At 69.6% G+C, this 114,071-nt stretch carries 99 protein-coding genes and 3 pseudogenes (2 of these 102 cut by a window edge); 54 read left to right on the top strand and 48 right to left on the bottom strand.

Features of this window, described 5'->3' with window-relative positions:
• From gsiB to WT16_RS28540, 4 genes are all read right to left on the bottom strand, one after another.
• Positions 1–936 carry the 5' portion of a glutathione ABC transporter substrate-binding protein GsiB gene (gene gsiB / locus WT16_RS28555; protein WP_063534767.1) on the bottom strand. Its footprint begins 627 nt before the window's first position, so 936 of the gene's 1,563 nt are visible here — the first part of the coding sequence; it begins with the start codon at positions 934–936; the stop codon falls past the left edge of the window.
• 159 nt (positions 937–1,095) lie between these two features.
• On the bottom strand, positions 1,096–3,009 hold the full coding sequence (locus WT16_RS28550) for a dipeptide ABC transporter ATP-binding protein (RefSeq protein WP_063534766.1): 1,914 nt from the start codon (positions 3,007–3,009) through the stop codon (positions 1,096–1,098).
• A 40-nt stretch (positions 3,010–3,049) separates the two neighbouring features.
• Positions 3,050–4,087 carry an isoaspartyl peptidase/L-asparaginase gene (locus tag WT16_RS28545; protein ID WP_063534996.1) on the bottom strand — a complete coding sequence of 346 codons (1,038 nt, stop codon included), beginning with the start codon at positions 4,085–4,087 and terminating at the stop codon, positions 3,050–3,052.
• Positions 4,084–5,028: a MurR/RpiR family transcriptional regulator gene (locus tag WT16_RS28540; protein WP_063534765.1), complete on the bottom strand. Its 945-nt coding sequence runs from the start codon at positions 5,026–5,028 to the stop codon at positions 4,084–4,086. Before WT16_RS28540 ends, WT16_RS28545 begins: the two co-directional genes overlap by 4 nt.
• A gap of 340 nt (positions 5,029–5,368) precedes the next feature.
• Here WT16_RS28540 and WT16_RS28535 point away from each other — a divergent pair, with 340 nt between their 5' ends.
• Positions 5,369–7,399: a BCCT family transporter gene (locus WT16_RS28535; protein WP_015603253.1), complete on the top strand. Its 2,031-nt coding sequence runs from the start codon at positions 5,369–5,371 to the stop codon at positions 7,397–7,399.
• A 45-nt stretch (positions 7,400–7,444) separates the two neighbouring features.
• Here WT16_RS28535 and WT16_RS28530 read toward each other — a convergent pair whose 3' ends face one another.
• Positions 7,445–8,635, bottom strand: coding sequence for a serine hydrolase domain-containing protein (locus WT16_RS28530; RefSeq protein WP_043282723.1), 1,191 nt, complete (start codon positions 8,633–8,635; stop codon positions 7,445–7,447).
• Between the two features lie 164 nt (positions 8,636–8,799).
• Between WT16_RS28530 and WT16_RS28525 the strand changes: the two genes are divergently transcribed.
• The gene (locus WT16_RS28525) at positions 8,800–9,135 is read left to right on the top strand and encodes a hypothetical protein (protein ID WP_015602595.1); all 336 of its coding nucleotides are present in this window, start codon (positions 8,800–8,802) and stop codon (positions 9,133–9,135) included.
• A 58-nt stretch (positions 9,136–9,193) separates the two neighbouring features.
• Here the strand turns inward: WT16_RS28525 and WT16_RS35315 are convergent.
• Positions 9,194–9,562: pseudogene (locus WT16_RS35315) on the bottom strand (beta-eliminating lyase-related protein); the annotation flags it as partial.
• A gap of 268 nt (positions 9,563–9,830) precedes the next feature.
• On the opposite strand from WT16_RS35315, the gene WT16_RS28510 reads away from it, so the two are divergent.
• Both WT16_RS28510 and WT16_RS28505 read left to right on the top strand, forming a co-directional pair.
• Entirely contained in the window at positions 9,831–11,222 is a 1,392-nt protein-coding gene (locus WT16_RS28510; protein ID WP_063534995.1) for an alkaline phosphatase family protein, read from the top strand.
• A gap of 201 nt (positions 11,223–11,423) precedes the next feature.
• On the top strand, positions 11,424–12,065 hold the full coding sequence (locus tag WT16_RS28505; protein ID WP_006027039.1) for a VC0807 family protein: 642 nt from the start codon (positions 11,424–11,426) through the stop codon (positions 12,063–12,065).
• A gap of 38 nt (positions 12,066–12,103) precedes the next feature.
• Here the strand turns inward: WT16_RS28505 and WT16_RS28500 are convergent, their stop codons facing one another.
• Both WT16_RS28500 and WT16_RS28495 read right to left on the bottom strand, forming a co-directional pair.
• Entirely contained in the window at positions 12,104–12,454 is a 351-nt protein-coding gene (locus WT16_RS28500) for a hypothetical protein (RefSeq protein ID WP_015602806.1), read from the bottom strand.
• Positions 12,455–12,631: 177 nt separating this feature from the next.
• Complete coding sequence (locus WT16_RS28495) at positions 12,632–13,603, bottom strand: LysR family transcriptional regulator (protein WP_063534763.1); 972 nt, start codon at positions 13,601–13,603, stop codon at positions 12,632–12,634.
• A gap of 146 nt (positions 13,604–13,749) precedes the next feature.
• On the opposite strand from WT16_RS28495, the gene WT16_RS28490 reads away from it, so the two are divergent.
• The 6 genes from WT16_RS28490 to WT16_RS28465 all read left to right on the top strand — a co-directional run bounded on the left by WT16_RS28490 (position 13,750) and on the right by WT16_RS28465 (position 20,654).
• Positions 13,750–15,294, top strand: a complete 1,545-nt coding sequence (locus WT16_RS28490) for an ABC transporter substrate-binding protein (RefSeq protein WP_156521522.1) — start codon at positions 13,750–13,752, stop codon at positions 15,292–15,294.
• Positions 15,295–15,391: 97 nt separating this feature from the next.
• Positions 15,392–16,309 (top strand): ABC transporter permease, encoded by a 918-nt coding sequence (locus tag WT16_RS28485; protein ID WP_006027035.1) that lies wholly within the window; start codon positions 15,392–15,394, stop codon positions 16,307–16,309.
• A gap of 24 nt (positions 16,310–16,333) precedes the next feature.
• On the top strand, positions 16,334–17,242 hold the full coding sequence (locus tag WT16_RS28480; RefSeq protein WP_063534762.1) for an ABC transporter permease: 909 nt from the start codon (positions 16,334–16,336) through the stop codon (positions 17,240–17,242).
• A 24-nt stretch (positions 17,243–17,266) separates the two neighbouring features.
• Positions 17,267–18,256, top strand: coding sequence for an ABC transporter ATP-binding protein (locus WT16_RS28475; RefSeq protein ID WP_006027033.1), 990 nt, complete (start codon positions 17,267–17,269; stop codon positions 18,254–18,256).
• Entirely contained in the window at positions 18,253–19,212 is a 960-nt protein-coding gene (locus WT16_RS28470; protein WP_082875039.1) for an ATP-binding cassette domain-containing protein, read from the top strand. Before WT16_RS28475 ends, WT16_RS28470 begins: the two co-directional genes overlap by 4 nt.
• Before the next feature lie 23 nt (positions 19,213–19,235).
• Positions 19,236–20,654 carry a M20 family metallopeptidase gene (locus WT16_RS28465; protein WP_063534760.1) on the top strand — a complete coding sequence of 473 codons (1,419 nt, stop codon included), beginning with the start codon at positions 19,236–19,238 and terminating at the stop codon, positions 20,652–20,654.
• A 117-nt stretch (positions 20,655–20,771) separates the two neighbouring features.
• On the opposite strand, the gene ileS is transcribed toward WT16_RS28465, so the two are convergent.
• The 7 genes from ileS to WT16_RS28430 form a co-directional block, all read right to left on the bottom strand.
• Positions 20,772–23,591 carry an isoleucine--tRNA ligase gene (gene ileS, locus WT16_RS28460; protein ID WP_063534759.1) on the bottom strand — a complete coding sequence of 940 codons (2,820 nt, stop codon included), beginning with the start codon at positions 23,589–23,591 and terminating at the stop codon, positions 20,772–20,774.
• A gap of 82 nt (positions 23,592–23,673) precedes the next feature.
• A complete protein-coding gene (locus tag WT16_RS28455) occupies positions 23,674–24,612 on the bottom strand; it encodes a DMT family transporter (protein ID WP_006027029.1) in 939 nt (312 codons plus the stop codon).
• Positions 24,609–25,328, bottom strand: coding sequence for an alanyl-tRNA editing protein (locus WT16_RS28450; RefSeq protein WP_015603364.1), 720 nt, complete (start codon positions 25,326–25,328; stop codon positions 24,609–24,611). The genes WT16_RS28455 and WT16_RS28450 overlap by 4 nt, the downstream gene beginning before the upstream one ends.
• A 328-nt stretch (positions 25,329–25,656) precedes the next feature.
• Positions 25,657–27,150 (bottom strand): FAD-linked oxidase C-terminal domain-containing protein, encoded by a 1,494-nt coding sequence (locus WT16_RS28445; RefSeq protein WP_015602484.1) that lies wholly within the window; start codon positions 27,148–27,150, stop codon positions 25,657–25,659.
• A 63-nt stretch (positions 27,151–27,213) separates the two neighbouring features.
• The gene (locus WT16_RS28440) at positions 27,214–27,510 is read right to left on the bottom strand and encodes a DUF1330 domain-containing protein (protein WP_006027026.1); all 297 of its coding nucleotides are present in this window, start codon (positions 27,508–27,510) and stop codon (positions 27,214–27,216) included.
• Positions 27,511–27,570: 60 nt separating this feature from the next.
• Positions 27,571–28,374, bottom strand: a complete 804-nt coding sequence (locus tag WT16_RS28435; protein ID WP_009915228.1) for a hypothetical protein — start codon at positions 28,372–28,374, stop codon at positions 27,571–27,573.
• Between the two features lie 55 nt (positions 28,375–28,429).
• Complete coding sequence (locus WT16_RS28430; protein WP_006027024.1) at positions 28,430–29,419, bottom strand: methyltransferase domain-containing protein; 990 nt, start codon at positions 29,417–29,419, stop codon at positions 28,430–28,432.
• A 318-nt stretch (positions 29,420–29,737) separates the two neighbouring features.
• Between WT16_RS28430 and WT16_RS34635 the strand changes: the two genes are divergently transcribed.
• Both WT16_RS34635 and WT16_RS28425 read left to right on the top strand, forming a co-directional pair.
• Positions 29,738–30,244 carry a hypothetical protein gene (locus WT16_RS34635; protein ID WP_197486521.1) on the top strand — a complete coding sequence of 169 codons (507 nt, stop codon included), beginning with the start codon at positions 29,738–29,740 and terminating at the stop codon, positions 30,242–30,244.
• Entirely contained in the window at positions 30,232–31,092 is an 861-nt protein-coding gene (locus WT16_RS28425; RefSeq protein ID WP_015603742.1) for an AraC family transcriptional regulator, read from the top strand. The genes WT16_RS34635 and WT16_RS28425 overlap by 13 nt, the downstream gene beginning before the upstream one ends.
• Positions 31,093–31,241: 149 nt before the next feature.
• Here WT16_RS28425 and WT16_RS28420 read toward each other — a convergent pair whose 3' ends face one another.
• The gene (locus WT16_RS28420; RefSeq protein WP_063534758.1) at positions 31,242–31,715 is read right to left on the bottom strand and encodes a hypothetical protein; all 474 of its coding nucleotides are present in this window, start codon (positions 31,713–31,715) and stop codon (positions 31,242–31,244) included.
• A 32-nt stretch (positions 31,716–31,747) separates the two neighbouring features.
• Entirely contained in the window at positions 31,748–32,764 is a 1,017-nt protein-coding gene (locus WT16_RS28415) for a 1-aminocyclopropane-1-carboxylate deaminase (RefSeq protein WP_015603150.1), read from the bottom strand.
• A gap of 194 nt (positions 32,765–32,958) precedes the next feature.
• Between WT16_RS28415 and WT16_RS28410 the strand changes: the two genes are divergently transcribed.
• Positions 32,959–33,468, top strand: a complete 510-nt coding sequence (locus WT16_RS28410) for an Lrp/AsnC ligand binding domain-containing protein (protein ID WP_006027020.1) — start codon at positions 32,959–32,961, stop codon at positions 33,466–33,468.
• A gap of 150 nt (positions 33,469–33,618) precedes the next feature.
• Positions 33,619–34,956 carry an NYN domain-containing protein gene (locus WT16_RS28405; RefSeq protein WP_063534757.1) on the top strand — a complete coding sequence of 446 codons (1,338 nt, stop codon included), beginning with the start codon at positions 33,619–33,621 and terminating at the stop codon, positions 34,954–34,956.
• Positions 34,957–35,154: 198 nt separating this feature from the next.
• Here the strand turns inward: WT16_RS28405 and WT16_RS28400 are convergent, their stop codons facing one another.
• Positions 35,155–36,417: an MFS transporter gene (locus WT16_RS28400; RefSeq protein ID WP_061083823.1), complete on the bottom strand. Its 1,263-nt coding sequence runs from the start codon at positions 36,415–36,417 to the stop codon at positions 35,155–35,157.
• Positions 36,418–36,617: 200 nt separating this feature from the next.
• Between WT16_RS28400 and WT16_RS28395 the strand changes: the two genes are divergently transcribed.
• The 10 genes from WT16_RS28395 (at position 36,618) to WT16_RS28350 (ending at position 48,136) form a co-directional block, all read left to right on the top strand.
• Positions 36,618–37,343 (top strand): GntR family transcriptional regulator, encoded by a 726-nt coding sequence (locus WT16_RS28395; RefSeq protein ID WP_015603895.1) that lies wholly within the window; start codon positions 36,618–36,620, stop codon positions 37,341–37,343.
• A 95-nt stretch (positions 37,344–37,438) separates the two neighbouring features.
• Complete coding sequence (locus tag WT16_RS28390) at positions 37,439–38,770, top strand: MFS transporter (protein WP_063534756.1); 1,332 nt, start codon at positions 37,439–37,441, stop codon at positions 38,768–38,770.
• Between the two features lie 49 nt (positions 38,771–38,819).
• Positions 38,820–39,728 (top strand): amidohydrolase family protein, encoded by a 909-nt coding sequence (locus WT16_RS28385; RefSeq protein WP_063534755.1) that lies wholly within the window; start codon positions 38,820–38,822, stop codon positions 39,726–39,728.
• Between the two features lie 194 nt (positions 39,729–39,922).
• A complete protein-coding gene (locus tag WT16_RS28380) occupies positions 39,923–41,398 on the top strand; it encodes a metallophosphoesterase (RefSeq protein ID WP_063534993.1) in 1,476 nt (491 codons plus the stop codon).
• Entirely contained in the window at positions 41,395–42,951 is a 1,557-nt protein-coding gene (locus WT16_RS28375) for a cytochrome c peroxidase (RefSeq protein WP_063534754.1), read from the top strand. Before WT16_RS28380 ends, WT16_RS28375 begins: the two co-directional genes overlap by 4 nt.
• A 170-nt stretch (positions 42,952–43,121) precedes the next feature.
• Complete coding sequence (locus tag WT16_RS28370; RefSeq protein WP_063534753.1) at positions 43,122–43,982, top strand: class I SAM-dependent methyltransferase; 861 nt, start codon at positions 43,122–43,124, stop codon at positions 43,980–43,982.
• A gap of 589 nt (positions 43,983–44,571) precedes the next feature.
• The gene (locus WT16_RS28365) at positions 44,572–46,140 is read left to right on the top strand and encodes a tyrosinase family protein (RefSeq protein WP_006027011.1); all 1,569 of its coding nucleotides are present in this window, start codon (positions 44,572–44,574) and stop codon (positions 46,138–46,140) included.
• 13 nt (positions 46,141–46,153) lie between these two features.
• Entirely contained in the window at positions 46,154–46,927 is a 774-nt protein-coding gene (locus tag WT16_RS28360) for a DUF2182 domain-containing protein (protein WP_006027010.1), read from the top strand.
• A gap of 414 nt (positions 46,928–47,341) precedes the next feature.
• Positions 47,342–47,614 carry a hypothetical protein gene (locus WT16_RS28355; protein ID WP_015604122.1) on the top strand — a complete coding sequence of 91 codons (273 nt, stop codon included), beginning with the start codon at positions 47,342–47,344 and terminating at the stop codon, positions 47,612–47,614.
• Positions 47,615–47,923: 309 nt separating this feature from the next.
• Positions 47,924–48,136 (top strand): DUF3079 domain-containing protein, encoded by a 213-nt coding sequence (locus WT16_RS28350; RefSeq protein WP_015604037.1) that lies wholly within the window; start codon positions 47,924–47,926, stop codon positions 48,134–48,136.
• Positions 48,137–48,381: 245 nt separating this feature from the next.
• On the opposite strand, the gene WT16_RS28345 is transcribed toward WT16_RS28350, so the two are convergent.
• The 4 genes from WT16_RS28345 to WT16_RS28330 all read right to left on the bottom strand — a co-directional run bounded on the left by WT16_RS28345 (position 48,382) and on the right by WT16_RS28330 (position 50,189).
• Positions 48,382–48,891, bottom strand: coding sequence for a GNAT family protein (locus tag WT16_RS28345; RefSeq protein ID WP_063534752.1), 510 nt, complete (start codon positions 48,889–48,891; stop codon positions 48,382–48,384).
• Between the two features lie 102 nt (positions 48,892–48,993).
• On the bottom strand, positions 48,994–49,416 hold the full coding sequence (locus tag WT16_RS28340) for a DUF6691 family protein (RefSeq protein WP_006027008.1): 423 nt from the start codon (positions 49,414–49,416) through the stop codon (positions 48,994–48,996).
• Position 49,417: 1 nt separating this feature from the next.
• On the bottom strand, positions 49,418–49,852 hold the full coding sequence (locus WT16_RS28335) for a YeeE/YedE family protein (protein WP_015602556.1): 435 nt from the start codon (positions 49,850–49,852) through the stop codon (positions 49,418–49,420).
• Positions 49,842–50,189, bottom strand: a complete 348-nt coding sequence (locus WT16_RS28330) for a metalloregulator ArsR/SmtB family transcription factor (protein WP_063534751.1) — start codon at positions 50,187–50,189, stop codon at positions 49,842–49,844. Before WT16_RS28330 ends, WT16_RS28335 begins: the two co-directional genes overlap by 11 nt.
• Positions 50,190–50,364: 175 nt before the next feature.
• On the opposite strand from WT16_RS28330, the gene WT16_RS34630 reads away from it, so the two are divergent.
• Positions 50,365–50,502, top strand: a complete 138-nt coding sequence (locus tag WT16_RS34630; RefSeq protein WP_015603451.1) for a hypothetical protein — start codon at positions 50,365–50,367, stop codon at positions 50,500–50,502.
• Between the two features lie 192 nt (positions 50,503–50,694).
• A complete protein-coding gene (locus WT16_RS28325; protein ID WP_009915240.1) occupies positions 50,695–51,228 on the top strand; it encodes a cytochrome b in 534 nt (177 codons plus the stop codon).
• Between the two features lie 290 nt (positions 51,229–51,518).
• Here WT16_RS28325 and WT16_RS28320 read toward each other — a convergent pair whose 3' ends face one another.
• From WT16_RS28320 to WT16_RS28300, 5 genes are all read right to left on the bottom strand, one after another.
• Entirely contained in the window at positions 51,519–53,492 is a 1,974-nt protein-coding gene (locus tag WT16_RS28320; RefSeq protein ID WP_063534750.1) for a family 2A encapsulin nanocompartment cargo protein cysteine desulfurase, read from the bottom strand.
• Positions 53,493–53,499: 7 nt separating this feature from the next.
• Entirely contained in the window at positions 53,500–54,432 is a 933-nt protein-coding gene (locus WT16_RS28315) for a family 2A encapsulin nanocompartment shell protein (protein ID WP_059932872.1), read from the bottom strand.
• Between the two features lie 120 nt (positions 54,433–54,552).
• Positions 54,553–54,840: a helix-turn-helix transcriptional regulator gene (locus tag WT16_RS28310; RefSeq protein ID WP_063534749.1), complete on the bottom strand. Its 288-nt coding sequence runs from the start codon at positions 54,838–54,840 to the stop codon at positions 54,553–54,555.
• Positions 54,837–55,853: a serine O-acetyltransferase EpsC gene (gene epsC / locus WT16_RS28305; protein WP_063534748.1), complete on the bottom strand. Its 1,017-nt coding sequence runs from the start codon at positions 55,851–55,853 to the stop codon at positions 54,837–54,839. The genes WT16_RS28310 and epsC overlap by 4 nt, the downstream gene beginning before the upstream one ends.
• Before the next feature lie 73 nt (positions 55,854–55,926).
• The gene (locus WT16_RS28300) at positions 55,927–56,394 is read right to left on the bottom strand and encodes a rhodanese-like domain-containing protein (RefSeq protein WP_015602766.1); all 468 of its coding nucleotides are present in this window, start codon (positions 56,392–56,394) and stop codon (positions 55,927–55,929) included.
• 308 nt (positions 56,395–56,702) lie between these two features.
• On the opposite strand from WT16_RS28300, the gene WT16_RS28295 reads away from it, so the two are divergent.
• The gene (locus WT16_RS28295) at positions 56,703–58,796 is read left to right on the top strand and encodes a prolyl oligopeptidase family serine peptidase (RefSeq protein ID WP_063534747.1); all 2,094 of its coding nucleotides are present in this window, start codon (positions 56,703–56,705) and stop codon (positions 58,794–58,796) included.
• Between the two features lie 29 nt (positions 58,797–58,825).
• Here the strand turns inward: WT16_RS28295 and WT16_RS28290 are convergent.
• The 6 genes and pseudogenes from WT16_RS28290 to WT16_RS28265 all read right to left on the bottom strand — a co-directional run bounded on the left by WT16_RS28290 (position 58,826) and on the right by WT16_RS28265 (position 67,044).
• Positions 58,826–60,087, bottom strand: a pseudogene (locus WT16_RS28290) (HlyD family efflux transporter periplasmic adaptor subunit).
• Between the two features lie 240 nt (positions 60,088–60,327).
• Positions 60,328–61,927, bottom strand: a pseudogene (locus WT16_RS28285) (efflux transporter outer membrane subunit).
• Positions 61,928–61,977: 50 nt separating this feature from the next.
• Positions 61,978–62,937, bottom strand: a complete 960-nt coding sequence (locus WT16_RS28280; protein WP_015603761.1) for a glycosyltransferase family 2 protein — start codon at positions 62,935–62,937, stop codon at positions 61,978–61,980.
• A gap of 107 nt (positions 62,938–63,044) precedes the next feature.
• A complete protein-coding gene (locus tag WT16_RS28275) occupies positions 63,045–64,622 on the bottom strand; it encodes a DHA2 family efflux MFS transporter permease subunit (protein ID WP_063534746.1) in 1,578 nt (525 codons plus the stop codon).
• Positions 64,619–65,920, bottom strand: coding sequence for a nucleotide disphospho-sugar-binding domain-containing protein (locus WT16_RS28270; protein ID WP_063534920.1), 1,302 nt, complete (start codon positions 65,918–65,920; stop codon positions 64,619–64,621). Before WT16_RS28270 ends, WT16_RS28275 begins: the two co-directional genes overlap by 4 nt.
• 212 nt (positions 65,921–66,132) lie before the next feature.
• Positions 66,133–67,044 (bottom strand): alpha/beta hydrolase, encoded by a 912-nt coding sequence (locus tag WT16_RS28265; protein WP_006029873.1) that lies wholly within the window; start codon positions 67,042–67,044, stop codon positions 66,133–66,135.
• Positions 67,045–68,036: 992 nt separating this feature from the next.
• Here WT16_RS28265 and betI point away from each other — a divergent pair.
• From betI to WT16_RS28240, 5 genes are all read left to right on the top strand, one after another.
• A complete protein-coding gene (gene betI, locus WT16_RS28260; protein WP_063534745.1) occupies positions 68,037–68,624 on the top strand; it encodes a transcriptional regulator BetI in 588 nt (195 codons plus the stop codon).
• A 45-nt stretch (positions 68,625–68,669) separates the two neighbouring features.
• Positions 68,670–70,139 (top strand): betaine-aldehyde dehydrogenase, encoded by a 1,470-nt coding sequence (gene betB, locus WT16_RS28255; protein ID WP_015603819.1) that lies wholly within the window; start codon positions 68,670–68,672, stop codon positions 70,137–70,139.
• 19 nt (positions 70,140–70,158) lie between these two features.
• On the top strand, positions 70,159–71,856 hold the full coding sequence (gene betA / locus WT16_RS28250; protein WP_006028749.1) for a choline dehydrogenase: 1,698 nt from the start codon (positions 70,159–70,161) through the stop codon (positions 71,854–71,856).
• 973 nt (positions 71,857–72,829) lie between these two features.
• Positions 72,830–76,201 carry a 3-keto-5-aminohexanoate cleavage protein gene (locus tag WT16_RS28245; protein ID WP_063534744.1) on the top strand — a complete coding sequence of 1,124 codons (3,372 nt, stop codon included), beginning with the start codon at positions 72,830–72,832 and terminating at the stop codon, positions 76,199–76,201.
• 185 nt (positions 76,202–76,386) lie between these two features.
• Positions 76,387–77,814 carry an MFS transporter gene (locus WT16_RS28240; RefSeq protein WP_063534743.1) on the top strand — a complete coding sequence of 476 codons (1,428 nt, stop codon included), beginning with the start codon at positions 76,387–76,389 and terminating at the stop codon, positions 77,812–77,814.
• Between the two features lie 63 nt (positions 77,815–77,877).
• Here WT16_RS28240 and WT16_RS28235 read toward each other — a convergent pair whose 3' ends face one another.
• The 6 genes from WT16_RS28235 to WT16_RS28205 form a co-directional block, all read right to left on the bottom strand.
• A complete protein-coding gene (locus tag WT16_RS28235; protein ID WP_015603436.1) occupies positions 77,878–79,356 on the bottom strand; it encodes a PAS domain-containing protein in 1,479 nt (492 codons plus the stop codon).
• Complete coding sequence (locus WT16_RS28230) at positions 79,353–79,805, bottom strand: response regulator (RefSeq protein ID WP_063534742.1); 453 nt, start codon at positions 79,803–79,805, stop codon at positions 79,353–79,355. Before WT16_RS28230 ends, WT16_RS28235 begins: the two co-directional genes overlap by 4 nt.
• A 25-nt stretch (positions 79,806–79,830) precedes the next feature.
• Positions 79,831–81,981, bottom strand: a complete 2,151-nt coding sequence (locus WT16_RS28225) for a CHASE3 domain-containing protein (RefSeq protein WP_063534741.1) — start codon at positions 81,979–81,981, stop codon at positions 79,831–79,833.
• A gap of 474 nt (positions 81,982–82,455) precedes the next feature.
• Positions 82,456–82,941, bottom strand: coding sequence for an OsmC family protein (locus tag WT16_RS28215; protein WP_006028755.1), 486 nt, complete (start codon positions 82,939–82,941; stop codon positions 82,456–82,458).
• Between the two features lie 39 nt (positions 82,942–82,980).
• On the bottom strand, positions 82,981–83,913 hold the full coding sequence (locus WT16_RS28210; protein ID WP_006028756.1) for a 2-hydroxyacid dehydrogenase: 933 nt from the start codon (positions 83,911–83,913) through the stop codon (positions 82,981–82,983).
• A 184-nt stretch (positions 83,914–84,097) separates the two neighbouring features.
• A complete protein-coding gene (locus tag WT16_RS28205; protein WP_006028757.1) occupies positions 84,098–84,358 on the bottom strand; it encodes a hypothetical protein in 261 nt (86 codons plus the stop codon).
• Positions 84,359–84,618: 260 nt separating this feature from the next.
• Here WT16_RS28205 and WT16_RS28200 point away from each other — a divergent pair, with 260 nt between their 5' ends.
• Positions 84,619–84,864 (top strand): hypothetical protein, encoded by a 246-nt coding sequence (locus tag WT16_RS28200; RefSeq protein ID WP_059931852.1) that lies wholly within the window; start codon positions 84,619–84,621, stop codon positions 84,862–84,864.
• A gap of 52 nt (positions 84,865–84,916) precedes the next feature.
• Here the strand turns inward: WT16_RS28200 and WT16_RS28195 are convergent, their stop codons facing one another.
• The 6 genes from WT16_RS28195 to WT16_RS28170 all read right to left on the bottom strand — a co-directional run bounded on the left by WT16_RS28195 (position 84,917) and on the right by WT16_RS28170 (position 92,067).
• Complete coding sequence (locus tag WT16_RS28195) at positions 84,917–85,369, bottom strand: dihydroneopterin aldolase (protein ID WP_006028758.1); 453 nt, start codon at positions 85,367–85,369, stop codon at positions 84,917–84,919.
• A complete protein-coding gene (locus WT16_RS28190) occupies positions 85,369–86,004 on the bottom strand; it encodes a sarcosine oxidase subunit gamma (protein ID WP_059931850.1) in 636 nt (211 codons plus the stop codon). Before WT16_RS28190 ends, WT16_RS28195 begins: the two co-directional genes overlap by 1 nt.
• Positions 85,994–89,002 (bottom strand): sarcosine oxidase subunit alpha family protein, encoded by a 3,009-nt coding sequence (locus WT16_RS28185; protein WP_063534739.1) that lies wholly within the window; start codon positions 89,000–89,002, stop codon positions 85,994–85,996. Before WT16_RS28185 ends, WT16_RS28190 begins: the two co-directional genes overlap by 11 nt.
• A complete protein-coding gene (locus tag WT16_RS28180) occupies positions 88,999–89,289 on the bottom strand; it encodes a sarcosine oxidase subunit delta (RefSeq protein ID WP_015604087.1) in 291 nt (96 codons plus the stop codon). The genes WT16_RS28185 and WT16_RS28180 overlap by 4 nt, the downstream gene beginning before the upstream one ends.
• A 131-nt stretch (positions 89,290–89,420) precedes the next feature.
• Positions 89,421–90,665, bottom strand: a complete 1,245-nt coding sequence (locus tag WT16_RS28175) for a sarcosine oxidase subunit beta family protein (protein ID WP_009915279.1) — start codon at positions 90,663–90,665, stop codon at positions 89,421–89,423.
• Between the two features lie 16 nt (positions 90,666–90,681).
• Entirely contained in the window at positions 90,682–92,067 is a 1,386-nt protein-coding gene (locus WT16_RS28170; RefSeq protein ID WP_063534738.1) for an L-serine ammonia-lyase, read from the bottom strand.
• 289 nt (positions 92,068–92,356) lie between these two features.
• Between WT16_RS28170 and WT16_RS28165 the strand changes: the two genes are divergently transcribed.
• On the top strand, positions 92,357–93,502 hold the full coding sequence (locus tag WT16_RS28165) for a GlxA family transcriptional regulator (RefSeq protein WP_063534737.1): 1,146 nt from the start codon (positions 92,357–92,359) through the stop codon (positions 93,500–93,502).
• A gap of 11 nt (positions 93,503–93,513) precedes the next feature.
• On the opposite strand, the gene WT16_RS28160 is transcribed toward WT16_RS28165, so the two are convergent.
• From WT16_RS28160 to WT16_RS28150, 3 genes are all read right to left on the bottom strand, one after another.
• Positions 93,514–93,699: a hypothetical protein gene (locus WT16_RS28160; RefSeq protein WP_006028765.1), complete on the bottom strand. Its 186-nt coding sequence runs from the start codon at positions 93,697–93,699 to the stop codon at positions 93,514–93,516.
• A 78-nt stretch (positions 93,700–93,777) separates the two neighbouring features.
• Positions 93,778–94,479 carry a YceH family protein gene (locus tag WT16_RS28155; protein ID WP_009915280.1) on the bottom strand — a complete coding sequence of 234 codons (702 nt, stop codon included), beginning with the start codon at positions 94,477–94,479 and terminating at the stop codon, positions 93,778–93,780.
• Between the two features lie 232 nt (positions 94,480–94,711).
• Positions 94,712–95,458 (bottom strand): glutathione S-transferase, encoded by a 747-nt coding sequence (locus WT16_RS28150; RefSeq protein WP_063534992.1) that lies wholly within the window; start codon positions 95,456–95,458, stop codon positions 94,712–94,714.
• Between the two features lie 701 nt (positions 95,459–96,159).
• Here WT16_RS28150 and WT16_RS28145 point away from each other — a divergent pair.
• The 20 genes from WT16_RS28145 to WT16_RS28050 all read left to right on the top strand — a co-directional run.
• Entirely contained in the window at positions 96,160–97,167 is a 1,008-nt protein-coding gene (locus tag WT16_RS28145; protein WP_006028768.1) for a sigma-54 dependent transcriptional regulator, read from the top strand.
• Between the two features lie 340 nt (positions 97,168–97,507).
• Entirely contained in the window at positions 97,508–97,777 is a 270-nt protein-coding gene (locus tag WT16_RS28135; RefSeq protein WP_015603497.1) for a hypothetical protein, read from the top strand.
• Positions 97,778–97,991: 214 nt separating this feature from the next.
• Positions 97,992–98,381: a hypothetical protein gene (locus tag WT16_RS28130; protein ID WP_006028770.1), complete on the top strand. Its 390-nt coding sequence runs from the start codon at positions 97,992–97,994 to the stop codon at positions 98,379–98,381.
• Positions 98,382–98,403: 22 nt separating this feature from the next.
• A complete protein-coding gene (locus tag WT16_RS28125; RefSeq protein ID WP_009915283.1) occupies positions 98,404–99,885 on the top strand; it encodes a phage tail sheath C-terminal domain-containing protein in 1,482 nt (493 codons plus the stop codon).
• A 33-nt stretch (positions 99,886–99,918) separates the two neighbouring features.
• Entirely contained in the window at positions 99,919–100,443 is a 525-nt protein-coding gene (locus tag WT16_RS28120) for a phage tail protein (protein WP_006028772.1), read from the top strand.
• Positions 100,444–100,486: 43 nt separating this feature from the next.
• On the top strand, positions 100,487–101,224 hold the full coding sequence (locus tag WT16_RS28115) for a hypothetical protein (RefSeq protein WP_063534735.1): 738 nt from the start codon (positions 100,487–100,489) through the stop codon (positions 101,222–101,224).
• Positions 101,224–102,066: a hypothetical protein gene (locus tag WT16_RS28110; RefSeq protein WP_231892123.1), complete on the top strand. Its 843-nt coding sequence runs from the start codon at positions 101,224–101,226 to the stop codon at positions 102,064–102,066. The genes WT16_RS28115 and WT16_RS28110 overlap by 1 nt, the downstream gene beginning before the upstream one ends.
• Complete coding sequence (locus WT16_RS28105) at positions 102,063–103,412, top strand: DUF4255 domain-containing protein (RefSeq protein ID WP_063534733.1); 1,350 nt, start codon at positions 102,063–102,065, stop codon at positions 103,410–103,412. The genes WT16_RS28110 and WT16_RS28105 overlap by 4 nt, the downstream gene beginning before the upstream one ends.
• Positions 103,409–105,337 (top strand): ATP-binding protein, encoded by a 1,929-nt coding sequence (locus tag WT16_RS28100; protein WP_063534732.1) that lies wholly within the window; start codon positions 103,409–103,411, stop codon positions 105,335–105,337. Before WT16_RS28105 ends, WT16_RS28100 begins: the two co-directional genes overlap by 4 nt.
• On the top strand, positions 105,334–105,780 hold the full coding sequence (locus WT16_RS28095) for a hypothetical protein (protein ID WP_063534731.1): 447 nt from the start codon (positions 105,334–105,336) through the stop codon (positions 105,778–105,780). The genes WT16_RS28100 and WT16_RS28095 overlap by 4 nt, the downstream gene beginning before the upstream one ends.
• The gene (locus WT16_RS34625; RefSeq protein ID WP_063534730.1) at positions 105,777–107,042 is read left to right on the top strand and encodes a DUF4157 domain-containing protein; all 1,266 of its coding nucleotides are present in this window, start codon (positions 105,777–105,779) and stop codon (positions 107,040–107,042) included. The genes WT16_RS28095 and WT16_RS34625 overlap by 4 nt, the downstream gene beginning before the upstream one ends.
• Positions 107,039–107,212, top strand: coding sequence for a hypothetical protein (locus tag WT16_RS34160; RefSeq protein ID WP_156436738.1), 174 nt, complete (start codon positions 107,039–107,041; stop codon positions 107,210–107,212). The genes WT16_RS34625 and WT16_RS34160 overlap by 4 nt, the downstream gene beginning before the upstream one ends.
• Positions 107,209–110,004 (top strand): DUF4157 domain-containing protein, encoded by a 2,796-nt coding sequence (locus WT16_RS28085; protein WP_063534729.1) that lies wholly within the window; start codon positions 107,209–107,211, stop codon positions 110,002–110,004. The genes WT16_RS34160 and WT16_RS28085 overlap by 4 nt, the downstream gene beginning before the upstream one ends.
• Positions 110,001–110,660, top strand: coding sequence for a hypothetical protein (locus WT16_RS28080; protein ID WP_063534728.1), 660 nt, complete (start codon positions 110,001–110,003; stop codon positions 110,658–110,660). Before WT16_RS28085 ends, WT16_RS28080 begins: the two co-directional genes overlap by 4 nt.
• 145 nt (positions 110,661–110,805) lie before the next feature.
• The gene (locus tag WT16_RS28075; protein ID WP_063534727.1) at positions 110,806–111,156 is read left to right on the top strand and encodes a baseplate wedge protein 53; all 351 of its coding nucleotides are present in this window, start codon (positions 110,806–110,808) and stop codon (positions 111,154–111,156) included.
• Between the two features lie 669 nt (positions 111,157–111,825).
• Positions 111,826–112,296 (top strand): hypothetical protein, encoded by a 471-nt coding sequence (locus WT16_RS35310; protein WP_231892122.1) that lies wholly within the window; start codon positions 111,826–111,828, stop codon positions 112,294–112,296.
• Complete coding sequence (locus tag WT16_RS28065) at positions 112,293–112,805, top strand: phage baseplate assembly protein V (protein WP_006028785.1); 513 nt, start codon at positions 112,293–112,295, stop codon at positions 112,803–112,805. The genes WT16_RS35310 and WT16_RS28065 overlap by 4 nt, the downstream gene beginning before the upstream one ends.
• Positions 112,806–112,807: 2 nt before the next feature.
• Positions 112,808–113,125, top strand: coding sequence for a hypothetical protein (locus WT16_RS28060; protein ID WP_015602894.1), 318 nt, complete (start codon positions 112,808–112,810; stop codon positions 113,123–113,125).
• Positions 113,126–113,135: 10 nt separating this feature from the next.
• The gene (locus WT16_RS28055) at positions 113,136–113,504 is read left to right on the top strand and encodes a GPW/gp25 family protein (RefSeq protein WP_006028787.1); all 369 of its coding nucleotides are present in this window, start codon (positions 113,136–113,138) and stop codon (positions 113,502–113,504) included.
• Positions 113,501–114,071, top strand: the beginning of a protein-coding gene (locus WT16_RS28050) for a putative baseplate assembly protein (protein ID WP_015603224.1). 1,964 nt of this gene lie beyond the right edge of the window; only the first 571 of its 2,535 coding nucleotides appear in the window; the start codon lies at positions 113,501–113,503; its stop codon lies off the right edge, out of view. The genes WT16_RS28055 and WT16_RS28050 overlap by 4 nt, the downstream gene beginning before the upstream one ends.

Raw genomic sequence — 114,071 nt, 5'->3', positions numbered from 1 at the left:
GCCGGCGAACGCGACCTTCGCGAGCGCGTCCTTGTTGACCGCGTAGTTGAGCGCCTGGCGCACCTTCGGGTTGTCGAACGGCTTTTGCGTCACGTTCAGGCTCACGTAGCGCTGGATGATCGACGAACGCTCGATCACGTCGACCTTCGGGCTCGCCTTCAGATCGGCCGTCTGCTCGAACGGGATGCGGAACGCGAAATCGGCCTCGCCCGTCTTCATCAGCGCGGCGCGCGTGTTGTTGTCGACGACGGGCTTCCAGTCGATCGCGTCGATCTTCGGATAGCCGGCCTTCCAGTAGCCGGCGAACTTCTTCACCTTCAGATCGTCGGTCTGCTTCCACTCGACCAGCTCGAACGGGCCGGTGCCGACCGGATGCAGCCCGATCTCGCGCCCGTACTTCTTCAGCGCGGCGGGCGAGATCATCACGGCCGACGGATGCGCGAGCACGTTGACGAACGCCGAGAACGGCTCGGCGAGCGTGATCCTCACCGTGTACGGATCGACGGCTTCCGTCTTCGCGATCCGGCGGAACAGGTTGTAGCGCTTCAGCTTGTTCGCCGGGTCGGTCACGCGGTCGAAGTTCGCCTTCACCGCGGCCGCGTTGAAATCGGTGCCGTCCTGGAACTTCACGCCCTGGCGCAGCCTGATCGTGTAGACCTTCGCGTCGGCGCTCGCGTCGTAGCCGGTCGCGAGCACGTTGACCAGCCTCATGTCCTTGTCGAAGCCGAACAGGCCCTGATAGAACGACTTCGACACCGCCTGCGACAGCGTGTCGTTCGAATCGTACGGGTCGAGCGTCGTGAACGTCGAATCGACGGCCATCACCGCGGTCTGCTCGGCGAGCGCGAGCGGCGCGGACGACATCGCGATCACGCCCGCGCAGGCGGCGAGAAGCGCGCGCGGCGAGAACGGCGGGAACGAATGCGGCTGGGTCATGTGTGGGCTCCTTTGCGATGCTTCGCGAGTGCGTGTGACGGGGGTCGTGTGGTCCTGCGGTCCTGCTGTCGAGCGGTTCTGCTGTCGTCTCGTCCGGCGCGGCCGGCGTCCCGCGCCGTCCGCGTGCTGCGGCCCGCCGCGCCGATGCCGCGCGCCCTCTCAATACGCGCCGCCCACCCGATGCTCGGCGACGAAGTGATCGGGCCCGACCGCGACGAGCGGCGCGACGACAGGCTCGTCGCCGACCGCGCGGATCGGGCTCGGCAACTCGTCGGCGGGCAGCGTGCGCGGCGCGTGACGGCGCGCGGGATCGGCGATCGGCACCGCGCTCATCAGCTTCCTCGTGTACGGATGGCGCGGCGTCTCGAACACCGCGCGGCGCGGGCCGATCTCGACGATCTGCCCGAGATACATCACCGCGACGCGATGGCTAATCCGCTCGACGACCGCCATGTCGTGCGAGATGAACAGATACGCGACGCCGAGCTCGCGCTGCAAATCGAGCATCAGGTTGACGATCTGCGCCTGCACCGACACGTCGAGCGCCGACACCGACTCGTCGGCGATCACGACCTTCGGGTTCAGCGCGAGCGCGCGCGCGATCGCGATCCGCTGCCGCTGGCCGCCGGAGAATTCGTGCGGATAGCGGCGCGCGGCGTCGGCGGGCAGGCCAACGCGCTCGAGCAGCCAGTCGACGCGCGCCTGCGCCTGCCTGCCGCTCGCGACGCCGTGCACGAGGAGCGGCTCCATGATCGAGAAGCCGACCGTCAGGCGCGGATTCAGCGACGCGAACGGGTCCTGGAAAATGAACTGGATGTTCCGGCGCAGCGCCTGCAGCTCGCGCCCTTTCAGCGCGCCGATCTCGCGGCCCTCGAATTCGATCGAGCCGCTCATGCGCTCGACGAGGCGCAGCAGCGAGCGGCCCGTCGTCGATTTGCCGCAGCCCGATTCGCCGACGAGCGCGAGCGTCTCGCCCGCGCGCAGCTCGAAGCTCACGCGCTCGACCGCGTGCACGTATTGCGACACGCGGCCGAACGCGCCGCGCTCGACCGGAAAGCGCGTGACGAGATCGCGCACGCGCAACAGCGGCGGCGAGCCCGCGTCGATCGCGGGTTGAGCGCAAGCGGCGGCGGGCGCGGCCCCGGCATCGCCGCCCGCGACGACGAGCGCATCGCCCGCGGCCGGATCGAAGCGCAGCAGCGGAAACTTCGCGGGCGCATCGGTGCCCCGCATCGAGCCGAGCCGCGGCACCGCCGCGAGCAGCGCCTTCGTGTACGGATGCGACGGCGCGGCGAAGATCGCGTCGCACGCGCCCTCCTCGACCTTCTCGCCGCGATACATGACGAGCACGCGATCGGCGACTTCCGCGACGACGCCCATGTCGTGCGTGATGAAGATCACGCCCATGTCCATCTCGTCCTGCAGCCCGCGGATCAACTGGAGGATCTGCGCCTGGATCGTCACGTCGAGCGCGGTGGTCGGCTCGTCGGCGATCAGGAGCGCCGGCCGGCACGACAGCGCCATCGCGATCATCACGCGCTGACGCATCCCGCCGGAAAGCTGATGCGGATGGCGCGCGAACACGCGGCGCGCCTCGGGAATGCGCACGAGATCGAGCAGGCGCAGCGCCTCCGCGCGCGCCTCGCCCGCGCTCTTGTTCTGATGCAGCGCGATCGCCTCGCCGATCTGGTCGCCGACCGTGAAGACCGGATTGAGCGACGTCATCGGCTCCTGGAAGATCATCGCGACGTCCGCGCCGCGCACCGTGCGCAATACCGGCGGCGACGCGCGCACGAGATCGAGAACCGCGCCGCCGCGCCGGCGCAGCGCGATCTCGCCGCCCGCGATCGCGCCGCCGCCGTGCTCGACGAGGCGCATCAGCGCGAGCGACGTCACCGATTTGCCGGAGCCCGATTCGCCGACGATCGCGAGCGTCTCGCCGCGGTCGACGTGGAACGACAGCCCGCGCACCGCTTCGAACACCGTGTCTTCGCGGCGGAACGTGACGGACAGCCCGTCGACCGCGAGCACGCGCGCATCGGGCAGGCTCGGGGCGGATCGGCTCGCGCTCATCGGTTTCTCCTGTCGGTCCTGTCTGCGCTCGTTCGCGGCGTCACGCCGCGTCCTCGCGATAGATCGCGGTCACGGGCGCCTCGCCGACGCGCGCGTAGCCGCGATACATCCCTTCGGTGTTGAACGGCATCGCGAGATTGCCGCGCGAATCGATCGCGATGATCCCGCCGCGGCCCGCGATTTTCGGCAGCTTGTTCATCACGACGTCATACGCGGCGGACGCGAGCGACGCGCCGCGATATTCGATCTGCGCGGACACGTCGTATGCGGTCGCCAGGCGGATGAACATCTCGCCCGTGCCCGTCGACGACACCGCGCACGTCGCGTCGTTCGCATAGCAGCCCGCGCCGATGATCGGCGTGTCGCCGACGCGCCCCGGCTGCTTGTTCGTGATCCCGCCCGTCGACGTCGCCGCCGCGAGATGGCCGCGCAGATCGCGCGCGACCGCGCCGACCGTGCCGTGCTTGCGGTCCGGATCGAGCGGCTCGGGCGGCTCGGGCGGAAATGCGGCGCGCTCGCCGCCGCCGTTTCCGTTTCCATCGCCCTCGCCCTGGCCGAACGCGAACGCCGCCGCGTCGTGATCGAGCATCGTGCCCGACGCGCGCCGCGCCCTCAGCCATTGCGCGCGGCGGAACTCGGTGTCGAAGTAGCCCGGCTGCGCAAGCTCGAGCCCCTGCGCGGCCGCGAACGCGTCAGCGCCCGCGCCCGCGAGCATCACATGCTCGCTCGCTTCGAGCACGCGGCGCGCGGCGAGCACCGGGTTGCGCACGCGCGTCGCGCAGCAGATCGCGCCCGCCGCGAGCGTCGCGCCGTCCATGATCGCGGCGTCGAGCTCGTGCGTGCCGTCGGCCGTATAGACGGCGCCGCGCCCCGCGTTGAAGAGCGGGCAATCCTCGAGCATCCGCACGGCGACGCTGACCGCGTCGAGCGCGCTGCCGCCGTCGGCGAGCACTTTCTGCGCGGCGGCGAGGATCGCGGCAAGCTCGGCGCGGTACCGCGCTTCGGCGTCGGCTGCCATCGCGTCGCGCAGGATCGTGCCTGCGCCGCCGTGAATCGCAACGATTGCGGGTGAAGTCATCGGTCGGTTTTCCTGGAACGGCGCGGCGCACGCGGCGGCGCGGCGCACGCGCCCCGCGCCTCGAGCCACGGCAGCATGAATTCGGTCACTTCGGCGGCGGCGCGCGCCGAGCGCTGCGAGCGATGCGCGAGCGCGTCGATCAGCGCCTCGACGAGCGCGAGCACCGCGGCCTCGGACGTCGCCGCGAGCCGGCGCTCCGCGTGCACGAAGAGCGCGCGCGCGGCGAACGGCGCGATCGGCGAATCGGGCCCGTCGGTGATCGCGAGCACGGGCGCGCCGCGCTCGGCGGCGCGCCGCGTGAGCTCGATCGTGTCGTACACGTAGCGCGGAAACGCGATCGCGACGACGAGGTCGTCGCCGCGCGCGCTGAACAGGCGCCGCGCGGCGTCGGTCGGGCCGCCGGGCAGCGCGAGCGACTGCACGTTGTCGCGATACACGGACAGCCCGTGCTCCATCAGTCCGGCGAGAAACGCGCTCGCGCCCATCCCGACGATGAAGATCCGGCGCGCGGCGAGCAGCGAATCGACGGCCGCCTCGACGTTCGCGCGATCGAGCCGGGCGCGCGTGCGCTCGAGGTTCGCGAGCGCCTGCTCGAAGCTCGCGTCGATCAGCTCGCCGCCGCGCGCGCCCGCTTCGCGCTCCTGCGCGCAACGCAGCCGCTCGACGGGTGCGAGCGTCGCCTCGAAGCCGCGCACGAGCGCCGCGCGCAGCGCCGGGTAGCCGTCGAAGCCGAGCGCGCGCGCGAAGCGGTTCGCGGTCGCGATCGACGCGTCCACCGCGTTCGCGAGCTCGTCGATGCGCATCGTCGCCGCGCGGAACGGATTCGCGAGCACGTACTCGCCCATGCGCCGATGGATCGGCGTGAGCGACGGCAGCGCGGCGGCGATGCGCGCGGCGATCGGCGGATCGGCGGCAAGCGGCGTGACGGGCGAACTGGGCATGCGGCGGCGGCGTTGAATCGAATGACGATGAAAGTAAATTTACACAATCGGCAAAATAGAAAAAATAAATTTTCATCGGGGTTTGCACTGCCCCCGACGATCGCCGCAAACCCGCGCCGCACGGGGCGCACGGCGGCGCGCGCGGCGCGATCCGGGCCGCTTTTTCCAGCATCGTCGGCGAATAGCTTACAATCTGTCAGTTTCCGTCTGCATCCTCGCTGTTGCAGCGCCTCCATCCGCGCCACGCGCGCGCCGCCGCATCCGCGCCGTCCGCACCGTTGTTCGCGCCCGCGTCGGCTGCGGCGCTCGCCGCAGCGCCCCTTTTTCCGGAGACCCGCCTATGCCCCCATCCCGCTCCATGCCGCGCACGACGCTCAAGCCGCAAGTCGCCGTGCCGTCGCTCGCCGTGATCGGCGCGCTCCTCGCCTTCTGCGCGCTTCGGCCGAACGAAGCGGGCGCACTATTCGGCGCCGGCCAGCAATGGATCGTCGAGCGTTTCGACTGGTTCTACGTGCTCGCGATCACGACCTTCCTGATCTTCCTCGTGCTGATCGCGGCGAGCCGCTTCGGCAACATCAAGCTCGGCCCCGACGACGCCGAGCCGGAATTCAGCTTCGTGTCGTGGACCGCGATGCTGTTCGCGGCCGGCATGGGCATCGGCCTCATGTATTTCGGCGTCGGCGAGCCGATCCAGCATTACCTGTCGCCGCCGACGACCGCGGGCGGCACGCCCGCCGCCGCGCGCGAGGCGATGCTGATGTCGTTCTTCCACTGGGGCCTGCACGCGTGGGCGACGTACGGCGTGATGGGCCTCGTGCTCGCGTATTTCGGCTTTCGCTACAACCTGCCGCTCACGCTGCGCTCGGGCCTCTATCCGGTGCTGCGCGAAGGCGTGAACGGCTGGATCGGGCACGCGGTCGACGCGTTCGCGCTCGTCGGCACGGTCGCCGGGATCGCGGTGACGCTCGGCTACGGCGTGCTGCAACTGAGCGCGGGCCTGCACACGATCGCCGGCTGGCAAACCGACAGCGATGCGTTCCGCGTCGGCCTCGTCGCGGTGGTCGTCGCGCTCGCCGGGCTCTCCGCCGCGAGCGGGCTCGACAAGGGCGTGCGCCGGCTGTCCGAGCTGAACCTGATGCTCGCGTTCGCGCTGCTCGCGTTCGTTGTCGTCGCGGGGCCGACGTCGTTCCTGCTGCGCGCGTTCGGCGACAACGTCGGCGAGTATCTGTCGAAGCTCGTATCGCTGTCGTTTCGCACGTATGCGTACGAAACGCCGAACGAGCAAGGCTGGTTCGGCGGCTGGACGCTGCTCTACTGGGCATGGTGGGTGTCGTGGTCGCCGTTCGTCGGGATGTTCATCGCGCGGATCTCGCGCGGGCGCACGATCCGCGAGTTCGTGATCGGCGTGCTGCTCGTGCCGACCGCGTTCAACCTCGTCTGGATGACCGCGTTCGGCAACAGCGCGATCTGGCTCGACACGCACGCGGCCGCGGGCGCGCTCGCGCAGACGGCGACCAACGTCGACGCGCTGCTGTTCCGCTTCTTCGATTACCTGCCGCTCACGCAACTGCTGTCAGTCGCGGCGATCGTGCTGATCGCGGTGTTCTTCGTCACGTCGGCCGATTCGGGCGCGTTCGTGATCGACGCGATCGCGACGCGCGGCGCGCCGCATTCGCCCGTCTGGCAGCGGCTTTTCTGGGCGGCCGTGCTCGGCGTGACGGCGTCGGTGCTGCTCGTCGCGGGCGGGCTGAAGGCGCTGCAGGCGCTCACGCTCGTCGCCGCGCTGCCCGTCGCGCTCGTGATGCTCGCGCTCTGCTACGGGCTCTGGCGCGGCCTGAAGGCCGACCACGCGCACTACTCGCAGGACATGGCGCCCGCGACCAGCTTCTGGACCGGCCAGCACTGGCGCCACCGCCTGTCGCAGATCCTGCGGCACACGACCGACGCCGACGCGCGGCAGTTCATCGCGCAGACGGTCGAGCCGGCGCTGCGCAAGGTCGCCGACGAGCTGAAGGCGGGCGGCGTCGACGCGCACGTCGCGCGCGACGACGACGATGCGGTGCGCCTCACGGTGCCCGCGCCCGCGCAGCGCGATTTCGTCTACGGCGCGCGGGTGTCGCGCAGGTCGGCGCCCGCGTTCCGGATCCGCGAGGCGGCCGAGCCCGAGCCGCAGCGCGAGCACGTGTGCGAGGTGCTGACGTTCTTCGCGGACGGGCGGCTCGGCTACGACATCGAGTATCTGCGCGGCGACGAGATCATCGCCGACGTGCTGCGGCAGTACGAGCGCTACGTGTCGCTCGCGGCGGATACGCGCACGCATCTGTTGAATCGCGCGCCCGAGCATGCGGGGCCGGACGGGGTGGCGCAGTAAGCGGCGGCGGGATGGGCGCGCGGGCGAGCATTGCCCCCGCGCGACTCACACGCCGTACACCGCGTCGCGCACCTCGAGCGTCAACGGCCCCGACATCCCTTCATACGCGGTGTTCGTCATCAGCAGCACGGTGAGGCCGCGCGCGGCGTCGACGAACCACGAATGCCCGTAGACGCCGCCCCACTGCAGCGTCCCCGCGCTTTGCGGCGACTGCGCGCGCGCCGGGTCGGACAGCACCGCGCCGCCGTAGCCGAAGCCCCAGCCGGGCCCGCGCGTCTCGGCGGCCGGCCCCGTGTGATCAGTGCGCATCGCGGCGACGAGCGCGGCGGGCAGGAAGCCGTCGCCGCCCGTGCGGATCGTCTCGAGCACGCGCAGCACGTCGTCGGCGCTGCCGTACATCCCCGCGCCGCCCGACGGAAACGCCGACGCGTCGAACACCCGCGACGGCGCGAAGCGCACCGCGACGCCGTGCCCTTCGGGCAGCGGCACGTCAAGGTTGTCGGTGATCCGCGCGGGTTCGGGCGCGGCGCTCGCATACGCCACCGCGAAGCGCGCGGGGTCGGCCGCGACGAAGCCCGTGTCGCGCATTCCGAGCGGCGTCGTGACGAGCTGCGCGACGGCGTCGGGCAGCGCGAGCCCCGTCTCGCGCTCGATCGCCGCGCCGAGCACGTCGAGCGCGAGCGAATAGCGCCACGCGCTGCCGGGCTCGAACGCGAGCGGCGCGGCCGCGATGCGCCGCAGGTTCTCCGCGAGATCGAAGTCGACGAGATCGATGCCGTCCGAAATGCCGAGCGTGTGATAGATCGAGCCCGGCGCTTCGAGCAGCCAGTAGCTCAGGCCAGCCGTGTGGGTCAGCAGCCGATGCACGGTCAGCGCGGGCGCGCGGCCGTCGGGCAGGGCCGGCGCGAAATCGGGCAGCCAGCGCGTGATCGGCGCGTCGAGCGCCATCCGGCCGGCGGCGACGAGGCGCAGCACCGCGGCGGTGACGATCGGCTTCGTGACCGACGACAGGCGAAACAGCGTGTCCTCGCGCATCGGCCGCTGCGTCTCGCGCTCCGCGAAGCCGTGCGCGCGCCGGTAGACGAGCCCGCCGTGCCGCGCGACGAGCGCGACCGCGCCGACGACGCGCCGCTCGGCGAGCGCCGTCGCGAGCACGCGGTCGAGCCGCCCGGCGAGCGCGGCGTCGTCGGTTGCGGCGGCTGCCGCGGATGCATGGGCTTCGAACTCCGGATTCATCGTGCTGATCCTCGTGGCTTCCAAAGCGTCGATTCTAGACAGCCCGCGCCGATTCCGCAGGCGTCGCCGCACGCCGGACGAGGACAATGCACGCGCGCCGCGCGATTCGCTAAGATAGCCGGCTGTTTCCGATTGCGCCAACGCGCCGAAGAGGTGCCGCTCCGATGACCGCCCCCGCCACGCTCGCCGCCGCCGGCGCGACGCCGCTCGCCGAATGGATCGGCCTCGGCGCGCTCGCGCTGCTCTACCTGTTCGGCCTCGGCTGGGCGCTGCGCGGCGCGGCGTCGCGAGCGCGCGGCCGCGCGTACTGGATCGCGTGCGCGGCGCTGATCGCGGGCGGCACCGCATGCGCGCTCGTCGCGCCGCCATCGTCGCCCGAATCCGGCGAGATGCCGCCCGGCTTCGGGCTCGGCCTGCTCGTCGCGATGCTCGGCATCGCCGGCACGACGGCCGGCTGCGCGTGGCAGGCGCTCGCGCGGCTGCGGCGCGGGCACCGGTAGGCGCGCGAGCCCCGCGTCAACGCCCGCCGCCCCGCTCGGCGAGCGTGCGGGCGATCGCGGCGAGGCGCTCGACGCGGTGGTCGAGCGCATAGAGCGCGGCCGCCGCGGGCACCGCGCCGACCGGACAGCCGAGCCCCTTCGTGAAATCGACCCACGCCGAATCCCGGCCATCCGTGTACGCGCGCATCGGCACGCCCGTCGCGCATCTCGCGTTGCACAGGCGCGCGCCGTCGACGTGCGTCGCGAGGCGCGCGAAGCACGCGTGCGTATCGACGGGCGGCAGCACGCCGCACCAGACGGGAAACACAGACACGAACGCTTCGGGAAACGCGATCAGCGCGCACGCCTTGTCGATCGTGCGGCGCGTGTCGAAGTAACAGGGCGCGACGTGGCACGCGGCGGCGCGAAAGGTCGGACAGGTTTTCATGGAGGCGGCGGAAAAGATCTCGGGGTGGATTCACGGCGATTATCGAAACCGGGCCAGGCCGCGTCCATGCACAGCGCCCGGCGCAATCGCTGGAACAGCGGCCGCGTCGCCGCCTTGTTTTTCGCGAAATATCGGATATACCTAATCCATCCATTCCGCTCGAAAAGCCCGGTGCAGGCCGCCCGGATCGACGCCGCGGCGGCGTTTCGCGCGCGCCGGCCGAACGCCCGGCGAGGCCGTGCGCGCACCGAATAACAAGGAGAACGCCGTGGCGAAGATCCTCGAAAACGTCGAGCACATCGTTGTCGTGATGTTCGAGAACCGCTCGTTCGACACGATGCTCGGCTGGCTCTATCCGCCCGGCACGCAGCCCGCGCACGTGCTGCCGCCGCGCAGCTCGCCGCAGTTCGACGGCCTGAAGCCCGAGATGTCGAACCCGTCGACGGCGGGCAAGACGATCGCCGTCACGCGCGAGGCGCTCAACAACGTGATCCCCGATCCGCAGGAGACGTTCGTCAACGTGACGAGCCAGATTCTCGGCCCGGGCGACGCGAGCAGCCCGTGGCCGCCGATGCAGGGCTTCGTCGTCAATTACGAGACGACGCAGACGGCCGATCCGGGCCACGTGATGCAATGCCACAGCGTCGCGCAACTGCCGACGCTCGCGGCGCTCGCGCGCGCGTTCGCGGTATCCGACGCGTGGTTCGCGTCGGTGCCGAGCCAGACCTGGCCGAACCGCGCGTTCGCGCACGCGGGCACGTCGAACGGGCACGTGAACAACGGCGCGATCCCCGATCCGCTCGAATGGAACGTGCCGACGATCTTCGACGTGCTCGCCTCGATCGGCGCGAGCTGGGCGGTGTACAGCGATACGGCCGTCACGCCGTCGCTCACGCACACGATGTTTCCGTCGCTGTGGAAGGACTCGTACGCCGACCGCTTCAGGCGCTTCCCGGATTTCGTCGCCGCGTGCCGGAACGACGCGCTGCCGCAATACGCGTTCGTCGAGCCGAGCTTCCTGTTCGAGCCGAACGACCAGCATCCGCCGCACGACGTGCGCGCGGGCGACGCATTCCTGCACCACATCTGGACGGCGATCAGCACGTCGCCCGGCTGGCCGCGCACGCTGCTCGTCGTGACCTACGACGAGCACGGCGGCTGCTTCGACCACGTGCTGCCGCCCGCGAACGCGACGCCGCCCGACAACGCGAGCAACCCCGGCGACGAAGCGTTCGGCTTCCATCGCTTCGGCGTGCGCGTGCCGGCCGTCGTCGTGTCGCCGTACATCGAGGCAGGCACCGTGTTCCGCTCGCCGACGAACGTCCCTTACGACCACACGTCGATCCTCGCGACGCTGCGCGACTGGCTCGACATCCCGCCCGACCGGATGCTCAAGAGCGCGCGGATCGCGAACGCGCCGACGCTCGCGCAGCTTCTCACGCGCGACACGCCACGCACCGGTCTGCCGGCAATCGCCGCGCCGTCGACGGACTTCGCCCATCCGCCGCCGAGCGCGCCGCTCAACGACCTGCAAAAAAGCCTCGTGACCGGCACGTCGCGGCGCGACGGGCACGATCCGGCCGCGAGCGTCGCGCCGATCGCGACGCGCCAGCACGCGCTCGATTTCTTCGCGCGCCGGGCGGCGGCAAAACCGGCGTAGCGGCATAGCAGCGGCCGCCGCGCCGGGGCGCGCGCGGGGCGCGGCCCGCTCGCACGCGCACGCCGTGCGCGCACGGCGCCCGATGCTCGCAAAATCCGGCATGATAGATGCTTGAAACGACGCGGATGCCAGCCGCGCGAGCGCTCGCGAGTCCGCGCGGTCGCGCCCCGCCAACCCAATGAACCCGTCGCCGCCATCGCCATGAAGTTCCACCCCGGTCTCGTCGCCGAACTGACGGTGAACCTGCTGCTGCCCTGGGCCGCCTATCGCGCCGCGCTCCCGTACTGGGACGAGACGGGCGGCCTCATCGCGTCCGCCGTGCCGCCGCTCGTCTGGAGCGTGATCCAGCTCGCGCGGTTCCGGCGGGTGGATGCGCTGTCCGCGCTCGTGCTGTTCGGCATCGTGCTGTCGATCGCCGCGGCGCTCGCGGGCGGCAGCCCGCGGATGCTGTTGATGCGCGAATCGCTCGCCTCGGGCGCGATCGGCATCGCGTTCCTCGCGTCGCTCGCGCTGCGCAAGCCGCTCGTGTTCCATCTCGCGCGCGCGACGGTCGCGCGCGAGGCGCACGACGGCGCCGCGCGGCTCGACGCGCTGTGGGTCGAGCGGCCCGCGTTCGTCGCGTCGATGCGGCTGATGACGCTCGTCTGGGGATGCGGCCTCGTCGCCGAGAACCTGCTGCGCGCGTGGATGGTGTGGAACTGGCCGGTCGAGCGCGTGCTCGTCGTCGCGCCGTTCGTCGGCTACGGCGTCTACGGCGCGCTGATGATGTGGACGCTGTGGTATCGGAAAGTGATGCGCGCGAACGCGCTCGCGGGCGTGCCGCGGGGCGGCGCGCTCGGGTGAGCGGCACGCCCGGGGCTCGTTATCGGCGTGAACGGGCCCTAACGCCGGCGGCGGAAGAACGCGACCGGATTCGCCGTCGCGCGTGCGCCCCGGCAGGCCCGCGCGCGCACCGCGACATCGAGCGCGTCGTTCGACGCGGCCTCCGCGTGCCCTTCGTGCCAGATGCCCGCGAGGCGGCTGCCGATCCGGTACGGATTCGGCCGGCCCGCGCGATAGTCGGCGAAACCCTGCCGATACGCGCCGTACAACGTGAGCGGCGCATCTTCGCAAGGCGTGCGGCAGGCCGAGGCGATCGGCTCGGCTCCCACCTCCGTGACCAGCATCGCGCCGTCGATGTCGTTCGACTCCCCGACGCTCGCGCGGCGACGCTCGACCTCGACGAATCCCATGTGAAGCTCCCTGAATCCGGTTCTTTACCGGAGAGGAGCAATAAGGATGCCAGTCTCGCCGCGCGTCGCGCACGCCGTCGCGGCAAGGCCGCGCGGACACGGCGCGGCGCAACGGACGCCGACGTTACGGAACATGTCACGTGACATGCGCGGCGCGCGCCGGCCGCGCATTCCGTCTCATCGGTGAAACGCGGCGTCGCGGTTGTCGTCGCGGTGGTCCGCGCCGTTGCCGTTGCCGTCGTCGCCTTGCGCGAGCCGCGCGCGCAGGAATTCGAGAAAGAGCTGCACGACCTTCGGCAGCGTGCGCCCGACGAGCGTCTGCAACTCGACCGCGCGCGCGTCCATCCCGCTATCGGCGATCGGCCGCACCGCGAGCTCTCCTCGCGCCTGCCGCGAGCGCACCGTGACCTCCCCGGAGATCGAGATCGCATCGCACGCGATCGCGAAGTTGTGCAGCGCGACGATGTTGTTGCTGACCATCACCGGCTCGATCGTCAGGTTCTGGCGGCTCGACACGACGTCGAACAACTGACGGATCGTCGTGCTCGGGTCCGGCAGCGCGAGCGGATACGCGCTCATCTGCAGCACCGACACCTGCCCGAAGCGCGCGAGCGGATGATCGCCGCGCATCACCGCCATCACCGGCGCGCCCTGCCGGTGCTCGACCTTGATGTCGCTCTCGGGCGTGCGGCTGAACGTCACGCCGACGTCCGCCTCGCCCTTCTTCACGCGGCGCGTGACGTCGGCGGGCGCGCACACGGCCGCCTGGAACACGATGCCGGGGTACGTGCGGCGAAAGTCGGCGATCGCGTGCGGCACGAACTCGATCGCGAAGCCCTCGGACATCGCGATGCGCACCTGCCCGCGCCGCAATCCCTGCAGCGCGTCGATGTCCTGCACGAGCCGGTCGGCCTCGAGCTCGGTGCGGAACGCATACGCGGCGAGCATCTCGCCCGCCGCGCTCGCCACCATCCCGCGCGCGCGGCGCTCGAAGAGCGGCGTGCCGAGCACCTGCTCGAGATGCGCGATCTGCCGGCTGATCGCCGAGCCGGCGACGTTCAGCCGCGCGGACGCCTCGCTGATCGATCCCGCGCGCACGACAGCGAGGAAGTAGCGCAATGCGGTGTCCTGCAATTGATCGTGCTTCATCCCGTCTCCTCGCGATCGCCGGCGCCGCGATGCCGATTCGGCAACGCAGGCTTATTTTTTCGATAATAGTCGCAACAAAATTCGCTGTTTACGCTTGGCCCTGAGCGTGGCGCCCCTGCCCGCCCCTGATTTCCAGGAGCCTTGCGATGAATCGTCGGTTCGCCGTTCGCCCCGCCCTCCGCCTCGCCGCCTGCGCGGCGCTCGCGCCGATGCTGTCGCTGCCCGGCGCCGCGCACGCCGGCCGTGCGAACGACACGCTCGTCTACGCGTCCGACAGCGAGCCGGAGAACATCTCGCCGTATCACAACAACCTGCGCGAGGGCGTGATCGTCGCGCACATGGCATGGGACACGCTGATCTACCGCGATCCGAAGACGGGCGCATACAAGCCCGAGCTCGCGACCGCGTGGAAGTGGGAATCGCCGACGTCGCTCGTCGTGGACCTGCGCCGCGGCGTGACCTTCCACAACGGCGACAAGTTCACGGCCGACGATGTCGTGTTCACGTTCAACTACGTCGTCGCGCCGGATTCGAAGGTCGTCACGCGGCAGAACACCGACTGGATCCAGAGTGCCGAGAAGACGGGCGACTACCAGGTCCGCATCCGCCTGAAGGCGCCGTTCCCGGCGGCGCTCGAATACCTGTCGGGCCCGACGCCGATCTATCCGGCCGCCTACTTCAGGAAGGTCGGCCTGCAGGGCTTCAGCAAGGCGCCCGTCGGCACCGGGCCGTACAGGATCGCGGCGGTGACGCCCGGCGTCGGCGTGACGATGGTCAAGAACCCGAACTATTTCAAGGACAGCCCGCTCGGCCAGCCGAAGATCGGCACGGTCAGGTTCGTCGTGATTCCCGATCCGGAGACGCGCGCGGCGCAACTGATGACGGGCGCCGTCGACTGGATCTGGCGCGTGCCCGCCGACCAGGCCGATTCGCTGAAGGCGATGCCGAACCTGACCGTGCAAAGCGGCGAGACGATGCGGGTGGGCTATCTGTCGATGGACGCCGCGGGCGCGTCCGCGCCGAACTCGCCGTTCAAGGACGCGCGCGTGCGGCAGGCGGTCAACTACGCGATCAACCGCGGCGCGCTCGCGAAGAACCTCGTGCGCGGCGGCAGCCAGCCCGTCTACGCGCCGTGCTTTCGCACGCAGTTCGGCTGCGACACGTCGGGCGTCGTCAAGTACGACTACAACCCGGCGAAGGCGCGCGAGCTCCTGAAGGCGGCCGGCTACCCGAACGGCTTCGACACCGATCTGTACGCGTACCGCGAGCGCGAATACGCGGAGGCGATGATCGGCGATCTGCGCAAGGTCGGCATCAACGCGCGGCTGCATTACCTGCAGTACGCGGCGCTGCGCACCGCGCAGCGCTCGGGCAAGACGCCGCTCACGTTCCAGGCGTGGGGCTCGTTCTCGGTCAACGACGCGTCCGCGTTCGTCAGCGTCTACTTCAAGGGCGGCCCCGACGACACTGCGAAGGACGCGGCCGTCGAGAAATGGCTCGCCGCGGCCGACACGTCGAACGACCCGGCGGTGCGCAAGGCGAACTATGCGAAGGCGCTCGCGCGGATCAGCGAAGAGGCGTACTGGGCGCCGCTCTTCTCGTATTCGACGAACTACGCGTACGCGTCGGCGCTGAACTTCAACGCGTACCCGGACGAGTTGCCGCGCTTCTACGAAGCGGGCTGGAAGTAAGCGGGCGCGCGCCGCGCCCGAACCGTCCGCAGCCCCGGAGCGGCGCTTCGTCGCCGCATCGGGCTGCGCCCTTCACGTCCGATCCGTTCATCGCGCCATGTCAGCCTATCTGCTCCGCCGCCTGGGCCTCGCGATCGCCGTCGCGCTCACCGTGTCGATCGTCAGTTTCGCGCTGCTCCATCTGTCCGGCGATCTCGCAACCGCGCTCGCCGGCCCCGAGGCGAGCGCCGCGCAAGTCGACGCGCTGCGCATCCAGTACGGGCTCGACCGGCCCGTCGCCGCGCAGTACGTCGAGTGGCTGTGGCGCGCCGCGCATCTCGACTTCGGCCGCTCGTACTTCTTCCAGTCGTCGGTCGCCGAGCTGATCGCCGAGCGCCTGCCGATCACGCTGAAGCTCGGCGGCGTCGCGCTCGCGCTCGCGGTGGCGGTGGCGATTCCGCTCGGCGTCGTCGCCGCGCTGTACCGCGACACGTGGATCGATCGCGCGGCGCTCGTCGTCGCGGTGATCGGCCAGGCGATGCCGAGCTTCTGGTTCGGCCTCACGCTGATCCTCGTGTTCGCGGTGGGGCTCAAATGGCTGCCGGTGGCCGGCAACGACGGCTGGCGCAACTTCGTGCTGCCCGCCGTTGCGCTCGGCTACTATGCGACGCCCGCGATGATGCGGCTCACGCGCGCCGGCATGCTCGACGTGCTCGGCGCCGACTACGTCCGCACCGCGCGCGCGAAGGGCCTGAGCCCCGCGCGCGTCGTCTTCAAGCACGCGCTGCGCAACGCGCTGATACCCGTCGTCGCGCTCGCGGCGGTCGAGCTCGGCTTCATGCTCGGCGGCTCGGTCGTCATCGAATCGGTGTTCTCGCTGCAAGGGCTCGGCCAGCTCGCGTGGGATGCGATCGCGCGCAACGATTTCCCGGTCGTGCAGGCCGTCGTCCTCATCATCGCGATGTTCTACGTCGCGCTGACGTTCGTCGCGGACGTCGCGAACGCGGCGCTCGATCCGCGCATTCGCACCCGATAGCGTTTCATTCGACAGGAGCGGCCCATGTCCTCGCGCTCGCCTTCTCTTCCCGCCCTGCGCATCGACGCACCCGCCCGCTCCGCATGGCGGCGCGCGGCGCGCCGGCTCGCAGGCCATCGCGGCCTGTCGATCGGCGCGGCGCTCGTCGCGCTCGTCGTGCTGGCCGCCCTCTTCGCGCCGTGGCTCGCGCCGCACGATCCGTACGGCCAGGACCTCGCGCGCCGGCTGCTGCCGCCCGCGTGGGACGCCGCGCGCGGCAGTTGGCTCCACCCGCTCGGCACCGACAAGCTCGGCCGCGACTACCTGAGCCGCCTGCTGTTCGGCGCGCGCGTGTCGCTCGCGATCGGCGTCGCGGCGGCCGCGCTGTCGGGCGCGATCGGCACGACGCTCGGCGTGCTCGCCGGCTACTTCGGCGGCCGCGTCGACGCGGCGATCAGCTACCTGATCACAACGCGGCTCGCGATGCCCGTCGTGCTCGTCGCGCTCGCGATGTCGTCGCTGCTCGGCGGATCGCTGAAAACCGTGATCGTGCTGCTCGGCCTGCTGCTGTGGGACCGCTTCGCGGTCGTGTCGCGCTCGGTCGCGCAGCAGTTGCGCGACGCCGAGTTCATCGCGGCCGCGAAGGCGCTCGGCGCGTCGACGCCCAGCATCCTCGTGCGCGAGCTGCTGCCGAACATCGCGGGCGCGCTGATCGTCGTCGCGACGCTCGAGATGGCGCACGCGATCCTGCTCGAGGCGACGCTGTCGTTCCTCGGGCTCGGCGTGCCCGCGCCGATGCCGTCGTGGGGGCTGATGATCGCCGAAGGCAAGGCGTACATGTTCTTCCAGCCGTGGGTGATCCTGATTCCGGGCGCGGCGCTCGCGATCACGGTGCTCGCGATCAATCTCGTCGGCGACGGCGTTCGCGACCTCACCGCGCCCGAAGGCCGCTGACCGGCCGGCGAAAGGAGAAACCCGATGGCTGCATTGCTCGAAGTCGACAATCTGCGGGTCGATCTGCCGACCCCGAACGGCATGCTGCACGCGGTGCGCGGGATCGACCTGCGCATCGAGCGCGGCGAGCTCCTGTGCGTGGTGGGCGAATCCGGCTGCGGCAAGTCGATGACGTCGCTCGCGCTGATGGGCCTGCTGCCGCGCGGCGCGCAGCGGCGCGCGGACAGGCTCGCGTTCGACGGCGTCGATCTGCTGTCGCTCGAGCGCCGCGCGATGGGCGCGCTGCGCGGCAGCCGGATCGCGATGATCTTCCAGGACCCGATGACGTCGCTCAATCCCGCGTACACGCTCGGCAACCAGCTCTGCGAGGCGCTGCGCCAGCATCGCCGCGTGTCGCCCGCGCAGGCGCGCGAGCGCGCGGTGCACCTGCTCGAGCGCGCGGGCGTCGCGCACGCGGCCGAGCGGCTGCGCCAGTATCCGCACCAGCTCTCGGGCGGGCTGCGCCAGCGCGTGATGATCGCGATGGCGCTGATGTGCGAGCCCGAGCTCATCATCGCCGACGAGCCGACGACCGCGCTCGACGTGACGATCCAGGCCGAGATCCTGCGGATGCTGCGCGAGCTGCAGCGCGAGTTCGGCACCGCGGTGCTGTTCATCACGCACGATCTCGGCGTCGTGTCGCGGATCGCCGATCGTGTCGCGGTGATGTACGCGGGCGAAGTCGTCGAGACCGCGAGCGCCGCGCAACTGTTCGCGCGGCCGACGCATCCGTACACGCGCGGACTGCTGAACAGCATCCCGGTGCGCGGCAAGACGCGGCCCGGCTCGCGGCTCGACGCGATTCCCGGCGTCGTGCCGTCGCTCGTCGGCGACATCGACGGCTGCGCGTTCCGCAACCGCTGCGCGCTCGCGCGCGACGATTGCGCGCGAGCGCCGGCGTTCGTCGACGTCGGCGGCGGCCATCGCGCGCGCTGCGTGCTCGTCGAATCCGCCTGCGAGGAGATCTGCCGATGAACGCCGCTGCGCTTTCCGCGTCCGCCGCGTCCACTATGTCGCCCGCCGCCGTAGACGCCCCTGTCGACGCCGATATCAAGCCCGATTCCCAGCCCGATTCCCAGCCCGCATCGCCCGCCGCCGACGTCGCGCTCGAACTGCGCGCGCTCACCCGCACGTTCGCGCTCAAGCGCGGCCTGTTCCGCGCACCGGCGCCGCTGCGCGCGGTCGACTGTGTGTCGCTGCGGCTCCATCGCGGCGAGACGCTCGCGCTCGTCGGCGAATCCGGCTGCGGCAAGAGCACGCTCGCGAAAATGCTGCTCGGCCTGCTGCCGCCCACGTCGGGCGACGTGCTGATCGACGGCCGGCCGATCGATCCGCGCGACGCGCGGCGCACCGCGCAGCGCATCCAGCCGGTCTTCCAGGACCCGTATTCGTCGCTGAATCCGCGCAAGACCGTCGCGCAGATCGTCGGGATGCCGCTGCGCGTGCACCGGCGCGGCGCGCGCGACGAACAGGACGCCGAAGTGCGCCGGATGCTCGATCTCGTCGGGATGCCGCAGCGCACGCACGGCGAGTATCCCGGCCAGTTGTCGGGCGGCCAGCGGCAGCGCGTCGCGATCGCGCGCGCGCTGATCCTGCGCCCCGGCATCCTCGTCTGCGACGAGCCGACGTCCGCGCTCGACGTGTCCGTGCAGGCGCAGATCCTGAACCTGCTGCTCGATCTGAAGGCCGAGTTCGGCTTGAGCTACCTGTTCATCAGCCACGACCTGGGCGTCGTCGAGCATCTCGCTGATCGCGTCGCGGTGATGGAGCGCGGCCGCATCGTCGAGCAGGACGCGGCCGAGCGCGTGTTCGCGCAGCCGGCCCACCCTTACACGCGCAGGCTGCTCGCATCGGCGCTGACGCCGGAGCCGGGCCTGGGGCTGCCCGATCCGCCCGCGCCGGACGACGGCAGCGCGCGGCGCACCGCCTGAATCCTCAACGTGGAGAGACAAACATGACGAATCGCAGTCGAGCCATCGACATGGCCGCGTCGTACTTCGACGACGGCCGCTTCCTGCGCGAGCTGAACGCGCGCGTCGCGGTGCGCACCGAGAGCCAGCTCGCGTCGTCGCGGCCGCAACTCTATGCGTACCTGACCGAGCACATCGCGCCGTCGCTCGCCGCGCTCGGCTTCGCGTCGACGATCGTCGACAGCCCGATCGAAGGCTGCAGCCCGTTCCTGATCGCCGAGCGGATCGAAGACCCGGATGCGCTGACGGTGCTCACGTATGGCCACGGCGACGTCGTGCCCGGCCACGACGCGCAGTGGCGCGCGGGGCTCGAGCCGTGGCGGATCGTCGTCGACGGCGACCGCTGGTACGGCCGCGGCACCGCCGACAACAAGGGCCAGCACACGATCAACCTGGCCGCGCTCGCGCAGGTGATCGACGCGCGCGGCGGCCGCCTCGGCTACAACGTGAAGGCGATCATCGAAATGGGCGAGGAGACGGGCTCGCCCGGCCTCGCGCAGGTCTGCGCCGCACATCGCGACGCGCTCGCGGCCGACCTCTTCATCGCGTCGGACGGGCCGCGCGTCGCCGCGTCTCGGCCTACCATGTTCCTCGGCTCGCGCGGCAACCTGAACTTCACGCTGTCGATCGCGCTGCGCGACGGTGGCCACCATTCGGGCAACTGGGGCGGCCTGCTGCGCAGCCCCGGCATCCGGCTCGCGAACGCGCTCGCGACGATGGTCGACGCGCGCGGCCGGATCCTCGTCGACGGCTGGCGGCCTGGCGGCGTGCCGCAGCCGGTGCGCGACGCGCTGCGCACGCTCGACGTCGGCGGCGGGCCGAGCGACCCGGCAATCGACCGCGACTGGGGCGAGCCGGGCTTGACGCCGATCGAGCGCGTGCTCGCATGGAATGCGCTCGAGATCCTCGCGTTCCGGACCGGCAACCCGGATGCGCCCGTCAACGCGATTCCGGGCCATGCGCTCGCGCATTGCCAGTTGCGCTACGTCGTCGGCAGCGACGCGCCGAACCTGCTGAACCGGCTGCGCGCGCATCTCGACGCGCACGGCTTTGCGGATATCGAGATTGCCGAGCGCGGCACGCGGATGGAAGCGACGCGGCTCGACCCGGACGATCCGTGGGTGCGCTGGGGCCTCGCGTCGATCGAGGCGACGACGGGCGGCACGCCGGCGCTGCTGCCGAACCTCGGCGGCTCGCTGCCGAACGACGTGTTCGCCGAGACGCTCGGGCTGCCGACGCTGTGGATTCCGCATTCGTATGCGGCGTGCTCGCAGCACGCGCCGAACGAGCATCTGCTCGGCAGCGTCGCGCGGCAGTCGCTGCAGATCATGGCTGGGCTGTTCTGGGATCTCGCCGAAGAGGGCCACGCGGTGCGGGAAGCGCGGCGCGCCCGCGCGGCTTGAGCGGCGCGGCGGCGGACGGACGACGCGGGTGGACGGCCCGCGGCGGCGCGCCGAACGCGCATGCGGCGGCGCCCGGGCCGATTGGCTACGATTGGCGCCGATCGAGCCGAATCGTCGCTAACAGGCGAGCACCCGCCGCGACAACGCATGCCGGCAGCGTTCGCAGAGCGCGTCGTCGCCCGCGTGCGCGTCGACCGTCGGCTCGTGCCGCCAGCAGCGCCCGCAGCGCGCGAGACTTGTGCGCGCGACCGCCACCGCGATCTCGTCGGCCGTCGCGAGCGTCACGCCCGCGACGATGAAGACCGCGGCCAGCTCGCCGCGCAGCGGCGCCAGCGCATCGAGCACGTCGCGCGGCGCGCGAATGACGATGTCCGCCTCGGTCGAGCGCCCGATGAGCGCCGCGCCGCGCGCCTCCTCGAGCGCCTTCGTCACGTGCGGCCGCAGCGCGCGCACGTGCGCCCAGCGCGCGAGCACCGCGCGATCGTCGAGCGGCGGCGGCGCGTGCTCGTCCCACGTCTGCAGGAACACGCTGTCGCGCTCGCCCTCGCCGCCCGCGAGCACCGCCCACGCCTCCTCGGCCGTGAAGCTCAGGATCGGCGCGATCGAGATCAGCAGGTTCGCGAGCACGCTGCGCAGCGCGGTCTGCGCGGAGCGCCGCTCGACGCCGTCGGCGACGCTCGCATACAGCCGGTCCTTCAGCGCATCGAGATAGAAGCCGCCGAGCTCTTCCGCGCAATAGCCGTGCGCGAGCCGCGTCACCGCGAGGAAGTCGTAGCGCGCATACGCGCTGCGGCACGCGTCGACGAACTCGCGGCAGCGCGCGAGCGCGTAACGGTCGACGTCGAGGAGACGCTCGGCGGAAACCGAGTCGTCGTCCGGATCGAAATCGGCGACGTTCTGCAGCAGGAAGCGCAACGTGTTGCGGATGCGCCGGTACGTCTCCACGACGCGCTCGAGGATCTCGTCGGAGATAGACATCTCGGCCGCGTAGTCGGTGCTCGCGATCCACAGGCGCAGGATGTCCGCGCCGCGCGTGCTCGCGATCTGCTGCGGGCTCACCGTGTTGCCGAGCGACTTGCTCATCTTGCGCCCCGCGCCGTCGACGACGAAGCCGTGCGTGAGGATCGCGCGGAACGGCGCGCGGCCGTCCGCCGCGCACCCCGTCATCAGCGACGAGCCGAACCAGCCGCGATGCTGGTCCGCGCCTTCCAGATACAGGTCCGCCGGATAGCCGCCCGCGTCCGGGCGCGCCGCGTCGCGATAGACGGTGGCGTGGATCGAACCGGAGTCGAACCAGACGTCGAGCGTGTCGGACAGTTTTTCGTATTCGTTCTCGTCGACGCCGAGCTCGGCCGGCCGCAGCCGCGTCCATGCGGCGATGCCGTCGCGCTCGACGCGCGCGGCCACTTCCTCGACGAGCCGCGCGGTCTGCGGGTGCAGCGACCGGTCGCTGCGCCTGACGAAGTACGGCAGCGGCACGCCCCAGGTCCGCTGCCGCGACACGCACCAGTCGGGCCGGCCGTCGATCATCGCCTCCATCCGCTGCCGCGCGGACGGCGGATAGAACGGCACGTCGGCGATCGCGTCGCGCGCGGTCTCGCGCAGCGTCCTGGCAGGCCCCGATTGCTCCGCTTCCTCCGCTTCCTCCGCGCCCCCTCCAGCCCCGATGTCCATGCCGATGAACCATTGCGGCGTCGAGCGGAACAGGATCGGCGTCTTGTGCCGCCAGCAGTGCGGATACGCGTGCTCGAACGCCGTCTCGCGCACGAGCGCGCCGTCCGAGCGCAGCTTCGCGACGATGCGCGCGACGCCTTCGTCGAGCGCCAGTCCGCCGATCTCGGGCAGATCGGCGACGAACCGGCCCGCGCCGTCCACGACGTTCTCGCCCGTCATGCCGAGCCGGCGGCACAGCTCGGCGTCCTCGGCGCCGTGCGCGGGCGCGAGATGGACGATGCCCGTGCCCGCGTCGAGCGTGACGAACTCGGCCGCGACGACAGGCACGTCGCGCCCGGCGAAGAACGGCTGCCCGAGCGCGAGGCCGACGAGATCGCGCCCCTGCGCGAGCGCGCACAGCTCGTAACCGACGCCGAGCGACGCGAACAGCGCGTCGGCCAACGGCTGCGCGACGACGAAGAGCGCCTCGGGCGTGTCGTACAGCCCGTAAGGCGCATCGGCGCGCACGCCGGCCGCCGCGTTGCCGGGGAGCGTCCACGGCGTGGTCGTCCACACGACGAGCATCGCCGGCTTGTCCGCGACCGGATGGCAGCGAAAGCGCGATGCGAAATCGACCGGATCGCGCACGCGCAGCCCGGCGTGAATCGCAATCGAGGTCTTCTGCGCGTATTCGAGCTCGGCCTCCGCGAGCGCCGACTGGCAATCGACGCACCAGTTCACCGGCTTCTGCCCGCGATACAGCAGCCCGCGCCCGCGTATGCGCTCGAGAAAGCGCAGCTCGTTCGCCTCGGTGCGGAAGTCCATCGTCCGAAACGCGTGCGGCCAATCGCCGAGCAGGCCGAGCCGCAGGAAATCGCGCTGCTGCCGCTCGGTCTGCTCGAACGCGTATTCGCGGCAGAGCCGCTGCACGGTTTCCGCCGGCAGGCCGCGGCCGTTCTGCTGCTCGATCCTGTGCTCGATCGGCATCCCGTGGCAGTCCCAGCCGGGAATCCATTGCGCGTCGTAGCCCGCGTGAAAGCGGCTCTTCAGCACGATGTCCTTCAGCACCTTGTTGACCGCGTGCCCGATGTGGATGTCGCCGTTCGCATACGGCGGCCCGTCGTGCAGCACGAACGGCGGCCGCCCCGCCGCCGCCGCGCGCATCCGCGCGTAGACGCGCTGCGCCGCCCAGCGCTCGACGAGCGCGGGCTCGCGGCGCGGCAGGTCGCCCTTCATCGGAAAAGGCGTCTGCAACAGGTTCAGCGTTTCCTTGTATTCGGACATCGGCCCCTCCGAGGCGCGCGAACAGGCGGACGCCCGATTGCGTCCGCCGAAAAGGCATCCGGGCCGCCGCGGCCCGGCCGGGTCACAGCGAACGTGCGTTCGGGGCGGAGCGAACGCCCGGCGCCGAGCGGGTCGCGACGAAGAAGCCGAACAGGATCAGCGCGATGCCGACGAGGTGATACGAATGGACCGGCTCGCCGAGCGTCATCGCGGCGAGCACCGCGGTGAACAGCGCGACGAGATGGAACGACACGCCCGTCACCGTCGCGCCGAGCACCTGCACGCAATGGCCCCACAGGATGAATGCGATCAGCGACGCGAACACGCCGATATAGAGCACCGCGCCGATCGATTTCGGATCGAACGGAATGCGCGCGCCGCCAGCGAGCTCCAGCACCCAGAACGGCGCGAGCACCGCGAGCCCGGTGGCCATCGTCGCGGTCAGGAACGCGAGCGGGCTGATCGCCGCGGGCTTGCGCCGCAGCAGCACCGAATAGATCGCGTAGTTGGCCGTCGCGAGGATCACGATGAGCTCGCCGTGATCGAAGCGCAGCGCGACGAGATCTTCCCAGTGGCCGCGCGCGACGATCCACGCGACGCCGCCGAACGACACGACGATGCCGGCGATCGCGCGCGACGTGATCCGCTCGACGCCGAGGAGCGCCGCGGCGAGCGGCACCATCAGCGGCAGCGTCGAGTTCAGGAACGCGACGCTCGCGGCCGGCACCGAGCGCAGCGCGACGTACGCGAGCGCGTTGTAGCCAGCGATCCCGAGCGCGCCGCACGCCCAGATCAGCTTCCAGTGCCGAAGCAGCAGTTGCCGCTCGCGGAGCACGTCGCGCCACACGAACGGCGCGAGCGCGACGAGCGCGACGAGCCAGCGGCCGACCGCGAGCGAGACGGGCGGAAAGCTCGTGCTGAACGCGCGGCCGAGCACGACGTTGCCGGCCCAGAACGCGGGCGGCACCCACAGCAGCCACACCGGCCGCCGCCACACCGCGGCGAAGAGGCGCTGCGTCATCTCGGCTCCAGCCCGAGCCGCACGCGGCGGTTCGAGCGGCCCTTGTTTTCGATCTTCAGTATCCGGACCGGACTCGAGCCGCCCGTCGACGCGAGATGCGTGCCGCCGCACGCCTGGCTGTCGAGGCCGTCGATCTCGACAATCCGCACGAGCCCGTCCGCCGTCGGCGGCGGCGCGACCGAGCGCGAGCGCAGGAGCCCGCTTTCCTGCTGCGCGTCGGCGAGCGGCACGTAGCGCGTGCGCACCGGCAGATCGCGATGCACGACGTCGTTCAATTCGGCCTCCAGCGCGCGCAGGCGATCGTTGTCGGCGTCGGGCAGATCGAAGTCGATGCGCGCGGTGCGGTCGGCGTTCATCTGAACGCCCGTCACGAGCGCGCCGTCGAAATCGCGATAGACGAGCGCGTTGAGCACGTGCAGATCGGTGTGCAGCTCGCGCATCGAGCGGCGGAACGCGGCGTCGACGCTCGACTGCACGTGACCGACGATCTCGACGCCATTCGCGAGCTCGATCCAGAGCCCGCCTTCGTCCTCGCTGAAACCGGTGACGGTCTCGACGCCGCCTTCCCATTGGACCGTGCCGAGATCGGGCAACTGGCCGCCGCCCCCCGGATAGAACGGATGCTGAGACAGGCGCACCGCGCCCGGCCGCGCGTCGACCACCGTGCCCGCCAGCAGCAGCGTGTCGGGGTCGTCTTGACAGAACAATCGATTCATAAGCTCCACCTGGCTGATGAATGAAAGATGTCAGAAGTCTCAGCGAGCTTATTGGCGAAAATTTGATGCCGATCGCCGCCCGCCTTGCGCCGGCGCGGCCGGTGGCCGGTGGCGGATGGTCGATAGGAGGGGCGGCTGCGCAGAGCCGGTCGCGCACGGCCGGTAAGCGGACGCGCGAACCGCGGGCGACGGGTCGCGCACCGCGCGGCGCACGCCGGCCCGATCGTCGCGGCGCACGTGGCGCCGCGTTCGTTCGGCGGCCGGCCCGCCGGGTCGGGCCGCGCACGGCCAGATCGGCCGCTCGCCCCGCCCGCGCGCTGTCCAGAATTCAGTCGAACGGCGGATAACGGTCGTGGTGCAGCACCTTGCCCGGATTCATGATGCCCCTCGGATCGAGCGCCCGCTTGACGGCCGCCATCAACTGCAGCGACGTCGAATGCTCGCGCTCCAGATAGCCGATCTTCCCGTAGCCGACGCCGTGCTCGCCCGTGCAGGTGCCGCCGAGCGCGATCGCGCGCAGCGCGAGCCGCCGGTTCAGCTCCGTCGCGCGCGCGAGCTCGTCCGCGTCGGCCGGATCGATCACGATGCAAACATGGAAATTGCCGTCGCCGACGTGCCCGCAGATCGTCGCGACGAGGCCGAGCGCGTCGACGTCCGCGCGCGCGGCGAGCACCGCCTCCGCGAGCCGCGACACGGGCACGCACGAATCGGTCGGCATCCCTTCGCAGCCGGGTCGCAGCGCGAGCGTCGCCCACCAGACGTCGTGCCGCGCCGCCCACAGCGCGCTGCGCTCCTCCGGCCGCGACGCCCAGCGGAATTCGCTGCCGCCGTGGCCCGCGCAAATCTCGCCGACCCAGCCGATCTGCTCGTCGACGGCGGCGCCGAAGCCCGCGAACTCGAAAAAGAGCGTCGGCCGCTCCTGAAGGCTCAGCTTCGAATAGCGGTTGCACGCGGCAATCTGCATCGCGTCGAGCAGTTCGACGCGCGCGATCGGCACGCCGCTCTGGATGATCGCGATCACCGAGTCGACCGCGGCCTTCAGGTCGGCAAAGCCGCACACCGCGGCCGACACCTGGTCCGGCCGCGGATGCAGCCGCAGCGTGACGCCCGTGATCGTGCCGAGCGTGCCTTCCGCGCCGACGAACAGGCGCGCGAGATCGTAGCCCGCCGCCGACTTGCGCGCACGCGAGCCAACCGACGTCACGTCGCCGTTCGGCAGCACGACTTCGAGCGCGAGCACGCTCTCGCGCATCGTCCCGTAGCGGACCGCGTTCGTGCCGGACGCGCGCGTCGAGCACATGCCGCCGATCGACGCGTCCGCGCCCGGATCGATCGGGAAGAACAGCCCCGTGTCGTGCAGATGCGCATTGAGCTGCTTGCGCGTCACGCCCGCCTCGACCGTGCAGTCGAGATCCTCGGTGCTCACGCGCAGAATCCGGTTCATGCCGGACAGATCGATGCACACGCCGCCGCGCAGCGCGGCGATGTGCCCCTCGCACGACGTGCCGGTGCCGAACGGAATCAGCGGCACGCGCAGCCGGTGGCACACGCGCGTGATCGCGGCGACCTCGGCCGTCGACTGGACGAACGCGACGGCGTCGGGCGGCGCGCCCGGATGGAACGAAATGTCCTTGCCGTGCTGCTCGCGCACCGCGCGCCCGACGACTAGCCGCTCGCCGACGACCGTGCGCAACTCGTCGACGCAGCGCCCGACCGTCTCCGGCGTCGCGAATGCGGCGGGGGCGTCGCCGTCGGGCGGCGCGCCCACGGGAAACGCCCCCCATCCGCCGGATCGCTGTTCGTCATTGGTCACGTCGCGCATGCGTCGCCTCCGTTCGTCGATCGCGCCCGCGCGCCGCGGCGGGCGGGCGGCCCGAGCCGGCCGTCATTTCTGCTCGAAGCCGCCGACGATCATCAACTGCATGTCGGCCGCCCCCTCGCGCAGCGACTTCGCATGCTGGTAATCGGCCGAGTGATAGAAGCGCGCCGCCGCGTCCGCATCCGCGAACTCGACGAGCACGATCCGGCGCTCGTCGGCGGGCCCTTCGAGCGTCAGCTTGTCGCCGCCGCGCGTCAGGAACCGGCCGCCGAAGCGCGCGATGATGTCGGGCGTCAGCGCCTTGTAACGCGCGTACTTCGACGGGTCGCTGATCGCCATCCTGCCCAGCAGATATGCCGTCATGGTTTCCTCGCACTGCAAGAATGGGGAAGACGGCGCCTCGCGGCGCCGTGCCCGGCATCGTCACGCCGCCTTCTTCACGTAGCCCGATTCCAGCAGCGACGCATCGAGCAGATCCCATACGCTCGCAAGCGCGTTCAGGAACTCCTCCGCGCCTTCGATCACGAGCGCCGCATGCTCGGACTCGAGCGCGGGCTTCACCGCGGCGCGCGCGTTCTCCTCGTGCTGCTGCTCGGCGCCGACCTCGCCCCAGTGCTCGAGCAGGTAGTGCATCTCCGGCACCTCGAGCGTCGCGTCGTACAGCCCGCTGTCGACGAGGCAGTGCTTCTCGCCCGGGATCAGTTGGCGATTCGAGATCATTTCGAGCGCGAGCGCGGTGCCGAGATTGCGGTACGTCGATTCGACGTCGACGAGCTTGCGGCGCTCGAACACGCTGATCGCGCGGCGCACCTGCGTCGTGAGGCCGGTCTCGTCGTCGTAGCCGGGCAGCGAGCCGAGCAGTTCGTCCGAATAGTGCTTGAGCACGCCCTCGACGGCCGCCTGATCGTACAGATCCGGAATCACCGCGCTGCCCGCCGCGCGATTGACGATGTAGCCCGCCATCGTCGCGAGCTCGGGGCCGTGTCCCGATTCGCTGTCGACAATTTCGTTCATCAGCTCGCTCTGCTTCTGCAGCCCGTGATCGGCGAGCGCCTGCGGGAAATTCCAGCCCGGCCGCGTCGACGCGCAGAAATTCTGGATCTGATGGAACAGCGCCCCGACGACTTTCGGCTCGGGATCGACCTTCGCCCAGTTCATGAACACCGGGTGGGTATAACAGCGATGGCTTTTGACTTTCTGAACCAGTTCATCGACAGTGATCGGCATGACACACTCCTCGGAAGTAACTACATCGGCCCAAGACAACGAAGAACATCTCCTCCTAAGCGCTCCCCAGAATCATCCGGCCACCGGGGTGGCCGAGCGTTTCTACGGCGACGTTTCCGAAACCCGCCTTCTCGAACTTCTCCCGCCACTCGGTCTCGCTCAGCAGCCGGCGCGACATGAAGTTGCGGTGCAGGTGATTGAAGGCCGCGGCGAACGAACGCTCCCATTGGTCCGGCGCGAGCGGCACCGCGTCGACGATCACGACGGTGCCGCTCGACGCGTGCTCGCGGCACGTTTCGAGCAGCGCGTCGAGCGTGCGCTCCTCGGCGGGCAGCAGGTCGTGCATCACGAAGCCCGCGTGCACGACGTCCGCGCCCTTGAGCGGCGTCGGATCGTCGATCAGCGACTGGATCGGCCGATGCAGGAATTCGAGCCGCCCGGCGAAGCCGTTCGCTTCGGCCGCCTGCTTCGCCTGCTCGGTCGCCGTCGCGCTGAGATCGACGCCGACGCCGCGCGCGCCGTCGAGCTGATGCAGCATCCGGATCAGGAAGCCGCCCGAGCCGGAGCCCAGGTCGACGATCTTCTTCGGCCGCAGCTTCAGGATCGCGCGCTCGGGCTGCGGATAGAACGACAGTTCGCCCATCCATTTCGACGTGCGCGCGACGAGCCCGCCGTCGCGCGGATGGCGCGCCTGCGCGAGCGCGTTGTCGGCGGCGAATTCGCGCGCATTGAGGATCAGCGGCGCGCACGCGAGGAGCGCCCACGACAGGTAGCCGACGTCGTTGACGACGTCGGGAAAATCGTCGGCCGGCCGATAGATGTCCCGCTCGCCCGATTTCGCGAGACTCAGGAGCCCGGCCTCGCGCATCGCGTCGACATATTCGGCGATCACCGGCCGGTCGATTCCGCTGCGCTCGGCGAGCGCGGCCACGTCGAAACCCTTCGAATGCCGGATGAAATCGACGACTCCGTATGCGGAGCCGATCTCCAGCAGAATGGCGGCACCTGCGAGCGAAGAACCAGTCGGACGATCGACGTTTTGCATGGCAACCCCTTTTCGAGTTTTAAAATGCGGCAACCTTCGACGCAAAACTATGGCGACCTTATTTAGCTGTATTGGATAAAATTGAAACGCGCCGTTTTTTCCGAGATGCAACCGCAGCGCATCGATGCGCGCCGCGTGAAACGCGCTGTCGCGCCGAACGCCGTCGTCGCCGCCCGACGGCGGCTGCGCCGGGCCTGCGGATTCGGCCGCGGAAACCGCTGTGCGAATCGGGAATGACCGCGGGAATGACCGCGGGAATGACTGCAGGAACGGCTGCCGCGCTCGTGCAAATCCATTTCGGCTTCGCAGCGGATTTTTGTGACACAAATATTGGGAAATTGGAAAAAGGCGGCCAAATTGACGTCGGCATTTATTATTGATCGCCGCCCTCAATTTAACTGGCGATCGATATTCCCGCGATTCGATTTATCGATTCGCACTGGTTTTGTGCTTTATCGGAAAAACGTATTTTCATGGTGCATCGCCTTGCACAAGAAAATATCGCGCGACGATCGATATTCCCCGGCGGCGCGATTACCCAACTTGCGCAAGCGAAAAGCGCGATCCGACATCGGATGCCGGTTTCGCATCGCCGTGGCGATTCCCTCTAAAATATCGCCGTCGACGCGCGGCGCGCGACCGGCGGCGACCGGCGCGGCGGCGCATCGCGGTACGGAACTTGCATGTCGCGCGATGCTTACGCGCGCTGACGACATCGGAAGGCCTGCCGGCGCGCGCGACGCCGAGCGGCGCGCTCGGAGCGGCACCGTCCGCCGCCGGCTGTTTCGTTTCATCGGAATCGGGGTTCGACCGTGGCCAAGCTAGACCATCGCAACCAGTCGCGTTACTGGCACTCACCCGGCATTTCCGGGGTCGATCTGCTGCTCGCCGACTTCACCACGCACGACTACGCGCCGCACGTGCACGATTCGCTCGTGATCGCTGTCACGGAGGTCGGCGGCTCCGTGTTCAAGAGCCGTGGGCAAACGCGGCTCGCCGAACCGGACGCCGTGCTCGTGTTCAACCCGTGCGAGCCGCACTCGGGGCGCATGGGCGGCAGCAGCCGCTGGCGCTATCGGTCGTTCTACCTCGCGGAGGCCGGCCTGTCCCGCGTGCTGACGCTGCTCGGCATGGAGCAGCCGCGTTTCTTCACGTCGAACGTGCTCAACGATCCTCAGCTCGTCGAGCAGTTCCTGACCCTGCACCGCGCGATGGACGAACAGGACGATCTGCTGCTGCAGCAGGAACTGCTCGTCAGCAGCTTCGGCACGCTGTTCTCGCGGCACGGGCTCCAGGCCGGGCTCGGCTTCGGCGCGAAGGCGGACCTGCCGATCCTGAAGCCCGCGCTCGATCTGATGAACGACAGCTTCGACCATGCGCTCACCCTCGAGCAGATCGCGGCGGCGGCGAACCTGACGTCGTTCCAACTGATCACCGCGTTCAATCGCGTGATCGGCCTCACGCCGCATGCATACCTGAACCAGTTGCGGCTGCGCGCGGCGCTGCGCGAGCTGCAGGCGGGCCGCTCGCTCGCCGACGCCGCGCTGACGTCGGGCTTCTACGATCAAAGCGCGCTCTGCAACCACTTCAAGCGCACGTTCGGGATGACGCCGATGCAATACACGCGCGCGCTCGCACCCGGCAAGCGCGCGGCCGCGCCGATCGGGATTTGACGGGAACGGCGCGAACGCGCGTCGCGAATGGCGAATCGTGCCGGCTTCGCGATGTCGCCGACGCCGTCCGAACGCCGCGGGACGCCTCGACGGCGTCAATGCCCGGCCTCGATACTCAGCCTCGATACTCGGCCTCGATACTCTCGGCCTCAATACTCGGCGTCGATCCGCAATCGCACCGCCGCGCGCAGCGCCGCCAGCGCCGCGTCGGCCGCACGTTGCAGCTCGGTCTCGTCGCACGTCAACGGACAATGACGGACGACGAGCGTCCGATTCCCGTGCACGCCGCCGATCCAGTCGAGCGACTGCGGTTGCTGCGACCACAACAGCAGCCATGCATCGCGCGACAGCGCACCGAGCGCGCGCTCGAGCGGCGCGACGTCGGCAGGCAGGCGCGCGCTCGCGCGCGAACGCGCGTCTAGCCACAGCGCATGCAGCCGCGCCGGTTCGGCGCAACCGAGCAACGCGATCTGCGGGACGCCGGCGAGCCGCTTCGCGAGCGCGCCGCAACACGCGGCGGGCAGCGTGTCGTCGCCGACGACGCACACAAGCGTCGGCGACGACGGCGGCTGCCACCAGCGCGCCGCCGACGCTTTGCGATGCAAATCGAGGGCCCCGTTCATCGACGCGAACGCGCGCGCCCGATGCGCATCAATCAGCCGTCGCGGAACAGGAAGCTGTACGCGTTCAGCGCGGGCACGCCGCCGAGATGCGCATACAGCACCTTCGAGCCGGCGGGAAACTCGCCGAGCCGCACCTTCTCGATCATCCCGTGCATCGACTTGCCTTCGTAGACGGGATCGGTCAGCACGCCTTCGAGCTTCGCGCACAGCCGGATCGCCTCGAGCGTGCCTTCGTTCGGCAGCCCGTATTCGGGACCGCCGAAGCGCTCGTCGAGCACGACGTCGCCGCTCGTGACGTCGCGGCCGAGCTCGACGCGATCGGCGGTATTCTTCGCGATCCGAAGGATCTGCTCGCGCGTCTGCGCAGGCTTTGCCGACGCGTCGATGCCGATCACGCGATCCGCGCGCCCGTCCGCCGCGAAACCGACAACCATCCCGGCCTGCGTGCTGCCCGTCACCGAGCACACGACGACGTAATCGAACGTGAAGCCGAGCTCGGCCTCCTGCGCGCGCACTTCCTCGGCGAAGCCGACGAAGCCGAGGCCGCCGAGCGGATGATCGGAGCAGCCGGCCGGAATCGCATACGGCTTGCCGCCCCTTGCGCGGACGTCGGCGAGCGCGTCCTCCCAGCTCTTGCGAAAGCCGATGTCGAAGCCGTCCGGCACGAGGCGCACGTCGGCGCCCATCATCCGCGACATCTGGATGTTGCCGACGCGATCGTAGACGGCGTCGTGGTAGTTGACCCAGTTCTCCTGCACGAGCACGCACTTCAACCCGAGATGCGCGGCGACCGCCGCGACCTGGCGCGTCTGGTTCGACTGGATGCCGCCGATCGACACGAGCGTGTCGCAGCCTTGCGCGAGCGCGTCGGGGATCAGGTATTCGAGCTTGCGCGTCTTGTTGCCGCCGAACGCGAGGCCGCTGTTGCAGTCGTCGCGCTTCGCGTACAGCTCGACCTTGCCGCCGAGATGCGCGGAGAGCCGCTTGAGCGGCTGGATCGGCGTCGGGCCGAAGGTCAGCGGATAACGCGGGAATTTCTGGAGATTCATCGATCGCTCCTGTCATCGAAGATTCGGGCGCGCGGCACGCGTCGGACGGCACGCCGCGCCGTCCGATCGCGATCCGCAGCGATGCCTCATGTTAAAAACGATCGGGAATAACAGGGTTGCGAAGATATTCCAGTTAACCTACTTTTATGACGTCACATAAATATTAAGCTTAATTAAATTAGGAATCATCGATCATGGGCGCAACAAAAAAATCCACGCCGAAGGCCGCCGCCCAACCGGCGGGCGCGGACATCGACCGCGTCGATCGCGCGATCCTGCGCGTGCTGCAGCGCGACGCGTCGATCTCGAACGTCGCGCTCGCCGCGAAGGTGAACCTGAGCCCGCCCGCGTGCCTGCGCCGCGTCGAGCGTCTGAAGGAAATGGGGCTGATCCGCGGGATCGTCGCGCTGCTCGAGCCGAAGGCGCTGAACGCGGGGATGCTCGTGATGATCGGCGTCGTGCTCGACCGCTCGACGCCCGATTCGTTCGACGCATTCGAGCAAGCCGCGCAGAAGGTGTCCGGCTGCATGGAGTGCCACGTCGTGACGGGCGAGTTCGATTACGTCATGCTGATTCGCACGCGCGACAGCGACACGTTCAACCGGCTGCACGCCGAGCAGTTGCTGTATCTGCCCGGCGTGCGACAGATCCGCACGTTCGTCGTGCTCAAGGAGATTCTGTCGACGACGAGTTTTCCGATTTGAGCCGCGGCGGCGGCCCGTTTCGCCGCTTCCCGGCACGCGGATTTCCGCGCAGGCGCGCCGACCCGCTATCATGTGCGCCATTCTCGATCGCTAGATCGACCCGACACTCAGGTTGGAGACCTCATGGCCTTACCCCAGGACAGCGTCAACATGGCGCTCTTTTGCGACTTCGAAAACATCGCGCTCGGCGTGCGCGACACGAAGTTCGAGAAATTCGACATCAGGCCCGTGCTCGAAAAGCTGCTGCTCAAGGGCAGCATCGTCGTCAAGAAGGCGTACTGCGATTGGGATCGCTACAAGACGTTCAAGGCGGCAATGCACGAAGCGAGCTTCGAGCTGATCGAAATCCCGCACGTGCGCCAGTCCGGCAAGAATTCGGCGGACATCCGGCTCGTCGTCGACGCGCTCGACCTCTGCTACACGAAGGCGCACGTCGACACGTTCGTCATCATCAGCGGCGATTCGGATTTCTCGCCGCTCGTGTCGAAGCTGCGCGAGAACGCGAAGCGCGTGATCGGCGTCGGCGTGAAGAACTCGACGTCGGATCTGCTCGTCGCGAACTGCGACGAATTCATCTTCTACGACGACCTCGCCCGCGAGCAGCAGCGCGCGCTCGCCAAGCGCGACGCGCGCAAGGCCGAAGCGGGCACGAAGCGCGCGACCGACGACGACAGGCACCGCAAGCACGACGGCGACGCGCGCAAGGCGGAAGCGATCTCGCTCGCCGTCGAGACATTCGACGCGCTCGCGTTCGAGCGCGGCGAGAGCGGCAAGATCTGGGCGTCGGTGCTCAAGAGCGCGATCAAGCGCCGCAAGCCGGACTTCAACGAGTCGTACTACGGGTTCCGCGCGTTCGGCAACCTGCTCGAGGAAGCGCAGGCGCGCGGGCTGCTCGGCATCGGGCGCGACGACAAGTCGGGCACGTTCGTGTTCCGGCCGATCCAGACGGTGGCCGTCGAGGCCATCGGGCCGGCCGAGGCGGCCGCGGCCGCAGACGACAACCACGCGCTCGCCAAACCGTCGAGCAAGAAGGCGCACGGCAAGAGCCGCGGCGCGAAGAAGCGCGTGCCCGAGCAGATGCCGCTGATCGTCGAGACGGCCGCGGGCGCGGAAGGTCACGCGCACGCCGACATCGAAGCGGACGACGCGCACGATACGCATCCGGCGCACGGCGCGCACGAGCCGCATGAAACGCGAGCCGCGCACGAACCGGCTCGCACGGGCGAAGCGGCTGAAGCGCAGGCAGCCGACACGGCGAAACCCGCACGCTCGCGCGCACGCAAGACCCCTGTGAAAAAGGCGAAGGGAACCCAGGCGCGCGCGGCGTCCGCCTCGCCCGTCGCAGCCGACGAGGCGGACGCGGCCGGCGAACCGACACACGCTTCGCCCCCCGAATCGGCCACCGAAGCAGCGCCGGCAAAGGCGCCGCGCAAGTCGGCCCCGCGTGCGCGCCGCCCGCGTAAAACCGCGGCGACGAGCGAATCCTGAGCGGCGCTTCGCGCCGAGTGCGCAGCGGGCGTCGGCGGTGATTGCAGAACGGGCGCGCCGCCTGAAGCGAAACGCGCGTCACGAACGCGGCGCGCCGAACGAACCGGGCGGCGTGCTCGCGCAACGCCGCCCGGACCAGCCCATGCCGCAACGCGCGGCCGGGTCCGCCCGCAACGCCGTCGCCGCGTCATGCGGCGCTCAGGCCGCCATGCCCGCCGCCCGCCGCCGGCCGGCCATCGACGCGGCGGCGAGCATGCCGACGCCGAGCGTCGCGAGACATACGACGGGCACGAGCATCGGCGCGCTCGCGCTGCCCGCGACCTTGCCGACGTAAGGCATCAGGTTCTGCGCGAAGAAGCCGCCCAGATTGCCGATCGAGTTGATCGCGGCGATGCTCGCCGCGGCGCGCGCGCCGGAAAAGAAGCGCGGCGGCAGCGACCAGAAGCACGGATACAGCAGCGGGATGCACGCGCCGCCCAGCACGAGCGCGGCGAAGCGCCAAGGCAGGCCGGGCAGCGCGAGGCTGAGCGCGAAGCCGGCAACGCCGACGCCCGCGACGATCGCCATCGCCTTCAGCACGATCCGCTCGCGCTTGAGCCGCGCGGGCAGCCACAACAGCAGCAGCGCCGCGATCGCCCACGGGATCATGTTCAGCAGCCCGTTCAGCGACGACGGCACGCCGCTGCTCTTCAGGAGCGTCGGCAGCCAGTACGTGACGCCGTACAGCGACGTCGACATCAGCATGTACGCGAGCGCGAACATCAGCACGCGCGGGTCGACGAGCGCGCGCCACGGCGATTCGGACACCGCCTCGGGCGACGCCTCGCGCTTGAGCGCGGCGAGCGCGACGCGCTTCTCGTCGTCGGACAGGAACGTCGCGCGCTCGACCGACTCGGGCAGCAAGCGCAGCGCGACGAGCGCGACGGCGACAGCGGGCAGCCCCGTCGCGACGAACACCCACTGCCAGCCGGCAAGCCCGAGCCGGCCGTCGAGCGACAGCAGCAGCCCGCCCGCGAGCGAGCCGAGCATGTTCGCGAGCGCGCTGCCGAGCGTGAAGAGGCCGAGCACGCGCGTGCGGTGGCTCTGCGGGAACCACAGCGTCAGGTAATAGATGACGCCCGGATAGAAGCCCGCCTCCGCGACGCCGAGCAGAAAGCGGAACACATAGAAGACGCTCGTCGAATGCGTGAAGCCGAGCAGGACCGTGACCACGCCCCACGTCATCATGATGCGCGCGAGCCAGAGGCGCGCGCCGAACCGGTGCAGCGCGAGCGTGCTCGGCACCTCGAACAGCAGGTAGCCGATGAAGAACAGCGACGCGCCGAGCCCGTACGACGTCTCGGTCATCCCGAGCGCGTGGACCATCTGCAGCTTCGCGAACCCGACGTTCTGCCGGTCGATGAACGCGATCAGGAACATGACGACGAGCAGCGGCATCAGCCGCCGCGCGATTTTCGTCATGACCGCCCGTTCGCGGGTTGAGGACTCGTCCACCTGCTGTCTCCTTGCTCGATAATTCATCTAGATGATTAGTTGATTAGCGGAACACGGCAATGCGGAATAACCCGCGCCACGCGCATAAAATTTGCGCATTCCGTCGGGTTTCTCCCGATTCGCTTGCGCTGAAGTCATGCAAACATATAGATGAATAGGAAGGAACCATGCACGCGACCGACGACCGTCTCCCCCGCTACCAGCGCCTGCGCGACGAACTCGCCGCGCTCATCGCCGCCCGCCACTGGCGGCCGGGCGAAGCGATCCCGACCGAGCAGGCGCTCGCGAAACGCTACGATGTCGCGATCGGCACGGTGCGCAAGGCGGTCGATCTGCTCGTTGCCGACGGCATGCTCGAACGCTTCCAGGGGCGCGGCACGTTCGTGCGGCGCGCGAGCTTCGACAGTTCGCTGTTCCGCTTCTTTCGCTTTCAGAGCAAGCACGGCGAGCGCCGGATACCGGAGAGCCGGATCCTGCGCCGCGAGGTCGTCGAGGCGCCGTCGGCCGTCGCGGCCGCGCTGCAGATCCCGGCCCGCGCGTCGGTGATCGCGATGACGCGGGTGCGCCTGATCGACGGCGCGCCGATGCTCGCCGAGGAGATCTGGTTGCCTTACGACCGCTTCGCCGCATTCGCGCGGCTCGAGCTCGACTCGATCGGCGACCTCCTGTATCCGGTCTACGAAGCGCATTGCAACCAGATCGTCGCATCGGCCACCGAGACGCTGACCGTCGAGGCGATCGGCCCCGTGCATGCGCGCCTGCTGCGCATCGAGCCGGGCACGCCCGCCGTCGTGATCGAGCGGCTCGCGTACGGTTACGACCGTCGGCCGCTCGAATGGCGGCGCTCGCGCGGCCCCGCGAGCGAGTTCATCTATCAGGCGGAAATCCGTTAGCCGCGCGCACGCGCGAGCGAGCGCGGCCGGCCGGCGAAGCGCTTTGCCGCGAGCGGCGCAAACGACCGACGCCCGACGCCCCACAGGAGACAACCGTGTTCAAATGGTTCGCCGCCGTATCGCCGCGCGAACGGCGCACGTTCTGGGCCTGCTTCGGCGGCTGGGCGCTCGATGCGCTCGACGTGCAGATGTTCAGTCTCGTGATCCCCGCGATCGTCGCCGAATGGTCGCTGTCGCGCACGCAGGCGGGCTTCGTCGGCGGCGCGACGCTCGTCGCGTCGGCAGTGGGCGGCTGGGCGGCCGGCATGCTGTCCGACCGCTTCGGCCGCGTGCGGACGCTGCAATGGACGATCGCGTGCTTCTCGGTCGGCACGTTTGCCTGCGCGTTCGCGACGAGCTACCCGCAGTTCGTCGTCCTGAAGACGCTGCAGGGCGCGGGCTTCGGCGGCGAATGGGCGGCGGGCGCCGTGCTGATGGCGGAGACGATCCGCGCCGAGCATCGCGGCAAGGCGATGGGCGCCGTGCAGAGCGCGTGGGCGCTCGGCTGGGCGGCCGCCGTGCTGCTCTATGCGCTCGCGTTCTCGCTGATGCCCGCCGAGCTCGCGTGGCGCGCGATGTTCGGCATCGGGCTGCTGCCGGCGCTGCTGATCGTCTATGTGCGGCGCGGGATCGTCGAGCCTTCGGCAAGTGCTTCGAGCGCATCGCACGCATCGAGCACGCCGGGCGCGCCGAACGAGCCGGCGGCGGCGCGCGCAAGCGCCCCGCTCGTCGGCATCTTCTCGCGCGACATGCGGCGCATGACGCTGATCGGCGCGCTGCTCGGCGTCGGCGCGCACGGCGGCTACTACGCGCTGATGACGTGGCTGCCGACCTATCTGAAAATCGAGCGGCATCTGTCGGTGCTCGGTACGGGCGGCTATCTGGCCGTCATCATCGTCGCGTTCTTCTGCGGCTGCATCGCGAGCGCGCAACTGCTCGACCGCATCGGGCGGCGCGGCACGATCCTCGCGTTCGCCGCGTGCTGCGTCGCGACCGTGATCGCGTATCTGTTCCTGCCGCTCGGCAACGCCGCGATGCTCGTGCTCGGCTTTCCGCTCGGCTTCTTCGCGGCCGGCATCCCGGCGAGCATGGGCGCGCTCTTCAACGAGCTGTACCCGCGCGGCACCCGCGGCACGGGCGTCGGCTTTTGCTACAACTTCGGGCGCGTCGCATCGGCGGGCTTTCCGGTGCTCGTCGGACACATGTCGGCCGGCATGCCGCTCGGCACCGCGATCGGCATCGACGCGGCGATCGCGTATTCGATCGTCGTCGTCGCGGTGCTGATGCTGCCCGAGACGCGCGGACGCGCGCTCGACGACCGGGCGGACACGCACGCCGCCGATGCGGGAGCCGACCGCATCGGCGCGCCGGGCGCGCAGCATCGTTGAGGTTCGCGCCGGATTCAGGTTGGCGGTTCACGGTGAGGAGCATCGAGCGTTGAGCGATCAAGAGTGGAACGCGTGCGCGCACGCGGCGGCGATGCGGCACATGGCCGGCGACATCACGGCGATCGACGCGCACGCGCACGTGTTCGAGACGGGGCTGCCGCTCGCCGGCCAGCGCCGCTACGCGCCCGATTACGACGCGCCGCTCGGCGCATACCTCGCGCAGCTCGACGCGCACCACGTATCGCACGGCGTGCTCGTGCAGCCGAGCTTTCTCGGCAGCGACTGCCGCTATCTGTTGCGCGCGCTCGCACAGCAGCCGCGGCGCCTGCGCGGCGTCGCGGTGATCGACGCGGGCTGCGAGCCGCACGTGCTCGATGCGCTCGATCGCGCGGGCGTCGTCGGCATCCGGCTGAACCTGATCGGCATGCCGGACCCGGCGCTCGACGGCCCGGCATGGCGCGCGACGCTCGAGCGCATCGCGGCGCTGCGCTGGCATGTCGAGCTGCACGCGCAAGCGCACCGGCTCGGGCGGCTGATCGCGCCGCTCCTCGCGCATCGCTTGAATATCGTCGTCGATCATTTCGGCCGCCCCGATCCGGCGCGCGGCATCGCCGACGCCGGCTTTCGCGATCTGCTGCGCGCGGCCGCGACGCGCCGCGTGTGGGTGAAGATTTCCGGCGTCTATCGCAACTGGCCGCTCGCGCCCGAAGAAGCGGACGCGCGCGCGCGCGAAGCGTTCGATGCGCTCGCGGCCGAGTTCGGCGCCGAACGGCTCATGTGGGGCAGCGACTGGCCGCACACGCAGTTCGAGCGGACGGAGACGTTCGGCCGCGCATGTGCGCTCGCCCGGCGATGGATGCGCGACGACGCGATGCGGCGCGCGATCTTCGTCGAGACGCCTGCGCGGCTGTTTCGATTCGGCGAGAGTCGCGGCACGCAACGGGTGGGTAGCGGGTAACGGTAGGCGGCGGGCGCGATGCGCGCCGCCGATAGCGCGCGCCGCCCGTCGGCTCGCGCATCCGTCCGGCATCGCTTCGCCATCGGCGTCGCGCTTGCCCGGCCATCGCCGCATGTCGCGCGATGATGTCATGCCGCCTTCACATTTATTACATCGGCCATGCGTACCTTTACGGCTTTCCGATGGGAACGACCATGCCACGACCGATACTCCGCGCCGCCGCGCTTGCTCTGACGCTCGCGGGTGCCGCGCTGTTCCACGCCTGCACGAGCAGCATCGACAACCAGCCGGACGCCGCGAGCGCGCCCGCGAACATCCAGGCGGCGTGGGTCGAGATCGGCGACGCCAACCAGGCGATCGCCCGCGTGATCACGAACTACACGCCGCCCGCCGCGACATCGGGCGAGCCGGCGCCCGCCGTCTGCCCGCAGTTGAACGCCGACGGCAAGATCGCCCGGATGACGCTGCGCATCACCGCGGGCACCGCCGCGCAGCGACAGACCGCGAGCGATCCCGCCGATTCGAAGCCGTCGAGCTTTCCGGTGTCCGTCTGCGAAACGACGCTGCCCGCGAACGCCCAGGACGTGACCGTCGCCGGGCGCGCGCTGCCGCTGCCGAAGGCCGAGCCGCAGCGCGTCGCGATCATCGCCGACACCGGCTGCCGGATGAAGAAGGCCGACAACGCATTCCAGGCGTGCAGCGACGCGACGGTGTGGCCGTTCGCGACGATCGCGGCGAGCGTCGCGAAGCTGAATCCGGATCTCGTGCTGCACGTCGGCGATTATCACTATCGCGAGAACGCGTGCCCGCCCGACATCGCCGGCTGCAAGAACAGCCCGTGGGGCTACGGCTGGGACACGTGGCGCGCGGATCTGTTCGAGCCCGCCGCGCCGCTCCTCGCGAAGGCGCCGTGGGTCGTCGTGCGCGGCAACCACGAGGAATGCGCGCGCGCGGGCCAGGGCTGGTTCCGCTTCCTCGATCCGCGCCCGTACTCGGACGCGCGCTCATGCAACGATCCCGCGAACGACGGCAACGCGAACTATTCGGAGCCCTACGCGGTGCCGCTCGGCACCGGCTCGCAGGTGATCGTGTTCGATACCGCGAAGGTCGGCCGCGCGGCGCTCAAGACAACCGACGTGCCATTCCAGATCTACCAGAAGCAGTTCCAGACGGTGGCCGCGCTCGCGAACAAGCCGGGCATGTCGACGACGATCTTCACGAACCATCACCCGATCCTCGCATTCGCGCCGATTCCGGGCAGCACGCCCGCGCCAGGCAACCTCGCGCTGCAATCGGTGATGTCGAGCCTCTATGCGCAGGCGTACTACCCGCCCGGCGTGCAGGTCGCGCTGCACGGCCACGTGCACGATTTCCAGGCGATCAACTTCGCGTCCGGCCACCCGGCGACGATCGTGTCGGGCAACGGCGGCGACAATCTCGACGTCGCGCTGCCCGATCCGTTTCCGGCGAATCTGACGCCCGCGCCGGGCGTCGTCATCGACAAGCTGTCGCACAACAACAGCTTCGGCTTCCTGATCATGGAGCGCCGCTCGGCGCCCGCGCGCGGCTGGACGTTCAAGGCGTACACCGCGGCGGGCAAGCTGCTCGCGAGCTGCGACCAGGCGGGCACGACGCTCACGTGCGACAAGACCGGCTTCGTCGCGCCGTGACGGACAGCAAGCGGCGCATCGCGGCCCGGCGCGCGGAGGCGGCGGCGTTCGCGGCGCGTGCGTGCGCCATCGCCTTCGCGCCCGGTCAGGCAGCGTTCGGCACGATGAGGAAACGTCGCCCTATCCCAACCATCGCGATCATCGCGACCATCGCGCGGGCGGCAAGCGGCGTGCTCGCCGCGTGCGCATCGGCGATCGCTTTCGCGTCCGGTCCTGCCGCGCCGGGCGCGACCGCCCCGGCCCGTGCGAAACCCGCGCAAGACGCCGTTCGCGCCGGCACCGCCTCGCCTCCGCCGCCGACGACGATCCTGCTCCCCGGCGCGCCGCCGCAGCGCGTCGTCGGCACGATCGGCCGCGGCACGCCGCAGGTCGCGTCGAAAGTCGATCCGACGGCGGCCGCGTTCCGCCCGGACCCGGCGCTCGTCGCGCTCGGCAAGCGCGTGTTTTTCGATCCGGCATTGTCGGAGCCGCGCGGCACGTCGTGCGCGAGCTGCCACGATCCGGGCCGCGCGTTCGCGCCGACGCTGTCGCATGCGGCGCTCGCCGGCCCGCGCGTGCCGCAGGGCAGCCGGCCCGGCCATTTCAGCCGCCGCAACGCGCCGTCGCTGCTGTACGTGCGCTACGTGCCGCGCCGCCACTTCTATCAGGACGACGACGCGCTCGCGCCCGCGCCGTTCGGCGGCCTGTTCTCGGACGGCCGCGCCGATACGCTCGCCGAGCAGTTGCGCGGCCCGCTCTTCGATCCGGACGAGATGAACAACGCATCGCCCGCGGCGCTCATGCGCAAGATCGGCGGCACCGCGCTCGGCGCGGCGCTCGCCGAACGATTCGGCGCGTCGGTGCGCCGCGATCCCGAGCGGATGGCGCGCGCGCTCGGCGACGCGATGCAGGCGTACCTGCAGAGCGACGAGATGGCGCCCTTCTCGTCGCGCTACGACGCGTACGTGACGAAGCGCGCGCCGCTCACGCCGCAGGAGCTGCGCGGCCTCGCGCTCTTCAGGAATCCGGACAAAGGCAACTGCATGAGCTGCCACACGCTGTCGGACACCGCGAGCCGGCCCGAGCGCTCGCTCTTCACCGACTTCGGCTACGACGCGATCGCGGTGCCGCGCAATCGCGCGCTGCCCGCGAACCGCGACCCGCGCCACTTCGACAACGGCCTGTGCGACACCGCCGCGAAGCTGCGCTGGCCCGAGCCGACGCAATGGTGCGGCTATCTGCGCACACCAGGCCTGCGCAACGTCGCGGTCAAGGAGTCGTTCATGCACAACGGCGTGTTCGATACGCTGCGCGACGCCGTCGCGTTCTACAACACGCGCTCGACCGACCCGACACGCTGGTACCACGGCCGCAACACGTTCGACGACGTGCCGCGCGCGCATCGCGGCAACATCAACGTGAATTCGACGCCGATGAACCGCCGCCCCGGCACGCCGCCCGCGATGACGGACGCCGACATCGACGATCTCGTCGCCTTCCTGCGCACGCTGACGGATGCGCGCTACGTCGGGCTGATGCCCGCGGCGCCGGACGGCAAAGCGGCGCGACCGTGACGGCCCGCGCTCGCCCGAGCGAGGCACCCCGAACTGAAAACGCATCGTCATGGGCACATGGGCGGTGCGCCAATCGCATGCCGCCGCGCGGGACGGCGTCGCGATCTCGATAGATCGATACACTGTGACGTGTCGACGAAATTCGTCTATTGAGAAGTGGAGGAAGCGTCATGCCGAACCAATCGATTACCGCACCGGACAGCACCGCGGTGCGGGTCGCGCTGTGGCGCGCGCTGCACGTCGAGATCGATGCGCCGCCGCACGTGCTCGACGACGTGATCGGCCTTGAACTGGCCGCCCCCGACGACGACTGGCGCAGCCGCCCGGACATGGAACCGCAGGCCACGCGCGGCTACCGCGCGTCGATCGTCGGCCGCGCGCGCTTCGTCGAGGATCTGGTCGGCGAACAGGCCGACGGGGGCGTCGCGCAGTATGTGGTGCTCGGCGCGGGCCTCGACACGTTCGCGCAGCGCAGCGCGAAGCGCGCATCGCACCTTCGGGTATTCGAAATCGACCAGCCCGGCACGCAGGCGTGGAAACGGCAGCGCCTGATCGCGCTCGGCTACGGCGTGCCGGAATGGCTGCGGCTCGTGCCGGTCGATTTCGAGGCCAGCGGCGCGTGGCGAACGCAGTTGAGCGCCGCCGGCTTCGACGACAGCCGGCCGGCCGTCGTGTCGTCGACGGGCGTCTCGATGTATCTGACCCGCGAGGCGATCGCCGACACGCTGCGCCAGACCGCGACGCTCGCGCCGGGCTCGACGCTCGCGATGACGTTCCTGCTGCCGCTCGAACTCATCGACGATCCGGCCGAGCGCGCGCAGCACGCGGCCGTCTACGAACGCGCGCGGGCGGCGGGCACGCCGTTCGTCAGCTTCCTCAGTCCGCCCGAAATGCTCGCGCTCGCCCGCGAGGCGGGGTTTCGCGAGGTCCGGCACGTGTCGACCGGCGATCTCGTCCGGCGCTATTTCGACGGGCGGCCCGATGGCCTGCGGCCGTCGAGCGGCGAGGCGTTTCTGGTCGCGTCGACTTGATGCGCGCGGCCGGGGCGTGACGGGAGACGATCGAACCCGATGTTTCGGTTGGCGTTCGGGCGGGTTCCGTTCTCGGCCTGCCGGACGTGACGCGCCGGTCGTCGTCATGCGCGCGGCGACATCGACATCGGCTCGCCGGCGAGTCCGGCCAACCGATCCGAAGATCATCGTTTTAACCGCTTACCGAAGAGATCGACCGACCTTTTCGATCCTTCGAAATCCACTTCCCGCGCCGGCTCATCAAATCGATTCGATTTTCCACCTCGCTTGCGCTTTTAAATCCAGTTAAACCAGCCCGAATCGCATCGGTTCGATCGAAACGCCGATTTTCTGCAACATCTCATTTAAATATGGAAACCGACAAAAAATGAACTAGCATTTTCTTGGCGACGGCCCGATGCCAAAAACCAGAAAACGAAGCAGGAACTTGTTGCCTCGATAAAGACTGGCGCTTTCCATGCGAGCCGAATCGCTGCTTGAACAACGATCAACAATTAACTTGACCCTCCTTTCCAGCGGATAACACTTCATCAATTTCAATTGATTGTTGATCGTACGGACGATCGGATTCGACCAATCCGATCGCGGCATGCTGCACGCCAATAAAAAAGGGGAAATCAGCATGACTTACTTACGTCAAAACGTCTGGGACCTGGGCGCCGACTGGGCCGAACCGATCCTCTGGTACGCACGCGGCGTCAAGGCGATGCAATCACGCGCCCTCGACGACCGGAACAGTTGGCGTTTCTACGCGGCCATTCATGGATTCCAGCAGGACCTGTGGCGCCGCGTCGGCTACCTGAACGCGCACGACAAGATGCCGAGCACGGCCGACATTCAGGCCTACTGGAAGCAATGCCAGCACGGCAGTTGGTACTTCCTGCCGTGGCACCGCGGCTACCTGCTCGCATTGGAGGCCGTCGTGCGCGACGAGGTCCTGAAGCTGCGCGGGCCCAAGAACTGGGCGCTGCCCTATTGGAATTATTTCAAGCCGGGCCAGGATCTCCTGCCCAAGGCCTTCGCATCGCCCGACTGGCCGGACGGGAAAGGCGACAATCCGCTGTACGTGAAGCAGCGCTACGGCCCGTACAACAACGGCGAGGTCTACGTGCCGACCAAGTGGATCAACATGAACGCGCTCGGCGATCCCGATTTCGAAGGCGTGGCAAGCGGAGGCAGCACCGGATTCGGCGGGGTGGACACGGGCTTCAGCCACAGCGGCCGGGTCCACGGCGGCATCGAGACGCAGCCGCACGACGCGGTGCATGGCATCGTCGGCGGGAGAAATCGGGCGACGGGCCTGCCCGGATTGATGTCGCACCCGGACATCGCGGGCCTCGATCCGATCTTCTGGCTTCATCATGCGAACATCGACCGGCTGTGGGAAGTCTGGCGAAGAAATCCTCCGACGCACGTCGATCCGACCGCGGTGAATTGGCTGAAAGGTCCGGCGGCCATCGGCGAGCGGCCTTTCAGGATGCCGATGCCGCACGGAGAAAACCGGACCTACACGCCGGGAGAGATGAGCGATCTCTCGAAGCTCGGCTATGCTTACGACGACGTATCGGCGCCGACCAAAACGCCGCCGACGGCTGCGCGCCTGACTCGCCTGCGCGCGCGGGCAACGGCCGAAACGCCGAAGGAGGACTTTGCCGTGACCGATCCCAGGACCGTCGAGCTGTTCGGCGCAAGCGACCAGAACCTGCCGGTGCGAGGCTTGGAGGCGCGATCGTCCGTCAAGCTCGACGCCGACGTGCACCGCAAGCTCACCGCCAATCTGAAGGCGACCGCCGCCGCGACGTCGTCCACGCCCGACCGGGTCTTCCTGAATCTCGAGAATGTCCGCGGTCTCGACGACGCCACGGTCCTCAACGTCTACGTCAACGTTCCGGAAGGCGAGGACCCCGCGAAGTATCCCGACCATCTGGCCGGCTGCATCGCGCTCTTCGGCGTGAGCAAGGCGACGGTGGCCGAGGACGGGCACGCGGGCGACGGCGTGACGTTCGTGCTTGAGATTTCACACGTGATCGATGCGCTGCATCTCGCCGGCGCGCTGCCACAGTCCCAGCTCGATGTGCGGCTCATCGCGGTGACGCCGGTGGCGGAGGAATCGAAGGTGAGCATCGGCCGCATCAGCGTGTATCGGCAAAGCGCCTGACGCGGAGGCGACGATGAAACACGCCGGGCGACGGCTCGACGCGCCGCTCGTCGCGCTCGTGTCGGTCAGCCTGATCGCGTGGTCCGCGTTGATCGTCGGCGCGGGCGGCCTGACGCCGCCCGCGCTCTGCTCGATCGCAGGTGACTGGCGCGTGCCGCTCGCGACGTGGCTCCGTCTGGCGTATCTGTCGAACTCGCCGTCGAAATTCGCTTCGGACTCCGTGATGATGGTTGCGGCAATGATGGCGCCGCTCGCCGCAGCGCCGCTTCGGCACGTGCTGGAGCGCAGTTTCGCGCGACGCCGGATGCGGGCGGCGCTCCTTTTCGTCGCAGGTTATGCGGCCGTCTGGCTCGCCGCGTGGATCGGCTTGCAGATCGTCGCGATCGCCTTCACCTGGGTCATGCCTGGCCCCGTCGCGCGAACGGGCGCCGGGCTTGCGCTCGCGCTGCTTTGGCAGGCTTCGCCCGCCAAGCAGGGGTTCCTGAACGTCTGCCACCGCCGGCCGCCGTTGGCGGCGTTCGGGGTGGCCGCCGATCGCGACGCGCTGCGCTTCGGCCTGGCGAGCGGCGTGTCGTGCGCAGGAAATTGCTGGGCGCTGATGCTGCTCCCGCTGCTGGCCGGACACGCGCACGTGCCGGCGACGATCGCCGTGATGTGCTTCATCGTCGCCGAACGGCTCGAACGGCCGGCGACGCCCGCATGGCGATGCCGCGGCCCCGGCAAGGCCATGCGCATCGCTGCGGCGAAAGTGCGCGCAAAACTGGCGTCGCTGCGCCTGTCCGTCTGACGTTCACGGTTGATTGGCCTCGAATGATCGCTCGCGGAAATCGCGCCGCTTCGCGTTCGTCACGCCCTGCTCGCAGCCGCGCCGATGTTCAGTTGCCGACGAGCGGATCTGCGTCAGACGATTGACGCAGCCCGCGAGATTCGTTCGTCGCAGCACCTCCCCGGCCTGTCATATCCATTTGAATTGGCATCGGATACGGCTCGACTGACCGAACCCGCCTCGCCCGACCGGGCGATCCTTTCCGCCCGGCCTCTCCGCGCACTTCCCCGCCGCGTCGGCCTCGCGCCGCGCGACGCGCCTTTCCGCTTGCCGACGCCCTTTGCGCCCTAATTCGCACCCTATTTAATGTAGTTGCGCACCGGCAAAATACTGGATAAATTAACAGCACTGTATTTTTAACCAGTGAGGTGTCCGATGGAGCACCTGATTCGCATCGTCAACGATACCGATCGTCAAATCCTCGCCTGGCTGCGCAGCCAGGTCGGCGACGAGCGCGTGGAGCGCGCGGCGCGGCACATGGGGCGCGTCCGCAAGCCTTACTTGTCGGCGGTCTGCCGTTACCTGGGTGTCTGGCCGCCGATCTCGCTGCGCTATCCGGCGCGGCGCGCCGAAGTCGATCACACGGTGGGCGACCGCTACCTGACGCTGATCCGGCAGCATCTCGCCACACATGCGGCAAGCCGGTAAGCAGCAAGCGTCGTGTCCGGCCGTTCGATCGACGCGAACGCGGCCGAACGAAGACGGCCGCCGCCGCCGCCGGGTGCAACGCCACGCGGCGCGGCGTCGCACCTTGTGATTCCATGCGCGACATCAAGGAACGCGTGTCGCCCGATCGACAAAATGTGCTGGTCGCGGCGACAGGAAATACCTGTCAGCTCGCCACGCACGAAGCCGTGCGCGCGTCGCACCTTTCCCAGCCGTCTACCCCGCCTACGAGGCGCCGTCTGACATCGCTCGCCGCGACACCCTCCAACGCATTTTGCGAGGCACCCCGGCATGGCGAAGAAATTCCCGCTGCATCCGAAACACCCCGAACGCAATTGCTGGGGATGCGACCGATATTGTTCAGTCGACGCGCTGTCATGCGGCAACGGCTCCGACCGAACTCAACACCCGATCGAATTGCTCGGCGACGATTGGTACGAATGGGAGCAGGAGAACGAGGCGGCGCAGCAGCACATGCAACAGACGCAAGCAACCGCCCGGTGACGCCGCGCCGCGATCGGGCGCGCTAGCCAGCGGAAATTCATTCGATGAACAGGCCGCCGCCGCGAAACAAGCAAAGATGCGGCCCGCGTGCTTCGTGCGGGCGCAAGCCGCTCGTCGCCCGATATTCGGCTCAGGCCGGACTCAGGCCGATTCGCATGATCGGCGCGAGCGCGGAACGGTCGACGTGCGACCGCAACACGACAGCCCATGCGGCCGCTACATCCCGGCCATCAAGCGCACCGCGGTCAACGAAGCACCCTGACCATGTGCTGCTCGTCATAAAATCGATCGCCGACACGCATCGCACGCCGCTCGACGCCGAACGTCTCGAATCCGAGCGACGCATACAGCGCCTTCGCGGGTTCGTTCTCCGTGTTCACGCATAGATTGACCTGAGCGACACCCCAATCGCGCGATGCATGCATCAACGCGCTATCGGCCAGACGCCGCGCGAGCCCGTTGCCGCGATGCGCGGGCGCAACGAACACGCCCCAGAGCGTCGCCTTATGGTTGATTTGCGCGAGCGCTTCCCTGCGCACGCCGGCGATGCCGATCAATTCACCACCGGCGGTCAACGCGCCGAACACCGCCTGCGTGCCGGATGCACGAAGCCGCGCCTCGACTTCCGTCATCGATCGCCCCGCCTCTTCGGCACGCGTCGGCCATATTGCGGTCGGCGACGTGTCGATCGCAACGAGACGCAGGGCACGGAACGCGGCGGCGTCGGCGGGGTCGAGCAAACGAATCGAGACCATCGTGTCATCAAAATCGAAAACGGAAAGCCCCGATCGTACACATTCCGGCGCCACCGTGCCGCGCGCCCGCACGTCAGGCCGCTGGCCGCTGCGCTCAACGGCTCAACGCTTCGCCCTGAAACGCTCGATCCATTCGAACGCCGCCATCCCGATCAGCATCGCCGCGACGAAACCGAATGCTTTCGCGCCACCGAGGCCGAGCGACACGACGGCCGGCCCCGGACAAAAGCCGACGAGCCCCCAGCCGACGCCGAACGCCGCGCTGCCCGCGACGAGCCTGAGCGTGACGGCCCCGCGCGGCGGAATCTGCATCGGCAGCCCGAGCAACGAACGCTTGCGCCGCCTGGCGAACGCGAATGCGGCCGAGCCGACCGCGATCGCGCCGGCCATCACGAATGCGAGCGACGGGTCCCAATTGCCGGCGAGATCGAGAAAGCCCTGCACCTTCGCAGGATTCGCCATCCCGGACAGCAGCAACCCGGCGCCGAACAGCAAGCCCGACAGGAATGCAAACAACACGCTCATGTCACCCTCCGAACACGTGACGCAGCGCGAACACCGTCGCAATGCCCGCGGCCATGAACACCGCGGTGGCGACGATCGAGCGCAGCGCGCCGCGCGAGATGCCGCAAACGCCGTGTCCGCTCGTGCAGCCGCCTGCATAGCGCGTGCCGATGCCGACGAGCACGCCGCCCGCGAGCACCCTCGCCCAGCCGGCGTCGACGGCCGGCATCGAAAACCAATCGAGCGCGCTCGCGACGACCGCGGCCGCGATCAGGCCGACGAGAAATGCCGCGCGCCATCCGGCATCGCTGCGCCGGCCGACGAGCAGCCCGCCGACAATGCCGCTGATGCCGGCGATGCGGCCGTCGAAGAACACGAGCAGCGCGGCGGCGGCGCCGATCAACAGGCCGCCCGCGAACGACAGGCCCGGCGTGAAATGAACGAGATCAACGGCCACGGCGCTTCCCCTTCTTGTTGGTTGCACAGAACTGCTCGTAGAGCACGGCCATGATGGCGACCGCCGGCTCGCTCGCGAGCGAGTAGTAGATGTTCTTGCCGTCGCGCCGCGTTTCGACGAGCGCGTGCTCGCGCAGCACGCCGAGTTGTTGCGACAGCGTTGGCTGATGGATGTCGAGCCGCGCCTCGATGTCGCTCACGCACAGCTCGCCGCACTGCGCGAGCTCGCACATCATCAGCAACCGATCCGGATTCGACAGCACCTTCAGCAGCGCGCACGCGGCGTCGGCCGACGCATGCATCTCGGACAAGTCGATCGACGAGCGTGCAGCACTCATCGCCTCCCCCAATAATCTATAAAACAACATTATATATTTTCACATAGCGAATGACGGAAAAGCAAAGGCTGCGCGATCGTGTCGCAGCGCTCGAACCGGGTCGTTAAGCGGGCCTTAAGCCCGCGTCCGGCAGAGTAGCGACAAGCAACACTGAATCGGAACGGACTGAACAGACATGAAACGCATTCTCATTCTGCTGCTTTGTCTCGGCATGCTTTCCGCGGCGAGCGGATGCGCAACCCCGCAGACGGCCGTCGATTCGTCGGTCGACACCCCTCACCCGGCGCATGCGGGCCGGCCGAACTGGCTTTGAGCCCGCATCGTTCGGCAGGCGGCCAAGCGATCGCGCATGCAGCGGCGACACGCGCGCGCCCCCACTTTGCCGAACCCTCCCGACCTTAAGATTTCCATAAGAATCGCCCGCGATAATCGAGCGAGCCCGGCAACGCACGCACGTCGGCCGGCCGATCCCTACGAACGGCTTACCCCACGGACGATTCGCGCAATGACACGCTCCCCCCGAACCCCGGATCGCTACGATTTGCTCAGCCGTATTTTTCATTGGTGCGTCGCCGCGCTCGTGCTCGCGCAGTTCGCGCTCGGCTGGACGATGCCCGACGTGCACGGCACGGCGCCGCCCGCCGGTCTCGTCGCCTGGCACGTCGCGCTCGGCACCGCGTTGATCGTCGTCATCGCGGCGCGCCTGCTGTGGTCGATCGTGCGCCGCAGCCCGCCCGCGCATCCGCAAGGCGCACTCCTGTCGTTCGCGGCGAGCGCGGTTCACAAGCTGCTGTACGTCGCGCTGATCGCCGTGCCGCTGCTCGGCTGGCTGAACGCGAACGGCCGCACGTGGCAGTTGAAGCTCGCGGGCATCGCTCCGCTGCCGACGATCGCCGCCCCGCATTCGCTCGGCGCGGATATCGGCGAATGGCACAGCCTGTCGGCGACGCTTTTCATCGTGCTGATCGGCATGCACGTACTCGCGGCGCTCGTCCATCGTTTCCTGATGAAAGACGGCGCGTTCGAGCGGATGATCTGAACGAGACGCGCGGCGGCCGATCGGTATCGGCGCGCCGCGCGCGCAACGGCCACGCGGAGTGATGTCGTGGCGGCGAGGACCGGCCGGTTGCATAACCATGACCGACGCGGCTTTCGCCGTTTGCATCGCTCTCTTCGACCCGGCTCCGGCCGGGTCTTTTTTCGTATGACGAACGAAACGCCGCGTCTGCGTGCGCCAGCGTGAGACTGCGTGCGACTATTCGGCGCGCGGCCGCCCCGTTCGGACGCGCCGACTCGATCGGGCCGGCGCCACCCCGGCGCACGGCGGCGCTACACGCGCCGCGCCGCGAGCCTTCTCACGACATCGACCATCGCGTCGACCTCGTCGCGCGTGTTGTAGAACGCCAGCGACGGGCGCACGGTCGCCTCGAGCCCGAAGCGGCGCAGAATCGGCTGCGCGCAATGATGCCCGGAACGCACGGCGATGCCCGCTTCGTTCAGCGCCCGCCCGACCTCTTCCGTCTCGTAGCCCTTCAGCACGAACGACAGCACGCTCGCCTTGTCGCGCGCGGTTCCGACGAGCCGCACGCCCGGCACAGGCGCGAGCGCACCCGTCGCGTAGGCGAGCAGATCGTGCTCGTAGCGCGCGATGTTCTCGATGCCGACCCGCGTCACATAATCGAGCGCCGCGCCGAGACCGACCGCATCGGCGATGTTGCCCGTCCCCGCCTCGAAGCGGTTCGGCGGCGGCTGGAACACGGTGCGCTCGAACGTCACGTCCGCGATCATGTTGCCGCCGCCCTGCCACGGCGGCATGTCGTCGAGGAGCGCGCGCTTGCCGTACACGACGCCGATTCCGGTCGGCCCGTAGATCTTGTGCCCGGAGAACACGAAGAAGTCGGCGTCGAGCGCCTGCACGTCGACGCGCATGTGCGAAATCGACTGCGCGCCGTCAACGAGCGCCTTCGCGCCCGCGCGATGCGCGAGCTCGACGATCTCCTTCACCGGCACCACCGTGCCGAGCGCGTTCGACACCTGCGTGACGGAGACGATCTTCGTGCGGTCGTTGAGCAGCTTCCGGTACTCGTCGAGCAGCACCTGCCCGCTGTCGTCGACGGGAATCACGCGCAGCGTCGCGCCCGTCAACGCGGCAAGCTGCTGCCACGGCACGATGTTCGCGTGATGCTCGAGATGCGACACGACGATCTCGTCGCCTTCGCCGACGTTGCGGACGCCCCACGTCTTCGCGATCAGGTTGATCGCCTCCGTCGTGCCGCGCACGAACACGATCTCGTCCGGCGAGCCCGCGCCGATGAAGCGCTGCACGGTCGCGCGCGCATGTTCGTACGCGTCGGTCGCGCGCCCCGCGAGCGTATGCGCGGCGCGATGGATGTTCGAATTCTCGTGCGCATAGAAGTACGCGAGACGGTCGATCACCGCTTGCGGCTTGTGCGTCGTCGCGGCGTTGTCGAACCAGACGAGCGGCTTGCCGTTCACCCGCTCGGCGAGTATCGGGAAGTCGCGGCGAATCGCGTTGACGTCGAATGGCGGATGCGCGCCCGCGCCGGGCGCGTGCGCATTCGCGGGCGGCGCATCGTCGACGAAATAGCGTGGCGCGCGATGCCGATCGACGGCCGGCCGCCGGATCGGCAGCAGATCGCGCAGTTCGCTTTCGTCCGGCAAGCCGAACGCACGCGGCGACGCGATGCCGTCGCGCGGCACGACAATTTGTGCGGCGTCGCGCGGCCAGCCGTGCGATGCGGGGTCGATGAAGTAATACGGCGAAGACGCAGGCGCAGCAGCAGATGCATCCGGCGCCGCGCGCGCGGGAACGGGTTCCTGCACCGGCGGCACGCCGAGCGCGACGCCGCCCACGCGCGGCTCCAGCGCCGGCGCGATCGCCACCGCGTTGTCCGGCAATCCGTTTTGCGCGGCCGCATGCGGAACGAGCGCGGGCGCGCGATTGCCGAGCGACAGCACATGCGTCGGCGCGGGCGCGAGGTTCGCGCCGGGCGCCTTGCCTAGCGGCACGCCGGCGCCCGGCACGCCCGTGCCCGTGCCGCCGGGCCCGGCAAGCGGCGAGCCAGCCGGCGCGGGATTCGAAGCCGACGCGAGAATCGGCGCTGCCGCCGGCAAGGCCGACGGCACGCCGCCGACCGCGCCGCTTCCCGCGCCGACATCCGGCGCGGCCGCCTGCCCCGGCAGCGCCGCGAGAAACGCCGACGCGAGGCGCGCGAGCGTCGCCGGGTCGGGCAGCCCGGCGGGCAGCGTCGCGTCCGGCAGCGAGACGGACACGGCGCTCACCGCGGAATCAACGGTAGGTGTCGGGATAGTCATGGTACTTGCCGATCTCCACGTCATCGAGGACAGCCAGCGCATCCGGCGAGTGGACGGCAAGCGAGCAATACAGCGAAATCAGATACGACGCGATCGCCTGGTTGTTGATCCCCATGAAGCGGACCGACAGGCCCGGCCCCTGCTCGCCCGCGACGCCGGGCTGATAGAGGCCGACGACGCCTTGTCGCTTGTCGCCGACACGCAGCAGCAGAATCTTCGTCTTGCCGTCGGCAAGCGGCACCTTGTCCGACGGAATCAGCGGAATGCCGCGCCACGTGAGGAACTGCGAGCCGAACAGGCTGACGGTCGGCGGCGGCACGCCGCGCCGCGTGCATTCGCGGCCGAACGCGGCGATCGCGAGCGGATGCGTGAGAAAGAACGCGGGCTCCTTCCACACTTTCGTCAGCAATTCGTCGAGATCGTCGGGTGTGGGCGCCCCCGTCAGCGGAAACACGCGCTGCTCTTCGGCGACGTTCGCGAGCAGCCCATAGTCGGGATTGTTGATGAGCTGGCTCTCCTGCAGTTCCTTGATCGTCTCGATCGTCAGGCGCAGTTGCTCCTTGATCTGATCGTGCGGGCTGCTATAGAGATCGGAGATTCGCGTGTGCACGTCGAGCACCGTGCTCACCGCGTTCAGGAAATACTCGCGCGGCTCTTCCTCATAAGGCACGAAGGTGCTGGGCAGCGCGCCCTCATCCTCGCGCGCGGTGCAGGCGGCCCGCACCGCCTCCGGGTTCTTCACCTGATTCAGACGATAGATGCCGGCCTCGACGGGCACCCATTGCAGCAAGTGCGTCAGCCACCGCGGCGTGATCGTGGAAAGCTGGGGAACAGTCTTGGTGGCATTGGCGAGTTGCCGTGCTGCGTTGTCGCCGAGCGCCGTCTGGCCGCTCACTATCGTCGACATGAAAGACTCCGGGGGCTATAGAACGAAATCGAAAATGCTTATCAGGAGAACGCATTATCGAGACGCCATTCGGGCGGCTCAACATGCTATAGACGACAATTCGGGGGATCGGACGGGAACTCAGCGTGCGGTTGACAGCGGCGCGTTCGACGCCGGCGCCGCACCGAATCCGTGTGGCGCCGATTCGGATACCTCGCCGGAAGACGTCAACAGCCGCGCGATCGGCACGCCGAATGCGCGCGCGAGCTTGTCGACGGTGACGATCGACGCGATCGCGGTGCCGCGCTCGATCTCGCCGACATACGAGCGGTTCAACCCCGCATGCTCGGCGAGCTGCTCCTGCGACCACGCGCGCGCCTCGCGCAACTGGCGGATCGCCGCGCCGAAACGTTGAACGAGCGCCGTCATCGCAACGCCCCCGCGGCGGAAAGCGTCGCGCCGTTCACGCCATTCACGTCGCGCACGCCATTCGCGCCGCTCGCGCCCGGCGAAGAGGCCGCCGCGTCTGCCGGCCGCGCCGGATCGCTGCGCGTGACAGCTTGCGTGACGTGGCTGCCGGGCGCGACGTCCTGCGTGATCCAGACGTTGCCGCCGATCACCGCGCCCTTGCCGATCGTCACGCGGCCGAGAATCGTCGCGCCCGCATAGACGACGACGTCGTCCTCGACGATCGGGTGGCGCGCGAGGCCCTTTTCGAGATGCCCGGACGCATCCCTCGGAAAGCGCTTCGCGCCGAGCGTGACCGCCTGATAGACGCGCACGCGCTCGCCGATGATCGCGGTCTCGCCGATCACGACGCCCGTGCCGTGATCGATGAAGAATCCGCCGCCGATCTGCGCGCCGGGATGAATGTCGATTCCCGTCTGCGCGTGCGCATGCTCGGCGACGATGCGCGCGAGCAGCGGCAATTCGAGGCGATACAGCGCGTGCGCGAGCCTGTGATGGATCATCGCGAGCACGCCGGGATAGCAGAGCAGCACCTCGTCGACGCTGCCCGCGGCCGGATCGCCATGAAACGCGGCGAGCACGTCGCTGTCGAGCAGCGCGCGGACGTCGGGCAGGCGCGCGGCGAACGCGCGCACCGCCGCGTCGGCTTGCGCGCCGATCGCGGCTTCGGCCTGCGCGGCGGCGTCGTGCCGAACCTTGTAGCGCAACTCGAGCTGAGCCTGCGCGAGGAGCGCGTGCAACGCGTCGTCGAGCGCGTGGCTCACGTAGAAATTTTCGCTCTCCTGCCGAAGATCGGGCGGCCCGAGACGCATCGGAAACAGCACGCCCTTCAATGTCTCGACGATGCCCGCGAGCGCCTCGCGCGCCGGCAACTCGCGTCCGCCGGGCTCGAGCGAGCGGCGCTGCACTTCGCGCCAACGCTGGCGCACGGTTTGAAGCGATTGAACGATGTCGTCGATGTCGAATACCGCCACGGCTGCCGCTCCTTGTTGCTTCCTGTTGTTTCTCGTTGCTTCCCGTCGCCGGTCGCGGCGCTAGCCGAATCAATCAGCTCTGCTGCCAGGGCAAGCCGTGCAGACGCCAGCCGTTGATCGCGCCGCGGTGGCCCGCGTCGTCGATCTCGCCCTCGAAGCCTTCGAGCACGTTGAACACTTGCGCGAAGCCCGCTTTTGCCGCCGCTTCCGCGGCGAGCGCCGAGCGATGGCCGCTGCGGCAGAGCAGCAGCACGACCGCGCCCTTGCCCGTCTTCGCTTCGAGCTCGCGCACGAAGCGCGGATTGCGCGTGAGGCTCGTGCCCGTCGCCCAAGGCACATGCAGGCTGTCGGGCACGTGGCCGACGAACGTGCGCTCCTCCGCGGTGCGCACGTCGACGAGTTGCGCGTCGCCCGCCGCCACGAGCGCCCACGCGTCGCGGGGCGATACGCCGCCCGCGTACGGCAAGCCCGCCGCGCGCGCGGCGTCGCGCGCCGCATCGAGCACGGCCTGAGTGGAGCGTTCTTCGAGTTCGATCGTCATAGCGTCTCCTTATCGATATCGCGCAGCGTGCGCGAGACATGGGCCAGGCTCGACGGCGAGTGCCGTCTATAGCCATCGAGAGCTCACTATGAAAGAGCCGCCGCAAAAGCCGAACCAATTATTTTTCATTTCGAAATGAAGCCGTGCATGCGGGCGATAGTCGGGATCGCGCATTGATCCGGACGAAACGGAAAACCCGTGCGGCGCGGCCCCGGACGGCTTCACGTACGACGAAAGCGCGCTCGCGAAGCGCGGGCGCACATCGGCTTACGCTACCATTACACGTCATGCCTCTTGCGAAAAACGCCATGCCTCATGCTTTCTGGCCTGAACGGGCCGATCCGTACCAATTCCTCGAAGAGCTGGACAGCGCCGCGAGCGTCGACTGGGTCGATGCGCAAAACGCCCGCACGCGCGATGCGCGGTGGCTGGACGATGCGCGCTACCGCGCGCTGGTCGATCGCTTCACGCAGGCGCTGCTGCCGCGCGAGCGCCCGGTGATCCCGCGACGCTGGCAGGACTGGGCATACGACGTCTGGCAGGACGAGCGGCATCCGAAAGGTCTGTGGCGGCGCACGCAATGGGCGGACTGGCGCAGCGGCCAGGCGGACTGGCAGACGCTGATCGATCTCGACGCGCTCGGCGAGGCGCAAGGCGTTCAATGGGTATTCGACGATCAGCTCATCCTCGAGCCGGACGGCGATCGCGCGCTGATCGTGCTGTCCGACGGCGGCGCCGACGCGGTCGTCATCCGCGAGTTCGACATCGCGCAATGCCGGTTCGTCGACGACGGCTTCTCGATCGAAGCGGCCGGCAAGCATTCGGTCGAATGGATCGATCGCGACACGATCTACGTCGGCTGGGACAACGGCGGCGCCACCGTCACGCGCTCCGGCTATCCGCGCGAGGTCCGGCGCTGGACGCGCGGCACGCCGCTGTCCGGCGCGCCCGTCGTATTTCGCGGCGCGCGCGGCGACATCTTCATCGACGCGCAATACGATCCGGTCGATCGGCATCACGCGATCGAGCAGGCGATCAACTTCTACGATGCGAACACGTATCGCCTCGCCGACGACGGCGCGTGGACGCGCTATGACGTGCCGCCGCACGTCGAGGTCGGTTACTGGAACGGATGGCTGCTGCTTCAGCCGCGGCTCGACTGGACCTGCGACGGCGTGCGCTACGCGGGCGGCAGCCTGCTCGCGATCCGCGAGGATGCGTTCATCGCCGGCGGCCGCACGTTCTCGACGCTGTTCGAGCCGAACGATCGCACGTCCGCGTGCGGCTGGACGCACACGCGCCGTTACGTGCTGGTATCGTGGCTCGACGACGTGCTCACGCGCACGATGCTCTGGTGTCCGGAACATCAGGACGACGGCGCATGGCGCTGGCATGCGCGCCCGTTCCCCGCGCGCGGGTTCGCGCAGGTGGACGTATCGCCCGTCGAACCGACGTTCGACGACGAGGTATACGTGAGCGTCGACGATTACCTGACGCCGCCCGAGTATTCGCTCGCGAATCTCGACGACGATCTGTCGGCCTGGACGCTGCTCGATCGGTGGCCGACGCAGTTCGACGCGTCCACGCTGGCGGTGCGGCGCGACCATGCACGCTCGCGCGACGGCACGCTCGTGCCTTATACGCTGGTCGGCCCGCGCGACGTGCTGGACGACGCGGCGCGCACGCCGCGTCCATGCCTGTTGAACGGCTATGGAGGCTTCGCGATCGCGCTCACGCCCGATTACGATCCGCTGCTCGGCATCGGCTGGCTGGAGAAAGGCGGCATCGCGGTCTTCGCCCATATTCGCGGCGGCGGCGAGTTCGGCACGCAGTGGCACGAATCGGTGCGGCAAACGGAACGGCAACGGTCGTTCGACGATTTCATCGCGGTCGCCGAGAAACTCGTCGCGGACGGCGTGACGACCGCCGCGCAACTCGGCATCCGCGGCGGCAGCAACGGCGGGTTGCTGGTCGCGGCGTGCATGATCCAGCGCCCGGAGCTGTTCGGCGCGGTGGTGAGCGACGTGCCGCTCCTCGACATGCAGCGCTATCCGCTGCTGCACGCGGGGGCGTCGTGGCTCGACGAATTCGGCGATCCCGACGATCCGGCGCATGCGTCGGCGCTCGCGGCATACTCGCCGTATCACCGGGTCGCGAGCGACGTCGCGTATCCGCCCGCGCTCTTCACGACATCGACGAGCGACGATCGCGTGCATCCCGCGCATGCGAGGAAGATGGTCGCGCGCATGCAGGCGCAAGGCCATCGGAACGTATGGCTGCTCGAGAAGACCGATGGCGGCCACGGCAGCGCCGACGCGATCGATACCGCCGAGCACGAGGCGATCGGATATGCGTTTCTGTGGAGCCACCTGTCCCGCGACGCGAATGACGCGCGCGAGTAAATCGCCGTGACGAGGCGGGCGGCCGTCCGTCACCGGCCGCCGTCATTCTCCCGAATCACCACCTCGGCCGCCGCCTCCGCCTCGCCCGCATGCGCTTCGTGCACCCGCGTGCGCAGCCCCGGCAGCGGCGCGTCCCCGTCGAGCAGATGCCCGCCGCGCACCTTCGTCTCTACCGTCGCCCGCATCGACAGCCCCACCCGCAGCGGATGCGCCGCCAGCTCCGACGCGTCCAGCGAGATCACCACCGGCAAGCGCTGCACCACCTTGATCCAGTTCCCCGCCGCGTTCTGCGACGGCAGCATCGAGAACGCGCTCCCCGTGCCCGCCGAGAACCCCTCCACCCGGCCCCGGTACGTCACCCGCGAGCCGTACAGATCCGATTCGAGCCGCACCGGCTGACCCACCCGCATGTGCCGGAGCTGCCCTTCCTTGAAGTTCGCCTCCACCCACACCTGCCGCAACTGCACCACCGACATCAGCGGCGCACCGGGCCCCACCTGCTGCCCGATCTGCACCGACCGCTGGCCGACCGTCCCGTCCACCGGCGACACGATCGTCGTGCGCTTCAGGTTCCGGTACGCGAGCTTGAACTGCGCGCCCGCCTGCTGCACCGCCGGGTTCTGCCCGACCGGCCGCTCGCTGCCCAGCGCGCGCGCCGCCTCCAGTTGCGCCCGCGCCCCGCCAGCGCCGCCTGCGCGTTCGCGAGCGAGGACTTCGCCCGCGCCAGCTCCTCCGGCGCCACCACCTCCACCGACGCCCCCACCCGCGCCCGATACGCCTGCTGCGCGAGCGTCAGGTCCGCCTCGCGCGCCTTCACCGTCTGCTCGTACGTCCCCATCGACAGCCGCGTGTTCGCAACCTGCCGCACCGCCTGCGCAAGCTGCGCCCGCGCCTGCGCGAACGCCGCCGACGCGTCCGCGTCGTCGAGCTTCACCAGCGCCTGCCCCGCCTTCACCTGCTGCGTGTCCGCCACCAGCACGTCGGTCACCGTCCCCTGGATCTGCGCGGCGATCTGCACGACGTTGCCGGCCACGTAGGCGTCGTCCGTCTCTTCGCTGAAGCGCCCGACGAGCCACCAGTAGAGCGCGGCGGCCAGCGCCGCGATCGCCAGCACGCCGAAGAACAGCGCGAGGCGGCCGCGCCGCGCCGCACGGCGCGCGGCGAGCGACGCCGCGGTTTCGGGATGCGGCCGCGGCCCGGGCTCCGGCGCGGGCTTCGCGGGCGCGCCGCCGATGGCGGCCGGATCGGTCGGCGCCTTCGCGCGCGGGGTGTCGGTGGCGGTGTCGTTCAAGGTCTTCGCGTGCGTGATGTCGGCGGCGCCGGGCTGCGCGGGCCGGCTCGATGCGCTTCGATGCCCGGCGGCGGTGTCGGTCGAATCTCTCGTATTCACAATGATGGTGGCGTTGGTGTGGATGTCTTCGCGCTCGATGGCTTCGTCCTCGACAGGCTCCTGCGATGCGTTTGTACCCGATGCGTTCGCGCATCGATCCCGGCGGACAGCGCGGCCATCCGCCGCGCCGCGCGATCCCGATCAATCGTGTCGCGTGTCGTTCGCCGCGGCCGGCGGCGCCGCCGCGAACGGCTTGCCCGCCTGCGCCAGCGGCGCGCCGTCCGCCTGCCGGGCGTCGAAGCCCCGCCCAGCGCACCGATCAGCCCCACCCGCAGCGCCCGCCGCCGCGCCTGCAGCTCGATCGCGTGCGTGCGCTCGTCCAGCAGCGTCAGCTTCGCCATGTCGACGTCCTTGCGCATCCCCATCCCGCGCCGGTGCCGGTCCTCCGCCAGCGCCACCATCCGCTGCGCCGCGCGCACCGCCTGCTGCTGCTCCCCGAGCAGCGCATCGACCGTCGACAGCGACGTCAACTGCCGCGCCACCTCGCCCAGCGCCGCATCCACCGTCTGGTTGTACAGCGCCAGCGCCACCTCCGCGTTCGCCACGTCGCCCCCCAGCTTCGCCTTCAGCCGGCCGCGATCGAAGATCGGCAGCGACAGCGCCGGCCCGATCGAGCCCCCCAGCGCGTCGTGCCTGAACAGCGACGCCGGCGCGAGCGCGAACAGCCCGCCCAGCGCCGCCAGGTTCACGTCCGGGTAGAACGCCGCGCGCGTGCCGTCGATCGTCGCATACGCCGCCTCCACCCGCAGCCGCGCCGCGACGATGTCCGGCCGCCGGCCCAGCAGCTCCGCCGGCAGCCGCCGCGGCAGCGGCGCGTCCGCGGGCGGCGCGAGCCTCGGCCGCGCGAGCGACAGCCCCCGTTCCGGCCCGCGCCCGCTCAGCACCCCCAGTTGCAGCTTCTGCAACTGGATCTGCTCGTCGGTCAGCGCGATCTGCTCGAACAGCTTGCTGCGCTTGAGCGCCGCGTCGTCCGCGTCGTAGCCGTTGTCGATCCCGCGCGCCGCGCGCTCGCGCAGCACCGCCTCGACCTGCTCGCTCGCGCGGCGCTTGAGCTGCAGCAGCTCGCGCAGCGCATACGCGCGGTCCAGCTCGCCGTACAGCGTCACGATCGCCACCGACAGCGCGAGCCGCGCCTGCTGCGCCTCGACCCGCGCCGCGTCGCGCATCGACAGCAGCCCGCGCGTGGCCGCCGCGTTCCTGCCCCACAGGTCCAACTGATAGTTCAGCCCGACGAACAGCGACGACGACGACACCACCGATTCGCCGACGAGCGGCACCGACACCGGCAAGCCGTTCAGCGTCGTATTGATGGTGCCGCCCGAGCGCGGCACGTGCGCCTTGGACAGCGACGCGCCCGCCTTCGCGGTGAGTCCCGTCAGCGATTCGAACTGCTGCAGTTGCGACTGCGCGACGCCGATGCGCGCCTGCGCGGCCTGCAGCGTCGGGTTCTGCCGCAGCGCTTCGTCGACCAGCGCATCGAGCTGCGGATCGCCGAGCTGCCTGACCCAGTCGGGGCTCGGCCAGGCGCCGTGCGCGGCGCCCCCGTCGTTTGCGCGAGCGCGTCGTCGCCCGGCGCGCGCGGCGCGAGCGCCGGCTCGAAGCCCGACGGCGCGCAGCCGGCGAGCGCCCACGCGAGCGCGGCCGCCGCGAGCCGGCGCGCCGCGCGGCTGCCTGCCGCGGTCGTTGCGGTCGTTGCCGCTTGCGTTGCGGTCGTTGCCGCTTGCGTTGCGCTCTGCCTCATGCTCGTGACGCGTGCCTCGTTCTCATATCCCTCTGTCCGGCCTGCTCCGGTCATTCCTGCCGCACCGGCTCGCGCGCCGCCGCGCCCGCGCGCGCATCGTCGAACGATCCCAGCCGCCCGAACAGGCCGTCGAGCACGCCCAGCGCGATCCCCCGCAGCTTCGCGCCCTTCTCCCGCTCGCACAGCACCACCTGAACCACCTGCCATAGCGTCAGCAGAGTCGGCACCAGCGCCACCGGAAACCGCAACCCGTACTGCAGCCCCAGTTGCATCGCGTTGCGCGCGCCGTAGTACCGGCGCAGCCACCCGTGATGCATCGCCGTCAGCTCGAACGGCCCCACCTTGTGCCGGCGCCGCGCGCCGATCCGGTGCGTCAGCACGAGCGACGGCACCACGTACAGCGGCACGTTGTGCGCGAGCGCGCGCAGGCAATACTCGGTGTCGACGTGATCGATGAACAGCGCCTCGTCGAATCGCCCGAGCCGCGCGTACGCGGCCCGCGAGATCACGCTGCCCGACGAGATCAGGAACGCGCAGCGCCGCGGCCCCGTCTCGCCCTCCACCCGCACGCGGCGCACCGTCACGCCGCTCGTCATCAGCACCGGCAGGAAGCGCCGCTCGTTCGCGTCGTAGATCCGCGGCCCCGCGATGAATGCGCCCGCGTGCGCGCCCGCGCCCAGTTGCGCGCACGCCTCGCGCATCCGCGCGAAGTACGCGGCCGGCACCGTCGAGTCCTGGTCGAACAGCGCGACCGCCTCGACGCCCTGCGCGAACAGCGCCGACAGCCCCGCGTTGTACGCGCCCGCCACCCCGCCGCGGTTGCCGTGGTGCTGCCACACGACCCTCGTCCGCGCCGACAGCGCGCGCACCCGCTCGCGCGCCGCCGCGTGCTCGTGCGGCGTGTTGTCGATCACCGCGAGCGCATCGCTGTCGCGCGCGAGCGCCTCCAGCCCCGACAACTGCTCGTCCGTCGGGTCATACAGAATCACCAGCGCGCCCAGGGTCGTCATCGCTCTTCCTTCCTCCTTCCGTGGTTCGAGCTTCGGCGTGCTCGCCTCGCCATCGCGGCGATGCGCCGCCTCCTCAGGACTTCGATGCATCGCCGCTCGCCTTCGCCTCAATGCCCGAGCGGCGCCGCCGCGCCCCGCTTCGGCCGTGTCAGCCACATCAGCCCCGCCAGCAGCAGGCACGTCGCGCTCGCCATGCAGAACATGTCGTTCGTCGCCATCATGTACGCCTGCTGCCGCACCACCTGGTGCAGCGAGCTCAGCTCGCGCACGCCGTGCAGCCCCATCGCGTGCAGCGCGTCCACGTACCGCTGCGTGTTCTCCGACGCGCGCGTCACCGACTGCGACACCACCGCGTAGTGATACGTCGCCCGGTTGTCCCACCACGTCACGCTCAGCGCCGTGCCGAACGCCGCCGACAGCGTCCGCAGGAAGTTCGACAGGCTCGACGCCGCCGCCAGCTTGTCGTCCGGCACCCGCGACAGCGTCGCCGCCGTCAGCGGGATGAAGAAGCACGGCAGCCCCATCCCCTGGATCAGCCGCGGCGTCACCACCTGCGCGAACGTCATCGACAGCGTGAAGTGCGTGCTCCACCACATCACCGCCGCGAACACCCCGAACCCGAACGTCACCAGCACCCGCGCGTCCAGCCGGCTCGCGTACAGCCCCACCAGGATCGAGAACGCCAGCGCCAGCACCCCCATCGACGCCGTCGCCAGCCCCGCCTGGTACGCCGTGTACCCCATCACCGCCTGCAGCCACAGCGGAAACACCACCCCCACCACCGAGAAGCTCATCATCCCCAGCGAGATGATCACCACGCAGAACGTGAAGGTCCGCTCCCGGAACAGGCTCAGCTCCACCACCGGATGCGCCTCGCCCAGCTCCCAGATCAGCAGCGACACGAGCGACACCCCCGCCGTGATCGCCAGCCCCGTGATCAGCGGCGAATCGAACCACCCCCGGTCGTGGCCCAGATCCAGCATCGCCTGCAGCGCGCCCACGCCGATCACCAGCAGCACGATCCCCGGCACGTCGATCGGACTCGCCTCGCCCCGCTGCGCCTGCGGCCGCAGCATCAGCGCGCACACCGCGAACGAGAACAGCCCGATCGGCAGGTTGATCAGGAAGATCCACGGCCACGAGAAGTTGTCGATCAGCCAGCCGCCCACCACCGGCCCGAAGATCGGCGCGAGCAGCACCGTCATCCCCCACAGCGCCAGCGCCAGCGTGCGCCTGGCCGGCGGGAACGCGCGCATCAGGATCGTCTGCGACAGCGGCACCATCGGCCCCGAGAACAGCCCCTGCAGCGCCCGGCACGCCACCAGCACCTCCAGGTCCCGCGCGAGCCCGCACAGCAGCGACGTCAGCGTGAACAGAAGCACCGACACGACGAACAGCCTGAGCTCCCCCACCCGCCGCGCGAGCCACCCCGTGAGCGGCACCGCGATCGCCGCGGCCACCGAGTACGAGCTGATCACCCACGTGCCCTGGCTGTTCGCCACCCCGAGGCTGCCCGAGATCGCCGGCACCGCGACGTTCGCCACCGTCGAGTCCAGCACCTCGATGAACGTCGCGAGCGACAGCGCGAACGTCAGCAGCGCGAGCTTCGCCCCGCGCAGCGGCGCGACGGCGGGCGGCGCCACGCCGGCCCTGGCCCGATCCGCCGGCAACGCCTGCGCGCTCATGCCGGCTGCGCCTGCCGCGCCGCGACGCCCGGCGCGAAGCGCTCGATGAAGCGCGCCGCCTCGTCGCAGCCGTCGGGCTGCGCCGCCATGCGCGCGCGCACCTCGGCGCAGCGCGCGGCCAGCGCCGCGTCGCCCAGCACGCGCGCCAATGCCCGTGCCAGCGGCTCGCCGCGCACCGGCGCGTCCAGCCGCACCCCGCAGCCGCTCGCCGCCACCCGCTGCGCGTTGTCGAACTGGTCGTGCGCGAACGGCGTCACCACCTGCGGCACGCCCGCCGCGTACGCCAGCGACGCCGTGCCGATCCCGCCGTGATGCACCAGCGCCCGGCACCGCGGCAGCAGCGCCGCGAGCGGCACGTAGCGGCGCTTGAGCAGCGCCGCGCCCGGCGTCTTCGCTGCCGTTGGCCCCGTCGTCCCATCCCATGCCGCCGGCGCGTCCGGCGCGAGCAGAATCCCCCGCACGCCCGTCGCCCGCAGCACCTGCGTCACCGCCCGCTCATACGTGCGGCCGTCCACCCGCGTCGAGCCCGCCGTGAACACCACCGGCGCCTCGCCCGACGCGACGAACGCCTCCAGCTCCGCATCCGCCTGCGCCGGCCCCGCGTCGTTGAACAGCGCAAACCCGCTTTGCACGCAATTCGCCGGCCAGTCCGGCTGCGCCGGCGCGAACCACGACGGAAACAGGCACAGCACCCCGTCCGTCGAATGCAGCCACCGCCCCAGGATCCGCTTCGCCGGCGCCAGGCCCAGCGCCTGCCGCGCCGCGTTCAGCTCCGGGCCGCACACCCGGTCCAGCACCTGCCGCTCGATCAGCGTCATCAGCCCCGCCTTCACCGCCAGCGGCAACCCCGCCGGGATCGTTAGCCGCTTGTGCGTCGGCGGCGCGTGCGCCGACAGCAGCGTCGACGGCGACACCTGCACCGACACGTAGCGCGTGCCGAAGCGCTCCTGCATCAGCCGCGCCGAGAACGCCCACAGCGTGCCCACCAGCACCGTGTCCGCGTCGCTCAGCGCGCGCAGCACGTCGAAGTGCGGCCGCACCACCGGCGCGATCACCCGCCACAGCGTCCGGAACGACGTGCGCGGTTCCCACAGCGCCGGGTCCGCCATCGCCTGCGCGTAGTCCTCGGCCGTGCCCACCGGCACGAACGCGAACCCGCTCGCGCGCACCGCCGCCTCGAACGGCGCGTGCGTGCAGAACACCACCTCGTGGCCGCGCGCCGACAGCGCCCGGCTCACCCCCAGCAGCGGATGCACGTCGCCCGCCGACCCGATCGCCGTCACGATTACCTTCGCCATCGCTTCGTCATCCCATCCCGCGCGGCAGCCGGCGGCACATCCGGCCTCGCCAAACGTTCGAACCGGATCGTCCATCCCCGGCCGGATCCGTCCGCCTGCCGCCGAACGAACGCCTGCGTCATGCCGATGTGCCTGACCATCGCCTCGCGCCGCGTTTGCCTGTCTGATTGAAGGAGCCTCGCCCGCCGGTGCGTCACGGCCGATGCCCGCCGCTACGACAGCGCCGGCAATTGGCCCAGCGGCGGACCGAGCGGCGCGAGCGTCTCGTCCTGCGCGTCGTCGCGCGCCGCACTCGCCCGCTCGTCGCCGAAGAAGCCCAGGATCGACGCGCGGAGCTGCTCCTGCGGCTGACGCCCCTCGAGGTCCAGGAAGTGCCCCGCCTGCCGGATCGTCGCGAACTCCGCGCGCCGCACGTACGCCGCCAGCCGCCGCACGTCCGACGCCGTCGTGTACTCGTCCAGCTCGCCGTTGATGAACTTCACCGCGCAGCCGATCTGGCGGAACTCCGGCAGATACTGCTCCGGCTGCATCGACAGGATCTGGTCGACGTGGAACGCCACCTGGTCCTGCTCGTTGCGCGGCAGCTTCGTCAGATACCGGTAGTTGTACAGCTTCATGATCCGCGGCAGGTAGCGCCCCACCGTGTCGTTGAGCAACTGCGCCGCCTTCAGGTTCTCGCCCGCCGCAATGTGATCGCGCGCGCGCGTCACATAGTCCGTCATCGCCTCGTTCAGGAACGGCGAGAACGACGCGATCACCGCCCGCCGCACGCTCGCGCACCCGCGCGCCAGCGCGAACAGCGACGCCACCCCGCCCCACGACACCGACAGCATGAAGCTCGGCTCGAACCGCTCGGCCAGGTGCAGCAGAATCTCGACCTCGTCGTCCTTCGTCAGAATGTACTCGCCCGGATTGTGCTGGCGCGACTGCCCCGCGTACGGCAAATCGAAGCACACCGCGTTCACGCGTTCGCCCAGGTAGCGAATCGTCTGGCCGAACGACGCGCTCGTCGCCAGCGCGCCGTTCACGAGGATGACCGTCTCGAAGGCCGGATCGAACACGTGACGCTCGACGTGGACCTTCAGTCCGCTCGGCAGCGCTACAACCTGTTTCTCGATAGGCATGGCGTATCTCCCGCATCTGCTCGGCAAATGAGCTGATCCCGCGCCCTTGACAGGACGCCAACACGTAGCCGCACGCCCTCCCGCGCGATCCGCACGCCCTGCCTCGCGCGCCGCGGCGGCTACCCACCCGCCGGAGCCGCGCATCGCCTCGTCCCCTATCCGACCGGCAATACGCTCCCACCAGGCCCAACACGGTCATCCCGCTGCCTTCGGCCCGTGGTCTCCAGCGCCTCTTACTCGCATGACGCCTCTTGAAGGATTAACCGCTTCCCATCGCCATTCCGCTTTCACGATCACCGTTCGGCGGCTCGCGTTTTTGCGGTGTTAATACTAATACGCTGAATACAACCTCCTCAACTATTTTTAATGTTTCGCCTCAAAAAACTCATCAATGCCCCCTTCGCACATTGAACAAATCACTCTAAAGACCCTTCTCCGATTAATCCATTCATCGCAATGAAATATTTTTTGTGATATAGAACGCATCACGCGAGCATCGGCCGAGACGCCCGTCCCACCGCCCATCCCAGTCAATCCGAGCACCGCGAAGCCCGACGCCTCGCAAGCCCAACCATAAACATTCCGAAACGCCCAATCTCCAATTCCACCCCATCCGCATACACCCCGCGCGCATTCATCCGTTATCGAACCGCCCAATCAAGGGAGGTTGCGCACCAGAACGGATACCCAATCTCATACCCATCGTCCATTTCCGGCGCTCTATAACATGAATTCGCAATGCCGGAATTTACGATTAAAACGTTTTAAACATTCTCAACATTCTTTCACTCGATCTTCACAAAAGCACGAATCGACCGCATGCCGTCGCGACACCCCGCCGATGGCCAACGCGGCACATCAAGCCGGACCGGCCAGCCGCCTCACGAGCTCATCGGCAACGATCAAGTCCCATATTTTTATTGATTGAACGATCAATAAAAAACCGCTATCCTTCGGACTTCGCCATCCACCGCGCTCACAAAGGTCCCGCGATGCCCAAACTCGGAATGCGCGAGATCCGCCGCGCCCAATTGATCGACGCAACGCTGCGCTCCATCGACGAGGCTGGCCTGTCCGGCACGACGCTCGCATCCGTCGCGCAGCGCGCGAACATCTCGACCGGCATCGTCAGCCATTACTTCGGCGACAAGGACGGCCTGCTCGAAGCAACGATGCGCCACGTGCTGCGCGACCTGTGGGCCGCCACCGCGCGCCATCGCGCCGCCGCGCCCGACGCGCCGCGCGCGCGCCTGCGCGCCGTCGTCGCCGCCAATTTCGACGATACGCAGATCAGCGCCCCCGTGATGAAGACATGGCTCGCATTCTGGTCGCAGAGCATGCATGAGCCGATGTTGAAACGCCTGCAGCACGTCAACACGCGGCGACTCCATTCGAATCTGTGCGCGGAGTTCGCGAAAACACTACCTCTTGCGCGCGCACGCGAAGCCGCAAGCGGCCTCGCCGCGCTGATCGACGGCCTGTGGCTGCGCGGCGCGCTCGCGGGCGAGCCGCTCGACACGGCGGCGGCCCTGAAGCTCGCCAACGATTACATCGACCTGCTGCTCGCGCCGCGCGCGTAACGCGACGCGCGCTCTCGCCCACACAAGGAGATCCCTATGTCCGCTATGTCCGTATACGGTCTGCAACGCCTTTACATCGCCGGCACCCATGCCGACGCCACGAGCGGCAAGACGTTCGACACGTTCGATCCCGCGACGGGCGAGCTGCTCGCGAGCGTCCAGCAAGCAAGCGCCGACGACGTCGATCGCGCGGTGGCATCCGCGCGCGAAGGCCAGCGCGAATGGGCCGCGATGACCGCGATGCAGCGCTCGCGCATCCTGCGCCGCGCGGTCGAATTGCTGCGCGAGCGCAACGACGCGCTCGCCGAACTCGAAATGCGCGACACCGGCAAGCCGATCGCGGAAACGCGCGCCGTCGACATCGTCACGGGCGCCGACGTGATCGAGTACTACGCGGGCCTCGCGACCGCGATCGAGGGGCTGCAAGTGCCGCTGCGCCCGGAATCGTTCGTCTACACGCGGCGCGAGCCGCTCGGCGTGTGCGCGGGCATCGGCGCATGGAACTACCCGATCCAGATCGCCTGCTGGAAGAGCGCGCCCGCGCTCGCCGCCGGCAACGCGATGATCTTCAAGCCGAGCGAAGTCACGCCGCTGTCCGCGCTCAAGCTCGCGGAGATCTACACCGAGGCGGGGGTGCCCGCCGGCGTGTTCAACGTCGTGCAGGGCGACGGCTCGGTCGGCGCGCTGCTGACCGCGCACCCGGGAATCGCGAAGGTGTCGTTCACCGGCGGCGTCGAGACCGGCAAGAAGGTGATGTCGCTCGCGGGCGCGTCGTCGCTGAAGGAAGTGACGATGGAGCTGGGCGGCAAGTCGCCGCTCATCGTGTTCGACGACGCCGATCTCGACCGCGCCGCCGACATCGCCGTCACCGCGAACTTCTTCAGCGCGGGCCAGGTGTGCACGAACGGCACGCGCGTGTTCGTCCAGCAAGCGGCGAAGGACGCATTCGTCGAACGCGTGCTCGAGCGCGTCGCACGAATCCGCATCGGCAATCCTTCGGACCCCGACACGAATTTCGGGCCGCTCGCGAGCGCCGCGCAGCTCGACAAGGTGCTCGGCTACATCGACAGCGGCAAGGCCGAAGGCGCCAAGCTGCTCGCGGGCGGCGCGCGCCTTGCGCACGATCATTTTGCGAACGGGCAATACGTCGCGCCGACCGTGTTCGGCGATTGCCGCGACGACATGAAGATCGTCCGCGAAGAGATCTTCGGCCCGGTGATGAGCATCCTGTCGTTCGAAACGGAAGACGAAGCGATCGCGCGCGCGAACGCGACCGAGTACGGCCTCGCGGCGGGCGTCGTCACCGAGAGCCTGTCGCGCGCGCACCGCGTGATCCATCGCCTCGAAGCAGGCATCTGCTGGATCAACACGTGGGGCGAGTCGCCCGCCGAGATGCCGGTTGGCGGCTATAAGCAATCCGGTGTCGGACGCGAGAACGGCATCACGACGCTCGAGCACTACACTCGAATCAAATCGGTGCAGGTCGAGCTCGGCCGCTATCAACCGGTGTTCTAAGCATCAGGAGAACGCAACGATGACGACACGCGAATTCGACTACATCATCTGCGGCGCGGGCTCCGCGGGCAACGTGCTCGCGACGCGCCTCACCGAGGACCCGGACGTCACCGTGCTGCTCCTCGAGGCGGGCGGTCCCGACTACCGGTTCGATTTCCGCACGCAGATGCCGGCGGCGCTCGCGTACCCGCTGCAGGGCCGCCGCTACAACTGGGCATACGAAACCGATCCCGAGCCGCACATGAACCATCGCCGGATGGAATGCGGGCGCGGCAAGGGGCTCGGCGGCTCGTCGCTGATCAACGGGATGTGCTACATCCGCGGCAACGCGCTCGATTACGACAACTGGTCGACGCACAAGGGGCTCGAGGACTGGACGTATCTCGACTGCCTGCCGTACTTCAGGAAGGCCGAGACGCGCGACGCCGGCCCGAACGACTATCACGGCGGCGACGGTCCGGTCTCGGTGACGACGAGCAAGCCCGGCGTGAATCCGCTGTTCGAAGCGATGGTGGAGGCTGGCGTGCAGGCCGGCTATCCGCGCACCGACGACCTCAACGGCTATCAGCAGGAAGGCTTCGGCCCGATGGACCGCACGGTCACGCCGCGCGGCCGCCGCGCCTCGACCGCGCGCGGCTATCTCGACCAAGCGCGCGCGCGGCCGAATCTAGACATCGTCACGCACGCGCTCGCCGATCGCATCCTGTTCTCCGGCAAGCGCGCGACGGGCGTCACGTTCGTGCACGGCAGCGAGCGCGTCACCGCGCACGCGCGCCGCGAGGTGCTGGTGTGCAGCGGCGCGATCGCTTCGCCGCAACTGTTGCAGCGCTCGGGCGTCGGCCCCGGCGAATGGCTGCGCGAGCTGGACATTCCCGTCGTGCTCGATCTGCCCGGCGTCGGCCGCAACCTGCAGGATCACCTGGAGATGTACATCCAGTTCGAATGCAGGGAGCCCGTGTCGCTGTATCCGGCGCTCAAATGGTGGAACCAGCCGAAGATCGGCCTCGAATGGATGCTCAACGGCACGGGCCTCGGCGCGAGCAACCACTTCGAAGCGGGCGGCTTCATCCGCACGCGCGACGACGATCGGTGGCCGAACATCCAGTATCACTTCCTGCCCGTCGCGATCAACTACAACGGCTCGAATGCGATCGAGATGCACGGCTTCCAGGCGCACGTCGGCTCGATGCGCTCACCGAGCCGCGGCCGCGTGAAGCTGAAATCGCGCGATCCGAACGCGCATCCGAGCATCCTGTTCAACTACATGGCGGAAGCGCTCGACTGGCGCGAATTCCGCGACGCGATCCGCGCGACTCGCGAGATCATGCGCCAGCCGGCGCTCGACCGCTTCCGCGGCCGCGAACTGAACCCGGGCGCGGACCTGAAAAGCGACAACGATCTCGACACGTTCGTGCGCGCACGTGCGGAAACGGCGTTCCATCCGTCGTGCTCGTGCAAGATGGGCTATGACGACATGGCGGTCGTCGACAACGCAGGCCGCGTGCACGGGATCGACGGATTGCGGGTCGTCGACGCATCGATCATGCCGATCATCACGACCGGCAATCTGAACGCGCCGACGATCATGATCGCGGAGAAGATCGCCGACAAGATCCGCGAGCGCGAGCCGCTCGAACGCGCGAACGTGCGGTACTACGTCGCGAACGGCGCGCCCGCGCGCGGCGGCAAGCCTGCCCGGGCGCCCGCCGTCGTATGAAAAGCGGCCGGCGCGACATTCGCGGCCGGCCGCGCGTCGATGCTCGAAAGCGTTCGATGCGGCCGCCGGCGCGACACGTAGCGGTCGGCCCGCTCGACGTGCATCATGCCGGATCTTTCTCGCCGAAGCCGCGCACGTTCCGCGAAGCCCCGCCCCCCGCCATACCCTTTCGGCGTCGACAACGGCGACGAAACGCACCACGCCCTTCCCGAACCCTGCGCAAGCCGCATTGCATGATTCCCTTCGTCCGCAGCGCTTGCTCGACGCGAGTTCGCAGCCACGCCAACGCACTTCCGCCTTACGACCGCCAATCGGCCTGAAGCAAATCCACCACACGCCACGCGCACGCGGACCGCTCGCCCCCTTATATCCGCGCCTTCGGCCTTTGCTGCAACAACACGCCCGAAGCGGCACTGGATCAATCGGAACGCGACATGGCGCGACACGGATTTCCCAATTAAAAAACCGCGTATATCGACTCCAACAAAACAGCGAAAATACGCATCGAATCAGATTAAAAATCCAACTCCCCTCTTCCGATTCCCATCTTCATAAAAGATCGCACCCCGCTTTATCGTCACGCGGAAATCAGAAATCCGGGGCCGAGATAAAAATCTCGCCAAGCGCTGCCATGCCTCGCAGCAATGCCCGGAACCAGCGAGCCACTCCTGCGCTCACCCGAAACAAACAAGCCGAACAAATTAACAATCATTGAAATTACGCGTATTTTAATTTCACCAAATTCAACACAGAATTATTTTCATAAAATCCCGTAATTTTATTGTAAGATGACTGCAAGACATCTTGAAGTTAATCGGCAAGATGCCTCCCGCATTCACGCGGGCCAGCCGTTTTTCGATCCGGCCTCCAGCGAAACGCAACATTCTCCGGTCCGGCGATTCAGCGGCGCCATGAAATGTCGCATCCGATTTCGATTATTTAGGATCACTTTTCAACGCAATTCAGGACGATCATGGTCAAGACCTTCTACATCACCGCAGCCCCCGTCGGCGCTGTCCCGAAGTTCCTCGATCCACTGGAGCCGAAGTTCATCCCGCATGTGCTGCTCGAGCTGCTGCCCGCCGACAAGCGCGAGGCGACGATCAAGGCCCTCGAGGTCAACGGATGGGAGGCCGTGCCCGCAGGCGGCATCGTGCGCGAATACGGCTACGACGCGCCGATCGATCTGACCGACTACGACGGCGTACCGGCATCGGCGCCGGATGCGCTGCGCAACCATGGCTGGACGCCGAACGGCCCGGTCTGGCACCGCACGCAGACCTCGCCGCCGCTCGCGCAGCCGCCGCTGATCACGCGCACCACGCTCGAGCGGCTGTCGTCGGTCGATCTGGTCCGCCAGATCGTCCTGCAGCTCACGACGTTCGGCTGGACCGCCGCCGAAGACGGCAGCCTGAGCTGGGCGCACGACCGGATTCACACCTACCTGCCGCCGGATTGCGTCGAGCGGATGCGCGCCGACAACGCGGCCGTGCTCGATTCGCTGTTCGACAACGGCTGGCGAATATGCGACGCCGGCTACTGGCAACCGGGCAAGGCGCGCTCGCCTTACCTGCCGATCACGGCGAACGGCATCGTCGACGCATCGCGCGAGGCACTGCGCGAAGGCGCCGCGGCGGTCCACCTGCATACGCGCGCGACCGACGATCAGGCGACGCTCGCGATTCCCGGCCTGAACGCGCCGATCAGCATCGGCTCGCAGCGCAACCACATCGTGCTCGACGATTACGACCGGATCATGCCGAAGCTTCTGGATCTGGAGCCGTCGGCGATCCTGAATCTGTCGACGAGCGCGCGCGGCGACCGCCGCGCGTCGCAAAGCCCGCTGCGGCGCGCGCACCTGAAGCGCTACGGCCATGCGCAGCTCGCGCCCGACGTCGCGTCGTTCAGCCCCGGCCCCGTCGTGTTCCAGGCGGGCGGCGGCTACGACAATCCGAACGCGTTCCTCGCGGATCAGCTCGCGCATTTCGCGGACGTCGGCGTGCGGCCAGAGATCGAAGTGTTCAACCACACGATCGTCGAGAATTCGATCACGCTCTATCAATCGCCGCTCGTGAAGGCCGGCGTTCCGGTGCTGTTCATGCTCGTCGCCGCCGTCGATCAATATCATCGCGATCCCGTCAGCGGCGACACGAGCGACGATTCGCTGATCGACGTGCCCACGCGCAAGGCGATCGCGAAGCTGCTGCAAGCCGGCGCAGACGACGCGCACGAGAAAGCCGTCGAGCTCGCCGCGACGCAGTTGCGCCCCACCGTCGACAAGCTCCGCGACAACTTCCCGTCGTGCAAGATCTCGCTGCTGCTGCCGGGCCCGTTCCAGGCGCTGCTCGTCGACGTCGCGATCGCGCTCGATCTCGACGGCATCCGCGTCGGGCTCGAGGACGCGCTGAACGTCTTCGACGCGCGCGTGCCGGGCGGCGTGCGCAAGGCATGCGGAACGGGCGATCAGGTGCGCTGGCTGCGGCTCGAGCTCGAGCGCCGCGGCATCGGCATCGTCGATGCCGAAACGCTGCGCGACGAACTCGGCATGCCGCGCCCCGACGTCGCGCTGTTCCGGCAGGCGGAGGCGGCGCTCGCGCACTATCCAGCCGACGAGCGCCTCGTGTCGGCCGACACGATCCTCGACGCGCTGCGGCCGATCGTCGACACGTATCGCAAGCTCGAGGACCGGCTCGCCGCGCACCTCGCGAGCGCCGAATCGCTGCCGACCGATCCCGCCGCGCTCGCCGAGCACGTGCTGACGGCCGCGCGCAGCTTCGGCGTCACGATTCGTTCGTTCGTCGAAGAGCTCGACCGCTACGAGGATCACGAATATCTGATCGCGCGCTACATCCAGATTCCGCAGGCGCTGAATTTCGCACGCGAGCTGCTCGTGCCGCGCGGCTATTCGATCGACGTGTACGACCGCGCGCTCGAAGACTATGCGCGCCCCGGCAAGACCGTGACGCGCGAGCACGCAAGCTACGGCGTGCGCGTCGACCAGTTCAAGCCACTGCCGCTGCGCTGCCTCGAATATCTGGCCGGGATTCCTTGCCGATACAACAGCGACTACAGCAACGTCGTCAATCTCGGTTTGCGCCAGAGCCCGCGCTACAGCGCGACGATGGCGCTCCTCTATCACGCGCTGCGCGAGCTCACGCTCGAGTTGCGCGATCGCTCGAATGCGTCGCGCAAGGCTTGCGGCCCCGTGTGGACCGTGCTCGAGGCCGCGGCGGACGCGAGCGAGCCGCCCATGCGCCGCGACGTCGCGCCCGACGAGCTGGCGGCGGCGATCGCGAGCGTCGACTGGGTCGTGCTGCCGAGCACGCCGACCACCAACTACCCGCTCGGCCTCAAGCTGTCGAACGGGATGGCGCAGTTGTTCCACGGCTTCGTCGCGCAGATCGCCGCCGATCCGACGCTGCGTCCGTCCCGGCAGACGCAGCGCGACACGCCGCTGCGCCTGCTCGCGATCACGCATTCGGGCCGCCGCGACGACGGCGAAACCGTGATCGAAGCCAGCATGCTGCACAACCGCTTCGCGCTGAACGCAGACCCGTCCGGCCTCTACTTCAGCGAGGAATCGCAACTGATCTACGAGCGGCTGATCCTGCCGCGCCTCGTCGACAAGCCGGCGAAGCTCGCGTACACCGAGCGGCAACTGGTGCGCCGCGACGCGGCCGGCTTCCCGCTGTATCAGGACGGCTCGCGCGCGCGCCGCATCCGGGCGGAGCAGATCGAACGGCTGCCGCTCCTCAAGTGCTTCGCGCACAGCTCGGGAATCGCGACCGCGCAGCAGCTCGACGTGCAGGCGTGCCGCGACGGCGAGCGGCTCGGCCTCACGGAAGACGAACTGCGCGCATTCTTCGATCGCGCGCTGCTCGTGTCGTTCGGCTCCGCCGCGGACATCCATCTCGACTGGCTCGGCACGTCGGTCGTCGACGTGACCGCGTTCAACGACGTGCGCAGCCTCGCCGGCACGACGAGCCGCCATTACGTGATCCAGCCCGGCGAGCATGCGGACGTGCTGCGGCACTGCCTCGTGCACACGCAGCCCGCCGACTACCGCTACGATCACGCAACGCCCGTCTGGCAGGACGGCCGGCAAGGCAAGATCGTCGCGCGGCTCACCGGCGTGTTCCTGCTCGACGACCATGCGCGGCTCGACGACGGCCACTCGATTCGCCGCTACCTCGCCGCGAGCCCGCTGTGGCTTCGCCAATGGATTGCGCGCTTTCACGACGCGCCCGCCGACGCCGGCGCGCACGCGATCCTGCGCGAGCTGAAGTCGTCGATGACCGACTACCGGTCGAGCGCGAACCAGACGATGCGGCGAGCGCTCGCGTAAGCCCGGGCGGCATGCCGGCGGCGTCGCCTCCACGCGTCCGGCGTGCCGCCGCCCCGGCCAATGGCGCGCCCGTTCCAGCCGCATGCCGCTTTCCTTCTATAGCGGCGAATAATGGTCAAGTCTACTGAACGAGCCGCGCCCCGCGCATCCCGCGCGGGGCCGCCTTCCGACCAGAGACCACCGCCATGCCAGCCGCTCCCGCCGCCCCCTCGCGCGCCAGCGCCGCCGCCCGCCTCGAACGATTGCCGTTTTCCGGGTATCACAAGCTCATCTTCGTGATCATCGCGATCGCGTTCTTCTTCGATTCGGTCGACCTCGGCACGATGACCTTCGTGCTCGGCTCGATCAGGAAGGAGTTCGGCCTGTCGACCGCGACGGCCGGCCTCGTCGCAAGCGCGAGTTTCTTCGGGATGGTGCTCGGCGCGGCGGTTGCGGGCCTGCTCGCCGACCGGTTCGGCCGGCGGCCCGTGTTCCAGTCGAGCATGGTGCTGTGGGGCGCGGCGTCGTACCTGTGCTCGACCGCGCAGAGCGTCGACGCGCTGATCGTCTATCGCGTGCTGCTCGGCATCGGCATGGGGATGGAATTCCCGGTCGCGCAGACGCTCTTGTCCGAGTTCGTCCCGGCCGCGAAGCGCGGGCGGCTGATCGCGCTGATGGACGGCTTCTGGCCGCTCGGCTTCATCACCGCCGGCGTCGTGTCGTACTTCGTGCTGCCGCTGTTCGGCTGGCGCACCGTGTTCGCGCTGCTTGCGCTGCCCGCCGTATTCGTGCTCATCGTGCGCCGGCTCGTGCCGGAATCGCCGCGCTGGCTCGAGCATCGCGGCCGGCTCGCCGAGGCCGAGCGCGTGCTCGCGCACGTCGAGGCGAGGGTGATGAAGTCCGTGCGCGTGGCGAGCCTGCCCGCGCCGTCGCGGCTCGCCGGGCCGGCTCGCGCGCACGGCCGCGGCGCGTTCGGCGAGATCTGGAGCGCCGCGTACCGCCGCCGCACGACGATGGTCTGGCTGCTGTGGTTCTTCGCGCTGCTCGGCTTCTACGGCCTCACGTCGTGGCTCGGCGCGCTGTTGCAGCAGGCCGGCTTCGCCGTCACGCAATCGGTGTTCTACACGGTGCTGATCTCGCTCGGCGGCATTCCGGGCTTCCTGTGCGCGGCGTGGCTCGTCGAGCGCTGGGGGCGCAAGCCGACCTGCATCGCGTCGCTCGTCGGCGGCGGCGCAATGGCCTACGCGTATGGCCAGAGCGCGCTGTTCGGCGGCAGCGCGACGCTGCTCGTCTGCACCGGGCTCGCGATGCAGTTCTTCCTGTTCGGAATGTGGGCGGTGCTCTACACGTACACGCCGGAACTCTACGGCACGGGCGCGCGCGCAACCGGCTCGGGCTTCGCGTCGGCGATCGGGCGGATCGGCTCGCTGATCGGGCCCTACGTGGTCGGCATCGTGCTGCCCGTCTTCGGGCAAGGCGGCGTGTTCACGCTCGGCGCGCTGTCGTTCGTCGCCGCCGCGCTGGCGGTGGGCGTGCTGGGAATCGAGACGAAAGGCATGGCGCTCGAGTCGCTCGCGTCGACGGACACCGCAGACGCCGCCGCGCGCGACGCCGCGAGCGCGCCGGCGAACTGAGCGCCGCGCCGCTCGCCGCGGCCGGCGAAATCGCCGCCAACGCCGCCGGCGACGCCGACGCCGTCAGGCCGAATCGGCCGCCTCGATCACGGCGAGCGGCAGCGTTGCCGTCAACGCGAATCCCCGGCCGGGCGCGGTGTCGATCCGGATCTCGCCGCCGAGGCGCGCCGCGCGCTCGCGCATCCCGAGCAGGCCGAGCGAATGCCGGTTCGGACGCGTGTCGCGCGCCGTGCCGCGGCCATTGTCGGCGATCCGCACGACGCAGTTCGGCTCGTCGCGCACGATGTCGAGCGTGACTTCGGTCGCCGCCGAATGCCGGGCGACATTGGTCAGCGCCTCCTGAACGATGCGGAACACCTCGGTCGCGCTGTCGCGGTTGAACGCGATGTCGTCGGCTTCGATGCGGCTCGTCACCGGAATCCGGTATCGCGCGGCGAACTCGTGCGTGAGCCACTCGATCGCCGCAAGCAGCCCGAGATCGTCCAGCATCACGGGGCGCAGGTCCGCCGCGATCCGCCGCACCGAGTCGAGCAACTGGCCGATCAACGCATAGACGTTCGGCAAGCGGCTCGTTCGCGATGTCCAGCCCGCCTCCTTCAGCTCGTTGTCGACCAGCGTGACCGCCATCTTCAGCGCCGTCAATTGCTGGCCGAGGTCGTCGTGCAATTCCCGCGCGATGCGCGTTTTCTCCTCCTCGCGAATGCTCTGGATGTGGGCCGACAGGCGGCGCAGCTCCTCGCGCGACACCCGCAGCGCGTCTTCGTCGCGCTTGCGGTCGGTGACGTCCATGATCCAGCCGACCATCCGGTACGGTTCGCCCGCGCTGTTCCACAGCGCCTGCCCGCGCGACTGGATCCATCGGAAATCGCCCGAGCGCGTGCGCACCCGGTATTCGACGTCGTACGTGTCGCGATGCTCGAGGTGAGCCTTCAGCGCGTCGAGCACGCGCGCCAGATCGTCCGGATGAATCGATTCCCGGTGCCCCGTGATCTCGTCGGGCAGTTCATGGTCCTCGTAGCCCATGATCTTCTTGAAGTGCGGCGACAGATACATCGCGCCCGTCTTCGGATTCCAGTCCCAAAGCCCCGCGCTCGCGCCGCTGACCGCGAGCTGGAACCGTTCCTCGCTCGCCGAGAGCGCCGCGGCCACGCGGTGCCGCTCCATCGCGTAGCGTATCGCCCGGCTCAGCAGCGGCGTCTCGACCCGCTTCTTCAGCAGATAGTCCTGCGCGCCTTCCTGAATCGCCTGCAGCCCGACGGACAGGTCGTCGAGCCCCGTCAGCACGAGCACCGGAACGTCGGGCACCTGCCGGTGGAAGCGGCGGAACGTGTCGAGCCCGTGCGCATCGGGCAAGCCCAGATCGAGCAGCACGACGTCGAAGTGCGCGTGCTTCGCAAGCTCGAGCGAGGCCGACAGCAGCTCGGCGTTGACCACGCGCGGCGCGAACTCCGTCACGTCGGTCAGCGCTTCGCCGATGAGCAGCGCATCGGTCACGCTGTCCTCGACCAGCAGGATCTCGACGTTTTTCGACGGCGAACTCATGGCTTGACGGGCGGCAACGTGACGACGCCGAGCCAGAACTCGTTGATGCTGTGCACGACGTGCGTGAATTTCGCGAAATCGACGGGCTTCGTGATATAGCAATTCGCATGCAGTCCGTACGATCGCGCGACGTCCTCATCCGATTTCGATGTCGTCAGGATCACGACCGGAATCGTGCTGAGATCCGGATCGAGCTTCAGTTCCTGCAGCACTTCGCGGCCGCTCTTCTTCGGCAGGTTCAGATCGAGGATGATGAGGCCCGGCCGCAGCGCGCTCGCGTAGGGCCCTTCGCGCCTCAGGTACGCCATCGCCGCGACGCCGTCCTCGACGACCCGCAGCGGGTTGAGCACCTTGTAGTATTCGAGCGCCTCCCTGGTCATCATCACGTCGGTCGGGCTGTCCTCGACCAGCAGGATCTCGACGAAATTCCCTCGCTCATCGGCAATCATCGCTCACCTCCTTCGGGTAGCGCGGTCAATGCGTTTCATCAGCGTCCGGCCGGGACAGCGTAAACGAAAACGTCGTGCCCCGCCCCGGCTCGGATTCGACGAAGATGCGGCCGCCGTGGTGCTCGACGATCCGCTTGCAGAGCGCGAGCCCAAGCCCCGTTCCCGGATATTCGCGCCGCGTATGCAGGCGCTGGAAGATCAGGAAGATGCGCTCGAAATACTGCGGATCGATCCCGATGCCGTTGTCCCGAACCCGGAACACCCATGCGTCGTCGCGCGCATCCGCTTCCAGATGAATCTGCGCGACGCGATCCTTGCTGCGGAACTTGATCGCATTGCCGATCAGGTTCTGCAACAGCAGCACGAGCTGGGCCGCAATGCCGTGAACGACCGGCAACCGGTCATGCGTGATCTGCGCGCCGGATTCGCGAATCGCCGCGCTCAGGTTGCGCAGCGCCTCGTCGAGCGCGCGCTCGCCATCGACCGGCTGGCGCGCGTCCTCGAGCCGCCCGACGCGCGAATAGCTGAGCAGGTCGTCGATCAGCGACTGCATTCTCGTCGCACCGTCGACCGCGTGGCCGATGAACTCGTCGGCCCGCGCGTCGAGCTGGCCCTGATATCGCCGCTGCAGCAGTTGCAGCGGCCCCGCGACCGCGCGCAGCGGCTCCTGCAGATCGTGAGACGCGACGTAGGCGAACTGCTCGAGATCCTGATTCGAGCGCGCAAGCTCCTCGCTTCTGCGGCGCAGCTCGAGTTCCGCGCGCTTGCGCGCGGTGATGTCGGCGATCGAGCACAGCACGAACGCGCCCTCCGACGTCGTGATCGGATTCAGGCCGATTTCGACCGGAAATTCGCCGCCGTCGCGGCGCAAGCCGAAAAGGTCGCGCCCCTCGCCCATCGGCCGCGCGTCCGGCTTGCCGAAGAACGCGCCGCGGTACGCCGAATGCCCGGCACGAAAACGCTCGGGCACCAGCATGTCGATGCCGTGCCCGATCATGTCGCCGCGCGCGTAGCCGAACAATTTTTCGGCCTGCGAATTAACGAGCACGATCCTGCCGTCGCGCCCCACCATGATCATCGCGTTCGGGGCGGCCTCGACGGCGAGCCGGAACCGCTCCTCGGCCCGCTCGCGCTCCGACACGTCGCGCACGACGAGCACCGCGCCGACGAGCTTGCCCTTCGCGTCGAAGGTCGGCGCGGCATTGCCGTCCACCGGCAGTTCCCGGCCGCCGCGATCGACGAAGCGCGAGTGGACGGGCAAGGTCGCGGTGCGTTTGCGCTCGACCGCGACGCGCGCCGGATTGTCGATCACGCGTTGCGTCGCCGCGTGCCGGAAAGTCAGCACCTGCTCGATCGGCTGGCCCACGGCGGCAGCGGCGGCGAGCGAGGTCATCTGCTCGGCCACCCGGTTGAAGAACGTGATGCGGCCGCCGACGTCCGTCGCGATCACGCCGTCGCCGATGCTCGCGAGCGTCACGTGCAGCAGTTCGCGCTGCTCGAAAAGATCGTGGGCCGCGGCCGCCTCGACGAGCAGCAGGCGGCGCATCACGTAGCCGAACGATACGCACACGACGAGCGTGAGCAGCCCGGACGCGAGCCCCACGCCGATGGCGATGTCGCGCGTCGCCCTCGCGCGATCGCGCAGCACGCTCAATTGCTGCTGGACGGTCGTCTCCATTTCGTTGACCATCGCCCGCGCGAGGTCCATGAAGATCTTGCCCGCATCGCTCGAGACGATCGCCTCCGCCGCGTCGAATCCCTCGGTCTTGCGAAGCTCGATCGTCACCGCGAGCTCTTTCTGCTTTTTCTCGAGCAGCGTGCGCAGCGTCGCGAGCCGCCGCTGCTGGACGGCGTCGTCCTGAACGAGCGGCGCGAGCGCATCGAACTGTTTGCGGACTTCGGGCAAGGCCGCTTCGTAAGGCTGAAGATAATCCGGCTTGCCGGTGAGAATGTAGCCGCGCTGCCCCGCCTCCATGTCGCGGGCCAACGACAGCAGCCGTTCGAGACCCGATATCACTTCGCTCGCGCGATGGACGTCCGCCTCGCTGTCGAACAGGCGGGCCGTGCCGAGCGCGCCGATGCCCGCCGTCAGCAGCAGCAGCACGGCGGCGGTCCACAAGCCGAAGTCGATCCAGCGCGACACTTTTTTCCCCAACCGCATGATGCCCGAGGCCATCTCGACTCCCCCGAGGTGTCATTGCCAGAAAACCATTCGCAAGCTCGATCGCGGGATGCGGACGCCCGCCGCGCTCGCGGCGCGCCGATGCGGGTTCCGGACCGTTCCCGCGCCGCGCGCGGCGCGCGCCGTCCGGCCGGCGGATGCGGCGTCTTCCGGTTCGGGCGCGCGCCGGCGGCCGTTGCGTGCCCAGGTGAAAGCGCTGGCCGCGCGAGCGACACGCTCGGCGCGCCGGCGCAATGGGCGAATGATGTCTGGAGATTAGGCGACGGACACCACCGCCGCAACCTTCGATGGCCACATGGCGCCGCCCGGACGGGCGACGCAGGCGAAACGCCCGGCCTGCATCGGCGCGGCGCGCGGCCGGCCGCGACGATGCGCGGCTGGCCGCGCGAAACGCGACGAATGGATGGACGGCGATCGGTCGGATCGAGCCGAGCCGCCAGCGGCGACGCCGCCCGCGAGATCGCCCGCTCAACGCGCGGGCTCGTGCGCCCAGCTTCCTTCGATGTCGATGTCGCTCTTGACCGAGTTCGCGAGATAGCAAGCGTCGTGCGCCGCGTGGTGCAGCGCATCGACTTCGTCGCGCGTCGGCGCGCGCTCGCCGCCGAACGTCACGTGCGGCTTCAGCACGACGCGCGTCATCACTTCCTGGCCCTGCGCGTTCTTCGCCATCGTGCCTTCGGCAACGTCGCGATAGCCGGTCACGACGAGCTTCTTCTGCGCGGCGAGCGACAGGAACCATAGCATGTGGCAGCTCGACAGCGCCGCGACGAACGCCTCTTCCGGATCGACCGCCGCCGGATCGGAAAACGGCACGCGCACCACGTGCGGCGAGCTCGACGCCGGCACGCGAACGCCGCCGTCGAAGCGCCACTCGTGCTTCCTGCTGTAGCGGTTGTCCGCAAACGTCTCGCCTTCCTGCTTCTGCCACGCCACTTCGGCCGTGTAGGTCGACATCGCTTCTCCCTGGTGTGTTCGCGTCGCAATGGTCGTTCGTCAGATCGGCGTCAGCACCGGCTGCCCCGCGAAGTGGCGCGCCGCGTTCTCGAGGAACTGGCGCACCGAGCGCTCGAGCGCCTCAGGCGACCAGCCGCCCAAGTGCGGCGTCAGCACGACGTTGTCGAGCGCCGCGAGCGCGCGCGGCGGCTGAGGCTCCCCTTCGTAGACGTCGAGCCCCGCTCCCGCGACGCGGCCCGCGCGCAACGCGTCGGCGAGCGCCGCCGTGTCGACGACGCTGCCGCGCGACACGTTGACGAGAAAGCCGCGCTCGCCAAGCGCGTCGAGGATGCGCGCGTCGATCAGATGCCGCGTCGCCGCGCCGCCCGGCGTCGCGACGACGAGAAAGTCCGCCCAGCGCGCGAGCGCGTGGAGTTCGGCGAAATAGCGGTACGCCGCGCCTTCGCGCGGCCGGCGGTTGTGATAGCCGATGTCGAGATCGAAGCCCGCCGCGCGGCGCGCGATCTTCTCGCCGATGTTGCCGAGCCCGACGATCCCGAGCCGCTTGCCGGACACGTTCGGCGGCATCGGCAGCGCATCGCGCCACACGCCCGCGCGGCACGCCGCGTCGAGCTTCGGCACGCCGCGCACCGCGGCGAGCAGCAGCGCGAACGCGTGATCGGCAACGCAATCGTCGTTCGTGCCCGCGCCGTTGACGACGACGACGCCGCGCGAGCGCGCATCGTCGAGCGCGATGTTCTCGTAGCCGACGCCGAGCGCGGCGATGAATTCCAGCTTCGGCAGGCGCGCGATCTCGTCGGCGAAGAGGCCGACCGTGCCGTTCGTCAGCACCGCCCGCACGGCGGCGCCGCGCTCGGCGATCGCGGCGCGGCGCTGGTCGGGCGTGGGGGCGTGGAGGACGTCGAATGCGTCGGCAACTTGCGCGTGCGCGTGGTCGCGCAGCGGGATCAGCACGAGCAGTTGGGGCTTCATGGCGGGCGTCGGCGGAAGGAACGTTGACGCCAGTGTAACAATGGAACGCGCCGAACGCGTCGCCCCGCCGGAAAGCCCTGTTCGGCGAGCGGGCTCGGCCGGGCTCGGCCGGGCTCGATTGGGCGCGGGACCTGCGCCGTGACGGCCCGAGATCGCGGCGAGCGGCGAGCGGCGGGACGCTCGCTCACGCGTCCTCGGGCGGATGCGCTTCGAGCCACGCGACGATCTGCTGCTCGGCCTGCAGCGGCGTCACGGTTTCGCCCGTCGCGAGCACTTCGTACCGGTAGGGATCGGAGCCGTCGAGGTTGTCCGGCTCCGGTTGCGCGATCGTCCAGCGCCAGTCGATCCGGTCGGCGATCGGCGACGGCGCGCCCTCGATGCTGCATCGGCAACCGTCGATTTCCGCGACAAATCCGGTGTGGGTCGGTTCAAAACTCGCAAACACGGCGGCTCCCGTCGATGTACGCCGCGGCGCGGCAGGGTGGCGAGTATCTCACGATCGCGCCGCCCGCCCTGCCGCGCGCGCACGCGACCGGCTGTTGCACGCTGTCACGCATCGTTGCATTTTCGATGGCCCGCACGCGTGCCCGCGCGTCAACCGCGCGCGGCGGCCACGAGTCAATGTCGGTACTGGCGCAGGTATTTGCGTCAGGGCCGCGCGCGCGTCGCCACGTGCGCCAACCCCAAGGATAGTCAGGAGCGGAAATGAAAACGACCGCGATTCTCTCGGCACTCGCCGCCGGCCTGTGCTTCTCGATCAGCAGCTTCGCGCAAGCGCCGGCGAGCGCGCCCGCCGGCACGACCGGCCAGGTGTGGGTGAACACCGACACGAAGGTGTACCACTGCGCGGCCGACAAGCGCTACGGCAAGACCCAGCACGGCGAGTACATGCCGGAAGCGGCCGCAAGGGCGCAGGGCTTCCGCGCGTCGCACGGCAAGGCGTGCTCGTGACGCGCGGCCCGGCGAGGCCGGCGCGCGGCGGCGATCGCGCACGCCCGCCCGTTCAGCCGCGCGCGGCCGCCTCCCGCGCGGCCGCGCGCCACGCCGCATGATCGGCGCGCGTCCAGTCGAGCTCGACACCGACCCGCTTCGTCCCCGGCCGGATCTTCGGCTTGTGCAGCGCGAGCGTCAGCGCGTCGAGCGCCGGCCACTCGTCGAACGACAGCACGGCGATCTCGAGCGCGAGCGTCTCGAGCAGGCGCGTATGCGGCTTGTGCGCAAGGAACGACGCGAGCCGCGCGCAATACGCGTCGTAGTCGATCCAGCCGTCGCCGCCCGCCTCCGACGGCTCGCGCCGATAGGCGAGCCGCGCGTCGATCACGACGGGCTGCGGCGCCGCGTGCTCGTGCGGGTGGATGCCGATGCGCGCCGGCACCTTCAGCGCGTCGACGAACACGCTCCAGCCGCGTCCGCGCGCCGGATCGAGCGCCGCGAACGGCCCTTCGGCGGGCTTCATCAGGCGAGCGGCATCGCCGCGTCGAGCATGATGCGGCAGAAGTAATCGGCGAAGCTGCGGCGCACGACGATGTCGAACGCCTCGTCGCCCATCGGCACGAGTGTGATCGACGCCTTGAAGTAATGGCTCTGCGCGCACTGCCCGACGCCGAACACGCGCGGGTGCAGATCGAGCGGACAGCCGCGCGCGAGCACGTCGCGCGCGCGCGCGCCGCTCGCCTCGACGACCGTGTAGCCGCTGCCGACGTCGACCGCCGCCGCATGGAGCCCCTGCACCGCTTGCGCAAGCTTTGCTTCGAGCGCGCCCGCCGCGACCGCGCCGTTCGAGCGCACGAGCCACTCGTCGGGGCCGAGCCACAGCACGTCGTGGTCCGCGCCGCGCGCGACGGTGTTCGGCTTCACGGGCGGCCGGCAGCCGACCACCTGCTCGAACGCGCGCACGAACGCGGAATCGTTCGGCTCGCCGCGCACGTTCACGAGATCGAGGAACGGCCGCTCGCGGAACCGGAATGCCTTCGAGCCGCGCGCGTCATACGCCTTCAGCGCGTCGCCCGCGCCGACGAGCGGCGATTCGAGCCGCGCGCCGCCTTGCGCGTGCACCGCCACCGAAGCTTCGTTTCTCGTTTCATTCCACATGTTGACGTACCCCTTCGGTGTCGTAGAAAACCGGGCTCGAAATCGTCGCGGCGACGCGCCGCCCGTTCGCGAGCGAGACCGCGACGCGCTCGCCCATCCTGCTCAACCCGCCCTTCACGACCGCGAGCGCGATCGAGCGCTTCAGGATCGGGCTGTAATAGCTCGACGTCACGTGGCCGAGCATCGGCGTCGTGCCGTCCGCGCGCGCGGCCGCATCGACCTCGACGATCTGGCCGCCTTCCGGCAGCACGTATTGCGCGTCGTCGGTCAGCAGGCCGACGAACTGCTTGCGGCCGCTCTTCGCGGTATCGGCGCGCGCGAGCGACCGGCGGCCGAGGAAGTCCTTCGATTTCGCGACGAGCCCGCCCATGCCGAGATCGAACGGCGTGATCGATCCGTCGGTATCCTGACCGACGATGATGTAGCCCTTCTCCGCGCGCAGCACGTGCATCGTCTCGGTGCCGTACGGCGTGATGTCGAACTCCGCGCCCGCTTCCATCAGCGCTTCCCACACCGCGCGGCCCGCGTTCGCCGGCACGTTCACTTCGTATGCGAGCTCGCCCGAGAAGCTGATGCGCATCACGCGCGACTTCACGCCGGCGACCGTGCCGTCGCGATAGCTCATGAACGGGAACGCGTCGTTCGCGAAGTCGATGTCCTTGCACACCTTCTGCACGACCTTGCGGCTCTTCGGCCCGACCACCGCGAACGTCGCCCAGTGATCGGTGACGGACGCGAGGCGCACCGACATGTCCGGCCATTCCGTCTGCAGCCAGCGCTCGAGCCACGTGAGCACGCGCGCGGCGCCGCCCGTCGTCGTCGTCATCATGAAGTGCTGCTCGCCGAGGCGCACCGTCACGCCGTCGTCGAACACCATCCCGTTCTCGTCGAGCATCAGCCCGTAGCGGCACTTGCCGACTTCGAGCTTGTTCCACGGATTCGTGTAGACCCAGTTCAGCAGCTTCACCGCATCCGGGCCCTGGATGTCGATCTTGCCGAGCGTCGACGCATCGAGGATGCCGACGCCGTTGCGCACCGCGAGGCATTCGCGCTTCACCGCCGCGTGCAGATCCTCGCCGCGCTTCGGGAAATACCACGGCCGCTTCCAGTTGCCGACGTCCTCGAACATCGCGCCGTGCTCGACGTGCCATTCGTGGACGCAGGTCTTGCGCACCGGGTCGAGGAAATCGCCGAGCTCGCGGCCCGCGAACGCGCCGAACGACACCGGCGTGTAGTTCGGGCGGAACGTCGTCGTGCCCGTCTCCGGAATCGTCTTGCCGAGCGCCTGCGCGAGAATCGCCATCCCGTTGATGTTGCCGAGCTTGCCCTGATCGGTGCCGAAGCCCATCGCCGTGTAGCGCTTCACGTGCTCGACCGACTCGAAGCCTTCGCGCGCGGCGAGCAGGATATCGGCCGCGCCGACGTCGTTCTGGAAGTCGACGAACTGCTTCGGACCGCGAACCGCCGCTGCGGCACCGCTCGCGAGCCACAACGGCAGCAGCGCGTCCTCGACCGCCTCGGCGACCTTCGGCACGGGCGGCCGCTCGGCGGCGAAGCCCGTCGACTTCGCCGCGGCGACGCCCGCGTCGACCGCGAGCCGCAGCGCGCGCGACAGCTCGAACTCACCCGCCGCCGCGCCGACGCTCGCTTCCGCCTGCACCGGCTTGCCGGGCACGAAGCACGCCTTGTCGTCGTTCCAGTGCGCCTTGCCGCCCGACTGCGCGAACAGGTGCAGCACCGGGCTGAAGCCGCCCGACATCGCGACGAGATCGCACGGCAGCGTCGCGATCCTGCCGCCCGACTTGCCGCTCGCGTATGACGCGACGTCGACCGACGCGACCCGCAGCCCGCCCGCCGCGCTCGACACGACCGCGCCGCTCATCACCGTGATGCCGTTGCGCTTCGCGACCGCGGGGAGTGCGCCGCGCGTCGACGCGCGCGCGTCGACGACCGTCACCTTCGCGCCGCACGCCTTCAGGTCGAGCGCGCACTGATAGCCGCGATCGTTGTTCGTCGCGACGACCGCGACGCGCCCCGGCAGCACACCGTAGCGATGGATGTACGCCGACACGGCCGACGCGGTCATCACGCCCGGCAGATCGTTGTTGCCGAACACGAGCGGCCGCTCGTGCGCGCCCGCGGCGAGGATCACGCGCTTCGCGCGCACCTTCCAGATCATCTCGCGCGTGCCCTTGCGCATCGACACCGGCAGATGATCGGTAAGCCGCTGCACGACGGTCACGAGGTTGTGATCCTGATAGCCGAACGCGGTGCTGCGCGTGAGGATCTTCACGTCGGGCAGCTTCGCGAGCGCCGCCTCGATCTTCTCGACCCATTGCAGCGCCGGCTTGCCGTCGATCTCCGCGCGGGCTGCGAGCAGGCTGCCGCCCAGTTCGCGCTGATCGTCGACGAGGATCACGCGCGCGCCGTTCGCGGCCGCCGCATGCGCGGCCGCGAGCCCCGTCGGGCCGCCGCCGACGACGAGCACGTCGCAGTGCGCGTAGCACTTGTCGTAGCGGTCGGCGTCGAGCGTGTCGGGCGCCTTGCCGAGGCCCGCCGCCTCGCGGATCTTCTCTTCGTACTTCGGCCACAGGTTGCGCGGCCACATGAACGTCTTGTAGTAGAAGCCCGCCGGCAAAAAGCGCGCGAACTTCTGCATCACCGCCATCCGGTCGTGCTCGAGCGACGGCTTCGCGTTCACGCTCGTCGCGACGAGCCCCTGATACAGCTCGATCTCGGTCGCGCGCGCGTTCGGCACCGTATGCGCACCGGTTTCGAGCTGCACGACGGCGTTCGGCTCGTCGACGCCCGCCGTCACGATTCCGCGCGGGCGGTGATACTTGAAGCTGCGCGCGACGAAGTGCACGCCGTTCGCGAGCAGCGCCGACGCGAGCGTGTCGCCCTGGAAGCCCTGATACGTGCGGCCGTTGAACGTGAAGGTGAGCGGCTGTGCGCGGTTGATGCGCCCGCCTGCGCCGAGTCGGTCTTTCTGGCTCATTTGCTCGTGTCCTTTGCTGCGTCGGCGGCGGCGCCGAACGTTTCGTAGCCCTGGAATTCGTAGGTGACGGTATCGCGCTGCGCGACGAACCAGCGGCGGCAGCCCTGCGTGTGCAGCCATTGCTCTCGATGCGCGCCGCGCGGGTTCCTGCGCATGAACACGTAGTCGCCCCATTCGCGGTCGGACAGCGTGTCGGTATCGAGCGGTCGCGCGATGTCGGCTTCGCCGCCGCAACTGAATTCGGATTCGGCGCGCGGGCCGCACCACGGACATTCGATCAGCAACATGTTCGTTCTCCTTTGTCGACCAGAGTTAGCGCTTCAGCGCTTACTCTGGTCCCATGCTTCGCGGTCGACCAGAGTTGGCGCTTCAGCGCTTTACTCCAGCCCCATGCACGCCAGTGCGCGGTGGTTGTCGGTCAGTGCGCGACGGCGGCCGCGCCGTGCTCGTCGATCAGGTGGCCGGTGTAGAAGCGCTCGAGCGCGAACGGCGCGTTCAGCTCGTGCGGCGCGTCGCGCGCGATCGTGTGCGCGAACACCCAGCCCGAGCCCGGCGTCGCCTTGAAGCCGCCCGTGCCCCAGCCGCAGTTGAAATACAGGCCCTTCACGTCGGTCTTGCTGATGATCGGGCACGCGTCCGGCGACACGTCAACGATCCCGCCCCACTGGCGGTTCATCCGCACGCGCGAGAACACCGGGAACATCTCGATGATTGCCTGCAGCGTGCCCTCGATGATCTGGAAGCTGCCGCGCTGGCCGAAGCCCGTGTATTGGTCGATGCCCGCGCCGATCACGAGGTCGCCCTTGTCGGACTGGCTGATGTACGCGTGCACCGCGTTCGACATCACGACCGTGTTGACGACCGGCTTGATCGGCTCGGACACGAGCGCCTGCAGCGGATGGCTTTCGAGCGGCAGCCGCACGCCCGCCATGTCGGCGAGCGTCGTCGTGTTGCCGGCCGCCACCACCGCGACCTTCTTCGCCTTGATGAAGCCCTTGACCGTATCGACGCCGACCACCGCGCCGCCTTCGCGCCGGATGCCCGTCACCTGGCAGTTCTGGATGATGTCGACGCCCGCGCGGTCCGCGCCGCGCGCGAAGCCCCAGGCCACCGCGTCGTGGCGAGCCACGCCGCCGCGCCGCTGGATCGACGCGCCGAGCACCGGGTAGCGGCTGTTCAGGTTGATCGTCGGCTCGAGCTCCTTGATCTGCGCGGGCGTGAGGAACTCGGCGTCGACGCCGTTCAGCCGGTTCGCGTTCACGCGGCGCTCGGTGTCGCGCACGTCCTGCAGCGTATGCGCGAGGTTCATCACGCCGCGCTGGCTGAACATCACGTTGTAGTTCAGGTCCTGCGCGAGGCCTTCCCACAGCTTCATCGCCTTTTCGTAGAGCGCGGCGGATTCGTCCCACAGGTAGTTCGAGCGCACGATCGTCGTGTTGCGCGCGGTGTTGCCGCCGCCGATCCAGCCTTTCTCGAGCACCGCGACGTTCGTGATTCCGTGCTCCTTCGCGAGGTAGTACGCGGTCGCGAGGCCGTGCCCGCCGCCGCCGACGATCACGACGTCGTATTCGCGCTTCGGCTCCGGGCTCTTCCACTGCTTTTCCCAGTTCTCGTGATACGACAGGCCGTTGCGGAACAGGCTGAATATCGAGTAGCGGCTCATGTTGATGGACCTTTCGTTAACATTCGATGACGTTCACGGCGAGGCCGCCGCGCGACGTTTCCTTGTATTTCGTCTTCATGTCGGCGCCCGTCTCGCGCATCGTCTTGATGACGGAATCGAGCGACACGTAGTGCTGGCCGTCGCCCTTGAGCGCGATGCGCGACGCGTTGAGCGCCTTGATCGCGCCCATCGCGTTGCGCTCGATGCACGGAATCTGCACGAGGCCGCCGACGGGGTCGCACGTCATCCCGAGGTTGTGCTCCATGCCGATCTCGGCCGCGTTCTCGACCTGGCCGGGCGTGCCGCCCATCACCGCGGCGAGCGCGGCGGCGGCCATCGAGCACGCGACGCCGACCTCGCCCTGGCAGCCCACCTCCGCGCCGGAGATCGACGCGGTTTCCTTGTAGATGATGCCGATCGCGGCGGCGGTCAGCAGGAAGTCGACGATCCCCGCCTCGTTCGAGCCCGGCACGAACTTCACGTAGTAGTGGAGAACGGCCGGAATCACGCCCGCCGCGCCGTTCGTCGGCGCGGTGACGACACGCCCGCCCGCCGCGTTCTCCTCGTTGACCGCCATCGCGTAGAGGTTCACCCAGTCGAGCATCGACAGCGGATCGCGCAGCGATTCCTCCGACCGGCTGCGCAGCCGCGTGTGGAGCTCGGCCGCGCGGCGCTTCACGCGCATCGGGCCGGGCAGCTCGCCGTCGACCTTGCAGCCGCGCTCGACGCACGCGGCCATCGTCTTCCAGATCGCGACGAGGCCAGCGCGCACTTCGTCGGCGGGGCGCAGCGCGCATTCGTTGCGCAGCGTGAGCTCGGCGATCGACAGGCCGCTCGCGCGGCACGCGCGCATCAGGTCGTCGCCGGTGCGAAACGGATACGGCACGTCAGTTGCCGCGCGCGCGCCGTTCACGCGATCGCCGTCGCGGTTCACGACGAAGCCGCCGCCGACCGAGTAATACTCTTTCTCGACGAGCAACTGGCCGTGCTCGTCGAACGCCTGGAAGCGCATGCCGTTCGGATGGACGACGCCCGTGCCGCTCATCAGCTTGCGATAGAAGCCGATGTCGTCCTTTTCGTCGAAGCGGATGCTGCGCTTGCCGAGCAGCGCGAGCGACTTCTCCGCGCGAATCGCCTTCAGGCGGGGCTCGATCAGATCGGGATCGATCAGGTCGGGCAAATGCCCTTCGAGGCCGAGCAGCACCGCCTTGTCGGTGCCGTGGCCCTTGCCCGTCGCGCCGAGCGAGCCGTACAGCTCGGCCCGCACGCGGCGCACGAAGCCGAGCAGGTTCGCATCCTCGACGTGCGACGCGAACCGGCGCGCGGCGATCATCGGGCCGACCGTGTGCGAGCTCGACGGACCGATGCCGATCTTGAACAGATCGAAAACGCTGACGTTCATCTGGCTGCCCTTGCGTAGCGATGCTGGGTTGACGTTGGACGTCAGTACATCAAAGCGTAAAATCCGCCGATAGAACAAAAGCGGCATCGGCGTGGGACGCCGCCGCCAACCGCCGAGACAGACGGCCATGCCGTGCGTTTCGGCGATGGTTCGCGGCGAAAAAACACAAGTTCCGCGCGGCCCGATCGGCGACGCTCGCAGTACGGACTGCGCGGCGGCCCGCCCGTCGGACGCCCGCGGGCCGGAGACACGCCGGGCCGCGCCCCGGCCAACCGACGATTTAGCAGACATGACCGCCGACGTACCCGCCTCGCCCCTCGCCGCCGATTCCGCGCAGCCGCGCCTGCGCTTCGGGATCGTGCTGCTGCCGAACTTCACGCTGACCGCGTTCTCGGGGTTCGTCGACATGCTGCGGCTGTCCGCCGACGACGGCGACCACAGCAAGCCCGTGCGCTGCTCATGGACCGTGATCGGCGACACGCTCGCGCCCGTGCGCGCGAGCTGCGGAATCCAGTTGACGCCGTGGCAGACGTTCGACGCAGCCGACGCGTTCGACTACGTGGTCGTCGTGGGCGGCCTGCTGCATTCGGGGCCGCAGGCCGGGCCGCAGACGCTCGAATTCATCCGCCGCGCGGCTGCGGCGGGCGCGAACCTCGTCGGGATCTGCACGGGCGCGTTCGCGCTGATGCGCGCGGGCGTGCTCGACGGGCACCGCATATGCGTGAGCTGGTTCCACTACTGGGATTTCATCGAGCGTTTTCCGAACGCCGATCCGGATCTGCTGATCGCCGATCGGCTGTTCGTGATCGACCGGCGGCGGATCACGTGCTCGGGCGGGCGCGCGTCGATCGACGTCGCCGCGGCGATCCTGCTGCGCCACTTCGATCATGCGACGGTGCAAAAGGCGCTGCGCATCCTGCTCGTCGGCGAGATGCAGAAAGGCAACGCGCCGCAGCCGCACCCGCCGGGGCTCGAGCCCGCGACGCATCCGAAGGTCAAGCGCGCGATCCTGCTGATGGAACAGCACGTCGGGCGCGCGCTGCCGCTCGACGAACTCGCGTGCAAGCTCGATCTGTCGACACGGCAGCTCGAGCGGCTGTTCAAGGCCCAGACGGGCAAGGGCCCGCAGGCGTTCGCCAAGCAGGTGCGGCTGCGCACAGCCGCGTGGCTCTTGACGAGCTCGGACCGCACCGTCGCCGACATCGCGTCGAGCTGCGGGTTCGCCGACGCGTCGCACCTCGGGCGCGAGTTCCGCAAGCAGTTCGGCGCGCCGCCCGCGGCTTACCGCGAGAAAGGCGGCGCGGCGGGCGGCGCGGACGCAGCGATCGCGCACACGGCCGACGACGCGCAGATGGATTGGGGAGCGGATTCAGGGGCGGATTCGGAAGAGGATGCCGATGCGGGCGCATCCGGCAGCGGCATCGACGCCGGCTGAGCGTGTCGCGCTCATCGCGATGTTCCGGCGCGGCTTCGGCGTGACGCCGGCGCGACGAGCAGGAGGGTTTCCTTGTACTGGCTGCCGACGGGGTCGAGATATTCGAGGCCGTCGGCGGTCGCGAACTGCCAGTCGCAGAAATACAGCGCGCAGCGGCCGGCGCGCTCGCCGCTCGCGGGCGCGAGACCGTCCGGCAAGTATGCGGCGGCGGCCGCGGCGCGCGGCGCGTCTTGAATGCCAGTGACGGGCGATGTCGGCGTTGATCGCGCCCGGCATCAAGACTCGCGCGTGAACTTGCCGACGTCGATGCCGAGCTCGTTCGCCATGTATTCGACGAACGCGCGCAGTTGCGCGAGCTCCGCCGTCAACGCCTTCTGCTCGGCCTTCAGCGCCTCGAACTCCGACGGCGGCACCGCGTCGTCGTGCGCGCCGCGCGCGGGCGCTTCAGGCGCGACGTCGCCGCACAGCAGATGCAGCCACCGGCTCTCGCGCTCGCCCGGCGCGCGCGAGAGCTTGACGACGAGCGGCGGCGTGCGCGCGGCGAGCTCGTCGAGAAACGCCTCGACCGACGAGATGTCGGCGAAGCCGTGCAGGCGCGCGCTGTTCAGCCGCAGCTCCGCGGCCGTCTGCGAACCGCGCAGCAGCAGCATCGTCAGCAGCGCGGCCGCCTGGCTCGGGATGCCGAGCACGCGATTCATGTTGTGCTCGAAGCGCGGCACGCGGCTGCTGCTGCCTTCCGACGCGAGGCTCAGGCGCTTCAGGCCGTCGATCGCCGTCAGCACCTCGGCCTCCGACACGTTCATCACCGGCGAGCGAGCGGTCTTCTGGTTGCAGCCGGCCGTCAGCGCGTTGAGCGACAGCGGATAGGTATCCGGAACCGTGTGCTGCTTCTCGATCAATACGCCGAGCACGCGCGCCTCGAGCGGCGTCAGCGCGCGAAGGGGCGGGCGTTGGAAAGCGTCGGGAGTGGAATTCATGGGCGATGTCGCTGCGGGGTGCTCGTGTGTTGGAGTCGGATCGCGCGCGCCGGGCGCAGGCGCCGCGGGCGCATCCAATGATAGCCGGGCTCGACGCCTCGGGTAATACCCGCTTGCTTCGTCGCGACGGGACAAGACGCGGCGGATCGACGGGACGGCCGTCGCCGGCGCATGCGTGAAGCGGATATGCGTGAAGCGGATACATGACTCGCCGGCGGCCCGCACGCGCCGCTCATCGATCCAGCTCGGCGTAATGCCGGAATATCCCCTGCTCGTTGAACGGAATGCGCCGCTCGGACGCCAGATAGCGCGCGACGGGCGGATGCCGCGCGACCCGGTCGTGCAACTCGATCAGCGCCGCATGCCGCTTTTCGACATGCGAGAACGCTTTGGGAAACGCATAGCGCAACCCCTCGATCAACTGGAACATCGACAGGTCGACATAGGTCAGGTGGGCGCCGACCATGTAGCCGTGCCTGTGCGGCTTGTGCGGATTGTGCGGATTGTGCGCGAGCACCCTGCCGAAATAGTCGAGAAACTTGGGCAGCCGATGCTCGATGAAATCCTCCGCCCGCATCGCGGCCTGCGCTTTCTGATCCTCGTAATACAGGCCGCTCGCGATCGGGTGATGCGTGTCGTGAATCTCGACGACGAAGTCGGACACCGTCAACTGCAACTGATGCGCCCAGAGCCGGCCCGCGTCGTCGCGCGGCGCGAGGTCGTGCCGCGCGCCGAGAAACAGCAGGATGTTCGCCGTCTGCCCGATGATCTGGTCGCCGGCCTTCAGGAACGGCGGCGCGAACGGCAGGCATTCGGCAGAGTCGCTTTCCAGCAGCCGCATCATCGCCGGCACGCCCATTCCCTTGCGCGACGACTCGCGCGCGATGTCGACGTATTCGGCTTCGGCCGCCTCGAGCGCGAGCCTCACGAATTCGCCGCGCCCCTGAATGTCCGGCCAGTAGTAAAGCTCGTAGCGCATGCCGCCCTCCGTGTTCGTTGCGTGAAATTCGTCGGAACCGGCACTCGGCCTGGTGTTTCCGAATCGGGCCTTGCCGATCGCCGCCGACGCGAAGCGACAGTCTAGGCGCAAAGCGCCGAACGCGTCGTCCGGCGCGCGGCGCATCGCCATTTCGTCAGACGATTGACGATTCCGAAACGCGAGTGAATATGCCTTTCCCTATTTGTTATACGAATTCGGCGGCCTATTCGCGACCAAGGCGGCGACCAGGAAAATCACTCGCGCCGGATTGATTTCGTTTATTCCCTTTCAAATGAAATTTCACGAAATTCATAAAAAAACGTCACGAGATCGCCCACAAGAAAAATGCACGATGCCGATGCGGCCGTTTCGGGCCTGCACGCCCAAACAGCGCAGTCGCGGCATTCGGCAAATTCCGCACAGGCCACGTCGGCATCGGTATCCGCGACGCAAGAATCTCCGGCCAAACGGCAAGCGGGCGTGCGCGCGTTACGCCCGCTCGTGGTTCGACCGAGAATATGCTACAAATGATTCGAGCCGGCCGCACGATATCGACGTCGCCTCGTCTATTGCCACGACAACAAAACAGGATGGATCGAATACAGCAATTAATTAACACGTCTGTCTTTTAAGAAGTGAAACAGGCATCAGCTCGAATCTCGAATGGGCATGTCACGGTGTCGCGACGGGGGAGCAGCGTCATGAACGATTTCGTGCGGTTGAACCTGATCGGCCAATCACCGCGCTTTCTGGCGGCGCTCGACCTGATACGCAAGTACGCGAGCAGCGCCGCGGCCGTGCTGATCCAGGGCGAAACCGGCACCGGCAAGGAACTCGCGGCGCGCGCGCTGCACTACCTCAGCGACCGGCGCGACCTGCCGTTCGTGCCTGTCAACAGCGGCGCGATTCCCGAGCATCTGATCGAAAGCGAGTTGTTCGGCCACGTGCGCGGCGCCTTCACCGACGCGCGCGAAACGCGGCACGGGCTGATCACCGAAGCGCGGGGCGGCACGCTGTTCCTCGACGAAGTCGAAGCGCTCAGCGCGCGCGCGCAGGTTGCGCTGCTGCGCTTCCTGCAGGACCGCGAATATCGTCCCGTCGGCGGCACGCTGCTGCGCAGCTCCGATGCGCGCGTGATCGCCGCGACCAATCTCGATCTCGCCGTTCTCGCCCGCAAGGGCCTGTTCCGATCCGATCTGCTGTATCGGCTCGACGTGCTGCCCTTGCATCTGCCGCCGCTGCGCGAGCGTTCGGGCGACGTCGCGCTGCTCGCCGACACCTTCGTCGAGCGCCTGAACGGGCTCGGCAAGGGGCCTGCGAAGGCGCTGCTGCCGGGGTCGCGCGCCGCGCTGAACCGGCATACGTGGCCCGGCAACGTGCGCGAGCTCGAAAACCTGATCCAGCGCGAATACGTGCTCGCCGGCGACGCCTGCTGCATCGACCTGACGACGGCGGGCGACGGGCACGCCCCAGCCGCGTCGATCGCGTGCGCGACGCCCGCGGACGAATCGTACAAGGCCGCGAAGGCGCGGGCCGTCGCGGAGTTCGAGCGCAGCTACATCGTCGCACTGCTGTCGCGCTCCGGCGGCAACCTGAGCCTCGCGTCCCGATTGTCGGGCAAGGACCGCAGCGACATCGGCAAGCTGCTCAGGAAGCACGGCATCGAGCGTCAGCGCTTCACGGCCGCCGGTCAGCCGAATCGGGATTGAGTCGCGATTGAGTCGCGATTGAATCGCGGTTGAATCCCGATCGATCCGGCGCGATCGCTTTCGTCGCTCGCGCGCCTTCGCCGATCGACGCGACCGAACCCACCGCCGCGCCGAGGGAAATTTCCCCCCAGGGGATGCGGACCGCGCGCCCGACGCGCCGCGCGTTGCCGCGCAACAAGCGGCGGGGGCGCGGCGTGTCCGCGGGTGCGGTGCATTTCCCCAGCCCGCTCGAGCGCCGCCGCGCGATTTGCCCGGCGGCGCGGCGGCCGGCGGGCGAGCCGCCGCCTGGTACGCCGCTTGCGTGGCAAGCGGCATCAGCCACTGTCGGGTATCCGCCGGGATGAACACGACGCAGGACGACGATGCCCGCCGCGGAATCGCCCAGGCGATCACGCGATACCTGGCGAACCATCCGAACGCGGCCGACACCGTGGACGGCATCGCGGCGTACTGGCTAACGGAGATCGAAGAGAGCGCAGCCATGTTCCGGATCGACCACATTCAACGCGCGCTCGACCAGCTCGTGCGTCAGGGCGTGCTCACGACCTGCATGCTGCCCGGCGGCCACGTCCTCTACAGGAAGCCGCCCGTGCCGCAGGAGCGCGCATGAACGCAGCGCGACGACGCGCGGCCGTCGCACGCACGCGCCCCGGCCCGGCGCGCGTGCGCATACACATGCGCATGCGGCGTCCGAGCGTGAATGCCGCCGCCGCGCCGCGCCGGCCTGCGGCGCTTGCCGAACCTCGCCGCCGATATCGCGCCGCATGCGTCACGCGCGCGGCCGCTCGCCGCGAGATCCGATCCATCGTTGACAAGGAAATGACATGGCGAATCTGAACTGGTCGCTCTCGCTGCAGGTGACGGGCGGGCCGACGATCAACGCGGGACAGGACGGCCTGAGCGTCGAGGGCGTCGACACGATCGACGTGACGATCGACGCCGGCGACGCCGACAAGGTCGTGCAGATCCAGCCCGGCGCCGCGGGCCACGTTCACGTGCTCGCGGTGAAATCCGATCTCTACAACAGCAAGCTCAGCTTCAAGGCGAGCGACGGCGCGACCGATTCGGCCAAGGTCGTGCTCGACGCGCCGCAGCTCTACGCGGGCGGCGCGACCGCGCTGTTCGGCATCGACCCGAAGCAGTTGAAGCTCTCGAATGCCGGCGCCGCGGCGGCGCACGTGACGATCTTCGTCGCGCGCGACGCGAAGGTCTAGATCGACTCACCGGAGGCCCCTCATGCCCTCTCCCCTCACCTACCCCGGCGTCTACATCGAGGAAGTGCCGAGCGGCGTGCGCTCGATCACGGGCGTCGCGACGTCGATCGCGCTCTTCATCGGCTGGGCGGCGCGCGGCCGCAACGATCGCGCGGTGCGCATCTCGAGCTTCGCCGACTACCAGCGCACGTTCGGCGGGCTCGACCGGCGCACGCTGCTCGGCCATGCGGTCATGCAGTTCTTCGACAACGGCGGCAGCGACGCGTACATCGTCCGGCTCGCCGGCGCGGGCGCGCTCGCGTCGACGGCCGCGATCGGCGACCTCACGTTCCACGCGAGCTCGCCGGGCAAGTGGGGCGACGGCTACGCAGTGCGCACGACGCGCCGGCAGCCGCCCGACGACGCGCACTTCACGGTCGACGTGCTCGACAAGCAGAACGGCAATGCGATCGTCGAGAGCTTCCAGAACGTATCGATGGACAAGGGCGACACCCGTTTCGTCGAAGGCGTGATCAACGACCGCTCGGGCTACATCGCCGTCAGCGCCGCGAGCGGCACGACGCCCGCCGACGCCACCGCGCCGCTCGGCGGCGGCGACGACGGCACGCTGCTCCAGCCGGGCACCGCGGGATTCCATGCGGCGCTCGCCGCGGTGTTCGGCGTCGGCTCGATCACCGACCGCATCGATCTCTTCAACCTCGTCTGCGTGCCCGGCGAAACCGACGCGGGCGCGCTCGCCGCGCTGCAGACGGCCTGCCGCAAGCGCCGCGCGTTCCTGATCGCCGACGCCGATTCGACGGCGACGGTCGCGTTGCTCGGCGCGGGCGTGTCCACCACGCTCACCGGCTCGGACGCGCTGAACTCCGCGCTCTTCTTCCCGTGGGTGCGCGCGGCCGACCCGCTGCAGCAAGGCGCGATCGCGAGCTTCCCGCCGTGCGGCTTCGTCGCGGGCGTGTTCGCGCGCACCGACGGCGCGCGCGGCGTCTGGAAGGCGCCCGCCGGCAGCGACGCGTCGCTGAACGGCGCATCGGGCCTCGCGATCGCGATGAGCGACGCCGAGAACGGGCAGCTCAACCCGCTCGGCATCAACTGCCTGCGCACGCTGCCCGTGTACGGCAACGTCGTCTGGGGCGCGCGCACGCTGCACGGGCAGAACGACCGCGGCTCCGAATGGAAGTACGTGCCGGTGCGGCGCATGGCGCTGTTCCTCGAGGAGAGCCTGTACCGTGGCACGCAGTGGGTCGTGTTCGAGCCGAACGACGAGCCGCTGTGGGCGCAGATCCGGCTGAACGTCGGCGCGTTCCTGCAGGACCTGTTCCGCCAGGGCGCGTTCCAGGGCCGCACGCCGCGCGACGCGTACTTCGTCAAGTGCGACGGCGAGACGACCACGCAGGCCGACATCAATCTCGGCGTCGTCAACATACTCGTCGGCTTCGCGCCGCTGAAGCCCGCCGAGTTCGTGGTCCTCCAGTTGCAGCAGATCGCGGGCGACATCCCCACCTGACCGATCCGATCCACCTGATCGAGGAGAAGCTCCATGGCGCAGTTTTCCGTGAATCCGCAGCGCTTCGATCCGTACAAGAACTTCAAATTCCGGATCAAGTGGGACGGCCGCTACGTCGCCGGCATCAGCAAGGTGTCGGCGCTCAAGCGCACCACCGAGGTCGTCGAGCATCGCGAAGGCGGCGATCCGTCGACGTCGCGCAAATCGCCCGGGCGCACCAAGTACGACGCCGTCACGCTCGAGCGCGGCGTCACGCACGACACCGAGTTCGAGAAATGGGCGAACAAGGTCTGGCATTTCGGCTCGGGCCTCGGCGCCGAGGTGTCGCTGAAGACCTTCCGCAAGGACCTGATCCTCGAGGTCTACAACGAGGCCGGACAGCTCGCGCTCGCGTACCGGATCTTCCGTTGCTGGGTATCGGAGTTCCAGGCGCTGCCCGACCTCGACGCAAACGCGAACGCGGTCGCCATCCAGCACATCAAGCTCGAGAACGAAGGCTGGGAGCGCGACGACAGCATCGCCGAGCCGAGCGAGCCGAACTTCACGGAGCCGGCGTGACGCGCCGCCGCAGCCGAAAGCCCCGACACCGGAGGAGTGAGCGGTGAACACCCGTGACTTGCTCGCGCTGTGGGAACGCGCGGCCGCCTGCGAGCCCGACGCGCGCGACGACGCGCTGCTCGCCGCGTTCGATCCTGCGCCGCCGGCGTCGCTCGGCGCGCGCAACGCGGCGCTGCTCGGCTTGCGCGCGCGGCTGTTCGGCGGCGCGCAGCGGCTGCGCTGCGCGTGCCCCGCGTGCGGCGTCGACGTCGAATTCGCGATCGACTGCGCGGCGCTGTCGCAGCAGTTGCTGCCGGCCGCCGACGCCGCGCTGCCGCAGCGCGTCGAAGCCGACGGGCACCGGATCGAGTTTCGCGTCCCCGACGTGCGCGACCTGCGCGCAGCCGCGCGTGCGGCGCGCGACGACGGTGACGACGACGGCGACGCGTTCGCGCGCGCGCTGCTCGCGCGCTGCGTGACGCGCTGCGAGCGCGACGACGGCGGCGCCTGCGCGCCAGCGAGCCTGCCCGTGACGGTCGCCGACGCGCTGTCGCGCCGGATGGAAGCGCTCGAGCCGGGCGCGAGCGTGAGCTTCGAGCTCGACTGCCCCGCGTGCGGCGCGTCGTGGTCGGCGGGCATGGACTGCGGCGACGTGCTGTGGCGCGAGTTGCAGGTGCGCGCCGAACGGCTGCTGCTCGACGTCGACGCGCTCGCGCGCGCGTACGGATGGAGCGAGGCGCAGGTGCTCGCGCTGAGCCCGACGCGCCGCGCCGCGTATCTGCAACTGGCGGGAGCGGCATGATGGCCGGCACGCCCTCGTCCGCGCCGCTGCGCTTCTTCGCGCGTCTCGCGCCGGGTGCGCGGCACGCGCCCGGCAGCGTGCGCGCGGCGCTGCCGTCGCGGTTCGCGGCCGCCGAGGCCGGGGCCGCGGGAACCTTCGCCGACGATGCGCGAACGATACCCGCGACGCGCGGCGACGAGACGCGCGGGCATCCGACGCCGACGCCGTTCGCGACGCGCGGCGCGCACGCCGCCGGCGCCGGCGCGCGATCGGTCGCGCATGTTTCGCCCGTCGTCGACGCGGTCGCGCAAACGCCGCAACGCGAAACCTCGTTTGCAACAGCCTTCGCGCGCGAACGCACATCGCACGATCCGGCGGCGAGCGCGGCCGCGCCGGACATCGCGCATTCCGGCGCGACGGATACGCTCGCCACATCGGCGCGAAGCTCGGCCGCGACACGCGACGCCGCGTCCGCCCCGTTTTTCGCCCCGTTTTTCGCCCCGTTTTTCGCCCCGCTTTCCGGTCCGCTTCCCGGCCCGCTTCTCACCTCGCGTCTCTCAGCGCTTCGCGAGACCCCATCGCGCACCGTCGCGCCCGAGCCCGCGTGGCCGGCCGCGCCCGTGCGTGCGCCGCTGCAGGCGGCGGCTGTCGCCGGGCGCGCGGCGAGCACGCGCGCCGACGCGCCGAGCGTCGTCCACGTCAGCATCGAGCGCATCGACGTGCGCATGCCGGCCGCGCCGCCCGCCGCGCCGCAGCCCGCGCCGAAGCCGCGCGCGACGCCGGCGATGCCGCTTGGCGACTATCTGCGCCAGCGCCAACGCGAACGCGCGCGCGGCGGCGAAGGCGGAGGCGCATCGTCATGAGCTCGCCGCTGTCCCTCGGCGCGATCAGCGCGGTGCTGCGCAACCTGCTCGACGACGGCATGATCGAGGCCGGCGCCGCGCTCGGCAGCACGGTACACGTGAGCGCCGTCGCACCCGACACGATCGACCTCGACAAGGCCGAGGACCCGCCGCGCCTGAACCTGTTCCTGCATCAGGTCACGCCGAACGCCGGCTGGCGCAACGCGGGCCTGCCGTCGCGCAGCGGCGCGAGCGGCGAGCGGCTGACCAACGCGCCGCTCGCGCTCGACTTGCACTACCTGCTGACCGCGTACGGCCGCGCCGATTTTCAGGCGGAGATCCTGCTCGGCTACGCGATGCACCTGCTGCACGAGCGCCCGGTGCTCGATCGCGCGGCGATCCGGCGCGCGCTCAATCCGAGCCCGCTCGACGTGAGCATGCTGCCGCCCGCGTTCCAGGCGCTCGCCGCGTCCGATCTGGCCGACCAGGTCGAGTTGATCAAGGTGACGCCGGCGACGATGGGCGTCGACGAGATGTCGAAGCTGTGGTCCGCGATCCAGACGCACTACCGGCCGTCGGCCGCGTATCAGGTGTCGGTCGTGCTGATCGAGGGAACCCGGCCCGGCCGCGCGCCGCTGCCCGTGCTCTCGCGCGGCCGCGTCGATCCGCTCACGCAGCGCGACCGTGGCGTGGTCGTCCACGCCGACCTGTTGCCGCCGCTGCCGGCGCTGTTCGGCGCGGCGCCGCGGCTCGGCCAGAGCGGCGCGCGGCTCGGCGAGCCGGTCACGATCACCGGCGTGCGGCTCGCGGGCAGCGGCCATCGCGTGCGGCTCGTGCACCGGATGGTCGCCGCGCCGATCGAGATCGCGCCGTCGGCGCTCGACGCCGCCGGCACGACGCTCACGTTCGCGCTGCCGAACGACGCGGCCGCGCAAAGCGCGTTCGCGGCCGGCCTGTGGTCGCTGACCGTGCGCTTCACGCCGGCAGGCGAAACGGACCCGCGCGAGACCAACGCGGTGCCGCTCGTGCTCGCGCCCGCCGCCGTGATCGCGGCCGACGCGGGCCTCGCGCTGCCGGCCGCGAGCGTCGTGCGCGCGGGCGCGCCGGCCGTCGTGACGGCGACGCTCCACACGCGGCCGCAGGTGCGGCTCGAACAGGACGCGACGCTCGCGCTCGACGCCGTCGAGGCCGTCGCGAAGCCGCGCGTGCACGCGGACGATCCGCTGGTGTTCGAGTTCCCCGGCGCGAGCGTGGCAACTGGCAAGCGCTGGCTGCGCCTGGAGGTGGACGGCGCCGGCAGCGTGCTGCTCGATCGCAGCGGGCCGGCGCCGGCGTTCGATGCGACGCAACGGATCGACGTGCCATGAACCTGCACGACATCGCCGACTGGGCCGCACGCAACCAGCGCTGGCTGTCCGCGCGGCTCGCGTACTGGCGCGCGCGCATCGACGCGCTGGCCGAGGATGCGGATGCGTCCGCGCACGCGCACGGCATGCCGGACGATGCCGACGACGGCTTCGAGCCGGCCGCGCGGCGGCTGGCCGCGTCGTTCGGGCTATCGGCGTTCGAGATGGAATTGCTCGTGCTCGCGGCGGGCGTCGAGATCGACGCGGCGATCCGCGACGCGCTCGCGCGCGCGCAGCGCACGCCCGCCGGGCATCCGGTGCGCGTCGGCTTCGCGCTCGCGCTGCGGCTGCTGCCGCAACCGCACTGGGACGCGGTATCGCCGCTCGCGCCGCTGCGCGCGTGGTCTCTCGTCGATTTCGACGCGTCCGGCGGCTTCACGCACGCGACGATGCGCATCGACGAGCGCATCCTGCACGCGCTGACAGGCGTCGCCGCGTTCGATCCGCGGCTTGCCGGCATCGCGCGCCGCGGCGAGCGCGCGGACGACGCCGCGTACCCGGATCTCGCCCGCTCGATCGCGCGCGCGCTCGCCGCGCAACCGCACGCGTTGATCGTGCTCGCCGACGCCCGGCTCGACGCCGAGCACGTGCGCGGCGGGCGGCGGCTCGCGAGCGCCGCGCTGAGCCGCGCGGGCCTCGGCACGCTGTGGGTCGACGCGTCGTCGTTGAATGGCGATCCGCGCGAGACGGCCGAGATCGCGCGCCGGCTCGATCGTGAAGCCGTGCTGTCGCAAGCCGGCGTCGTCGTGTCGCTCGACGATGACGAGGCGTCGCATCGCGCCGCCGCGCTCGGTTTCGCGGGCCGGCTGAACGGCCCGACGCTCGTGCTCGGCGCGCCGGGGCCGCTCGCGTTGGCCGCGCTCGAGCGGCCGGTGCTGCGCTTTGGCGTGCCGCGCGCGCCAGCGGCGTTGCGCCCGGACGTGCCCGCGCACGTGCACGCGATCGCGCGCCGCGCGATCCGGCAGTTCCGCGTCGATCCGTCGGTGCTGGAACAGGCGCTCTGCGCGGTGACGGACTTCGACGACGCCACGGCGGAGCCGACGCTATGGCACGCGCTGCGCGAGGCCGCGCGCGGCGGGCTCGACACGCTCGCGCAGCGCATCGACAGCCGCACCGCATTCGACGACCTCGTGCTGCCGCCATTCGTCGCCGCCCAGTTGCGCGAGATCGCCGCCCAGTTGCGCGACCGGCAGACCGTCTACGACGACTGGGGCTTCGGCCGCGGGCAGACTCGCGGCCTCGGCATCGCGGCGCTGTTCGCCGGCGAATCCGGCACCGGCAAGACGATGGCGGCCGAGGCGATCGCCAACGCGGCGCGCGTCGATCTCTACCGGATCGATCTGTCGAGCGTCGTCAACAAATACATCGGCGAGACCGAAAAGAACCTCGCGCGGCTGTTCGACGCCGCGGAGACGAGCGGCGCGATCCTGCTGTTCGACGAAGCCGACGCGCTGTTCGGCCGGCGCAGCGACGTGAAGGACAGTCACGACCGCTACGCGAACATCGAGGTCGCGTACCTGCTGCAGCGCATCGAGACCTACCGCGGGCTCGCGATCCTCACGACCAACATGAAGAGCGCGCTCGATCGCGCATTCCTGCGGCGCATCCGCTTCGTCGTGAACTTCCCGTTTCCGGACGCGGCCGCGCGGGAATCGATCTGGCGGCGGCAGTTCCCCGCGGCCGCGCCGCTCGGCGCGATCGATTTCGGGGCGCTCGCGCGGCTCAACCTCGCGGGCGGCCATATTCGCAGCGTCGCGCTCAACGCCGCGTTCAAGGCGGCGGGCGGCGGCGGCGCGATCGACCAGGCCGCGCTGATGGACGCGGCGCGCGCCGAGTATGCGAAGCTCGAACGCAGCTTCAACGGACCAGCAGGAGGCCGCGCATGAATCACGACGTTTGCAGCGTACGCATCGGCCGACTCGTGATCGACGCCGGCGCGCTCGGCGGCCTCACGCGCGAGCGGCTCGCCGCGCACGTGCAGGCGGCGCTCACGCAACGGCTGTCCGGGCGGGATCGCGCGGCGGCGGCGCCGGTACCGGCCGTCGCGCGGCGGATCGTCGATGCGGTGGTCGCGCAGCTCGGCGAGCTTGCGTGGACGACGGCCGCGGCCGCGCCCGCGCAGCGCGGCGACCGCTTCCCGGCATCGTCCGCGGGTGCAGCGCGGATCGGCGGCGATCCGCCGTCATCTGCGCAAGCCGGGGACGGCCTCCCGCGGCCGCCGTCGCCGCCGTCGCCGCCGTCTCCGCCGATCGCGACGGCGCGCGACGACGTTGGCGCCGGTTCCGCGTCGACTGGCGCGCCACGCAACGACGGCGGAGAACGGCGATGAACTTCGACCTGCGCCGCCGCCAGCCGCCGGCGAGCGATACAACGACCGCCCGCGCGCCCGATCGCCAGATACGCCCCGATATGCGCCCCGCCGCGCGCGGCGAACCGCTGCCCGCGCCGCTGCGCGATACGTTCGAGCCGCAGTTCGGCGTCGATTTCTCGTCGGTGCGCCTGCACACCGACGACCGGGCCGGCGCGTCGGCCGTCGCGCTGGGCGCGCGCGCGTACAGCCTCGGCCGCGACATCGTGTTCGCGCCGGGGCGTTTCGCGCCATACACGGCCGACGGACGCGCGCTGCTCGCGCACGAGCTCGCCCACGTCGCGCAGGACGGCGCGCGCGACGCGACGCGCGACGCGCCCGCGCGAATCGACGCGCCCGACAGCCCGCAGGAACGCGAAGCCGAGCACGCGGCGCGGGCGGTCGCCGCAACGCCCGTTCGCGCCGCGCATCGCGACACGCGCGGCGCGGCGTCGCCGCGCGTGTCGCAAGCCGGTCCGCGGCACGGCCCGCCGACGCTGCACCGGTCGCTCGCCGGCGCCGGAATCGGCGGGGCGCTCGGCGCACTCGCGGGCGGCGTCGGCCTCGGCCTGCTCGGCGGCCTGCTGGGGCCGGCGGGCGCGATCGCGGGCGCAGTGATCGGCGGCATCGGCGGGCTCGTCGCGGGCGCGGTCGTCGGCGATCTGGCGTCGCGGCGCTCGCGCGGCCTCACGGCGGCGGAGAAGACTGACCTGCGCGAAATCTTCCACGACGCCGTCGACTACGACAAGGTCACGATCACGCGAGGCAGCGCGCTGTCGGCCGGCGCGGCGCGCACGGTCGGCAACACGATCAACCTGCAGGACGAGCATTTCAGGGGCGACACGATGGAGTTGTCCGACAACGGCCAGCTCACGCTCGCGCACGAGATGGGACACGTGTGGCAGTACCAGAACGGCGGGCTCGCTTACATCCCGTCGAGCCTGATTCCGCAGATCGTGGCCGGGCTGTCGGGCCGATCGCGCAACGCCGCGTACGACTGGCGCAGCGCGGTGCGCAACCACATCGACTGGTCCGACTGGAACGCCGAGCAGCAAGCCGAATGCATCTCCGACTACAACGAGGCGCTGCGGCACATCAACGCGGGCAGCGCGACGCTCGCGGACTACGAAACCGTAACGCTCGCCGAGCCGTTCATCGCGCTGGTGCGCGAGCGGATCGGCGCGCCGGGTTCGGCCCGGCGCCGCCGCGAAGCGCCGCAGGCGGGCGCGGGAGCGTCGCCATGAACGCCGCGAACGGCCTCGTGAAGCGCCGCCCCGACGCGGGCAAGCCGCTGAAGGCAACGAACCGTCGCGGACAGCGGCCGCGCGCACGCGCCGCGCTCGGCTACCGGACGATGGAGGCGAAAACCATGACTGCACACCGAAAGGCCGCCGTGCACGGAGTCGCGCGATGAACGCCCGGCTCAGCCGCGCGGCCGCGCATCCGGCGAGCGCGCCGCATGCGCGGCCGCACAAGCTGCAGCGCAAATGCGCGTGCGGCGCGACCGCCACGAACGGCGAGACGTGCGAGGCATGCAAGGCGAAGCGCGTGCAGACGAAGCTCGCGGTCGGCGCGACCGACGATCCGCTCGAACGCGAGGCCGACCGCATCGCCGAGCAGGTGACGGACGCATCCGGGCCGGGCGCGCCCGGCGCGGCGCCGCCGGGCGTGCAGCGCGCGGCGAACGACGCGAGCGCGCACGCCGGCGGGCAATCGTCCCCGGCGAGCGTCGAGCGCGCGCTCGCGGGCGCCGGGCAGCCGCTCGAGCCGGCCGTGCGCCGCGACATGGAGCAGCGCTTCGGCCACGACTTCTTCGACGTGCGGGTGCACGCCGACGCCGACGCGCATCGCTCGGCGCACGACGTGAACGCACTCGCCTACACGGCGGGCCGGCACATCGTCTTCGCGGCGCATCGCTACGCGCCGGGCACGCACGAAGGCCGGCGCCTGCTCGCGCACGAGCTCGCGCACGTGGTTCAGCAGCGCGCGGCGACGCCCGTCGTGCGCGCGGCGCCGAAGGGCAAGGGCGGCGGCAAGCCCCCGAAAGCCGCGGTGCCGCAGGTCTGCGGCCGGGATTCGCGCAAGGTGAAGGACAACTGGATCACCAAGGTCAACGTCGATGTCGGCAGCAACCAGTTGTCGATCGAATGGAACGATCCGGCGAAGGAGCCCGCGCTCAGCAAGAGCAACGGCGGCAAGCACGACATTTCGCCGGGCGCGGGCAAATGCTGCGTCGACTGCAACGACGAGAAGACGAGCCAGACGTCGGGCAGCCTGTGCACGCCGAAAGGCGACACGTGGAAAGTCTTCGACACCGGCTGCGCGCTCGCCGGCCATCCGTCGGCCAAGAACCCGAGCTACTTCCAGCGCTCGGGGATCGCGATCCACAGCGGCAACACGTCGAGCCCGCCCCAGTCGCACGGCTGTTCGAGAACCTCGGTGGGGATCTCGGAGCTGATCCACGACAACGTCGTCGTCAAAAAGACCGACATCGCGGTCAGCGGAACATGGGCCGGCACGCGGTGCTACATGACCGAGAGTACGGACACGCTGTCGAACCGCAAGGACGTCTGCGACGGAACGAGCGTGAAGAAAGAGCAAAAGCCCAAGAAGAAGAAAAAGGCAGGCGCGCCGGCCCGGAAGGCCGCGCTCGAACCCGGCGACGGCGCCGCGCCCGATCTGCTCGCGGGCGGCCCGGAGCCGGACGACGATGCGCCCGAGCCCGCGTCCGCGCTGGACGGCGACGGCCCCGGGCCGAACAACGAGCCCGCCTCCGAGGAAGCCGCCGACACGCCCGAGCTCGCCGACGCCGCCCCCGACGCCGACCAGCCGGCGAACGAAGACGGCAGCGCGCCGGCGGTGCAGGCCAAGCTCGCGGTGGGCTCGGTCGACGATCCGCTCGAGCGCGAGGCCGATCGCATCGCCGATCGCGTGATCGCGTCGTCCGCGCCCGATGCCGCAAGCGATGATGCGCCGGTGAGCGATGCGCCGGTGAGCGTGCAACGCGCGAGCGGCAACGGCACGGGCGCGATCCGGTCGGCGCCGCCGAGCGTCGGGCGCGCGCTCGCGAGCGGCGGGCGGCCGCTCGAGCCGGCGGTGCGCCGCGACATGGAGCGCGGCTTCGGCCACGGCTTCCTCGACGTGCGCGTGCACGACGACGCCCACGCGCATCGATCGGCGCGCGACGTGGGCGCGCAGGCTTACACGTCGGACCGTCACGTCGTTTTTGCGGCCGGACGATACGCGCCCGGCACGCGCGCAGGACGGCATCTCATCGCTCACGAGCTCGCGCACGTCCTTCAGCAACGCAACAGCGGCAGCCCCGTCGTCAGGCGATCACTGGACGGCTGCGCCGATCTGCTTCGCGCGCCGAGCGTGAGCGCCGTGCCCGGATCGGCGGTCCATCGCGCGCTCGCCGCGCATTTCAGCACGACGGTCGCCGGCGCACGCGGCGTCGCGATTCCCGGCGCGTCGGCCGCACCGCTTCGCTCGCAGGCTCTGTGCGGCGGCGACGACAAAATCATCGACCCGCAAATCACCGGCGGCGCATCGGGCACCGGCTTCCCCGACCTGGCGCGCCAGACGCCGGCCGGTGTGCTGCAGGTCGCCGAGATCAAGCCGGCCCACGTGAATTGCCTCGTCGACGGCGAGGAACAGGAACTGCGCTACATCGACCAGGGCAACGCGCGCGATCCGCAGCAGACGGCCTGGCGCGCGGCGCAGGGCATCCGCGTCGTCACGCCGATGCCGGAGAGCGCGTACTCGCCGCCGCAAATGACGCTCAGCGTGCCAGGAGTCACGGTCGAACTGCGCACCGCATGGTGCACGGCGGGGCTCCTCGCCTACTCGCTGCGCACGTCCGGCCAGCCGGTGCCCGTGCCGGTTCCGCAGGTTCGCCGCGATACGGAGCGCGAGCGGCTGCGCGTCTCGGTGCCGTCCCCCGTGGCGGTCGGCGCGGGCGCCGTCGCGGTCGGCGTCGCGGCAGTCGCCGGACGCGCGTTGTGGCCGCACTTCTGGCGCGTCGTGGCGACGCGCTTCGCGCTGCGCGGCGCACTCGCGGCGGCGCTGTCGGCCGCCGACGGTCCGCTGCCGTTCGGCGAGCTGATCTCGCTCGGCATGGCGATCGTCACCGTCGTCCAGATCGTGAACGACTGGAACGACATCTGGCGCGACGCCGATCGGCTCGCTGCTGGGGAGGCCGCATGACCACCCCGTTCTCCCCCAGGCTCGTCAAGGGCGGCCTCGTGATCCTCGCTCCCGGCGGCGGCGCGGTGCGGCGCACGATCGCGCTGCAGTACAACCCCGACACGCTCACGCGCAGCTATCAGGTGCAGGGCGTCGGCGGCGACGGCGGCGGCGAGCGCGCGCAACCGTTCCGGCTCAAGGGGCCGGCGATCGAGAGCCTGCGCGTCGAAGCCGAAATCGACGCGACCGATCAGCTCGAATTCCCCGACAGCCACGCGAACGCGGTCGCGTTCGGCATCGCGCCGCAGCTCGCCGCGCTGGAGGCGCTCGTGAATCCGAGCGTCGACGAACTGCTGAACGTCGCGTCGCAAACCGCGAACGGCACGCTCGAGATCATTCCGCCCGAAGCGCCGCTCGCGCTGTTCGTCTGGAGCAAGAACCGCGTCGTGCCGGTGCGCGTGACCGAGCTGTCGATCGCCGAGGAAGCGTTCGACCCGGCGCTCAATCCGCTGCGCGCGAAAGTCTCGCTCGGCCTGCGCGTGATGAGCACCGACGATCTCGGCTTCACGCACAAGGGCGGCACGATCTTCCTCAGTCACCTGCGCACGCGGGAGGCGCTCGCCGACAAGGCGGGCAGCGCGACCCTCACGTCGCTAGGCATCGGGAACCTGCCATGAAACGATCCTCACGCGCTCTACGCCCACCGCGCGCCCTTCGCGCGCCCGTTCGTGCACCCTTGCGTTCGCCCTTGCGCGCCCCCCTTCGCTCGCCCCTTCGCGAGCGGACCGGCGGCATGCGCGGCGCAACCCGGCGAGCACGGCCATGACGACCGATCCCGTCCAGTTGCTGATCGACGCGGGCGCGATCCCGTCGAGCCCGTTCGCGCCGACGAGCCGCTACGCGGGCGTCGCGATCGCCCGCTACGCACGCGAGCCGGGCGAGCCCGGCGTGCCGTACCTGCGCCGCCGCTTCATCGCGCAGCGGCGCGACATCGCGATCGCCACCGAGCACATCGTGCGCGCGGGCGAGCGGCCGGACACGCTCGCCGCGCAGGCGTATGGCGACGCCGCGCTCTACTGGCGCATCGCCGACGCGAACGCGCTCACCGATCCGTTCGAGCTCACCGACACGCTCGGCGCGCGCATCGCGCTGCCGCTGCCGCCGGGCCTGTAGGACGCACGCCATCATGCGCAATGCCGTCAATCTGTCGCTGCTGATCGGCCCCGTGCCGGCGCCCGCGCCGCAAGACGTGCTGCAGGCGCTCGTGCAGGCACGCGTCGAGGACGGCTCGGGCGATGCGCAAAGCGGCTTCGAGCTGACCTTCGAGCTGCCCGCCCGCTCGCCGCTGCGCACGCTGTTCCTGCTGACGGGCGGCGGCAGCCTGCCGCTGATGCGCGTCGTGCTCGTCGTGACGATCAACGGGCGCGCGCAGTCGATCATCGACGGCGTGACGACGAACGTCGAGACGCAGCCGGGCGAAGGCGGCGTCGGCAAGCTCGTCGTGAAGGGCAAGGACCTGTCCGCGCTGATGGACGTCATCGAGCTGCCCGGCATCCCGTTTCCCGCGATGCCGCCGTCGGCGCGCGTGCTGCTGTGCCTCGCGAAATACGCGGCGCTCGGCGTGATTCCGATCGTGATCCCGAGCATCCTCGACATTCCCCCCGCTGCCGATCCAGAAGATCCCGCAGCAGCGCGGCAGCGACTACGCATACGTGAAGCGCCTCGCGGGCGAAGCCGGCTACGTGTTCTATCTGGAGCCGGGGCCCGGGCCCGGCACGTCGAAGGCGTACTGGGGGGCCCGAGATCCGCGTCGGCGATCCGCAGCCCGCGCTCACGACCGGCATGGACGCGCAGACCAATGTCGAGAGCCTCTCCTTCACGTTCGACAAGGAGCGCAAGTCGATGCCGATCGTGTTCTTCCAGGAGAGCACGACGAAGGTGCCGATTCCCGTGCCGATCCCCGACGTCACGCCGCTCGCTCCGCCGCTCGGCCTCGTGCCGCCGCTGCCGCCGAAGATCGAGAAGCTCGACGCCACCGCGCACCTGTCGGCGCCGGAAGCGCTGATGGCCGGGCTCGCGTACGCGAGCCGCAACAGCGATTCGGTGTTCGGCACCGGCAAGCTCGACGTCGCGAAATACGGGCGGCTCCTCAAATCGCGCTCGCTCGTCGGCGTGCGCGGCGCGGGCGTGCCGTTCGACGGCCTCTACTACGTGAAGCGCGTCACGCACGAGATCGAGCGCGGCTCGTACAAGCAGAGCTTCTCGCTCGCGCGCAACGGGCTCGTCTCCACTTTTCCGTCGGTGCCAACATGAGCAGCGCGCCTCTTTTCGGCAAGTACCGCGGCACGGTCGCGAACAACGTCGATCCGATGCAGATCGGCCGCGTCCAGGTGATGGTGCCCGACCTCGCCGGCTTCGTGCCCGGCACGTGGGCGATGCCGTGCGTGCCGGCCGCCGGGATCAACACGGGCTTCTTCACGGTGCCGATGATCGGCGCGGGCGTGTGGATCGAGTTCGAGCGCGGCGACCCCGACTATCCGATCTGGGTCGGCGGCTACTGGGGCACCGCGGCCGAAGTGCCGCTCCTCGCGCACGCGGTGCCGCCCGGCGTGACGGGCTTCACGATCCAGACGCCGCTGAAGAACGGCCTCGTGATCAGCGACGTGCCCGGCCCGACGGGCGGCATCCTGATCCAGACGACCACCGGCGCGATGATCTCCGTGAGCGACGTGGGGATCATCATCTCGAACGGCAAGGGCGCGGTGATCAACATGACCGGCCCGAGCGTCGACGTCAATCTCGGCGCGCTGACGGTGGTGTAGCGATGCCCGCGCCCATCCTCCACCTCGGCGCCAGCGTGCTGTGCGCGCACGCCGGCCAGGCGAGCCCGCTGTCGCCGTTTCCGCGCGTGCTGCTGTCCGGGCAGCCCGCCGTGACGATCGCGTGCCCGTATGCGATCGCCGCTTGCGCGCTCACCGGCTCGCCGAACCCGCCGTGCGCGACCGGCCAGTGGCTCGCCGGCGCCGCGCGCGTGCTGGCGGGCGGCGTGCCCGTCGCGACGATGGCGGGCGCGTCGAGCTGCATCCCCACCGGCACGCCGATGATGCCCGTCGCCGCGCAGACGCGCGTGCTCGCGACGTGAGGAGGCCCCCATGACCGATCTCGCCTTCCCGTACCGTTTCGACGCGCTCGGCCGCACCGCGGCCGCCGCGCGCGACGATCACATCCGCGACCTGATCGAGCAGGTGCTCTTCACCGCGCCCGGCGAGCGCGTGATGCGGCCGGACTTCGGCAGCGGGCTGCTCGCGCTCGTGTTCGAGCCGAACAGCACGACGCTCGCGGCGACCACGCAGATGCTCGTGCAGGCCGCGCTGCAGCAGTACCTCGCGGGGCTCGTCGCCGTGCAGTCGGTCGACGTGCTCAACGACGACGGCGCGCTGCGCGTCGAGCTCCGCTACACGGTGCTGCTCGATCGCAGCACGCACAGCGCGCGCTTCACCGCGCCGGGAGCGGCATCATGATGTTCCACTGCTGCGACGCCCGGCGCCTGGACGTGCTGCGCACGAGCGGCTCGGCGAACGCGATCGAGTTCGTCGAGGTGCTCGACCGCGCGGCGCCGCCCGGCGTGAAACGCCAGCGCACGCTGTTCGTGCGGCTGCTGCGCGCGGGCTTCACGCTCAAGCCGCAGAACCTGCGCATCGACGGCGGCGAGCGCATCCGCACCGTCGGCATCGAATGGTGCGCGCCGGCGAACGCGCTGCCGCCGCAGGCCGAGGCGGGCCTCGTCGACACCGTCGACGACCTGCCGCGCACGCTCGTCGTGCGCACCGACGGCAGCGGCGACCATTCGCGCTACACGCTGTCGATCGTCGCGAACACGGGCGCGAACGATCCGCCCGCCGGCTTCGATCCGCGGCTCGCGCGCATCGCGTTCTCGTTCAAGGTCGAATGCCGGTCGGATTTCGACTGCGCGGCGCCGCGCGCGTGCCCGCCCACGCCGCGCGCGCAGCCCGACATCGACTATCTCGCGAAGGACTACGACGGCTTGCGCCGGCTGATGCTCGACCGGCTGAGCCTGCTCGCGCCCG

It is taken from the genome of Burkholderia sp. MSMB1589WGS (assembly GCF_001636105.1).
Lineage (GTDB): Bacteria > Pseudomonadota > Gammaproteobacteria > Burkholderiales > Burkholderiaceae > Burkholderia > Burkholderia humptydooensis.
This window is presented reverse-complemented; position numbering and strand designations above follow the sequence as displayed.

What these genes read in the sequence shown, in the direction of transcription:
- WT16_RS28550 (WP_063534766.1), bottom strand. Translation starts at nt 3,009, where the DNA reads ATGAGCGCGAGCCGATCCGCCCCGAGCCTGCCCGATGCGCGCGTGCTC.
- WT16_RS28545 (WP_063534996.1), bottom strand. Translation starts at nt 4,087, where the DNA reads ATGACTTCACCCGCAATCGTTGCGATTCACGGCGGCGCAGGCACGATC.
- WT16_RS28540 (WP_063534765.1), bottom strand. Translation starts at nt 5,028, where the DNA reads ATGCCCAGTTCGCCCGTCACGCCGCTTGCCGCCGATCCGCCGATCGCC.
- WT16_RS28535 (WP_015603253.1), top strand. Translation starts at nt 5,369, where the DNA reads ATGCCCCCATCCCGCTCCATGCCGCGCACGACGCTCAAGCCGCAAGTC.
- WT16_RS28530 (WP_043282723.1), bottom strand. Translation starts at nt 8,635, where the DNA reads ATGAATCCGGAGTTCGAAGCCCATGCATCCGCGGCAGCCGCCGCAACC.
- WT16_RS28525 (WP_015602595.1), top strand. Translation starts at nt 8,800, where the DNA reads ATGACCGCCCCCGCCACGCTCGCCGCCGCCGGCGCGACGCCGCTCGCC.
- WT16_RS28505 (WP_006027039.1), top strand. Translation starts at nt 11,424, where the DNA reads ATGAAGTTCCACCCCGGTCTCGTCGCCGAACTGACGGTGAACCTGCTG.
- WT16_RS28500 (WP_015602806.1), bottom strand. Translation starts at nt 12,454, where the DNA reads ATGGGATTCGTCGAGGTCGAGCGTCGCCGCGCGAGCGTCGGGGAGTCG.
- WT16_RS28495 (WP_063534763.1), bottom strand. Translation starts at nt 13,603, where the DNA reads ATGAAGCACGATCAATTGCAGGACACCGCATTGCGCTACTTCCTCGCT.
- WT16_RS28490 (WP_156521522.1), top strand. Translation starts at nt 13,750, where the DNA reads ATGAATCGTCGGTTCGCCGTTCGCCCCGCCCTCCGCCTCGCCGCCTGC.
- WT16_RS28485 (WP_006027035.1), top strand. Translation starts at nt 15,392, where the DNA reads ATGTCAGCCTATCTGCTCCGCCGCCTGGGCCTCGCGATCGCCGTCGCG.
- WT16_RS28480 (WP_063534762.1), top strand. Translation starts at nt 16,334, where the DNA reads ATGTCCTCGCGCTCGCCTTCTCTTCCCGCCCTGCGCATCGACGCACCC.
- WT16_RS28475 (WP_006027033.1), top strand. Translation starts at nt 17,267, where the DNA reads ATGGCTGCATTGCTCGAAGTCGACAATCTGCGGGTCGATCTGCCGACC.
- WT16_RS28470 (WP_082875039.1), top strand. Translation starts at nt 18,253, where the DNA reads ATGAACGCCGCTGCGCTTTCCGCGTCCGCCGCGTCCACTATGTCGCCC.
- WT16_RS28465 (WP_063534760.1), top strand. Translation starts at nt 19,236, where the DNA reads ATGACGAATCGCAGTCGAGCCATCGACATGGCCGCGTCGTACTTCGAC.
- ileS (WP_063534759.1), bottom strand. Translation starts at nt 23,591, where the DNA reads ATGTCCGAATACAAGGAAACGCTGAACCTGTTGCAGACGCCTTTTCCG.
- WT16_RS28455 (WP_006027029.1), bottom strand. Translation starts at nt 24,612, where the DNA reads ATGACGCAGCGCCTCTTCGCCGCGGTGTGGCGGCGGCCGGTGTGGCTG.
- WT16_RS28450 (WP_015603364.1), bottom strand. Translation starts at nt 25,328, where the DNA reads ATGAATCGATTGTTCTGTCAAGACGACCCCGACACGCTGCTGCTGGCG.
- WT16_RS28445 (WP_015602484.1), bottom strand. Translation starts at nt 27,150, where the DNA reads ATGCGCGACGTGACCAATGACGAACAGCGATCCGGCGGATGGGGGGCG.
- WT16_RS28440 (WP_006027026.1), bottom strand. Translation starts at nt 27,510, where the DNA reads ATGACGGCATATCTGCTGGGCAGGATGGCGATCAGCGACCCGTCGAAG.
- WT16_RS28435 (WP_009915228.1), bottom strand. Translation starts at nt 28,374, where the DNA reads ATGCCGATCACTGTCGATGAACTGGTTCAGAAAGTCAAAAGCCATCGC.
- WT16_RS28430 (WP_006027024.1), bottom strand. Translation starts at nt 29,419, where the DNA reads ATGCAAAACGTCGATCGTCCGACTGGTTCTTCGCTCGCAGGTGCCGCC.
- WT16_RS28420 (WP_063534758.1), bottom strand. Translation starts at nt 31,715, where the DNA reads ATGAACGGGGCCCTCGATTTGCATCGCAAAGCGTCGGCGGCGCGCTGG.
- WT16_RS28415 (WP_015603150.1), bottom strand. Translation starts at nt 32,764, where the DNA reads ATGAATCTCCAGAAATTCCCGCGTTATCCGCTGACCTTCGGCCCGACG.
- WT16_RS28410 (WP_006027020.1), top strand. Translation starts at nt 32,959, where the DNA reads ATGGGCGCAACAAAAAAATCCACGCCGAAGGCCGCCGCCCAACCGGCG.
- WT16_RS28405 (WP_063534757.1), top strand. Translation starts at nt 33,619, where the DNA reads ATGGCGCTCTTTTGCGACTTCGAAAACATCGCGCTCGGCGTGCGCGAC.
- WT16_RS28400 (WP_061083823.1), bottom strand. Translation starts at nt 36,417, where the DNA reads ATGACGAAAATCGCGCGGCGGCTGATGCCGCTGCTCGTCGTCATGTTC.
- WT16_RS28395 (WP_015603895.1), top strand. Translation starts at nt 36,618, where the DNA reads ATGCACGCGACCGACGACCGTCTCCCCCGCTACCAGCGCCTGCGCGAC.
- WT16_RS28380 (WP_063534993.1), top strand. Translation starts at nt 39,923, where the DNA reads ATGCCACGACCGATACTCCGCGCCGCCGCGCTTGCTCTGACGCTCGCG.
- WT16_RS28370 (WP_063534753.1), top strand. Translation starts at nt 43,122, where the DNA reads ATGCCGAACCAATCGATTACCGCACCGGACAGCACCGCGGTGCGGGTC.
- WT16_RS28365 (WP_006027011.1), top strand. Translation starts at nt 44,572, where the DNA reads ATGCTGCACGCCAATAAAAAAGGGGAAATCAGCATGACTTACTTACGT.
- WT16_RS28360 (WP_006027010.1), top strand. Translation starts at nt 46,154, where the DNA reads ATGAAACACGCCGGGCGACGGCTCGACGCGCCGCTCGTCGCGCTCGTG.
- WT16_RS28355 (WP_015604122.1), top strand. Translation starts at nt 47,342, where the DNA reads ATGGAGCACCTGATTCGCATCGTCAACGATACCGATCGTCAAATCCTC.
- WT16_RS28350 (WP_015604037.1), top strand. Translation starts at nt 47,924, where the DNA reads ATGGCGAAGAAATTCCCGCTGCATCCGAAACACCCCGAACGCAATTGC.
- WT16_RS28345 (WP_063534752.1), bottom strand. Translation starts at nt 48,891, where the DNA reads ATGGTCTCGATTCGTTTGCTCGACCCCGCCGACGCCGCCGCGTTCCGT.
- WT16_RS28340 (WP_006027008.1), bottom strand. Translation starts at nt 49,416, where the DNA reads ATGAGCGTGTTGTTTGCATTCCTGTCGGGCTTGCTGTTCGGCGCCGGG.
- WT16_RS28330 (WP_063534751.1), bottom strand. Translation starts at nt 50,189, where the DNA reads ATGAGTGCTGCACGCTCGTCGATCGACTTGTCCGAGATGCATGCGTCG.
- WT16_RS34630 (WP_015603451.1), top strand. Translation starts at nt 50,365, where the DNA reads ATGAAACGCATTCTCATTCTGCTGCTTTGTCTCGGCATGCTTTCCGCG.
- WT16_RS28325 (WP_009915240.1), top strand. Translation starts at nt 50,695, where the DNA reads ATGACACGCTCCCCCCGAACCCCGGATCGCTACGATTTGCTCAGCCGT.
- WT16_RS28315 (WP_059932872.1), bottom strand. Translation starts at nt 54,432, where the DNA reads ATGTCGACGATAGTGAGCGGCCAGACGGCGCTCGGCGACAACGCAGCA.
- WT16_RS28310 (WP_063534749.1), bottom strand. Translation starts at nt 54,840, where the DNA reads ATGACGGCGCTCGTTCAACGTTTCGGCGCGGCGATCCGCCAGTTGCGC.
- WT16_RS28300 (WP_015602766.1), bottom strand. Translation starts at nt 56,394, where the DNA reads ATGACGATCGAACTCGAAGAACGCTCCACTCAGGCCGTGCTCGATGCG.
- WT16_RS28295 (WP_063534747.1), top strand. Translation starts at nt 56,703, where the DNA reads ATGCCTCATGCTTTCTGGCCTGAACGGGCCGATCCGTACCAATTCCTC.
- WT16_RS28280 (WP_015603761.1), bottom strand. Translation starts at nt 62,937, where the DNA reads ATGACGACCCTGGGCGCGCTGGTGATTCTGTATGACCCGACGGACGAG.
- WT16_RS28275 (WP_063534746.1), bottom strand. Translation starts at nt 64,622, where the DNA reads ATGAGCGCGCAGGCGTTGCCGGCGGATCGGGCCAGGGCCGGCGTGGCG.
- WT16_RS28270 (WP_063534920.1), bottom strand. Translation starts at nt 65,920, where the DNA reads ATGGCGAAGGTAATCGTGACGGCGATCGGGTCGGCGGGCGACGTGCAT.
- WT16_RS28265 (WP_006029873.1), bottom strand. Translation starts at nt 67,044, where the DNA reads ATGCCTATCGAGAAACAGGTTGTAGCGCTGCCGAGCGGACTGAAGGTC.
- betI (WP_063534745.1), top strand. Translation starts at nt 68,037, where the DNA reads ATGCCCAAACTCGGAATGCGCGAGATCCGCCGCGCCCAATTGATCGAC.
- betB (WP_015603819.1), top strand. Translation starts at nt 68,670, where the DNA reads ATGTCCGTATACGGTCTGCAACGCCTTTACATCGCCGGCACCCATGCC.
- betA (WP_006028749.1), top strand. Translation starts at nt 70,159, where the DNA reads ATGACGACACGCGAATTCGACTACATCATCTGCGGCGCGGGCTCCGCG.
- WT16_RS28245 (WP_063534744.1), top strand. Translation starts at nt 72,830, where the DNA reads ATGGTCAAGACCTTCTACATCACCGCAGCCCCCGTCGGCGCTGTCCCG.
- WT16_RS28240 (WP_063534743.1), top strand. Translation starts at nt 76,387, where the DNA reads ATGCCAGCCGCTCCCGCCGCCCCCTCGCGCGCCAGCGCCGCCGCCCGC.
- WT16_RS28235 (WP_015603436.1), bottom strand. Translation starts at nt 79,356, where the DNA reads ATGAGTTCGCCGTCGAAAAACGTCGAGATCCTGCTGGTCGAGGACAGC.
- WT16_RS28230 (WP_063534742.1), bottom strand. Translation starts at nt 79,805, where the DNA reads ATGATTGCCGATGAGCGAGGGAATTTCGTCGAGATCCTGCTGGTCGAG.
- WT16_RS28225 (WP_063534741.1), bottom strand. Translation starts at nt 81,981, where the DNA reads ATGGCCTCGGGCATCATGCGGTTGGGGAAAAAAGTGTCGCGCTGGATC.
- WT16_RS28215 (WP_006028755.1), bottom strand. Translation starts at nt 82,941, where the DNA reads ATGTCGACCTACACGGCCGAAGTGGCGTGGCAGAAGCAGGAAGGCGAG.
- WT16_RS28210 (WP_006028756.1), bottom strand. Translation starts at nt 83,913, where the DNA reads ATGAAGCCCCAACTGCTCGTGCTGATCCCGCTGCGCGACCACGCGCAC.
- WT16_RS28200 (WP_059931852.1), top strand. Translation starts at nt 84,619, where the DNA reads ATGAAAACGACCGCGATTCTCTCGGCACTCGCCGCCGGCCTGTGCTTC.
- WT16_RS28195 (WP_006028758.1), bottom strand. Translation starts at nt 85,369, where the DNA reads ATGAAGCCCGCCGAAGGGCCGTTCGCGGCGCTCGATCCGGCGCGCGGA.
- WT16_RS28190 (WP_059931850.1), bottom strand. Translation starts at nt 86,004, where the DNA reads ATGTGGAATGAAACGAGAAACGAAGCTTCGGTGGCGGTGCACGCGCAA.
- WT16_RS28185 (WP_063534739.1), bottom strand. Translation starts at nt 89,002, where the DNA reads ATGAGCCAGAAAGACCGACTCGGCGCAGGCGGGCGCATCAACCGCGCA.
- WT16_RS28180 (WP_015604087.1), bottom strand. Translation starts at nt 89,289, where the DNA reads ATGTTGCTGATCGAATGTCCGTGGTGCGGCCCGCGCGCCGAATCCGAA.
- WT16_RS28175 (WP_009915279.1), bottom strand. Translation starts at nt 90,665, where the DNA reads ATGAGCCGCTACTCGATATTCAGCCTGTTCCGCAACGGCCTGTCGTAT.
- WT16_RS28170 (WP_063534738.1), bottom strand. Translation starts at nt 92,067, where the DNA reads ATGAACGTCAGCGTTTTCGATCTGTTCAAGATCGGCATCGGTCCGTCG.
- WT16_RS28165 (WP_063534737.1), top strand. Translation starts at nt 92,357, where the DNA reads ATGACCGCCGACGTACCCGCCTCGCCCCTCGCCGCCGATTCCGCGCAG.
- WT16_RS28155 (WP_009915280.1), bottom strand. Translation starts at nt 94,479, where the DNA reads ATGAATTCCACTCCCGACGCTTTCCAACGCCCGCCCCTTCGCGCGCTG.
- WT16_RS28150 (WP_063534992.1), bottom strand. Translation starts at nt 95,458, where the DNA reads ATGCGCTACGAGCTTTACTACTGGCCGGACATTCAGGGGCGCGGCGAA.
- WT16_RS28145 (WP_006028768.1), top strand. Translation starts at nt 96,160, where the DNA reads ATGAACGATTTCGTGCGGTTGAACCTGATCGGCCAATCACCGCGCTTT.
- WT16_RS28135 (WP_015603497.1), top strand. Translation starts at nt 97,508, where the DNA reads ATGAACACGACGCAGGACGACGATGCCCGCCGCGGAATCGCCCAGGCG.
- WT16_RS28130 (WP_006028770.1), top strand. Translation starts at nt 97,992, where the DNA reads ATGGCGAATCTGAACTGGTCGCTCTCGCTGCAGGTGACGGGCGGGCCG.
- WT16_RS28125 (WP_009915283.1), top strand. Translation starts at nt 98,404, where the DNA reads ATGCCCTCTCCCCTCACCTACCCCGGCGTCTACATCGAGGAAGTGCCG.
- WT16_RS28120 (WP_006028772.1), top strand. Translation starts at nt 99,919, where the DNA reads ATGGCGCAGTTTTCCGTGAATCCGCAGCGCTTCGATCCGTACAAGAAC.
- WT16_RS28110 (WP_231892123.1), top strand. Translation starts at nt 101,224, where the DNA reads ATGGCCGGCACGCCCTCGTCCGCGCCGCTGCGCTTCTTCGCGCGTCTC.
- WT16_RS28105 (WP_063534733.1), top strand. Translation starts at nt 102,063, where the DNA reads ATGAGCTCGCCGCTGTCCCTCGGCGCGATCAGCGCGGTGCTGCGCAAC.
- WT16_RS28100 (WP_063534732.1), top strand. Translation starts at nt 103,409, where the DNA reads ATGAACCTGCACGACATCGCCGACTGGGCCGCACGCAACCAGCGCTGG.
- WT16_RS28095 (WP_063534731.1), top strand. Translation starts at nt 105,334, where the DNA reads ATGAATCACGACGTTTGCAGCGTACGCATCGGCCGACTCGTGATCGAC.
- WT16_RS34625 (WP_063534730.1), top strand. Translation starts at nt 105,777, where the DNA reads ATGAACTTCGACCTGCGCCGCCGCCAGCCGCCGGCGAGCGATACAACG.
- WT16_RS34160 (WP_156436738.1), top strand. Translation starts at nt 107,039, where the DNA reads ATGAACGCCGCGAACGGCCTCGTGAAGCGCCGCCCCGACGCGGGCAAG.
- WT16_RS28085 (WP_063534729.1), top strand. Translation starts at nt 107,209, where the DNA reads ATGAACGCCCGGCTCAGCCGCGCGGCCGCGCATCCGGCGAGCGCGCCG.
- WT16_RS28080 (WP_063534728.1), top strand. Translation starts at nt 110,001, where the DNA reads ATGACCACCCCGTTCTCCCCCAGGCTCGTCAAGGGCGGCCTCGTGATC.
- WT16_RS28075 (WP_063534727.1), top strand. Translation starts at nt 110,806, where the DNA reads ATGACGACCGATCCCGTCCAGTTGCTGATCGACGCGGGCGCGATCCCG.
- WT16_RS35310 (WP_231892122.1), top strand. Translation starts at nt 111,826, where the DNA reads ATGGACGCGCAGACCAATGTCGAGAGCCTCTCCTTCACGTTCGACAAG.
- WT16_RS28065 (WP_006028785.1), top strand. Translation starts at nt 112,293, where the DNA reads ATGAGCAGCGCGCCTCTTTTCGGCAAGTACCGCGGCACGGTCGCGAAC.
- WT16_RS28060 (WP_015602894.1), top strand. Translation starts at nt 112,808, where the DNA reads ATGCCCGCGCCCATCCTCCACCTCGGCGCCAGCGTGCTGTGCGCGCAC.
- WT16_RS28055 (WP_006028787.1), top strand. Translation starts at nt 113,136, where the DNA reads ATGACCGATCTCGCCTTCCCGTACCGTTTCGACGCGCTCGGCCGCACC.